A 113,980-nucleotide genomic window follows, 5' to 3' on the forward strand; every position below is an offset into this window, starting at 1 on the left:
GAACGCCCGCCCCGCAAGCAACGACAGATCACGCACGTTCATTTTAACCGTAACTACTCCATTTGACCGCTGAGCATTTACCGCCCAAACTTAGCCGCCCAGGCGAGCGGAAACGATCTCGACGCGGTCGCCGCTGTTCAACGCCGTCGTAGCACGCCGCGCCTCCGGCACGAACTGCCCGTTGAGCGCCGTCGCAACCTTTGCCTCGCCGAGGCCCCGCTCCGCAATGAGGGCAGCAAGCGTACCGGCCTCGCTCACCGTTTTCCGGCCGTTGACGATCAACTCAGTGCTCGCTTCGTGTTGTAGCATCGCTCGATTTGACCTGAGGGGCGGACATGGGCATTTAATCGCCGTTTACCAGAGCATTGGAAAGTTTTTACCGCATATAATCCGGACGGGTCAAAGGGACCCGCCAATCCGCCGCAATTAGCATCTGAATCTCAGGCGTCGAAATTGAGGATCGCCCTATGTTTTCGCGCCTGATGTCGTCTCGCCGTTTCATGCCGCTCTTCTGGAGCCAGCTTCTGGCCGCCCTGAACGACAACTTGCTGAAAAACGCCCTGGCGATGCTCGTCGTCTACAAGCTCGCAATGGAGAATGGCCCAGCGCTCGGAACACTCGCGGGCGCGGCCCTCGTGCTTCCCTTCTTCGTCTTCTCCGCACTTGCCGGACAGCTCGCCGATAAGTTCGACAAGGCAAAGGTCGCGGTTCGCGTTCGCCTTTTGGAAATTCCGATCGCCGTAATCGCGGCCGCCGGATTTCTTTTGCCGTCGGTGCCGCTGCTGTTTGCGGCTCTCGTCCTTTTCGGCACGCTGAGCGCCTTCTTCGGACCGGTAAAATACGGATTGCTGCCGTCGCATCTCGAAACCAAGGAACTGCCATCCGGCAACGCCCTGATCGAAGGTGCAACCTTCATTGCGATCCTGATCGGAACCATCGGCGGCAACCTGGCATCCGGCGGCGAAACGGAACTCATGGTCGTCGCCAGCGCGATCGTTGGCATCTCGGTGCTTGGCTGGATTTCGGCTCGCTTCATTCCGCCTGCCCCGTCCTCGGTGCCCGATCTCGTCGTCGATAGAAACGTCGTCACCTCGACCGTCACGCTGTTGAAAGACCTGCGCGCCGACAAACGCATTTGGCAAGGCGCGCTCATCACATCGTGGTTCTGGCTTGTCGGCGCCGCAGTGCTGGCGCTGCTGCAAAACCTCATTCCGCAAACCTTGAACGGTGCGCCGTCGGTTTACACGCTGGCGCTCTTCACGTTTGCAGTTGCCGTCGCATTCGGATCGATCATTGCAGCGCGCGCCAGCACCAACCGGCCTAACCTCGCCCTCGTCCCCATCGGCGCATTGTTGATGGGGGTCTTCCTCCTCGATCTGGCGTGGGTGGCGTCCGCGATGAAACCCGCGCCGGCCCCCCTCGGCGCAATGGATGTGCTGACCTCGGTCGAAGGTCTTCATATGCTCGTCGACCTAGCAGGCATTGCAATCGCCGGCGGCCTCTTCATCGTGCCCTCGTTTGCTGCCGTGCAGGCCTGGTCGCCCGTCGAGCGCCGATCCCGCGTCATCGCCGGATGCAATGTCTTATCGGCCGCATTCATGACGCTCGTCGGTATCGCCATCGCAGGGCTCCAGTTCGAGAAGATCCCTGTCGCGCTCCTCTATGCAGGCCTCGGAATTGCAAACCTGATCGTCGTGGTTCTGGTCCTGCGCGCGTGGGGCGCCGAGGGCGTGAAGGACGTCGTCGTCTTCATGTTCAAGACGTTCTTCGGACTTGAAGTCAGAGGCCTCGAAAACCTCCCCAAAGCGGGTGAGCGCGCAATCATCGCTCCAAACCACGTCAGCCTCCTCGATGCGGGATTGCTGAACGGGCTTCTTCCCTCTCACAGCGCTTATGCCGTCGATACCGATATCGCCAAGACGTGGTGGGCGAAGCCGTTCCTGAAGCTCGCGCAGTTCTACACCATCGATCCGACACGCCCGCTCGGCATGCGCCATCTGATCCAGGCCGTCAAAGACGGAGCATCACTCGTAATATTCCCCGAAGGACGCCTGACCGTCACCGGCGGACTGATGAAAGTCTACGACGGCACGGCGATGATTGCGGATAAGGCGAATGCACCCGTCATTCCCGTGCGCATCGATGGCCTCGAGCGCTCGCATTTTGGCTATCTCAGCAGCTCTCAGACAAAGAAAGTCTTGTTTCCGAAAACAACTGTCACCGTTCTCCCTCCGGTTTGGCTGAAGGTCGATCCGGCCCTCCGCGGCAAGGCGCGGCGCCAGGCGGCAGGCGCGGCATTGCAAGACATCATGACTGACTCTGCAGTGCTGACGACGCCGATCGATCAGACGCTCTTTGAAGCGCTCGTCGCGGCCCACAAGACACGCGACACCGGCAAACCTGCAATCGAGGATCCGCTTGGAACCAAGCTCTCATACAAGAAGCTGATCGTCGGCGCGCAGGTGCTGGGAGCGAAACTCGCACCGATGCTGCCGCCGCCCGCATCGGCCGTCGGCGTGCTGCTGCCGAATTCCGCCGGCGTCGCGGTGACGTTCTTCGCACTGCAGACGATCGGACGCGTCCCCGCGATGCTCAATTTCTCGGCCGGGGCGGCCAACGTCGTCTCTGCCTGCAAGGCGGCGAACGTCTCGGTCGTACTGACGTCACGCGTCTTCGTGGAAAAGGGACACCTGGAGTCGCTCATCCAAGCCCTCGAAGCGGTCGTGCGCGTGATCTATCTCGAAGACGTGCGCCCGACGATTACGTTTGGCGATAAGCTGAAGGGCCTCGTGCAAGGCGGAAGGCCGCAAGTCAAAGCCGACTACAATGCGCCCGCAGCGATCCTATTCACATCGGGCTCCGAGGGAACGCCGAAGGGCGTAGTCCTCTCTCATCGAAACATTCTGGCGAACTGCGCTCAGAGCCTCACACGCGTTTCATGCAACGGCACCGACAAGGTTTTCAACGCGCTTCCGGTATTCCATTCGTTCGGCTTGACCGCAGGCCTGCTGATGCCGCTCGTCGCGGGCGTACCCGTCTATCTCTATCCGACGCCGCTACACTACCGCATCATTCCGGAGCTCGTTTATCAGTCGAACGCCACCATCATGTTCGGCACCGACACCTTCCTCGCAGGCTATGCACGCGCTGCTCATCCCTATGACTTCGCGCGCCTACGCCTCATTCTCGCAGGCGCCGAGGCGATCAAGGATCGGACGAGGCAACTCTACATGGATCGGTTTGGCGTCCGTATTCTCGAAGGCTACGGCGTGACGGAAACAGCGCCCGTGCTCGCGATTAACACGCCGCTTGCGAATAAGGCCGGCAGCGTCGGCCGCCTGTCGCCACTGATGGAAGCGCGCCTCGATCCCGTTCCCGGCATAGAGACCGGCGGCCGCCTCTACGTGCGCGGACCCAACGTGATGCTCGGTTATTATCGCGCTGAAAACCCAGGTGTCCTCGAACCGCCAACGGACGGCTGGCATGACACGGGCGACATCGTCGACATCGATCCGCAGGGATTCATAACGATCAAAGGCCGCGCCAAGCGGTTCGCCAAGATCGGCGGCGAAATGATTTCGCTTTCCGCCGTGGAGGCATTGGCCGCCGAGCTTTGGCCGCACCAGATAACGGTCGTCGTCGCGCTCCCCGATCCGCGAAAAGGCGAGCGCCTGGCGCTGCTGACGACCGATCCGAATTGTACGCGCGACGTGTTCGCTCAGTTCGTGCGCAGAAAAGGCGTAAGCGAGCTTACGACGCCCGCGGACATTCTGGTCGTTCCGAAAATTCCGCTGCTCGGCTCAGGCAAGCCCGATTACGTCGCCGCGCTCGACCTCGCGAAGCAAACGTTGGCGGCTAAGGCAAGCCCCTCAGGGAGCAGCGAACAAAGGCCCCTCACGCCGGTTGTCGGATAGATACCCGGCAACGGCTTGAGCAAGCACCGGCGCCAGCAGGAACCCGTGCCGGTACGCACCGTTGACGCGGATCACGCGCCCCGCGTCCTCGACGATGATCCGCGGCACGTTATCGGAGAAAGCTGGCCTGACCCCCGCGCCCATCTCGAGAACGGATGCCTCCCCGAACGCCGGATGCAGCGCATAGGCCGAGCCGAGCAGATCAAGCGCCGATCGGAGTGACATCGGACCATCGTCTTCCCGCTCGATGACGGTCGCGCCGACGACAAACCGCCCATCGCCCTGCGGCACGACGTAGATCGGCTGACGCGGATGCAGGACGCGAACCGGGCGCGACAAGCTCACATCGCTCGTTTGAATGAGAACGCGCTCGCCGCGCACACCCCTGAGCGTCGGTAGATCTTCGTGGGCGCCGATCCCCCGGCAATCGATCGCAACATCTTCAGCGGTGCCGTCCCAACGACACTCGAAAGAAACATCCGCACCGAGCAAGCGAAGCTGATCGACGAGCCAGCTCATCGCCTTTTGCGCATCGACGTGCGCTTCGCTCTCGAAATAAAGCCCGCGCTCAAATCGGCCGGCAAGCGACGGCTCGAGATCTGCAATCCGCGGCCCCGCAACGGCCGCGTGCCCTTCCGTCATGTTGGCAAAGCGCGCGAGATCCCCCGCATCGCGCGCATGCGCAACAACCAGCGTTCCATTGCTGACCGTACCGGGATAGGACTCGCGCCATAGGCGAAGCCCCTCCCGGCCAAGATCGCGAACGCTGAGCGGCGCACCTTCGGCCTCGCACTCAGGTGCGATCATAGCCCCCGCCCAACGGCTCGACGATCGCGCGAACGGATCGCTGCCCGCCTCGATCAGGCGTACGCGATATCCGGCCCGCGCCAAGGCAAACGCTTGCCAAAGGCCGAATATGCCGGCGCCGACGACGAGAATGGAGGGCTTGCTCAAGGTCGAAACTCTTCAGGACGTTTCGCTTCCTCTAGCATCAATCGCCGATAGCGACACCCTCGCGGCGCGGATCGGCCCCACCTTCGAGACGGCCGTCGCGCCGGACGATCATGTTCACGCCGGACGTCATCGTCGCCCCCGAGACCGTCTGGCCGTAGGACGTCAGTTCGTATGCCGGCCACACGATTGGCAGGGAATATTCGATCAGGAAGGGTCCGCCCTGACTGCCGAAATTCGTCAGCGACGCGGCTTGCTGCGCGTCGAGGCCCCAATCCAGTACGGCGACAAGGGCCTTCACGACGTAGAGGATAATCTGCGAACCGCCCGGCGAACCGGTAACGATCTCGGGCGTGCCATCCGGAGCCAGAACGATAGTCGGCGCCATCGAGCTTCTCGGCCGCTTTCCGCCCTCTATCCGATTGGCCACGACCATGCCGTTCGCATCAACCGGCACGAATGAGAAGTCCGTCAGCTCGTTGTTGAGAAGAAAACCTTTCGCCCAAAGGTGCGAGCCGAACGCGCTTTCGATCGTCGCCGTCATCGACACCGCGTTGCCGTCGCCATCGACGATCGAAACCTGCGTTGTACCCGGCACTTCGTACGTCGCATCTTGACCGAACGACTTTTTGGCAAGACCCGGCGGCAATCCGGGCTCGGCCTTCGCCATCGCCTTCTTGGGATCGATGAGCTTCCGCCGCTCGGCAAGATAAGCGTCATCGAGCAATCCGGTCGGCACCGCACCCCGATCCGGATCGGCGATGTACATATTGCGATCGGCAAAGGCGAGCTTCTCCGCCTCGCCAATGATCTGCAAAGCCGGTGCCGTCATCAGCGCCGATGCGCCCTGTACCTGAGAAAACGGCTCGATGAGTTTCAGCACCGCGCCGACGGTGAGTGCGCCCGACGAGGGCGGCCCGACGCTGCAAACCTGCCGGCTGCGATAGGCGACACAAACCGGCTCGCGCTCCTTCATGCTATAGGCCGCAAGATCATCGGCGCTCAAATCACCGGGTATGGTGTGCGCTTCTCTGACGGCCTTGACCATCGCGTCCGCAATGTCGCCGGTGTAAAACGCATCGGGCCCGCGCTCTGCAATCGTCCTGAGCGTCACCGCGTATTCGGGATTTTTGAGCAGCGATCCTGCAGCCCTCGGCGTGATGCCGCCCACATAGAAATACGAGCGCGCATCAGGCGCGAACCTTTCCGCGCTTTCGGATTGCAGAAGAACGCTGAGCCGCGGCGATACGGGGAATCCATTCTCGGCTAGCTTTATCGCCGGCACGAAGAGCTTCGCCCACGGCAGCTTCCCGTATTTCTCGTGTGCAGCATGAAGCGCGCGAAGCAGGCCCGGCACGCCGACGCTCAAGCCCGAGTTCACAGCCTCCTCGAACTTCATCGGCTTCCCGTCCTTGAGAAAACGGTCGGGCCGCGCCGCAGCCGGCGCCGTTTCGCGGCCATCGAACGTCGTCATCGAACGCGTTTTGGCATCCCACAAGGTAATGAACGCGCCGCCGCCGAGACCTGATGACTGCGGCTCCACAAGGCCGAGCACCAGCTCCGTCGCAATCGCTGCATCAATTGCGGATCCGCCTTGCCGCAATATTACGCGGCCCGCCTCAGCGGCCAGGGGCTCTGCAGCAACGACCATGTGCTGCTGAGCGACGACGAGAGATTTCTCGCGCCTGCCCGACGCACCTTCAGGAACCGGCCGGAATTCCTGCGCCGACGCCGTGACTGCGACAATCGAGCACAAAACCGCGAGCAGAATTCTCAAAGTCATGAAATCCCCGATGATGAGCCGAACAAGCGAAGCAATCGACGAACCGCAAAAAGCAAAGATTAACGTCCGTACACTATTTATGCGCAAAAACATGGGTGGCAACGATGTCTCTTACCATAAGCAAAAAAGTCCTACTGGCACTGTCCGCGCCTGCGCTCTTCGCCCTCGGCGCCGCAACAGCGATGGCGCTCGCGCCATCGATAACGTTCACGCCCCTGCTTGAAACGTCGAGAACGGTTGCGGATGAGCCGATCGTTTATCCGACCGGCGCACCCGCGAAGATCACCGCCGGATATATCGATGTGCCGCCGGGCGCCTCCACTGGCTGGCATCAGCACGGTATTCCTCTCGTTGGGATGGTTATGGAAGGCGAGCTGACGGTCGATTACGGAAACAAGGGCAAGCGCACCTATAAGCCGGGCGATACCTTCGTCGAAGCGATCCACCAGACGCACCAGGGCACCAACATGGGGACTAGCCCTCTCCGGCTTCTGGCCATTTTCATCGGCGCGGAAGGCATGCCGACCTCGATCCCGGAAAAGGCCCCGGAATAGATCCGCACGCAGATTTAATAGCTCTGCTGAACGAAGCTTTCCGGCGTGCCATCCTCCGGATTGACGAAAATGACGTCCTTCGGATCGCGCCGTGGCGTATCGACCGACAGAAAAACAACCGGCTCTTCGATGATCTCCGGCAGGGCGTGAACCGTTCCCTTCTCGAAGAACAGCAATTGCCCGGGACCGAACTCCCCGATCGTCGAGGCGTCGCCCATCCAGAAGGTGCCGCGCCCCGAAAACACATAGAGGTATTCATCGCACGTCGCGTGATAATGCGGCGGTGTCGGCTTGTAGACGCGAAAGACTCGGGCGCTAGCCGCTTCGCGATTTGTCAGATAGCGGTCGACAAGCAGCGTCGTCGCGGATGACGGAAACGACGCAGCGACCTCGCCGATATCGAACCGGCCAACGCTCGCCTGTTGCGCTTTCTCGTCCATGTGCTCGACCTCATTTCAATTATCACGAATTCGTAAGGTTCGCCGCTCCGCCCGCCCGTTCAGTGGCAATTCCGGCACGCCCCTCTATTCCTTTGTGCATACCATAACGAGTCCGCCTGTCCTTCGGTTGAACCCTCGACTAATTTCCGGCCGGAAGACGGGACCATCTGGAGGGGCAAATGCGCTCATTGAAACTCGGCGTCGCTGCGGCTGCGGTGATGGCGGCACTTTCCGCGACAGCTCAAGCCGGCGATTGCGTCCGCGTCGGAGCGATTGGCGATGGGCTGACGCACGACCTCGCGGTTATCATGTCGACGCACGGCTTGGCGAACATCATCGAAGCCAAGGGCCGGTCGCCGAAGGGCGCGGTCCACACGTCCTGCACGCCGGGCACGTTCGGCACCCAGTGCCAGTCGTCGCAGATGGCCTGCAAGTAACAAGACGCTCTGAATTTCGAGGGCTAACGAGCATCATCGTGCGGAACTCCGCACGGTGATGTTTTCATTTAGTGGAAATCCCGTGATTTCGGGATGACGCGAACATTGCGCGGATGACGCGGCTTCGGCTCGCGCGAGAAACGCGGATGTATCCGCCGCTCGTCTTTTCGGCTCGGATGCGCGGAGCCGGGCTCCGGGTGCAGCACCTCATCCGCATTCGCCACCGGCACATCCATGTCCGCCGCCCATTCGGAAAGACGCAGCAGCCAATCGCTCCTGTCGACAAGCTTCGTCGACACCACATGAATGATATCCGCGTGCTTCTCGACCTGCCTTTGCAGACGGCCTTCAACCACGATGAGCCGCGACGTCATCACGACCTTGCGAAAACGTTCGAGCAGCTTCGGCCAGACGATGACATTGGCAATGCCGGTCTCATCCTCGATCGTCATGAACACGACGTTGCCCGTTCCCGGCCGTTGCCGGACGAGCACGACGCCCGCCACTCGAACAAAGGAGTCGTTTTTCGCTTGTCCCAATTCCTTGCAGGACAGCACGCGTTCGCGGCGAAAATCCTCGCGCAGAAACGACATCGGATGCGCCTTGAGCGAAAGACGTAGCGTCTGGTAGTCGTTGACCACATGCTCCGAGAGCGCCATCTCGGGCAATTTGACGTCGGCCTCCTTCCCAACGTCTCGCGTCTCGCTCCAGGAAAAGAGCGGCAGCGGCGGCGCATTGGAGAGCGCCTTGACTTCCCAGAGAGCCTGTCGTCTGTCGAGCCCCAGCGAGCGAAACGCATCCGCCGCCGCGAGCTTCTCGAGTACAGGAACACGTAATCTTCCGCGCGCAACGAGTTCGGAAAGAGTGTCCAAATTCCCCCTCTCCCCATGCCCCTGCACTCGGCATGGGGAGAGGGTTGGGGTGAGGGGCTGCTGCTCGCTCGGTGGTTGGAGCAGCCCCTCACCCTGACCCTCTCCCCGCTCGCGGGGAGAGGGGAGATCGAGCGAGCACGACAGACCGTCGATATCATCTTCCGAAAGGCCATCGACGAGCCGCAAACCAAGCCGCAGAGCCGGTGGCCCCTCGTCATTGTCCTCAAGCGTCGAATGCCATGCCGAGAACGAGACATCTGCCTCCCGCACCTCGACGCCATGCTCGTGAGCATCGCGCACGATCTGCGCGGGCGCGTAAAAACCCATCGGCTGCGAATTCAAAAGCGCGCACGCAAACGCCGCCGGATGATGACATTTGATCCAGGACGACACATAGACGAGCAGTGCGAAGCTCGCCGCATGGCTCTCGGGAAAGCCGTATTCGCCAAAGCCCTTGATCTGGGCAAAACAACGCGCCGCAAATTCCTCTTCATAGCCGCGCTCGACCATGCGCGAGACCATCTTCTCTTCAAGGAGACCGATCGTGCCGACACGGCGAAACGTTGCCATCGCCCGTCTGAGATCGTTAACCTCCTTATCGTTGAACTCGGCGGCAACCATCGCAATGCGCATCGCCTGCTCTTGAAAAAGCGGCACGCCCAATGTCTGGCCGAGAATGTTCTTGAGTTCGTCTTCGTCGCCGCCCTTTGGATAAGGATAGACCACGGCCTCGAGCTCGTTGCGGCGCCTGAGATAGGGATGCACCATGTCGCCTTGGATCGGCCCCGGACGCACGATCGCGACCTCAATGACGAGATCATAGAATTCCTGCGGCTTCAGCCTTGGCAGCATGTTCATCTGCGCCCGGCTTTCGACCTGGAACACGCCGAGGGAATCCGCGCGGCACAGCATATCGTAAGTCGGCTTGTCCGCGCGCGGCACGGTTGCAAGCGTATACGTCTCGCCATGATGCTTCTCGATCAGATCGAAAGCCTTGCGAATGCAGGTCAGCATGCCGAGCGCCAGAACGTCGACCTTCATCAATCCCAGCGCCGCGATATCGTCCTTGTCCCATTCGATGAAGGTGCGGTCCGCCATCGCCGCATTGCCGACCGGCACGACCTCGACCAAAGGACCGCGCGTGAGCACGAAGCCGCCGACGTGCTGCGACAGATGCCGTGGAAATCCCATCAATTCCTGCGCAAGCTTCATCGCCGCCGCAAGCGTCCGGTCCGCGGGATCGAGCCCCGCGCCGCGAACGTGCTTTTCCGGCGGAACGCCGCCCCCGTGCGTTCCCCACACCATGCCGGCAAGCGCCGAGATCGTATCTTCCGAAAGGCCGAACACCTTGCCGACATCGCGCACGGCCGATCGCGAACGATATGAAATGACGGTTGCGGTCAGCCCTGCACGGTCGCGGCCATAGCGCTCATAGATCCATTGAATGACCTCTTCGCGCCGCTCGTGTTCGAAATCGACATCGATGTCGGGTGGCTCCAGGCGCGCAGACGAGATGAAGCGCTCGAAGAGCAGATTGACCTCGATCGGGTTCACCGCCGTAATGCCGAGGCAGTAGCAGACGACCGAGTTCGCAGCCGAACCGCGCCCCTGGCAGAGAATGTCCTTGGATCTCGCGAACGCGACAATGTCGTGGACGGTCAAAAAATACGGCGCGAACTGGAGCTCGCCAATCAGCTTGAGCTCTTTCTCGATCGTGTCTCGAACTTTTTCCGGAACGCCTTCGGGAAAGTGGCTTTGAGCACCTTTCCAGGTCAGCTCGACAAGATGCTCCTGCGGGGTTTTGCCCGGCGGCACCGGCTCGTCCGGATATTCGTATTTGAGATCGCCGAGCGAAAACCGGCAGGCTTCGACGATGTCGAGCGTCCGCGCCAGCGCCGCTTCATGACCTCTGAAGAGGTGCGCCATTTCTTCCGCACTCTTGAGGTATCGCTCGGCATTGGCCTCGAGCCGAAGGCCGGCTTCGCGAAGCGTCGTCTTTTCGCGAATGCAGGTGACGACATCCTGCAGCGGACGGCACTCGGCATGATGATAGAGCACGTCGTTGGTCGCGACGATCGGCGTGCCCGCCCGGTCGCCAAGCACGGCGAGCGCCGCGATGCGCGACCGGTCATCCCCGCGATAAGTATGCGAAGCCGCAAGATAAAGGGGCGCATGACCGAGAGCGCCTTTGATCCGCCGCAACGACGACTGAAGCGTCCCCGGTTTGGCGGCGTCTTCCCCAGCATCCGATGAGGGTGGAAAGCGAAAAATCTGCGCGCTCTGTGTCGAGGAAAATTGAGAAACTTCGCGCCAATCCCAGTCATCCGGAGGCAGAGCGATGAAGATCTGGCCTTCCGCATGCGCGGCGACATCGGCGAGATAGAGAATGCACTTGCCTTTGTCCGCCCTGAGTTGCCCATACGAGAGCAAGCGGCAGAGCCGCCCATAGGCCACGCGATCCGTCGGATAGACGAGCAGGCTCGGCGCATCTTCGAGATCAAGACGCGCGCCGATCACGAGACGAATTTTAGGTTTCTCTTCCCCCTCATCCGGTTTCGCCGCCACGTACGCACGCACGACGCCGGCGAGCGAATTGCGATCCGTCACCGCAATCGCCGAAAGACCCAGCGCCTTCGCCTGTTCGACAAGATCTTCCGCATGCGAGGCGCCCCGCAGAAACGAGAAGTTCGTTGTCACCTGAAGCTCGGCGTAGCGAAGCGTCATCGGCATCGACTCACGCAAATAGCCCATGCAGGAACCACGAGGGCCGCTCGCTTCCCTCTTCGCCCTCATAAAGGCCATGCCGGAAGACCCAGTACATCGCGCCTTGCTGGTCCTCTATCCGGTAATAGTCGCGCGTGCGCGGCCGCTTCTGATCTTCATCGAGATAGAGCGTCCGCCACCATTCAGGCGCGATGCGCTCCGGTCCTTCGGCCCGCGCCACGCGACGCTCGACACGCCGCCAGATGAAACTCGCCGGCGGTCCATCCGGCACACCGGCCGTAACTTGAATCGGCTCAGGCCGCGAAAGCATGAAAGCCGGACGAAGCAATCGCTTCGGATAGGGCCAAGGCGGCGTGTATGACGCAACGCGCGAAGACGTTTCAGCCGCCAGCACATCGAGCGCCGGGAGCCGAATTTCCGCACGTTCCGGGATGTGGCTGCCATTGGGACGCAACACCGTAATCGCGTCGCGCCCGAGTCGATTGACGAGACGGTCGACAAGCTCCGAAGGATCGCGAAAGGCCGCGCCCTGAGGCGAGCCAAAACCCTTTTGGTTGGCTCCGCGCTTTCCCGCACGCACCGCGTCGAGCCGGAGAATATCGACCCCGAAGCCCGCGTCGATGCTCGAAAATTTCTCGCTGAGCAGCGCCATCATGTGGCGGGCGTCATGACAAGGCGTGCTCATGGCAGCGGCAATTGTCCCGCTCGTGCCGTCGGCGCGATAGAACGTCAGACGAAGAACCCGCACGCCGAGATCCTTCGCCGCAAGCGCGGCTGCGAGTTCGTTCGCAAGTTCATTCGTAAAGGCCTCCAAGGCTTCCGAAGAGATCAGAGGCTCCGCGAAAGCCCGCGCCACCGAGAGGACGGGCGGCGGCAGCATCGGCCGGCGCGGCTCCTCCATCGCGCCAAGGGCCTGATCGAGCCGCACGAGAACGGCGGCGGCAACGTCAGAAGAACGAAAGCGCCGCGCCAAGCTATCGCGTGGAATATCGTAGAGCTGACCGATGTGGCGAAGGCCCAACCGCTTCAGCAGCAGAATCCGCGAAGCATCGAGCCGCAGCGCCTCGACAGGAAGAAAACCAATCGCCGCGTGCGTCTCGGAAACGGGCGCCATCGACCACGCAGCATCGGGTGGGCAACCGAAACGGGCGAGCGCATGCGCAGCGCCAAGCGTATCGGCAAGCCCGGCCTGCACGGCAACGCCGAACGACAAAAGATGCTGCGTCATGTCATTGAGCAAGTTCTCTTCGCCCCCGAAGAGATGAGCGACGCCGCTAACGTCGATCCACAAGCCGTCATTTCCGTCGATGTGCCGGTTCGGACCGTAGCGGCCGGCCCAGCGCGCGAGCTTCAAAAGCGCAATGCGATCTTTCTCGGGCTCGGCGGGACGCGACAGGAGATCGGGATGCGCCGCCCTGGCATCGGCCAGCGATGTGCCGGCCTCGATCCCGAGACGCGCGGCAGTCTCGTTGACGGCCACGATCGCCAGACCATGCGCTCCGCTCTCAATAAGCGCGAACGGCTGCTGGGACGGCACGGCCGTCGGCTCCGCGCGCCTGAGCCGGAATATCGGCCACGATGGAAGCCAAATCGAAACGACGCGTTTCATCACTCCACTCCAGAAGCATAGGAGACCGCGCGGCGCTTTCGGGACGCGCCCTGCAGCGCTCCAGCGCGATCGAAAAGCGCGGAGCCCCTGGCGCACGCGGGTCGAAAGTGTGCGGCGCACTCCCGCCGCGCTGCACGCGCCATCGGGTTGCCGTTGCCCCGGCGGGCTCGGAAGCGGGATGCGTGACGAGAAGGCAAGGCGTTGCCGTCTCTCCGGCCGCAAGGCTCAAGCGGCGCGCCGGCGTCAACTCCGCCTCTTCGACAATGCCGATGACAACGGCGAGGCTCTGAGCCCGGAGACTCTCTTCGATCGCGTTCAACGCGTCGCCCGCACGCGCCGTCTCGACGATGATGAGGCGCGATGGATCGAGACCAAGGCTCGCAAGGCCCGCCGCCGACGGAGAGCCGAATTCGCCGGCAAGCTGCCGCGGCCAGCACCACAGCACCCAAGGCCCAATCCCGGAACCAGCCATCGAAGAGGAAGCATGTGCCTCTTCGCCGGCCGCGAATGTATCGATCCGGCGAACGGCAAGGCGAGCCGCAAAACCTATCCCGGCCATCCAGTCGGCCGCCGACGCGCCATGAATGGCAGAAGGCACGCCCTTGATTTCATGAAGGGAATTCGCCTCGAGCCCTCTCGGCAGAAGATCGTCGCAGGCCGGACAGCCAAGCTCCCAACGCAACCGCCTCCGCGAGCGGGGCAATGGTGAATTTTCCGGAACCGCAGATGCCCCCCGGCGCGGAGCATGTCGTTCGATATGTAAAATGCGGGAGCGTAAGCTTTCGATAACTGAATCTTTAACTGCATCCTTCCCGGGATCTGGGGATAGACCCGAGACGGCAGGAGAAACTCTCGAGTCCAATAGGAACCTCATGGTAAAGAAGTCCGTTTAGGGAACGCTTTCGAGCGATCCTCCAATAATGTTCATCGTTTGTTCTAATGACAACCCTTCGATCCGTCAAGTCTGCGCAGACAAAGAACGAACTCAAATTACGCCGTCATCGAACCGCAACACATCGTTCTAAAATTCGTAAAACCCTAGGAAAGTCAGAGGGGAGCGATGCAATCCGTATGGAACTGTGACTTCCCTGCTCTGCCGACGGCATCGAGACTGAATTATACCGGCTCTTCACCATTCGAAGCACAGGATGACCCCCTCGTTCTGTGTTTAGTATATTTGTTGTTCACCAACCGGAGCATCCCCCGATGAGCCTGCGCTTCCTCAGCGGATTAACCCTTGCAGCCATCGTCACGGCGGGCGGGTTGATGTCCGCATCATCGGCCAAGGCCGAAGACCTCATAGATTTCCTTTGGGGCGGCAGCGCCGAATATGGCGGCGGTCGCAGCATTGTGTCGTTCGATCCGAAGTACAAACCCGGTCAGGTGATCGTTTCGTTCTCCGACCGCCGGCTCTATTGGATCACGAAGCCGGGCGAGGCGATGACCTATCCCGTTGCGGTTCCGAAGGAAGGAGCCCGTTGGCAGGGCGTGACCTCGGTGACCAACAAGCGCATCAACCCGCCGTGGACTCCGACGCCGGAAATGGTCAGCAAAAACCCGCGCCTGCCGCGTTGGGTCCCAGGTGGCCATCCGATGAACCCGCTCGGCATCCGGGCTCTGTACCTCGGCAGCAGCACCTACCGTATCCACGGCACCGACGCGCCCTGGACCATCGGCCAAGCCGTTTCCGCCGGCTGCATCCGCATGACCAACGAAGACGTGCTCGATCTCTATCCGCGCGTACCCATGGGGACGCGGGTGACCGTTACTTGGCAGCAGTTCTCGACGCAGCCCATCGCGTCCGGCGACAAGTACCCGCGCTACGGCGATGCCGATTCGAACCCTCGGGCAGCCTCAGCTTCGTCCACGTCGTCCGCTTCGGCTAACTCGGCCCCCAAGGCCTCTGCCGAGGCTTCTTCGTCGAACTCGTCGTCCTATGAATACAGAGCTTACAACTCGGGCAAAGCGCAGAACGTCCGCGCCACCAGCACCGCATCGAACGACGATGGCGTGAATAACTATTTCTGGGATGAGAAGCCGAAGAAGTCTATTTCCCAGGCCGCTCAGGAAGCACGGGATGAAGCATCCCAGGACGCCACGCAGGACGACGACCTGGCGATGACCCAGAAGTCGGATCCGCAGCAGCGGGACGCTGAGAAGGCGCCCAAGCAAAAAGCTGCTGAGGCAAAATCCGAAACCGAGCCGTCGGCATCATCGGAGAAGAAGAAAGTTGCCAACACTTCAAGCTCGACATCGAGCGGGAAGAAGAAAGCAACGTCCTCTTCCGTGTCCGATCCTCATGTTGACCCGGTTATGAGCCCCGCAATGGCTGTTCCGGACCCGGTAAAGCCGAGCGCAGTGTCGGCTCCGTCAAAGGAATCGGATTCCAGCGCGGCGACGACGCGGGCATCGGCTTCAGAAGCAGACGGACTTCCCGTCCACAAGGCTGCTGCCGTCCAGGTTCAGTGACGCCGCACCTAAAATCCATCATCGAGAATTTGAGGGCGGCTGATGAAGTCGCCCTTTTTCTTTGACGTCTTCAACGTCCGATCCCACATGAGGGACCGCACACGCCCGCATGAACAGGCGTCTGTTACATTCCGCCTGCAGCAGCTAGTATGTTGCGACAGTTATCTTTAGCCGATGGCAGCCTTGGTGACATTGCTCGACAGTACCGGCACGACGCCGCGCCCGCGCCACCCCGAGAAGGTCGCGCATTCCGAAACGCCGACGTTGCCGAAACCGAACTGGTTAAGGGTCCGTGCACCGGGCTCCCCCGGGTACGACCATACGCGGGCCATCGTTCGCGAACACAAGCTTCACACCGTCTGCGAAGAGGCCGCCTGCCCGAACATCGGCGATTGCTGGCAAAAGCGGCACGCGACGATGATGATCATGGGCGGGATTTGCACGCGCGCGTGCGCATTCTGCAACGTCGCGACGGGCCTGCCATCCGCTCTCGATGCCGGCGAACCGCAACGCGTTGCCGAGGCCGTCGCCCGGCTGGCGCTTGAACATGTCGTCGTAACTTCAGTCGATCGCGATGATCTCGCTGACGGCGGCGCGCGGCATTTCGCAGAAACCATCCGCGCGATTCGAACGGCTTCCCCAGGCACGACGATCGAAGTCCTGACGCCCGACTTCCTGCGCAAACAGGGTGCACTGGAAATCGTGATCGCAGCGCAGCCCGACGTCTTCAACCACAATCTTGAAACCGTGCCGGGCCTTTATCTCCGCATTCGCCCTGGCGCCCGCTACTTCCATTCACTCCGGCTCCTGCAGCAGGCCAAGGAAATCGACGCCAAGACCTTCACGAAGTCTGGGATCATGGTCGGCCTTGGAGAAACACGCGAAGAAGTCCTCCAGGTCATGGACGACCTCCGGTCGGCGGGCGTCGACTTTCTGACGATCGGCCAATACCTGCAGCCGACGCGCAAACATGCCGCTGTCGCACGCTATGTTCCGCCGGAAGAGTTCGAAGGCCTTGCACAAGCCGCACGCGCCAAGGGATTCCTGCTCGTCGCCGCATCGCCTTTGACGCGATCGTCCTACCATGCGGGCGACGATTTCCGCCGCCTTCAGGCAGCCCATCGCGCACACGCCTCGACTTAATCGAACTCATCTCGCAAGCAGAGCGATCATGTTAAAATTCGCAGCCAATCTATCGCTGCTGTTCAACGAGATGCCGTTTCTCGATCGCTTCGAAGCAGCCGCCGCGCAAGGCTTCGAAGGCGCCGAATTTCTGTTCCCGTATGAGTTCAACGCTGACGACATCGCCGCGCGTTTGAAGGCGAACGGATTGCACCAGGCGCTGTTCAATTTGCCCGCAGGCAACTGGGAAGCCGGCGACCGCGGCATCGCGATTTATCCGAACCTCGTCGGCGAATTCCGCGATAGCGTTGCCCGCGCCGTGAAGTACGCAAAGGTGCTCGGCTGCAGGCAGCTCCATTGCCTTGCAGGCATCGCCCCCGTCGGTGCCGACCACCGGGCGATGCGCAAAACCTACGTCGAAAACTTACGCTTCGCCTCGCACGCCTTGGCGGATGAAGGCATGACGCTGCTGATCGAACCGATCAACACGCGCGACATTCCAGGCTACTTCCTCGATTCAACAGCCAAAGCGGCCGACATCATCGAAACCGTGGAAGCGCAGAACCTGCGTCTGCAATACGACGTCTATCACATGCAGATCATGGAAGGCGACCTGACGCCGACGATCGACAAGTACCTGAAGATCATTGCCCACATTCAGATCGCCGACACGCCCGGCCGACATCAGCCGGGCACAGGGGAAATCAACTACCCCTTTATATTCAGCCATCTCGAACGGATCGGCTACAAAGGATGGGTCGGCTGCGAGTACAGGCCGCTCACCGGCACCTATGACAGCCTCGCGTGGTTCCGCGCGCAGAAGGCGAAAACGCCGACCGCTTGACGTCGTCCGTCATCGAGCATGCCAGCCGCGTCAGTCGGACGGCGAAGCAATGCCGTCCTTGATGACCTTCTCGTTGAGAGCCGGCGCGCAAAGCTCGATGAACCGGTAGGCGAAGCCGCGTAGAAAACGGCCGCGGCGAAGCGCGATGCGCGACGTCGATTTCGGGAACAGGTGCGTTGTATCGAGAAGCGTCAAACCCTTGTCGCGGCTTGCATCGTAAGACATCGACGCAACGATGCCGACGCCGAGACCGACTTCGACATAGGTTTTGATGACGTCGGCATCGAGCGCGACCATCACGATATCCGGCGCGAGGTTGGCCGAGGCGAACGCCGCATCGATCGCGGGGCGCCCTGTGAAGCCCTCGTGATACGTGATGATCGGCCAATCGGCGATATTCTCCAGAGTCACCGGAGTCTGGCTTTCAAGCGGATGCCCTTTCGGCACGACCACGCCATGATGCCAGGAATAGAACGGAAAGGTCACGTGCTCGGCCGTGTCTTCCAGCGCTTCGGTCGCAATACCGATGTCGGCCGTGCCATCGTTCAGCATCGCCGCGATTTCCCTCGGCGTCCCTTGGTGCAAAACGAGATGGACGTTCGGAAACTCCTTCCGGAACGCCGCGATCGGCCCCGGCAGCGCATAACGCGCCTGCGTGTGCGTCGTCGCGATGAGAATCTCGCCGCGATCCGACCCCGCAAATTGATCGGCAAGCCGTTTGATGTTCGCAGTATCGAGCAGGATCCTGTCGACGATCAGCGCCAGCTCTTTGCCGGGCTCGGTAAGACCGAGCAGCCGCTTGCCGCGGCGCACGAACAGCTCAACCCCGAGTTCATCTTCGAGGTCTTTAATATGTTTCGAGACGCCGGATTGCGACGTGTAGAGCGCGTTCGCGACTTCGGTAAGATTGAAATTGCGGCGGAGCGTTTCGCGGATAATGCGGAGTTGCTGGAAGTTCACGATGCGGCCTGTGTTCCGTTCTGATCTGCAAAGACGCTCAACCGCCGCCCTATGAGCTTGACGTGTTGCCCCGTCGAAAGCCCGAGCGACTGCACATCGGAGCCAGGAATTTCGACTTCGAAAAATTCCTTGCGGCCCTCGCGCGCCTCGCCATTCGCCACAAGTTCTACCCGCGCGACGGCGCCGGTGCCAAGAATTCTCTTGATGCTCGCGGACACGCCGTCTTCAGACTGCGGGTTCGCCACGATTTCGGTGTCGTGCGGACGGCTGAACGCAATGACCTCTTGCCCGTCTTTGAACGTCCCCGTCTGGAAACGCAGCTTCTCATCCCCGACGCGGACGAAGTCACCGTCGACGCGGCCGCGGAATTCGTTAACCGAGCCGATAAAGCTATAGGCAAACGCCGTCGCCGGCTGCTCGTAGATCTCTTTCGGCGTGCCGATCTGCTCGACCTGCCCCTTGTTGACGAGAACGATCCGGTCCGAAACCTCGAGTGCCTCTTCCTGATCGTGCGTCACGAATATCGACGAGATGTGCAGTTCGTCGTGCAGGGTGCGAAGCCAGCGCCTCAGCTCTTTTCTGACTTTGGCGTCGAGCGCGCCGAACGGCTCGTCGAGAAGCAGAACGCGCGGTTCGACGGCAAGTGCCCGGGCGAGCGCGATGCGCTGCCGTTGGCCGCCAGAAAGCTGCGACGGGAAGCGGTTCGCCACCCATCCGAGTTGCACGAGATCGAGCAGGCGGTTGACCTTCGCGCGAATGTCTTTCTCGCTCGGCCGCTCACGGCGCGGGCGAACGCGCAGACCGAAAGCGATGTTCTCGAACACCGTCATGTGCCGGAAGAGCGCGTAATGCTGAAAGACGAACCCGACCCGGCGTTGGCGCACGTCTTTGTCCGTCGCGTCCGTGCCGTCGAGCACGATGCGACCGGTGTCCGCATGTTCGAGGCCCGCGATGACGCGCAGGAGCGTCGTCTTTCCGCAGCCCGACGGGCCGAGAAGCGCGACGAGCTCTCCATCCGGAAAATTGAGCGAGACGTTGTTCAGCGCTTTGAATGTGCCGAACGTCTTGCTGATGCCAATGACCTCGATGCTCATGAAACCTGTTCCCCGGCTACCGGACGGTGGGAGCGCCACTCGACGTAAGTTTTCAAGACGAGCGTTACCAGCGCCAGCAGCGCCAATAGCGATGCCACTGCAAAAGCGGCGGCGAATTGATATTCGTTGTAGAGAATCTCGACGTGCAGCGGCATCGTGTTCGTTTCGCCGCGAATATGGCCCGAGACGACGGACACCGCGCCGAACTCGCCCATTGCGCGAGCGTTGCACAGGATGACCCCGTAAAGCAGCGCCCATTTCACGTTCGGGATCGTCACGCGCCAGAACGTCTGCAGACCTGACGCGCCGAGCGATATCGCAGCTTCCTCTTCGTCGCGTCCCTGCGCCTGCATCAACGGAATGAGTTCGCGCGCGATGAACGGAAACGTGACGAAAATCGTAGCGAGGACGATGCCCGGCACTGCGAAGATGATTTTTATGTCGTGCTCATGCAGCCAGGGACCGAACCAGCCCTGCAATCCAAACACCAACACGTAGATCAGACCGGCGACCACAGGTGACACGGAAAACGGCAGATCGATGAGGGTGATCAGAAAGTTCTTGCCGGGGAATTGAAACTTCGCGATCGCCCAGGCCGCCGAGACTCCGAAAACGAGATTGACCGGCACGGCGATTGCCGCCGCGAGGATCGTCAGACGAATTGCCGACAACGCATCGGGTTCGACAAGCGCCGCGAAGTACGTACCCGCGCCTTTGCGGAAGGCCTCAACAAACACAGCGATCAACGGCAGCAACAGGAAGACGGCGAAATAGGTGAGCCCGACGCCGATCACCAGGTACTTCACCCAAGTAGAATCCCGCGTCGCCGGATTGGCTTCGAATTTACTGGCCGTATCGGACCGGGCGTCGAATGTTGCAGCAACGGCAGCCATCAGATCGCCCTCCCCGTACGTCGTGCAGTCCATGCCTGAAGGCCATTGATCACCAGCAGCAGCACGAACGAGATAACCAGCATGACGGACGCAACGGCGGTCGCGCCCTTGTAGTCGAACTGCTCGAGCTTTGTGATGATGATGAGCGGCGTGATTTCGGAAACCATCGGGATATTGCCGGCGATGAAAATCACCGATCCGTATTCCCCGACAGCACGCGCGAATGCCAGCGCGAAACCGGTCAGCAACGCCGGAAAGAGCGTCGGGAACACAACGCGCTGAAACGCCTGCCAGCGCGTCGCCCCAAGGCTCGCAGCGGCTTCCTCATACTCTGTCTCGAGATCTTCAAGCACCGGCTGAACCGTCCGGACAACGAAAGGCAGCCCGATAAAGGTCAGCGCGACGAGAACGCCGGGAGGTCCGAACGCGATTTTTATTCCGAGCGGTTCGAGAAGCGCGCCTATCCATCCGTTTTTCGCGTAGATCGCGGTCAGTGCGATACCCGCAACAGCCGTCGGCAACGCGAAGGGAAGATCGATCAGCGCGTCGACAATCTTGCGGCCCGGAAACGTATAGCGCGTCAAACCCCAGGCGAGCAGCAAACCGAAAACGGCGTTGATCGCCGCGGCCAAAAACGATGCCCCGAATGTCAATTTATAGGACGCGACGACGCGCGGCGCCGCAACCGCATTCAAGAATTCGTCCCAGCTCATCGTCGACGTCTTGAGAAAGACGGCTGACAGCGGAATGAGAACGATCAGCGACAGGTACACAAGCGTAAAGCCGAGCGATAGCCCGAAGCCCGGCAGCACCCTCTTATTGACCCCAGACATCCCCGCCCCTCAAATCAGCACGGCCAGCACGACGACGAATCCGGCAGCCGCGAAAACGCCGGCCCAGGAAAGCGCCCTGCCCAAAATGGTTCCGTCGAGAGTCATTCACTCGTCTTTCTGCTAAAACGACCGACGCGCACACTATTTGAGAGCCGCCCCGCGGCTAACGAACAATAGCTGCTAAGCATATGAGATTATCGGGGGTTGCTCAGGTCGGGAGCGATCTTAACCCTGCCGGCCCCGCGAGTTGGAACCGTCGAGTCCCGTGACGACCAAGAACGCTTTTGCGTCCTCGTCCCCCGGATTGTGAAAGTGATGCGGAGTATCCGCATTGAAGAGGATCGCATCACCCTCGATCAGCCGGGCGGGAGAATCCTCTCCCACGACGATCTCCACCGTGCCCTTTACGACGACGAGGTTTTTCTTGGCGCCCGCCGTCTGCGCCGCGAACACTTCGCGATGCTGGGCGCCGATCGTCACATCATAAATTTCAATGCGTTGTGGATCCCCCCAGGGGAAAAGTGCGCGGCTGACGAAACCACCTTCGCTCGACGAAACCACCGTCGCTCGGTCGCGCGGAACAACGACCGTGCCGCCCACGCCTGGACTGGAAATCAGGCTTGGCACCGAGACCTTTAACGCCTCGGCAATGCGGCCCAATAGGTTGATCGTCGGCGCGCTCTTGCCCGTTTCGATCTGCCCGAGCATCGCGCGGCTGACGCCCGAGATGACACCAAGCTGTTCTAACGACAGACCGCTTTTGCGCCTGAGATGACGCAAATTTTCCCCGACGATAATGGAAAGCTTCGCCGGTCCGCTGTCTGCACCTTCGAGAGTCTCGAAATCTTCTTTTCTCGCCATTACCATCGCCGCCGACTTTCGCAATCGCGTTTGCGTCTGCAAATACGGATAACCGAGCGGCGATACCGGCGGAACGAAGAAGAAATTATGAGCTTATGAGTGAATTGCTTGCCGCGAGCATGGCTCAACGCGGCGGCGCATCGCGCGAAAAAGGCGAGAAGGAAAACCTGAGGGCCGTCCTTCTCGCATGTGATCTGACGGGAGCGTCAGACGTTCCTGACTTCCGAAACGGCAGTGCCGTCTTAGAAGTTGATCTTCATACCGCCGACGACCTGCTGCAGCGCCGAAAGATCGGTCGCGCTGCTAGCACCCGGCTTCGTCAGCTCGCCATCGACATGCTGATAGACGAGGTAGAGGGTCGATTCCGCCGCCTCGAGGTTCTGCGCCGCGCCGATCGCCCAGGTGTTGATCTCGGCCCCGTCGGTCCGCACCGTGCCAGTGCCACTGACGCTCGAGCCCGCGTCGTCGCGACGGTATTGGCCGAAGAAGTTGGTCTTGCCGAGCGGGAAGAACTTCTTCTCGATGCCGCCCTGCACGAACCAGGCCTGCGAGTCTTTGTCCAGAATAGCCGCATCGATGCCCGTATTCTTCGAGCCGTCGCGCTGGTCGCCATAGCCGGCGAAGACGAACAGACCCGTCGGCTTGTGCTGCAGGAACGCCGAGACGCCCCACCACTCACAGTCCATCGCATTGTCCGGGGCGGTGCTCGAGCCATGGCACGGCGAGGAGACACCGTCCGTAGACTGGCCGTAGCCGGCACGCGCGTTCAAGTCGAAATCGCCGAGCTCGCCCTTATAGATGACGGCCATGTCCCACGTATCGTCTTCACCCCAGCTCGTCGCGATGCTGAAGCCCGCGAACGTCGGCGTGTCGTAGCGCACGATGTTGCGGCGGCCGTTATCGCCCGGCGTCGAATTGAAGAAGCCGCGCAGCGCATCGCTCCATTTCAGGCTGCCGATAGGGGCGCCTGTCGCATCGCGTAGCAAGAACGGCCGGGCGTAAATCGCCGAGGCTTCGCCGTCGTAGAAGTTACGAGTCATCGTGGTATCGGCGTCGTCGAGCAAATGGTAGGTCGCCGTGCCGTCCTGTCCGACCGTCACCTTGCCGAGGGTCTTGCTCTTCAAGTACCAGCTGCTCTTACGAACGGAGACGCTGTTGGGAGTGGCGCCATCAGGAGTATTCTGATCCCAGCTGTTGCCGCTGGCGCCGTAAATACCAAATTCGAGCGTATAACCGGCCGAAACGTCCGGCGTGACCTTGGCTTCGCCGACGAAGCGGACGCGGCTCTGCTCGACCGGATTGGTGCCGACGTAGACGTTCGACTCCGAACCGTCGTCCCACCACATCACGCTCTCGTTGATCCAGCCCGAAACCGTCAGGCTGACCTTGCGATTGCCCTTGCGCGCCGTCGTGGCCTCAAGTTCGGCGACGCGCTCTTCCAAATCCGCGCAGCAATCGCCGCCGAGATCGGCAGCGGCGGCGGGCATAGCCCATCCGGTGACCATCAAGGCAGCTACCCAGAGACCCCAGTGGCGTCCCCTTCTCTGTACTAGCTTCATGTGACTTCAGACCCCCGTCTGTTTAATTAGATGAATCTCTGATTAGTTAATTGATTTTTCAGGTATTTTTTACGATCCCCTTCCCAAGTCAATTGCTTGTCCTCAGTACAATGCTGATCTGCTATAGCGGCGTGGCTATCTGGCACCATGGGCTGTTACTGCCGGAGCACCCACGGTCCAGCCGGCCGCGCGAAGCAGCGCCGCGGCGCCGGCGAGATCGCGACGATCGATCGATTGAGCGCCCCGTCCCAACGCATATCGCCTGCGAGCGAGCCAGTGCCGTTGCAATGGTTGAGACTGAGACAAATCCAAAGCGGCAAGCCGTTCCGCCGCCGAGCGAAATTCGCCGGCGCGACGTAACCTTTCGAGCAGCGCGAGCCCTTCGGGCCACGGGCCGAAGCCGGCCTCGGAATTGATGTGCCCGGCATCGCCGAGATCGACGAAATCGGCTCGCCAGAGATCAGCCCAGCGACGCGCCTTATCGAACGCCATCCAAGGATCGTTCCTGCTGGCAACGACGATCACGGGAAAGCCCAAAGGCTTCGTCGGCAGGAATTCCGCGACCCCGAAGGCTTCGGGATCCGCTGGAGCGACAAGAAGTGCTCCGGTGATTCGCTCCGCGTGATCGCTCGCGGCCTGTACGGCGGCCAAGGCGCCGAACGAATGCCCAGCGATGAAAATTGGTCCCGTTGCGCGGACAATTTCGCGACGGACGCGCGCCGACCATTCGGGCAGATGAGGATCGTTCCAGTCGCGCTGCGTGATGCGGACGCTGCCGCTGACGCGGCGCTCGAGCCAGGTTTGCCAGTGGGTCGGCCCGCTCGATCGAAGGCCAGGTACGATGAGAGTTGTCGACATTGAATTCACCCTTGATGCTGAGCCATTGGAGGGATTCTGGCTCTGGTCTGTTCGGGTCTGCGGCGGACTTAGCGCGCCGCTCGAACGGCAATCACCGGCTTTCGCGCCGGTTAGCGGACAGACGACCCGCAACACCTTTCTCGACCACGTTCTGAAATCAGCATTGTTTTGAATTCCGTGACGAAGTGATCACATGCCCGCTTCGTGCGTCGCCTAGTTCTCATTCCGAAATGGTCTGGAGGAGCTTCCGGCCGAGAAGGCGACGCACGAATTCAGGTTCTAGAGAGACGTTCAGCTCTTGTTGCCGGCCGTGTAGATCTGATCGAACACGCCGCCGTCCTTGAAGTGTTCCGCCTGGGCCTTGCCCCAGCCGCCGAACACCTCGTCGATCGTGAAAGTCTTCACCGGTCCGAACTGGCTCGCGTATTTCTGCGCAACCTTCTCGTCGCGAGGGCGATAGAAGTTCTTCGCCGCGATCTCCTGGCCTTCTTCGCTATAGAGATGCTTCAGATATTCCTGGGCGACAGCGCGGGTGCCGCGCTTGTCGACGACCTTGTCGACGACGGCGACGCTCGGCTCAGCAAGAATTGAAATCGACGGAGTAACGATCTCGAACTTGTCGGCACCAAGCTCCTTGACGGAGAGATAGGCTTCGTTTTCCCAGGCAATCAGCACGTCGCCGATACCGCGCTCAACGAATGTCGTCGTCGAACCACGAGCGCCCGAGTCGAGAACCTTGGTGTTCTTGTAGATCTTGCTGACCAGATCTTTCGCCGTCGCGGCGCTACCGCCGGGCTGCTTCAGCGCATATCCCCAGGCAGCGAGATAGTTCCAGCGCGCGCCGCCCGACGTCTTCGGGTTCGGAGTGACGACTTCAACGCCATCCTTTGCGAGATCCGACCAATCCTTGATGCCCTTCGGATTGCCCTTGCGAACGAGGAAGACGATAGTCGACGTATACGGAGCCGAGTTGTCGGGAAGGTTCTTGATCCAATCCGCTTTGACGAGATCGCCATTCTTGTGGAGCGAATCGATGTCCCCCGCGAGCGCGAGCGTCACGACATCGGCATCGATACCGTCGATGACCGAGCGAGCCTGCTTGCCGGAACCGCCATGCGACTGCTTGATGGTGACGTCATCACCCGTCTTCGCCTTCCAGTACTTCGCGAAAGCCACATTATACGCTTGATAGAGCTCGCGCGTTGGATCGTAGGATACGTTGAGCAGCGAAATCTCGGCGGCCGAAGCATAGCCGGAAAGGCCGGCGAGGCCGAGGCCGAGCACGGCCCCGATGGCTGATCTGCGGGTCAGGGGTAGGAACGACATCAGAACCTCTCAAGTTGGAATTGCCCTGAGAGCAAACCTATCGAGCGCTATCCCGCCAACGAACGAAGAAGAAATGCTGAGCTTATTAGACGTTTCGCTGCTCGAAATCCCAACGCTGCCGGGCTCACGTCTGCCAAAATGGAAATCTAAGGCAGAACGATAAAGCGGAATTTTCGCGTCGCCGCTGCACGAAACGCGATGACGCATGCATGGCGGAAGACTTAACAACCCACTCCGTTGCAGCTACTGCTTTCTAAGCTCCACGCTGTCGGCCGTGATCGTATAGCCGGCGTCGGCGAGACCCGTGAAAGCTTCGCTCGTGTTGATCTTGCCGGTCACCGTCACCGGATCGAACATGCCGCCGACTTCAAACCCTTTGTCGGTCTTCACGTAGATGATTTGATTGGCCGGCGGCGGCGGCACGTGGATGCAGGCACCGACGAATGGCACGAGAAGGAATTCCTTCACCGTCGTCGCGTCGAAGTCGAGGGGAACGACGTAACCGCCGATCGAAACGCTTTGTCCGTCGAGTTCCGCAACGATGGCAGGTGGACGATCGCTACCGGGCTGCCGGCGCTTGACCGCCATGAACTTGCCCTCGGGAAGCGGGGCCGGAGGTGGCCCCGCATCCGTCGTCGGCGGCACTGAACCACCGAAAAACGTCTTAGACTGCATCGTTGACGCCGCGGGCACGCTCTTGGGAACGAGATCGGCCCACTTGAGTTGCCGCGGCGTATCGGCAGCGACGTTCGACGCCGACCCGACCGCGAGCACCAGATTGAGCACGACGCTCAGAGCGAAAACATACTTCGATGCCATATCCGCACCCTTTCAAGAAATGAACCTGCTCACACTCTGACCATCATCCCGTCCGCCAGAGACAGCCGGTAAGCACGGATCGCAGGCAACAATCCAGCGACGAAACCGGCGGCGACGATCAAGCCGAGCTTCAGCCATTCGTCGGTCCGGGGTGGATCGATCGCGAGGCTCAGCCCGTACGTGTGATCGATGTACGGACGCGCCAGATAAAGACCCACGTAAAGCCCGACAGTACCCGTGATGACGCCGGCCAGCGTCAACAGCCCGCCTTCGGCCGCAAGCAGACCCAGCACCGTCGTCGGCGTTGCCCCGACCGAGCGCAGGATAGCCATTTCGCGTCGCCGCTCGTTGAGCGTGGTCAAGATCATCGTCACCATCCCGAGCAACGCTGTCGCAACGACCATCGCCGAAACGACCGATAGCGCAGTCTCGGCCGTACCGATGAGACCCCACAGCTCTTGCAGCGCGACGCCCGGCATGATCGCCGACAGCGGCTCCTCGGCATAATCGTTGATCCGCCGCTGAACCTTGAATGTGGCGAGCTTTGAATCCAGACCAACCATCGCCGCCGTGATCGCGCGCGGCGTGAGATCCATCTTGCGAACCGCATCGGCCGAAATGCTTTCCCCGGGGATCGGCGCCCCGCTCTGCCAATCGATGTGAATGGCTTCAATCGCCTCGAGACTGACGTGAACCGTGCGGTCTATCGGCGTCCCGGTCTTCGCAAGAATACCGGAAACCCGGAACGGCTTGTCCTGATGTTCGACGAACGAGATCGATCCGACGCCGTGCGCGACGATGATCTTGTCGCCAACTTTGTAGCCGAGTGCGTCGGCGACGTCTGACCCGATGACCGCATCGAACAAATCCGTAAAGGGACCACCGGCGGAGAACGTCATGCTCTGCCCGCGGCGGAATTTATAATGCGTGAAGTAATCGCCGTTCGTGCCGAGCACGCGGAACCCATGGTGACTGTCGCCGAGCGATATGGGAACGATCCATTTGACTTCAGGCATCTTCGCGATGTCCTGATAGCTCTTCCACGTCACATTGTTGGTCGCGTTGCCGATGCGGAAAACGGAATAAAGAAGCAGGTTGAGGCTGCCGCTACGCGCACCGACAATCAGATCCGTCCCGGAAATCGTATCGGCGAAGCTTTGCCGCGCGCCTGTGCGCACTTTCTCTACGCCGAGCAGCAGCATGACGCTCTATGCGATCGCGAGGACCGTCAGACATGCCGTCACCCAGCGGTTCATCAACGATTGAAATGCGAGGCGGAAGATCATCATTGCTTGGCACCTCGCGATGAGACAGCAATGTCCTGAAGACGCACAACGCGGTCGAAATGTGGGGCCAATCCTTCATCGTGGCTGACCATGATAACGCTCGTGCCGGCCTTCTCACTTTGCGCGAATAAGAGCTTCAGAAACGCTTCTTCCGTGTTTCGATCGAGCGCGGACGTCGGCTCGTCCGCAACGAGGATCGGCGGCGCGCCGATCAACGCCCGCGCCGCGGCGACACGCTGTTGCTGCCCGACGCTCAGGTTTGCCGCTTTGACCGTCGCGATCACCGTCTCGTCGAGACCGAGCGCCGCAAGCAATCCCCGCGCAACCGCATCGAGCGATCCATCGCTCTCGGCATTTGCTCGTCGCGTTCGCGAGAACCGAAGTGGAAGCAGAACATTGTCGATGAGAGATGCGTAAGGGAGCAGATTGAACATCTGGAAGATGATTCCGAAGTGGTCCACGCGAAACCGGTCCCGCCCGGAACCGCTGAGCTTGGCCATCTCGGTTCCAAGCACATCGATCCGCCCTTCGCTCGGCGCAACGATGCCCGCAAGCAAGCTGAGAAACGTGCTCTTGCCGCTTCCCGATGGGCCGACGAGCAGAAGCTTCTCCTCGCGCCGCAGCGTGAATTTCTTGATCGTCAGCGAGAACGGTGACGGTCCGGGCCACGAATACCGCACGTTCGAAAACGAAACCGCATCAAGAGGGCTTTCGCCCTCTATCCGCGTATCGCGTGAAGACACGATGATGTTGCTCATAGTTACATCACGCCCGTGAGATCGAGGGTTGGCTTATCGCGCGTCATCTGCGCCTGGGTCTGCCCCTTCGGTGTCGTGACGTTGACGTTCAGAAGCTGCGCGCCGGCAAAGTTCGAGAAATAGACAGTCTCGAGGCCGGTTACACGTTCGGGCGCTTCGCAAGTGATTGTATAAGTCGCATGAAACTCTGAGTGCTGCGGCGCGCCGGGCTTATCGTCATCGTCGTCGTCCTTCTCGCCGGGCTTATGCGTTTCCTTCCGGTTCTCGACGTTCGCCGTCTCTGCCTTGCAATTGGCCGCCGCGGGAAGTTTGAAAACGGCCAATACGTCGGCGAGCTTCGCCTTCGCCTTCTCGACCGCCGCTTTCTGCTCGTCAGTCGAAGCGATGTGCTCGAAGCCGACGATATCCATGCCCGGAGAAACAAGCTCCATTTCGATCTTGTTTCCCTCGATGGCGATATCGAGCGTTCCTTGTCCGTGCACGTGTGGGCCGAGTTGTCTGTGGTCGGCCTGATCCGCGAAAGCGGGAGCGGCAATCAAGATGGCCATCGAGGCCAGACCTGACAAAACTTTCGACATCGTTCTCTCCAATTGGATGATGAGTGCTGAGGCGCGCCATTGCGCGGTGTCAGCCCAGCTGTGCCGAAGCGCGATTGGAAATCGCGCAAAACACAGCCGGATACGAAAAAGCGTTATGGGATAAAGAAACGAAGACGCCGGAGCGATCTTCGAATGTCAGCCGACATTCGCCGCGGGCGGGCCACGCGCACGCTGCTCGTAGCAGCGGATTATGCAGCTCTGAGCGCTGAGTGGCGTCCGAAGCTGAGCAAAAGCAATTTCAGAGGGTGCGGGAAAATCAAAAAGCGAAGGCACGAGCGACGTCGCGGCAACAGCCGCTGCCCAACACAATGGGCAGCCACCGTGATCGTCACTGGCCGGCGGGCAAGGCTTCGTGGCCGTTGAGACGCAATGGCCCGTAAACGCAAGGATGGAACGGTCGCCGATATCCCGGCTTGTATGGTGATGGAACGACGCGACGGCCAACTGCACGCTGAAGGCAAACAGCGTGAGCAAAACAAGCCTGATGCGGAGTCGCGATGAGGTCATGATCTCCGGCCGTCTTCTACGTACCCAGCATTCGACTGTTCCTGTGTCACAAACGTGGCAGTTGAATACCCGCTCTCCTAGTTATCCCCACAACGGCCACAGCGCGCTTGGCAAAATGCCTCTTTCGCCCAAAAATTGGAACCATTGCAGGTCTCGCGCATTTGGTCTCAGGCGAGATTCTCTATAGCCCTTCCAAGACGATAAGAAGAAAATCGTGAATACTGATCCACCGGGGAGGGCGGGCCGGCTTCGGCAAGCCAAATTCCTAGGCCAATTAATTATCTTTCCCCGGCTGTCGTTGAGGGCAACGGCTTACCTTGTCTGGCTGGCGTTTCTCATTCCAACCCTGGGCCTTGCTGCGTATCTGTTGAACGCGGTGCATTCCCAAGAACTTACTGTTCTGCAGGCGGACGCCCGAACTCGGGCCTTGCTCGCGGCAAGTTTCGTCGACGATCAAATGGACACCCTTCTCCGCACCCTCAAGGCGCTCCCGGCGGAGGACGTCACTCAAAACACTGAAAACCGCATACGCACCGAGCTTGACGGAAAAGGCATCGTGCTCTTCACGCGAAGCGAAAAGCTCGACGTCTTGTCACCCGTCGGCGGGCTCGATTCGGGCGGGATCACGCTCGATGGCGCTTCCCGCTCCGCCGCGGCAGCCGCTTTGTCGAAGCAGGCGCCTCAAATCACGGCATATGACAACGCACGGGACAACGGCATCGATGTTTGGCTGGCCGCCGCATCGAATGATGCGAAACCCATCCTCATCCAGGCACATATCCCGTCGACATTTTTGGCCTCCGCGCTCAAGAAATTCGCAGCCGGTGGCCCATGGTCGATTTCCGTTGTTGGACCCGACGGCCAAATACTCGCCAGAACCCGGGCCAAGGCAGGCACGGCAGCAAGTGCCGATAATGCGAACCGTACAGCCCTCGTAGAAGCCGTTGCCGACACTTCACAGTTTGGCTGGAAAGTTGCTGCTCAAATTCCAGAAAAAGCGGCGAGGCTGCGCGCTGAACGCAACTGGATAACGTTTGTCACGCTTTCCTCATTGTTGGCAGTCGCATCGCTGGCCGGCGCGACGTGGTTGACGCGGAACATTTTGGAAGATCCGAACGCTAGCAATTTGCCCCCCTCAGCGGGGCGATCGGGCGAAACGCCAGGCCAATCAGCAGGCATGCCATTGCAGTTCGACAGTCAGGATAAGCGACCCCATCAACAACCGCCGGATGGCGCGAGAGAACAGCGGCTGCGCCAAGCGCTGCGCGCGGGCAATGTTGGCGTTTGGGAGTGGAACCTCACGACGGGCAGCATCCGTTGGGATACAGAAATTGCCGACATTTTTAATGATCTCGAGCCTGGATACGAGTACCCGGCGCGAACACTTATCCGCCGCGTCGACCGGTGTGACCGCCGCCGATTGTTGAAGGCGATCGGCGCCGCCGTCGCTGGATCGAAACCCCTTGCGCTAGAGGTTCGCATTCTCCGCCGCAACGGGGATATCCGTTGGATCGCAATCCGCGGTGCGACGAACGAAGCGGACGGAATGGAAGCAAAGACTCTCTCGGGCGTTGCCTACGACGTGACGGACCAGAAGCTGAGCCTCACGCGCACTGATGCCCTCCTCCGTGAAGTTTCGCATCGCTCAAAAAACCTGCTGGCATTGATCCTCGCGATGGCACGATTGACGGCCCGCGATGCGGTGGACGTCAAATCTCATCTCAAGGATTTCACACTTCGCGTCGCGGGCCTCGCCGCATCTCAGGATCTCATCGTCGCTTCAGATTGGCAGAACGTGGATCTTGCGACTTTGGCGACAGCTGAGATCGGCGCAGTCGCGCGTACCGACGCCGATCGCGTCGCGATCAAGGGGCCGCAGGTCATGCTCACACCGGAAGCCGCCCAGACATTGGGAATGGTTCTGACCGAGCTCGCGCTCAACGCCGTCGAGCACGGGGCACTGTCCACCGCAACCGGCAAAGTGCGGCTCTCGTGGTCATTTCCCGATCCTACTACAATCCTGATTTCATGGCGTGAAACCAGCGGGCCACCATTCGTCGCCGACGGCCTGAAGGGATACGGCATGTCGGTCGTCGAGCGTTTCTCGACGCAAGGCCTGAAGCTTTCTGCTCACGCTGTTGGTAATGCCGACGAGTTCACGTGGACATTGACCGGCCCTCTCGTCAACATCGGGCACGCACCCACAATCTCAGGCCAAGCCTAAACAACGTCCATTAACGACAACATTGTTCGTTCATGGAACCGTGACCGCGCCCGCAAGTTCTTGCCCGTAGGGCCAATGACGGGGGGCGCCATGAAAATTCTCATCACCGAAGATGAAGCGATAGTCGCCGACGAACTCGAAGCGATCATCACTGATTTGGGGCACCAAGTCGTCGGCATTGCTGGGTCGTCTCTTCGCGCTTTGAAGCTTGCGGAGACGACCAGCTGCGATCTGGCATTCGTCGACGTCCACCTGAGTGATGGAATGACAGGCCCTGCCGTCGCACGCCACCTTAGCGAAGACGCGCACGCGACAGTGATCTTCACAACATCGAACCCCCACCACGTACCGGCAGACTTCGCCTCAGCCTGCGGTATTCTGGTGAAGCCTTACTCCGTACATTCCGTGAAATCGGCGGTCGCATTCGTCGTTGATTGCATGGAAACGGGTTGCTCGCGGCGCCCGAAACCACGCGCTCTTGAGCTTTCGCCGGCATACGCGGAGCGCTGGAAAGTGAGTTGAGGAAGCTATTAAACTCTTCTTACGCCGTTGTGGTCTTCGACACCTTCACGGAACGAATAGCGGGCTCATCCTCAGGAACCGACAACGCCAACTCCGTCAATTTGATCGTGACGCGCGTTCCCGGCCTGACATGTCCAGGGCGAACGGGTTCGTATGCGATCGCACCGGCGAACTGACGAGTCAGCAGAGCCGCGATTTTTGTTCCCAATCCATCGCTCGCATGACCGGCGCTTCCGTGCAGAAGCTTGTCCATCTCATCGCCCCCTCCCGCATAGAGGTTGGCATCGACCCCGTTGCCATCATCTTCGACAATGAGCTCAGCTCCGGTCTCACCGGACCGATAAAGGCGAACGCCGACATGGCCTGAACCATCTTCGCCAAATGCATGCTTGAAGGAATTCACGACAAATTCTTGCGTCAGAACGCACAGCGACGTTGCAACCTGAGCAGGCGCAAGAAGCGGCGGAACATCAACCGTTAGTTCAATTCGCCCTTCACCGGCCGTTTCGACCACATCGTCCAACACGGCTTGAATGAGCGTGTCGATGCGCACGAGTTCGAGATCGTTGACGACATTCATACGCCGCTGCGCACTCGCGATCGCATGGATACGATCGCGCGCGCCGGTGAGGGTTTTGAGAGACCTTGGATCGGACGTGTGCCTGATGTGCAGGTTGATGAAGCCGACGACGAGCGACAACGTATTGCCGATCCGATGCGTCACATCCCGCAGCAGCGCTTCGGCACGCTCTCGTTCGCCTTCGGCGCGATCCCGTTCGATTGCAAGCTCTTCGGTACGCGCTTTCACTCGCGCTTCCAGAGACCTGTTGGCGGAGGTCAGCGTCAGAGCGGTAATTTCGAGCGCTGCCACGCGCTGACGCTCGCGTATCAACGCGACCATCGCCAAGGCGGCGCAAGCGAGCAATATCGCGAGCATTGCAGCGAGGAGCCAAAAGCTCTGATCGTGGAATTGCGCGACGCTGACTTCGAAGAGGCGGCGTTGCTGTTGTTCCGTGGCACCGATCTGGTCGCGCAACCGGTTTGAGAGTTCGATATTGAGACTATTAGCGGCATGCTCCGCCGCTGCATTTGGACTGCCTCTTGCAACGTCCGAAATACTCTTGTCGATCGCTGATAGATGTTCCTGCTGCGCCTTGTCGACGGCCTCGATCCGCGCAAGCAGCTCTTTGTTGTTCCGCCCCAGCCTGACGAAATCGGAGTGGATGCCGTCGACTGCCTTCTTCGCCGTCTCATACGATGCGAGATATTTCGGATCTCTGGTGAGCATGTATCCACGCTGCGCGATTTCGAGATCCTGCGCCGCGCTGAGCCACTTCGTGAGACCTTGCTGATAGAGTAGCGTCTGCGCCACGCGATCGCCAGCCGCAACTGTCCATTGCCAGGCAACGATTGCTGCGAGACCGGACAGGATGGCAATCGAAACCCAGACCAACAGCGTTCGCGTCGCGCTCGACGTTAGAAACGCTGCAAATCTCCGCGATATTTGATGGCGGCCCATAACCTATGGAAGCATTGATCGAGGGAAGGATATGCAATGCCACGACTTAGCCGTCGTGCCAACCGCTTGTTAGGCCAATTTTCTTATAACGATACTACCATTGGGCTGATCAGATCTCTCGAACTCGCACCACATTTCGCGCAGCAGATCTACTCAATCTATTTGCATATCGGTCAGTACGTCGCATCGACGCATTTGAATCGAAACCAAGCTAGTTCCTCAGCCCACGTACGCTTCTCAGAAATCCGGCCAAATATCCCGGGAACCGATGCACGCGCGCTACGTTCTCCCTATGTGGCCGTGCCCGCATACTCCCTCCCCACTCCCCCGTGGCCCAAGGGTACGGCATCACCTAAGAGAGTTCGCGACCGCTTTCCCCCGGGCGGCGCGAACTCATTTTTTTCTGCGCCATCTCTTCAGTGCCGCCCTACTGCGACCTAGGACCGCAAGCTCGGCCGCAATTTTCTTCACGCGTGCGCTGATCCGAGCCCGAGATTGATCGATCGGCAAATGATCAGAAAGAAAGGAACAAACAATTCGCGAATGCGATTGATCCAGCGCAACGTCACTAGGAGATGAGCAACAATGAACAAACTGACCTTGAGCCGTGCTTTCATGATCGCCGGCCTTGCCGTAGCGCCCGTAGCGATCAATTCGTCGGCACAGGCCCTTTCGTTCGTCAAAACGCAATCCACCGGCGAGCAGAGCACATCGAGCCTTATCGGGTTGCGCGTCGAAAACACCGCTGGCGATAACCTGGGAGATATCAACTATCTCGTTCTCGACGAGGCCGGAAAAATCAGCACCGCGGTGATCGGCGTAGGCGGCTTTCTAGGCGTCGGAGAAAAGAACGTCGGCATTCCCTATAATGAACTGAAGTTCTCCGACAAGGACGGCACGCGCGTCGCCGTCATCGAAGCCAGCAAGGATAATCTGTCCGCCGCGCCAAACTACGTTTGGACTGAAAATTCCTCGGCGAAAAAGCCGGCTGACGCCACGACGCAAACCCCATCGCAAACTCAATAAAACAAATAGAAAGGGCGCGGCTCCGAATGGAGACGCGCCCTTCTTTTTTCAGAATTCGAAATTCACTACGCAGCGCGTTGACCGGACTTCTTCGAACGAAGCCCGAAGAAGAGCGATTGGCTGATCATCGCCTTCACAACAGCAGGCTCGAACGGCTTGGTTATGAGGAACACCGGTTCCGGCTTGGTGCCCGTCAGCAACCGCTCGGGAAATGCGGTGATGAAAATGACGGGAACGCTGATCGTTTCGAGAATTTCATTCACGGCCTCGAGCCCCGAACTTCCATCCGCCAGATGAATGTCTGCGAGAACCAGAGACGGCGCCTTCTTTGCAACTTCCGCAACGGCTTCCTGATGGGTCCTCGCGACACCCTGCACGCGATGACCGATATCGACGACCAGCGCTTCGAGATCCATCGCGATCAGCGGCTCGTCCTCGATGATCAGCACGTCTGCCGAGAGTTGCTCCGCGATTTCCGCGCCGGCCAACTGCAGGAGCTCGGTCACGTGGGCGGGAGTAACGTCGAGAACCTGAGCGGCTTCCGCCGTTGAAAATCCTTCCACAGAGACGAGAAGGAAGGCCTGTCTCGGAAGGGGCGTAATTGAATCCAAACGCCTTTCTGCCAGCGGCTTGTCGAGCTGGCGCATGTCGTCGGACACACGGTTCACGGCGAGTGAATTCCAGACTTTGGTGAATGTGCGGTAAAGCGCAACGCGTGGCGCTATCGATCTGTCGAACGCATCGGAATCCGCAATCAAGGTTTCGAGCACCGCCGCGACGTAGTTGTCGCCGGATTGCTGGCTACCCGTGAGCGATCGCGCGTACCGGCGCAGATACGGCAAATGGGGAGCTATGGATTCGGCTATCGACATTTTGCACCTCGTAATCTCGTTTAACGACAAGATGATCAACATGCCGGAGCACACGATCATCTCCGGAAAGACGTTACGTCCGTGTACTCCATGATGCTGTCCGTCTCAATTCCACGAGTGATCCCGGAGCTAACCCCGGCTAACCGATCGCGCAACCCCGACGAACTCGCTATTGGAATTGAAATTTTCGCCGACCTCAAACCCGAGGGCCTTGTTCAGAGCCACACGGGCGCGGTTGACGCGGCTTTTCACCGTGCCGACTGCAGCGTTGGTGATTTCGGCCGCCTCTTCGTATGAGAAACCTTCCGCGCCGACGAGCAGCAAGACTTCCTTCTGATCGTCGCTGAGCACGTTGAACGCTTTCTTGAAATCGACGAGATCCATATGGACGTGCTGCTCCGGCAGAACGGACATGCGCTCAGCCATTGCGCCATCTGCATCCTCGACCTCGCGGCGCCGCTTGCGGAGTTCGGAGAAATAGGTGTTGCGCAGGATCGTGAACAGCCACGCTTTCAGGTTGGAGCCTTTCTCGAATCCGTCGAGATTGGACCAAGCCTTGACGAGTGTATCCTGCACGAGATCGTCGGCACGCGTTGGATCGCCGCAAAGCGAATTCGCAAATGCGCGCAAATTGGGAACGGCCCCGATCAAAAGAGCTTGTAGGTCGTCGTCACTTTTCGTCACGACTCTCCTCCTTACTCTCCTCCTCGCGCTGTTTGAGCTTTTGTAGCAGCGTAACGAACCGATCAGGGACTGGCTCGTTAATGAGCTCGATATAGGCTTCCCTCAAACGCTGCCCTATCTGCCCCTGAAGCTCCACCGGTAGCGGTGCCTGCATAGTGACTGAATCCCCTCGCTTGGGATCACTGCCCGTGCCCATTTCTCAAGACCCTATTGACGGAATTCCGAAATACTCGTTTGCGCACGCCGGGTTCCAGACAACCTAAATGCGCAAGGTTCGAAAAAGTTCCGAAACCTCCGTTAACTTGTCATACCGGCGGCGTACGCGCGATCTTGGAAATCTAGCCGGGAAAACCGAAGAAAGCGCCCGCTATTTATCAATAAAATGAAAAAACGTGCCCGTAACGAGCCCCTTGCGGCTCCCGCCCGCAGGAAGCGTCTCTCCGTCCGAATTCTGCATTTTGAACAGGGGGGCGTCCGGCGAGGAAAGAACGCTGGCGTAATGAAACTCGTGGCCCATTAGGACCTCACCAACGACGCCCAGCGGGCAGTCCGCGACGAGCTCCGCCCGGCGATACCCGAGGTTCATTTTCCGAGCCGCGAAAGAGGTTTCGAGGCCCAAAAGACCTATCATTTCGTGGCTGTGGCCTGCCGCGTCAACGAGACCCGCCCCAAGCGCCATGTATCCTCCGCACTCTCCGTGAACCGGACGTGAACGCGCGAATTCGGCCATGGACGATTTGAAGCGACGTGCATTGGCCAATGCGCCCGCGTGAAGCTCCGGATACCCCCCTGGCAACCAGACGAGATCGGCGTCCGGATCGGGTGCTTCATCGCCAAGCGGTGAGAACGGAATGATTTCCGCGCCGGCTGCGCGCCAGCCCTCGAGGAGATGCGGATAGACGAACGAGAATGCCGCATCCCGCGCCAGAGCAATCCGTTGTGCGGGCGGAACGACGTTCACCCGATTTCCGGCGTACGCTGAGTTCAATGTTCCGGGAGTAGCGAGCTGCAGCAGTCGGTCGACATCCACATGCGCTTCGACGAAATCCGCCAACGCATCGAGGCGGGAATTGATTTCCGCTGTCTCCTCGGCCTGCACCAACCCCAAGTGCCGCTCCGGCAGCACAACAGTCTTTTCCCTCGGCAGGGCGCCGACGACCGGAAGCCCCGCCGCTTCGAGCGCCTCCGAAGCGAAACGCACGTGGCGCGGACTGCCGGCGCGATTGAGAACGACCCCCGCAATCGTCACGCCCTCGCGGAAACCCTGGAAGCCGCGAGCGCCGGCCGCCGCCGTTTGCGATTGGCCGGAAACATCGAGAACCAGGATCACGGGCCATCCTGTCTTGGCGGCTAGGTCGGCGCTGGCACCGTTGCCCCACGCCCCCGCTTTGGAAACGCCATCGAAAAGGCCCATCAAGGCCTCGCAAACAACGACGTCCGCACCGCTTACCGAACTGGACAGAACGTCGGCCGCACGACCCCAGCTCATCGCCCAGCTGTCGACGTTATACGATGGCCTAGCCGCCGCGACTGCGTGAAACGCCGGATCGATGTAATCGGGACCGCATTTGAACGGTTGCACCTTGAGCCCGCGCCGGACGAGCGCGCGAAGCAGACCGAGCGTAACAGTCGTTTTGCCGGAGCCCGAGCGCGGCGCCGCAATCATCAGTCCGCGCGGCAACGTCACAGTCTCAGGCATGCTCAACCGCTCACTCTACCCGCCGCGAAAGCGACGGCGGTAATCGACGCTATAAAGAGCGCTCTCTCGGAAATCATCGCAGCCGAGCGCCTCACCGACCAAAATCAGCGCCGTTCGTTCGGGTCCCGCCTCAGCCGTCTGCGCAGCGATCGTTTGAAGCGTGCCGCGAATGATCTGCTCTTCCGGCCACGATGCACGATAAACGACAGCTGCAGGACAATCCGGTCCATAGAACGGCACGAGACGGCGAACTACGTCTTCGATTGCATGAATCGAGAGATGAACCGCAAGCGTCGCCCGCGTCGCGGCGAACGCCTCGAGTTGCTCCGTTTGCGGCATGGCGGAAGCCCGGCCCGACGTGCGTGTCAACACCACGGATTGAGCAACCTCGGGAAGCGTCAGCTCGCGCGCCAACACCGCGGAAGCGGCGGCGAATGCGGGCACACCGGGCGTGATCGTATAGCGGATGTCGAGTTCATCGAGGCGACGCAACTGCTCGCCGAGCGCGCTCCAGATCGACAGGTCGCCGGAATGAAGCCGCGCCACATCGTGGCCGTCGCTGTTCGCCTGAACGATCCGCGTAACGATCTCATCGAGCGTCATTGGCGCGGTATTGATAATTTCGGCTCCCGTCGGGCAATACGCCAGCAGTCCCTCCGGAATGAGCGAGCCGGCATACAGACAAACCGGGCAGCGAGCGATCAGATCGCGCCCGCGCACCGTGATGAGGTCCGGCGCTCCGGGACCCGCGCCGATAAAATGCACTGTCATTTCGGTCGCTTTCCAATATCGACAGATCGCGCAGCCGCAACCGTGATATTTCCGATGATGCGTCTTGGCATGACGAGTTGGGAACCCGGCCCCGCTGCAAATAGTGCCGCGGCTTCGGCGATCGAGTTGATGCCATAGAGCGACAAGGATCGCTCCGAGCGCGTCACGCAGTCTCCGCTTCTCTCGCGCAGCGCAATCAACATCAAGGGGCGAAAGGGAACGGACGCCTCCTTTGCGGCGGCCTCGGCGCGAGGGGCAAAGGAAGCGGTGGCAAGCGTCGCAACGGCATCGCCGCCTCCGAGTTCACGACGCGCGGACTCGATAGCGTCGCGAAAATCGCGCTCGGTTGCGAGACTGTTGCCGCCTATGCCGATAGCAATCATGCGTCACCCGAGGGCTTTGAGGAAACCCACTGTAAAACCGGCATCGCCGGACGCCACGCAGTCAACCGCCCCACGGGCTCCGCTCGCTCGACGCCGAAGCGCGTCAACGATCCGCCATGCTCGTGATATGCAGCAAGCAATGCAGCCTCCGACTCGATGGTCACGGCGTTGACGACGATCCGCCCGCCCGGCTTCAATGCCGCCAAGCAAGCCTCGATGACTTTACCTCTCCCCGTGCCGCAGCCGATAAAAATCGCATCCGGCTCAGGGAGACCAGTCAGTGCATCGGGTGCCGAGCCCTCACGAATGTCGAGATGCGGCACACCCAGGGCAACCGCATTTCTGACCGCACGCGCCGCGCGCTCAGCGTCACGCTCGATGCCGATTGCCGTGTTGGCGGGATGCGCGAGCATCCACTCGATGCCGATTGCCCCGCTTCCCGCTCCGACATCCCAGAGCAACTGACCGCCCCCCGGCTGAAGTGACGACATCGTAACCGCGCGGATCTCGCGCTTGGTCAATTGTCCGTCATTCTCGAAATACGAGTCGGGCAATCCCGCAGTGTAGGGAACGGGTGCGGCACCTGCACTCGCAACAACATCGACGCCGATGACGTTGAGCGGATCGACTTCGGCGAAATCGAAATCTCTTGCCCGTACGTTTCGAATACGTTCGCGCGGGCCGCCGAGCGCCTCCATCACGACGATCGCGCTCTCACCAAACCCGGCGCCAGTCAAAAGCGCCGCCACTTCGCGCGCCGTATCGCCGTTGAGCGCCAGCGCGAGGATACGCCTGCCGTGATGCAGGTGACGCCGGATGAGCGGCGTCAATCCTTTCATATTGAGCCCAAGCGTCGTCACGTCCTGCAAGGACCAGCCGAGGCGCGAAGCGGCAATCGAGAAACTCGACGGCGACGGCACGACCTGCATATCCTCTAGCGGTATGGATCGCGCGAGCGTCACGCCCGCTCCGAACCAGAATGGATCACCCGAAGCCAGCACCGCGACCGGTGTTCCCCGCCGGGCCAGGATCGTCGTGGCTGTCGCCTCGAGCGGCTTCGCCCATTCCATCTTCTCACCCGGAGTTTCGCCGACGAGATCCAGATGACGCCGCCCACCGACGACAAGTTCCGCCCGCTCGATCAACGCACTTGCCGCCGGAGACAACCCGGCTCGCCCGTCCTCCCCGATGCCAATGATGGACAACCAGCGTCCGCTCATGGCATTGGCCTCCTGGCATGATGACGAAGCTCGACAACCCGTATCGCATTTTGCTCCTCGGCGGAACGAGCGAGGCGACATCCCTTGCGCAAAGTCTCGCCGACCAAAACGGCATCTTCACGATTCTGTCGCTCGCCGGCCGCACAGCCAATCCCGCGGCGAGCCCACTCCCCGTTCGCGTCGGCGGCTTCGGCGGCGTCGACGGGCTCACCGAATATCTGACGAGCGAGAACATCGATCTCATCGTCGACGCCACGCATCCGTTTGCCGCCCGCATCAGCAACAACGCCATCGCGGCGAGCGTCGCAGCTCACGTTCCGTTGCTCGCAATCGAGCGGCCGCCGTGGACGCCGGCCGGCACCGACGAATGGAGCGAGTTCGACAGCGTCGACGCCGCAATCGCGGCCCTGCCCGACACGCCGCAAGACGTCTTCTCCGGTCTCGGCCGACAGGCGATCAATGCGCTGAGCGCCGCGCCACAACATCGCTATGTCATCCGCGTCGTCGACGCGAGCGAACCGCCCACGAACCTTCCGCACGCAACGATCGTCGCCGCGCGCGGCCCATTCCGCACCGAAGACGACATCGAACTTTTCCGGAAGCACGGCATCAGCCACGTGCTCGCCAAGAACTCCGGCGGCAGCGCTGCCTATTCCAAGATCGAAGCGGCGCGCATGCTCGGCATCAAAGTTCTCATGGTTCGGCGTCCCGCGATTGCGCCCCGGAAGACCGTCACCTCCGTTGAAGACGCTCTCGCCTGGATCGAGACCCATCATCAGCGTCGCTCCGAACGCGGCGTATAAATCCAGGCGCGGCCATCGGCAGACTTCACCTGCCGCGTCGCCCGCGATCCGATGATAACGAGCGTGCGCATATCACACTGCATATCCGCGGCTTCCGCGAGCGTCGCAATGTCGATCTCTTCGTCCGGCCTGCCGACGGCCCGCGCGAAGACGACGATCGTTTCAGCAGGCAGCACCGCACTCAAGATGTGGAACGCCTGTTTGATCTGCTGCGGCCGCGCCTTCGATGCCGGGTTGTAGAGCGCAATCACGAAGTCGGCCTCGGCGGCGAGCCGAAGGCGCTTCTCGATTGTCGCCCACGGCTTCAAATTATCCGACAGCGAAATTGCGCAAAAGTCGTGACCCAGAGGCGCGCCTATCCGCGCCGCCGCCGCGAGCATCGCCGTCACGCCGGGCTCGACGCGAATGTCGACACCATCGGCCGAAGCCGGATTGCTTTCGACCGCCTCGTAGACCGCAGCCGCCATCGCAAAGACCCCAGGGTCTCCACCGGAAACCACGGCGACCCGCTTTCCGCCTGCGGCCAGCGTCAGCGCGCGTTGCGCTCTCACGAGTTCCTCGCGATTGTCGGACGCTTCGAGAACTTGCCCCGGCCTCGGCGCAATACGGTTTACGTAAGGCGTGTAGCCGAGAATGACATCGGCTGCCGCGACCGCGACCGTTGCAGCAGGTGTAACCCAACCTTCGGGACCAGGCCCAAGCCCGACGATGACAAGATCACCCTTCATGCGATGCGGCGTCCACGACCGCCCGGCAGCAACACGATCGAAAAATATGGAACCGCACAATCGCCAAGATCCGCAAGCGGAACGATCCGCTCGCCCGGCATCGTTCCGCGCTCGACATAAATCGCGTCGTTGAAGCGCCCGGCATCTTTCAGCGCCTCTTTGATTTTCTGCAAATTGTGGCCAACCTTCATGATGACCGCGGCATCAGCGCCTTCGAGATGCTTCGCCAGCACCGCGCGGTCCAATGTGCCGGGCAGCACCGTCAATATATCGTCCCCGTAAGTGATCGGCGCGCGCGCCGCTGTCCAGCAGCCGGACATGCCCGTAATGCCGGGTATCACAGTCACCGGATGAGCTGTCTTGATGCGGTCGTACATATGCAGAAACGATCCGTAGAAGAATGGATCGCCCTCGCAGAGCAGCGCCACATCCCGTCCCTCGGCGAGATGTCCTGCAATCGTCTCCGCGCACTCGATATAGAACTCACGGATGGCGGAGACATACCCCTCTTCCCGGAAATCGATCTCGGTCGTCACCGGATAATCGAACGCGGCTTCGGTCGCCGTCTCTCGGATATGCGCACTTGCAATCGTGCGCGCGTGCCCGGCCCTTCCGCTCTTACGAAAATGCGCCACCACCGGCGCTGTACTCAACACACGCACCGCCTTCAGCGTCATGAGCTCCGGATCTCCGGGCCCAAGGCCGACACCAAACAACGTCCCCGATCGCACCTCGCTCATTCGGCCTCACTTGCAAGCGCGTTGACGGCGGCGGCAGCCATGGCGCTGCCGCCCTTGCGGCCGCGCACGATGGCAAATGGAATGCGCGCGTCAGCTGCCAGCGCCTCTTTGGATTCAATTGCGCCAACGAAACCGACGGGCATGCCGATGACCGCCGCCGGCTTGGGCGCACCCGCATCCATCAGTTCGAGAAGCCTGAAGAGCGCCGTCGGCGCATTACCGACGACGACGACTGAACCCGCTAGATGCGGCTTCCAAAGCTCCATAGCGGCAGCCGTCCGGGTATTACCGATACTGGCCGCGATCTCCGGCACACTGGGATCTCGAAGCGTGCAAATGACGGAGTTTTTCGCGGGCAACCGCGCGCGCGTAATTCCGTCGGCCACCATCATCGAGTCGCAGAGAATTGGCGCGCCAGCTTCAAGTGCCGACGCGGCGCTCCGCGCAAATGTCGGCGACATGATGATGTCGCGCGCGATCTCGACCATGCCGCACGCATGAATGATGCGTACCGCGACGCGCTCCTCCTCCGGCGAAAATCGCGCGAGATCGGCCTCAGCGCGAATGATCGCGAATGAGCGCGCATAGATCGCTGCGCCGTCCCGGATATAGTCCTGAACCGTCATGATGCGGATTCCATGATGAAGCGTGATACGGCGTTGCCGATATCGCCGGGTTCGACTTCGGCCAACGCGACGAAAGCCCCCAGACCGGCGAGTTGAGGCGTTCCGTTGCGAATAAGATCGTAGCGCCCTTCGCGTGCGACGAGCGTGAAATCCGCTGAAGACCGCCTCGCGCAACCTTTCTCGCACCCCGAGACGTGAACCGTATAACCACTGAGCGAACCGTTGAGAGCGTCAACGAGACGCTGCGCATCGCCGCGTGTATCGGTTGTTGCATTCTTGCATCCGGGCGATCCGGGGCAAACGTCCATGGCCAGGCGAACGTCCCTGCCGGATGCAATCAAGCCGAGGTCGTCGGCAACTTCCAGGAGCGCCTTGGCGCGTGCGCGATCGTTGACCGGGAAAATGAGAATTCGTTGCGGGCTTGTGAAAACATTGTTGAGCTTCGCTGTCGCCGCATCCTCGCAAAGGCGAACCAGTTGATCGGCAACGATCCGTCCGAACGGAAGCCCGATGCCAACCCCGAACACGTGTTCTCCGCTGCTCAGCAATCCACCGGGCGGAGGCGGATCGATCGCAGCCTCGACTGGCGACGACGTTACGCGCAATTCCGCCGCAGCAAAAATTGCGGCAGCCCCACGCGCCGCAACTGCATTTCGCATGCGCCTGACGCTCGGATCGTTCGCCGCCAAATCGAGAAAGACGAGTGCGAGACCGCGAACGGCTGTCGGCACATCGCTTTCCGAAACGGCACACGAGACGTCTGCCGCGCCATCGAGAAAGACGGCGAAGCGATCGCCGTCCGATGCGATCATAATGTCGGTCGCCCTGCCGCCGACGCGCGGTTCCGAAGTCCCCGAGAAGCTGACGCCGAATTTTCCCGGCAGCGCCCAGAGGCGTGCGTCATCCACAAGTATGACTTCGATCGCAGCCGCGAGAGCCCTGACATCGCTCCGCGCTGGATCGATGCCGCTTAGCGGATCGACGACAACATTGCGTACCGCTTCGATCTGAGCCGACCCGTCGATCAAACCCGCTGCACGAAGCGCGGCGATTGCCGCATCGTAGCTATCATCCGAAACACCGCGCAATTGTAGATTGCCGCGGTTCGTAAGATCGATCTCGCCCGAGCCAAAGCGCGCCGCCGCATTCGCAATCACATGTAGCGCCGAAAGGCTGAACGCTCCCGCGCGCGGCCGCACGCGCACGAGCAGCCCATCGCCCGAGCGCATCGGCCGAAGCGCACCCGGACACCATCCCTTTCGCAAATGCGCCGCGCCTGTCATTCAGCGGCCTCGCGTGGCTTATGCGGACCCGCGTTCAAGTCGTTACGGCGTGGCTGCCAGAACCCGCGAGAAATCGCTTCCGCGAAACGCCGGCGCATTGCCTCCATCGCCGCCGGATTTTCCCGTTCGATGAACGCCGCCACGGCGGGATCGCCGAGATAAGCGTTGTAGAGCCGCTCAAAACCGCCGTTATCGACGGCTGCTGCAGTCGCCGCAAAAGCAAATGCCGCATCGACGCTCTGAACCATCTCCGCAGCACCACGGAAGCCGTGACGCATCTGCCCTTCGATCCATCGCGTATTGGCGGCACGGCCATGAATGACGCGTGCGCATTCTTCTTGCAGCGTCCGTACGCGTGGTTTCTCGGGCTCTGCCGTATCGCCATGATAGAGCGCGACACCACTGTTGCCGACGGTAGCAGCGGCAGCTGCGAAGCCGCCTTCGTGTGCTGCGAAATCGCCACCCGTCAGCAGATCAATCTCGCCGTGGTCCTGCACATGGACAAAGGCATCCGCAGCGGCGACACGATCTTTGAACTCTCCAGCGGCATCTGTGCCGCTACTTTCATTGCGATAGCTTTGCGACGAACTCTGAAGATAAGCGTTCCCGAGTTCCTCCCGCTTCGACCAATCGCCGCGATCGATGTGCTGCATGACGCCGGCGCCGTAACTGCCGTCCGCCGGACCAAAAATCCGATCGAGCCGGACGCCCTCGCGATGCGCCGCGCGCAGCGGATTGTCGGCTACGTCCTCGGCAAGACCCGCAACGAGCGCCACGGCGCTATCGAATAGCGCAAGCTGCGCTCCGAAAATATCGCGAAAAAGCCCGGAAATGCGGAGCGTAACGTCAACGCGCGGCCGGCCGAGCTCCGCCTGCGCCTCTGTCTCGATACCCGTGATCCGATAGGAGCGATGGTCCCACACCGGACGGACGCCGAGAAGCGCCAGCGCCGTAGCAAGCTCTTCGCCCCCCGTGCGCAGCGTCGCGCTACCCCAAAGGTCGAGCACGATGGCGCGCGGCCAATCGCCGTGATCGCCGGCATACCGATCAAGAATTGCTTTAGCGGCGCGTTTTCCATTTGCCCACGCCGTCGGCGTCGGCACACTGCGCGGGTCGACGCTATAGAGATTGCGGCCCGTGGGCAGCACGTCGGAGCGGCCGCGGCTCGGCGCGCCTGCTGGGCCCGGCTCGATGAATTTTCCGTCGAGCGCGCGGACGATGGCATCAAGCTCCCCGTCGTCAAGCACGTGCAAGCCGTCACGGATCGCGAGCTCTTTCACATCGCAGAGAAACGCATCGATACGCATCAAAGCGTCGTTGGGCGACATACCGGCTTCAAGCCCGCAGCGCTCCGCGATCCCCGCGCGAAATGCAGCATCGACGATCTCTCCGGACAGCACCTTGCGCCGTCGCGGATCGAGACCATCCGCCGACGAAAATTCATCGACCAGCCGCTCGACCTCGTTCAATGGACCGGACAAGCCAGCTTCTACCATGGGCGGCGGCCGGTGTCCGAGCGTCACGGCCGCAAGCCGTCGCTTTGCTTGCGCAGCTTCTCCCGGATCGTTGACGATGAACGGATAAATCATCGGCACCGGCCCGAGCAAAGCGCGCGGCCCGCAAGCTTCGCTTCCGGCGATTGCCTTCCCCGGCAACCATTCGAGCGTGCCGTGCGCGCCGAGATGGATCAGCGCATCGATGTTCGCGACATGCTTCAGCCACAGATAAAACGCGACGTAGCTATGCCGCGGCGGCGTCGACGGATCGTGATACTGCGCCTTCCGGTCTTGAACTTGGCCGCGCTCCGGCTGCAATCCGATGAGCAAATTGCCGAACCGCGCAACGCGAAATGAAAAAGCGCCATCGACGGCAAAGTCGTCTTCGTCCGGCTCACCCCACGCTGCAGTGACGCTATCACGGAACGCTTGGGAAAGCTGACCGAAGGCCGCGCGGTAGTCTTCGAGCGGCCAACAGATTGCCGGTGCTTCGGAGCTGAGCAGGCGGGCAAGATCTTTCGACCCATCCGGCGCAGAAGAAAGCAAATAGCCTTCTTCACGCAATCGCGCCGCGATTTTGCACGCGCTTTCGAGCCCATCGAGACCGACAGCGTGGGCGATCTGATCCGGTCGCCCCGGATAGGTCGATAGCAGCAGCGCGACACGGCGATTTCCGCGCGGCGACGTCCTCAACGTCGCCCAAGCGGCGGCGAGATCTGCGACGTGTCCGATGCCGGCATCGTAGGGAGCATGTCGAAGCAACGAAATTCCGAGGTCGCTGCCGAGACCGTCTTCTTCTTTGAACGACACAACACCGGTAAACAGCCGGCCATCGAGTTCGGGGAGAACGACGTGCATCGCAAGGTCGGATGCACCAAGGCCCCGTTGCGAATTGTCCCATCCGGCGCGCGATGCATTCGCAAGCGCAACCTGCAGAACCGGACAATTGGATCGGTCGAGCGGCGACCCATCGGCGCCGTCACGCGCGGCAAACGCCGTGGCATTGACGATCACATTCGGCCGAAGTCGGCCGAGTTCCGTTTCGAGCCACGCCGCTGACTCCGGAGCCTTCAGACTTGGCACGTACAAAGCGGTGGTCGCTAGACCACGTTGATCCAACGCATCGATCAGGCCGTCGATCGGCGCAACGTCGCCTGCGAGCAAATGCGAGCGATAGAAAATGACGGCCGCCGTCCCGAGGCCATCGGCCGCGAGTTCGTCTTGAGGCGCCGCACTTTCGCGATAGATGCCAAAGCCGGGAATAACCGACGGCTCTGGAATGCGGGCATCGCCGCCCTTCGCTCGCATGAGCAAGCCATTCAGCGCCGCACGCGTATTCTCAACACCGCCCGCATCAAGAAGCGATTGCAGTCTCGTCAGATCATCTGTCTCGATTGTCGACAACGCACTGAGCCGAATATCCGGCCGCCCGTCGCCCGGCACGATGGCCAAAGAAATTCCAAGCTCGCGGCAATACTTGCCGATCTGCTCGCCGCCATAGCGCCAATAATCGAGCCCGCCGAGCAAACGGACGAGGGCCGCCTTCGTGCCTCTGAGCGTCGTGTCCGCAAAAATATCGACCGACATCGGATGGCGCAGCGCATTGAGGTTCGCGATCCGAAGGCTCGGACGTTCGTCTCCGGCAACAGAACGAAACGCCGCGGCCGCCATTGCCAAATCGGAATCGGAAAATGAAAGAAAGACGATATCGGCGGGCGCAAGTCCGAGATCCTGAGGCACGGCGGCCTCATCGAGATCTCGGCTCTCGCGGACGACGATATGCATTAGGCAGCGCCTGTCAGAGTCCTGGTGATGCTCTCGCGGTCGAGACCTTTCTGACCGATGACGACGAGCTTGCCGAGCCGCGGCTCGCCGTCCCGCCACGCGCGCTCGTATCGCGTATCGACACGTTCGCCGACGCCCTGCAATAACAGTCGCATCGGCTTTCCATCGATTGCTGCAAAGCCCTTGATGCGCAGCACTTCATGAGCATTGGCGATTGCCTTGGCTCGTGACGCGAGATCCGCAGGCGAAGCGAGCGCCGGTACCTCGACAATGAATGTCTCGAAATCGTCGTGGTCGTGGTCCGGCTCGTTGTCGTGATGGGATGGACGGGCGGCAAGATCGTTCTCTGCCGCTGCCGAAAGCCCAAGCAATACACTCGCGGGAACGCGCCCCTCGCGCGTCGCCACGATCTTGATGCTGCGCGGAACGCCGGCTCTGATCTCTTCCGTGATCTGATCCACTTCTTCGGCCGACATCAGATCGCTTTTGTTCAGAACCACGAGATCGGCGCAGAGAAGTTGATCCTCATAGACCTCTTCCAGCGGATTTTCATGATCGACGGAAGGATCGGCTGCGCGCTGCGCCGCGACCTTCACGGGGTCGTCTGCGAACCGCCCTGCCTTTACTGCGGGCCCATCGACGACGGTCACGACGCCATCGACTGTGACGCGGTTGCGGATGTCCGGCCATTCGAAGGCTTTCACCAGCGGCTTCGGCAAAGCCAGACCCGACGTCTCGACGATGATGTGCTCGGGCGGTGGATTTCGCGACAGCAAAGCCTCGAGCGTCGGCACGAAATCGTCTGCGACCGTGCAGCAGAGGCAGCCGTTCGTCAGCTCGACGATATTTTCCTCGGGGCAATTCGCGATACCGCACGAACGAAGAATAGCGCCGTCGACGCCGACATCGCCGAATTCGTTCACGATCAAGGCTAGGCGACGGCCTTCGGCATTCTCGATCGCATGCCGGACGAGCGTCGTTTTGCCCGCGCCCAGAAAGCCCGTAACGATGGTGACAGGCACCTTGCGCGCGCTCATTGGCAAAACTCCGAGTTGAAGTTGGTATGGTGAGACATGCGGGCAAACGGTCCCGCCGCCGCGGCCCCGGCCTGAGCCGCACGTTTGAACATCCACGCATGATGGGATGGCGCGCAATGGGGTGCGCAGAGCATTCTGAAAGTCATGTTAACCTTTCTCGCCCCACCGGCGACGGGCTGATCCTTCTACGACGGCAGGTCTCCTGGCTCGCGGGTCTCAGCGTCTGACGACCTTCCCGGGCATCGGCCCAGTGGTCATATCGCCAGCGCTCGCCGCTCACAGTTGCGGGGGCAGCTGCGGAGTAAATACCGCATTCCCTTTGAACCCTCTTGCGAGGGACCGTCGTCCCCATCGATAAGTGAGCCACTATCCTTCGTCAATCGCCATCAGCGTCTTCCTGGACCATCCGAAAGCAGCTCATGCCAACGCCAACCCTGCCGCAGCTGACATTGGTTCTTGGAGGCGCGCGTTCGGGCAAAAGCCTCTATGCCGAGCAGCTTTTGACGAGCCAGCCGGGGCCCTGGGCCTATATCGCCACCGCCGAAGCCTTCGACGACGAGATGGACGAGCGGATCAAGCTGCACAAAAGGCGTCGCAGCAGCGGCTGGGTTCAGCACGAAACCCCTCTCGACATCGCCGATACCTTGTTGAACCGGACGTCCGAACTGCCGTCCCTCGTCGACTGCCTGACCTTATGGCTGTCGAATTTGATGCACGCGGAACGTTCGATCCCCGACACGACCGACAAACTGATCGCGGCGCTCTCGAAGCGGATCGCCCCCTGCGTCATCGTTTCGAATGAAGTCGGTCTCGGCATCGTACCCGACAACGCGCTCGCGCGAGCGTTTCGGGACGAGGCCGGCCGTCTCAACCAAAAAATTGCGGCCGTCGCGGACAAAGTCGTCTTTGTCGCTGCCGGCTTGCCGCTGACCTTGAAAGGCTGAAACGTGACCACCGATCCGACGATAGACGAAGCCGAGCGCCACAAGGCCAAGATGGCCAAGCGCAAAGCCGTGCAGGACGCCGAGGTCGCCTCGAAGTCGATCGAAAAGGGCGTTCTCCTCGTTCACACGGGCCCCGGAAAAGGCAAGTCGACTGCTGCGTTCGGACTTGCCTTGCGAGCGCTCGGCCACGGCTGGCGCGTCGGCGTCGTGCAATTCATCAAGGGCGCTTGGACAACGGGCGAACGTGACGCGCTTCGCATGTTCGGCGATCAGGTCTCCTGGCACACGATGGGCGAAGGCTTCACTTGGGAAACCCAGGATAAGGCGCGCGACATCGCGGCGGCCGAGCGCGCGTGGGCGAAGGCCAAACAGCTGATGGCGGACCCCACAATTCGCCTTCTCGTTCTCGACGAACTCAACATCGCGCTCCGCTACGATTACCTTCCGCTCGATGACGTCATCGAAACACTCCGCAACCGCCGCGCCGATCTCCACGTCGTCGTCACCGGCCGCAATGCCAAGCCGGAGCTGATCGCGCTCGCTGACGGCGTGACGGAAATGGCAGCCGTGAAACACCATTTCGCGGCCGGCATCAAAGCGCAGGAAGGCATCGAGTTCTAATGCCAGCGCGAACCTTGATGTTTTCGGGCACCGGCTCGGACGTCGGCAAATCCCTGATGGTGGCGGGCCTTTGCCGTCTGCTCGCGAACCGCGGCATCCGCGTCGTGCCCTTCAAGCCGCAGAACATGTCGAACAACGCCGCCGTGACGGCCGACGGCGGCGAGATCGGCCGCGCACAGGCATTGCAAGCGCGTGCGGCGCGCGTCGCGCCATCGGTTCATATGAACCCCGTATTGCTGAAGCCCGAAAGCCAGACAGGCGCGCAAATCGTCGTGCAAGGCAAAATGATCGGCTCGGCGAAGGCGCGCGAATTCCAGGCGAAGAAGCCTGAGCTTTTGCCGGCGGTTCTGGAAAGCTTCGGCCGGCTCAAAGCGGAAGCAGATTTCGTCCTCGTCGAAGGCGCGGGTAGCGCTTCCGAGATCAACCTCCGCAAGAACGACATCGCGAACCTCGGCTTCGCGCGCGCGGCCGGTGTCCCCGTTATCCTGATCGGCGACATTGATCGCGGCGGCGTCATCGCCAGTCTCGTCGGAACGCAGCGTGTCCTGGAGCCGGAGGACGCGGCGATGATCAAGGGATTCGTCGTCAACAAGATGCGCGGAGATCCGACGCTCTTTGCCGACGGCATGTCTGCGATCTCGAAGATGACAGGATGGGCCGCGCTCGGCCTCGTGCCCTATTTCGACGCCGCACGGAAACTTCCCGCCGAAGACGCGCTCGCCCTGCGCGATCTTGCGAAAACATCGAAATCAAAGGGACCCGTGAAGCTGCGCATAGCAGTGCCTGTGCTGCCGCGCATTTCGAATTTCGACGACCTCGACCCCTTGCGGAGCGAACCGGGTGTTGCCGTCGATTTGATCGAAGCAGGCCGGCCAATTCCAGCAGAGGCCGACGTCATTCTCCTTCCGGGCTCGAAAGCCACGATCGATGATCTCGCCGCACTGCTTGCCGAAGGCTGGGACATTGATATCAAGGCGCACGCTCGCCGCGGCGGCCGCGTGCTCGGCCTTTGCGGCGGCTACCAGATGCTGGGCAAACGCCTTTCCGATCCGAACGGCATCGAAGGCCTGCCCAGAACCGTAGAAGGTCTCGGACTTCTCGACATCGAGACGGAATTTGGAACGGAGAAAACACTCGCAGCCGTCGAGGGAACGCTTCATTTGAACGGCGCGCCGTTTCAGGGCTACGAGATGCACGTCGGCCGCACCGGCGGGCCGGACACAGCTCGCCCCATGGTGACGTTCGCCGACGGCCGGAGCGACGGCGCATCGTCGCCAAATGGCCACATCGCCGGATGCTATGTGCACGGCATTTTTGCGTCTGACACGGCCCGCGCCGCCATCCTCGCAACTTTCGGCGCCGAAACATCGGGCAACAGTTACGAAGCGGAAATCGATGGCATTCTCGATGGCTTCGCCGAGCACCTCGCCCGCCACGTCGCGATCGACGAGCTTCTCAGCCTCGCAAAATAGCGGCGAAGAGCAACAAAACAGCGATCATGATCGCCCATGCGATCATCGCGAGGCGAAGCGCCGCGTCGATGTCGTCCGGCCCGAGATCGCGGCGGCCGTCTCCCATATAGGCGTCCTCGACGCGCACGTTGCCATAGACCTTTGGACCGTTGAGCTTGAACTCCAGCGCCCCCGCCATCGCGCTTTCTGCCCAGCCTGCGTTGGGTGACCGGTGCTTGGAAGCGTCGCGAGACATCGCCTCGAGCGCCGCCGCAGGCGAAGCCTTCGGCACGAAGAGAGCAGCCCCGGCGAAAAGCAATCCCGTCAGACGCGACGCCGGTAGATTGACGAGATCGTCAAGCCGGGCCGCCGCCCACCCGAACGCCTCGTGCCGCGGCGTCCGATGACCGATCATGCTGTCCGCCGTGTTGATCGCCTTGTAGACGGCGAGACCGGGCAGCCCGAAAAAGGCAAACCAGAACACCGGCGCGACGACGCCATCGGACGCATTCTCAGCCAGACTTTCAATCGCTGCACGCGCGACACCGTGTTCGTCGAGCGTCTCAGGATTGCGACCGACGATACGGCCGACCGCAAGGCGCCCGCCTTTGAGGCCATCGTTCGCGAGAGCGCGCGCGACGGCGGCGACATGGTCGTAAAGACTCCGGCTCGCGATGAGCGTCGAAGCCAGGACAGCGATCAGAATTTCACCAATCGCACTATACGCCGACGCACGCTCGATGACCCAGGCCACCGCTCCGACAATCAGGACGATGATGCCGAGCGCCAGAACGCCCGCCAAACGACGTGCCTCGACGCTTTCGCTTTCCTGATTGAGCCGATGATCGAGTGCGGAGATGAGCGAGCCGATCCACGTTACGGGATGCCCGACGCGCTCATAAAGCCAATTCGGATACCCAAAGAGTGCTTCAAGCGTGAGCGCACCGGCGACGATGAGAAGTGTCTGGGCCTCACTCACGGAAATTGCACGTGATGCTGGTGTGAGAGACGCGCACGGCGGCCGATCTCAAGACTGCTCCGGCAGAACGCCGTGGGTTGCAGCGATCGCCTCAGCCTGCTTCGCAGCGTCTCGGGCCGTCGCATAACGCAAAGCCTCCCCAAGCATCACAAGCACCGGTCCTTCCGGATGCGCCGCTTCAAGCGCCGTCGCAATAGCTCCGATCGTCGAGATGAAAACGCGTTCGTCCGGCCGCGTCGCATTCGCGACGGCGATGGCCGGCGTTTTCGGGTCGAGCCCATGCACGAGCGCAATCTCGGTAAGTTCCGCGAGCGTCCGTTTCGGCATGTAGACGACTGTCGTCGCTGCGCTGTCGGCGACAGCACTCCAGTCGATGTCCTTGGGCAGCTGTCCGCGACGGTCGTGCGCCGTTATGAACTGCAAACGGCGCGCGTGATCCCGATTGGTCAGCGACACCTTGAGATTGGCCGCCGCGCCCTGCGCCGACGTCACGCCCGGCACGATGGTGATTGGAATGCCTGCCGTCTCGCACGCTTCAATCTCTTCGCCCGCGCGGCCGAAAATCAGCGGATCGCCCGACTTGAGACGCACGACATTCAGCCCCTCGCGTGCAAGCGATACCATTTGCGCATTGATGTCGGGCTGCTTGCACGACTGCCGGTAGCCGCGCTTGCCAACATCGATCAGGCGAGCACCGGGGCGGACCAGATCGAGAATGGGCTTGGCGACGAGATCATCGAACAGCACCGCATCCGCCGCTTGCAGCGCATTCAGCGCCTTGATCGTCAAAAGCTCGGGATCGCCCGGCCCCGCGCCAACCAGCGCGACTGCGCCCTGACGCTTTGTGTCTGCCGGTCGAGATCCCGTCTCGCCGGTCGCGAGCGGCCCCGAACCAACCGTAAAATGACGCGTATCGAAAGCTGTCCGCGGCTGCCATCCGTGCCGTTCGAGCTCGGGATCGAGATGTTCTTCGACCGGCCAACCGAGCGAGAGATATCCGACGAGCTTCCACTCGGCAGGCACGCCAAGCACCCGCGAAACTTCTGCCGGATCGATGATTGACACCCAGCCCAGCCCAAGGCCGGCCTCGCGTGCAGCAAGCCACAGCACCGTCACCATGCACGCGCAAGAATGGTCGAGCGCTTCCGGCATCGTATGCCGCCCGAGCCCGTGGCCCTGAAGCGTGCCATGATCGGAAAAGATCGCGAGATGCACGGGCGCCGCGTTCAATCCCTCGAGCTTCAATCGATTGTAAAGATCAGCCTGATCGCCGTCGTAGCTTGCGCCCGCTCGGCCCCGCGCCCCTTCGAAGTTCTTCGCAATCTCCGCCCTGACGTCCGGAGACTGTACGTTGACGATCCGCCACGGCTGACTGTTGCCGACCGACGGCGCGAGATCCGCGAGCCGCAGAAGCCGGTCGATCAACGCATCGGGAACCGCATCCGTCTTGAAACGGCGTACGTCCCGGCGCCAGCGGATAAGCTCCTCCAGCGTCGCGCGCTCTTCCCCGTTGGGGCTCTCATTCTCGGGCTTGCGAATAGTCATTGCAAAAATGTTCGGTCAGGAGGGATGGGCCTACCAGCTATATCATTATTCCAGCCCCGGCCAGCAAGCTGGCATATACGGCATCTAAGGCGGGGTTGGGTGAGGTCAGAAAGCCTCTTTTTAGCGGTGGCGGAGCGATCCCGGCTGGATTTAGTCCGCGTTGACCATTGTTTCGCGGCAACCAGAACAGACCGCGGTTTCGCCGTCCCCGCTCGGCCGCCTGATCGGAAATCCGCATTCGGAGCAGAGCGTGTGATGCCCCTCGCGAACCCCGTGCTCCAGCGCGACCCGCTCATCGAAAACGAAGCATTCGCCACGCCATAAGCTTTCTTCCGGCGCAACCTGCTCCAAATAACGCAGAATGCCGCCGTTGAGCTGATAGACGTTCGAAAAGCCCTCGCGAAGCATGAAGGCACTAGCCTTTTCGCAGCGAATGCCGCCCGTGCAGAACATCGCGATCTTACGTTTCGGGTCGTCCGAAAGCGCCCGCTTTACATAATCGGGGAATTCGTTGAATGCCCGCGTTTCCGGATTATGCGCACCCTCGAATGTGCCGACCTGGAACTCATAATCGTTCCGCGTATCGATCACGAGAACATCCGGGTCGGCAATCAGGGCATTCCACGCGTGGGGCTCGACGAACGTGCCGGTTGCGATGGAAGGCCGGGCATCGGGAACGCCGAACGTCACGATCTCCTTCTTGATCTTCACCTTCAGCCGCTGAAACGGATGCGCGCTCGCCTGCGAATATTTGACGATCAGATCCGAAAATCTCGGCTCCGCTACGAGCGCCTCGATCAGAGCATCGATATCATTCCCGGCACCCGAAACGGTGGAGTTGATGCCCTCAGCTGCAATCAGGATCGTGCCCAAAATTCCGCGCGCCGCGCAAAGCTCGCGTAGGCTTGCCTGCAGCGTCTCGGGCTCGTCGATCTCGACGAATTTATAGAAGGCGGCGACTTTGACCGTCACGCACGTAGCTTTCATATATGAACCGGTGGATCGGCAAATCAGGGACAGCCGTCCGAGAGTTACGCCCGCTTCCATACGGTCATGCCCCCCGAAGAGCAAGCCGCGGCATTTTGGCGGCATCCCGGGCGCACGCCGGCTGCCTTTGACTGTTGGCGATCAAATACTGGCGATGACGCGCCGGACGTACTCGGCGTAAGGGCTCTTTCCGAGGCGGCCAAGCCAGGGCTCCAGGTCCGACGGCGAAATGAACCCCATGCGCACGGCGATTTCTTCGGGGCATGAAATCTTGAGGCCCTGACGGCGCTCGATCGTTGCGATGTATTCGCCCGCATCGCTCAAGCTGTCGAATGTACCGGTATCGAGCCAGGCATACCCCCGCCCCATGCGCTCGACATGAAGCGCGCCCGCTGCGAGGTACATTTCATTGAGCGTCGTGATCTCGAGCTCGCCACGCGCCGAAGGCTTCACGCGCGACGCAAAGTCAACGACCTGCTTGTCGTAGAAATAAAGACCCGTTACCGCCCAGTTGGAATTCGGCTTTCGCGGTTTCTCGTCGATCGCCTTGGCGTGACCTGCCTTATCGAACGTCACGACGCCGTAGCGTTCGGGGTCAGCCACCTCATAAGCGAAAACCGATGCGCCGTCTTCGCGGGATGCTGCGCTACGCAACAGTTCGCCGAACCCGTGGCCGTAGAAGATGTTGTCGCCGAGGACGAGCGCGCATCGGTCGTCACCGATGAAATCGCGGCCGATGATGAAAGCCTGCGCGAGTCCCTCGGGAGCCGGTTGCACCGCATAGCTCAAGCTCAGCCCGAATTGTTCGCCCGTGCCGAGAAGCGTCTGAAAAAGGATCTGGTCCTGTGGCGTCGTGATAATCAGGATATCCCTGATGCCGGCCAGCATCAGCGTCGACAGCGGATAATAGATCATCGGCTTGTCGTAGACGGGAAGCAGCTGCTTCGAGATCGTCAGCGTCAGCGGGTAAAGGCGCGTGCCGCTGCCGCCCGCGAGGATGATGCCCTTGAGGGTGCTCATGTGCGCGTGCTCATGCGAATTTCCCGGCGCTATTTATCTTTTGCGAATGTTCCGCCGCTTCCTCGCGGGGAGGACCGGCGAGCCGATCCAGGCAATCGGAAAGCGCTTCTCTCCACGACCGGAGTTCAAGCCCGTAGACGTCGCGGAGCTTTTCCGTCGAGAGCACCGAGTAGGCAGGACGCAAAGCCTTGGTCGGATAATCTTTGGTGCCGATCGGCAGAACCCCGACATCGCGCCCGCCACGGCGCGCCGCGCCCTCGATGATCGCCTGCGCAAAGCCGAACCATGTCGTCTCGTCGCGATTGACTGCGTGAAAGACACCGAACATCCGCGGGTCCGGCGAGGATGTGCTCGCGGGAGGAATGAGTTGGCTGACAAGATCCGCCAGGTCCGGTGCGAACGTCGGGTTGCCGCGCTGATCGGCGACGACTTTGATTTCCGGGCGTTCCACGCTCAGGCGCAGGATGGTCCTGACAAAATTGCTTCCGAACGGGCTGAAGACCCAAGCGGTGCGAAGAATGATGTGCCTCGGATTGGCTTGAGCGACGCGATCCTCGCCCTCTTGTTTGCTGCGTCCGTAAATTCCGAGCGGCGCCACGGGATCTGTCTCGACGTAAGGCACGCGCTTGCTGCCGTCGAACACGTAGTCGGTCGAGAAATGAATGATCGTCGCGTCGACATCCGCGGCTGCCTTTGCGGCAGCTTCCGCACCAGCGGCGTTTACGGCGAAAGCGGCATCAGGTTCGTCTTCTGCCTTATCGACGGCCGTATAGGCTGCCGCATTGACCACGACGCTCGGCCGAGCCGCGAGAATGGCGCGTCTCACGGATTGCGGATCGCGAAGATCGGCCTCCGGCCGCCCGACGACAGTGAAACGCTGGCCGCCGGCCTCCAACAACTCGATAAGAGATCTGCTGACCTGACCGTGCTGACCGATGATGAGTATGCTTCGCTCGTCGCTGGTCACACGACCGACTCCGCCAGCGCGACGTCATCCGGCCTTGGCGTCTGGAGCAAGCCAAGCCTGTTCCCCGCGTAGACTTTCTCGCGCAGCGGCCGCCACCACCACTCATTGCTCAAGTACCATTCGACAGTCGCCGCGATGCCGCTGTCGAAGGTCTTCTCAGCGCGCCAGCCAAGCTCCGTCTCGATCTTGCCGGGATCGATCGCGTAACGCCTGTCGTGTCCGGGGCGATCGGGAACAAATGTAATAAGGCTTCGGCGCGTCTCCCCGCTTGGCCGAAGGCTGTCGAGGGCATCGCATATCCGCTCGACCACCGAGATGTTCTCCATAGGCGCTCGCCCGCCGATATTGTATGTCTCGCCTACGCGGCCTCTTTCGAGAACCGACGTAAGAGCCTTCACGTGGTCCTCGACGTAGAGCCAATCCCGGACCTGCCGCCCGTCGCCGTAAACCGGCAGCGGCCGCTTCTCGAGCGCATTGAGCAGAACAAGCGGAATGAGCTTTTCCGGGAAATGATACGGACCATAATTGTTTGAACAGTTCGTGATCAGCGCCGGGAGCCCGTAGGTTTCTCGCCAAGCGCTCACGAGATGATCGGACGACGCTTTGCTTGCCGAATAAGGCGATCTCGGATCGTAAGCCGTGCTCTCGACGAAGAAGCCGCCGTCGTCGAGGCTGCCATAAACTTCGTCGGTCGATACATGCAGAAATCTGAAAACCTTGCGTCCTTCCGCGCCAAGCCCATTCCAATAATGGCGGCTGGCCTCGAGGAGGACGTGAGTGCCGAGAATGTTCGTTTTGATGAATTCGGCGGAAGACGTGATCGACCGGTCGACGTGGCTTTCAGCGGCGAGATGCATCACGGCATCCGGCCGGAATTCCGTGAAAACCCGATTGATCGCATCGGCATCGCAAATGTCTGCAAGGACAAACCGGTAGTTTGATTTATCCGATAGCGACGAGAGCGACTGCAAGTTGGCGGCATACGTCAACTTGTCGACGTTCAGCACGTCCCAGCCCCGGTCCAGGACGAGGTAGCGAACGAGTGCCGAGCCGATAAATCCGGCTCCGCCCGTAACAATGACTCTCATCCCCCGCCCCCGCGTTCAAATGACGTTCAAACTGTCCCCGCGATGTCTCTCAGCAAAGGAAGCTTTGCATCCTTGTCCGAGACGACCGCATCCCCTGCGTTGACCGGCCATACAATACCGAGCTCCGGATCGGACCATAAAACGCCTGCTTCTGCCCCAGGAGCGTAGTGACTGGAAACTTTGTAAACGACCTCGGTGTCGGGTTCCAGCGTGCAAAAGCCATGCGCAAAGCCGTCAGGGATATATAACTGCTGCCCATTCTCAGCCGATATCTCAATGGATACATGCCGTCGATAAGTCGGCGACGATGGCCTGAGGTCTACGGCGACGTCGAGAATGCGGCCGCGGCTGACGCGAACGAGCTTGGTTTGAGAATAGGGCGGAACTTGAAAATGCAGGCCCCGGACCGTGCCGGTCTTCGAGGACAGAGAAAAGTTATCCTGAACGAACACATCCCGGATGCCAGCCTCTGCGAGTGCCTTACTGTTATAAAGTTCAGTAAAAAATCCTCTCGTATCTTGAAAGCGCTTTGGTGTGATTACGATCAAGCCGGGGATATCGAGTTCAGTTATTCGCACGCGAGATTTCCAAGTGACTGTTCGGCCTCCCTATGTGCCGGTGGCGAATAGTTCGCATGTCGAGCCTTGAAAGAACAATCCCAGACTGACACGAGCGTGCGCGAAGGCCGGCAACATTCGTCACCGTGTGCTCGATGCGTCACGCCAATTGGTCTAGTTCACCTGATCGAAGCCCGTTTCTGCGGCGTCTGCCGTTGCCGCCTTTACGAACGGTTGAGCAAGCCATTTGATCCGCCGAAAAGAGCACGGCCTGACAACGAACTTGACACCACTGCCGCGCATCGCGAACCTAGTAGGCCCGTCCGCAATTCTCACGTTATTTGAACGGGTGTTTTGAAGTGCTCGATACGGCGAACGGCTCGCCGCGCAAAATTAGAACCATTCCAAGCAATGGGGCCATCACCGCAGCAATGCCCGTTAGTTATCTAGTCAGCTCATATAACAAGTCCGAATATCTCGTCTCGGTGCTGGAAAGCGTTGCCGCTGAGCTCGCCGTGACCGGCGGGGACGTTTTGATCATCGACGATGGATCGAAGGATTCGTCGTGGCCTCTCATCCGCGAGTTCAGTGCGAGAGATCCCCGCATCACGTGCCGGCGTCAGGAAAATCGGGGCATTTTCAACGTCACCAATCAACTGATCGCATCCTCGACCGGGGAGTGGCTGCGCATCATCGATTGCGATGATCCTCTCATCATCGGATCGACGTCGTTCATGATGCGAGTCGCCATGGACAATGACGCCGATTATGTCTTCGGCTCGACGTCGACTTACGGGCCGGAACCATTGGCCGGCGGACCAGCCAAACTCGGCGAGCAGCATCGATCGACTGCAACGATAGTGTCCGATCCGCTGAAATACGCGATTAGAGACTTCAATCACATCCCGACAGCGGCCTTGATACGACGCCGAAGCATTCCCGCTTCTCTTCGGCTCAACGAGGACTTGATTTCGTGCCAGGATCTCGCTCTCGCACTGCCGGTCTTTGAGCACTCTCGAGTTGCAAGGATCGACACGGCCGTCTGCCACCAACTCGTTCAAAGCAGCAAACGGCTATCCGCGAACGAAGCCCTCACTTATTTTCAAACCATTCAGATACTCAAAGAGTTTGGCGCCTCCAAATTCGATGAGGAATACAGATACATCACGATGAGGAAGATCGTTTCGCGGGCGCTGAAATGGATGCGGCACGAAAAACTGATTACGACCGCTCCAATGTTGTATTCACGCCTTTTGTTTCTCTACGTAACGTTGCTGGTATCAAATCCGGCGCGATGGGAGTACTATCTTGACTCCGCCGCTGAGAGCTACGTAGGCTTTATTCCCGCGGACGGGCGCGTGTATTGATAATGAATTAGCCTCGCTTTCAAGTTATTTGATCTCAACAGATTGCAGGCCGACGGTTCATATTATGCGCATATTGATGTTTTTACCCCGGCATATGCGTTTCGGTCCGAGCAACGCATCCTCGATTGACCTCTGCGTTCGCGATCTCGTCGCGGCGAGCCGGTACCGCCAAACGACGACGGTCATCTGCTGCGAGAACGAAACACTCTTTCCCGGCATCGACGTGATGACCTACTCACGTGCCGTCGACGACTCACGACGCCGCAAGGTGGCGTTTGCGCTGCGCGAAGTTGCGCGCATATCGCCGGATCTTATCGTTGTGCAACAACATCTTCCGACAGCCGCTGCGCTCGCCTCGCGCACCCGCGTCCCGGTGCTTCTTCACAAACACAACATGATCAAGCCCGTTCCAACGGGCAGTTTATTCAATTGGCTTCGGCGGCAGTTTAAGCTCCGGCAATATCGCGGGCTCGCCGGTATGATTTTCGTCAGCGACTTTTGCCGGAAGACGTTCGACGCGGACTGGCCAGAGGTCCGCCTGCCGACGTCCGTCGTTTACAACGGCCTCGATTTTTCACAATGGCGGCCGTCGAAGCACAAGCTCGACGAGATCATTTGCGTTGGGCGCGCAGCCCCCGAAAAAGGAATTAAGGAGGCGGCGTTGGCGGTCGCCGCCGTCTTGAAAAAGCAGCCCGGCTGGCGGGCGCGTTTCATCCTCAGCGAACCGGAACGCTTCCCGGCCTATCTGGAGGAAGTTCTTGCTGTCATTCGCCCCTTCGAAAGCAAGATAACGGTAGAACTGAGCCTGCCTTTCGCCGTGGTGAAAGAGCGCTATGAGAACGCGGCAATCGCAATCGTTGCTTCCAGATGGCAGGAACCCTTTGGCCGCACGGCTCTCGAAGCGCACGCCGCAGGCTGTGCCGTGATCAGCTCAGGCACCGGGGGAATGGCCGAAATTTCACCGGCCGGCACTCTGATCTTGCCTCTGGACTTCACGCCCGATCACATTGCTGCGCACTTGCACACACTCCTCCTCGATCGGGACCTGTGTGTTCGGCTTGGCGAGACTGCACGAGAATTTTGCGCAAAAAAATTTGCACTCAGCGAAGTTGCTCGCTCAGCGGACGATTTCTACGAACTCGCAACGGCCGGCCGAACAAGCGGCATCGTCTCCGTAAACACAGCCGGCTCTGAAACATCTGCGAGAGTCAGCAGTCTCATTTAGGCTGTGGATTGCTCACTGTACGGCTCTAGATTCCTTGCCGAGACGCCTGCTGCAACGTAACGAGAGCATAGTCGAAGCGTAGTGCTCGCGGAGTGGATTAGCCGAATGAGGCCTCAACGGATCTTCGAAACACCCGCACCAATTTTTCAACTCGCCAAATACAGCCGCCGCGCCGCGAGCCTGGCGATCTTCCTGCGTGCAGCTCTTCGCCATCCGGCAAATCAGCGAAAGCGCCGCCTCTCTTTTGAAAGAGCGAACGCCTGGATCGATGACGAATTGCCTTTCGAAAAGTGGATGCATCCGCGGAAAACTCCGCAGGACGACCATTGCATACGCTTTCCCGAAGACCGGCCCATTGATCGCGATGGGCACTCGCAACCCATGAGGGTCGCCGTCGTATGCCACCTCTATTATGATGACCTCGCCGAGGAAATAGGGACGCGCCTCGCGGTCATTCCCACGAAGTTCGATCTTCTCGTATCGACCGACACCGCGGAAAAGAAAAGCCGCATTGAAGCCGCGCTCTCGTCAAGCACAGCATCGAACGTCGTCGTTCGAGAATTTCCGAATGTTGGCAGGGATATCGCGCCGAAGCTGATGGCCTTCAACGACAAGCTCAATCAGTACGATGTGGTTTTATTCATTCACGGCAAGAAGTCGGTATTTTCTTCGACGCTCACAGATTGGCGTCAATACATTTTTGATGCTCTGATAGGAACGCGGGATCGCACCCAATCCATATTGTCGTCGTTCCAAGACATCCCGGAATTAGGGATGATTGCCCCGGAACATTTTGGCCCTGTCAAAGGCGTTGGCTGGAGAGACAATCTAAAAATTGCCGACGGGCTCTGCACCAAATTGCTGGGCGATAAATACGCGTTCAACTATTTGGACTTCCCATCCGGATCGATGTTCTGGTGCCGCCCGGCTGCCCTGAAGCCACTGCTGAATCTCGATTTGAGCCTGAAAGAGTTTCCGGCGGAGCAAGGCCAAATAGACGGCACGCTCGCACATGCGATCGAAAGATTTTTTTTCGCCTCATGCGAACTCGCAGGGCTTCGCTGGCTGAAAACGACAGCCGACGAAACAAAAATCTTGCCGGTGGAAATCATCGACGTCGGGTCGAGCACTGAGGTTCGGCAAGTCTTGGCGCGGGAAGGCGGCCGGGTCCTCGCGCCACGGTGAGATAACTCTCGACACTCACGCGCCTGGACTAATTCTTTCAACCACGGCCTTTGTCAACGCCATGACCTCTGGCAGCGCACTTCCGTATTTGTCGCGCGCCGCGCGAAACACGCCGAGCCCTGGATGCGTAGCCGCATTCTGAAGCGCGCTTGTGTAGGGCACGGGCCTCGCAATTGCGTTGAGATGGTGCAGGCCCTGCTTGATGTGATGCAGCATCTCGCGCTGCACGGTATTCGTTGCCTGATACTGCGTGATGAGCGGATGGACTTTCACCTGCGACGCAAGATCGAGATCGTCGGCAAGAATGAATTTCAAGAAATCCGTGAGGGTCGAATACGCGTTCGTCTCAAGGCTCGTCGGGGCTACTATGTGCTCGGCCAGCCTCATGGCCGCGAGCCCAAGCACGCCGGGCCCCGCCGGACAATCGATCAGAACGGCGTCGTAGTTCGGTTCGACTTTCGAAAGCTCTGATCTCAAAGCATCCGATAACAGGACATCGAGACGATCCTTGCGCTTCTTTCGCCGCGCCACGTGCTCGAAATCGGCCATCTCGCGAAGAAGTTCGTGATTGGACGGCAAAAGATCGATGAAACCCGCTTGCCTGTCGTGCAACTCGATCAAATCGCCTGCCGCCACACGATGGGCGGCAAGGCGCATGCTCCGGCCGCTGACGAAAGCTCGCAGCATGGCCGCGAGGCCAATCTGCCGTTGGGTGAGTTGCTGCTCCGCGTCGATGCCGAGGAGTGCCTTCGTGACGCCGGCTTGCGGATCGGCGTCGAGAACGAGCACCCGCGCACCGTAGGAGAGTGCCAAGCCGTCTGCGAGCATCATGGTGGTCAGCGACTTGCCCACGCCGCCTTTCGGGTTGGCGATCGCGATTCTGACGCTCATCGACCGGCATCCGTGGACCGCCCGGCGAATGGGCCGGAGGGAGCCTCAATATGGAACAATCCGGCGGAGGCGCGGACTGGAACCGGCGGAGCCCCGGGCTCCGCCATCGCGCGAGGAAAATCGCCTCCGGGCAGTCTCAGCCGATGTAGATCACGCCGCTTGCGATACATGAAGAAAGGCTCGTAAAGACAACGCGTGAGTATGCGGAAACGCCCCACCCGGTTCTGCGCGCGACACTACGTGGAGGTCCGGCCAAATACTAGCGGCTAGAAATCCCAGCGCTATTTTTTCGTGTCGCCGACAGGGCGCCGGGACGGCCCGTCATCGAAGCGCCACGGGCTGTTTTTCCGGGCCCGCTCGGCGGCAGCGTCTTTGTCGACTTTCGGCCGCTTGTTTGATGGCCGCGGCTCGTTATTTGACGGCGGCGGCTCAGAGACGTCTTCAGGCACCTGCGGTGCGCGCTTACTCATCCATCCAAGTATGCCCATCGATTCATTCCTTTGAGAGAATCTCAAATTTGCATGCGCGAGACTTGGGTTGTGATTGCGCTTTCCATGTGGCTGCCGCTGCCGGACATACGCGAGATTGCACAACGGCCGTTTGCTGGACCTAATGTTGCAAACGCCGACATGTTGCAAACGCCATCGGCAGGCGAACGAAGACGCGCCGTTATTTGATTTGGGTCATGAAAATTTAATTCCACTGCGAAGACACTGGCTTGACCTCGGAGCTGGCGTGAAACCGTCGGCCCCCTTGCGAAGTAGTATTGACGACGGCGCAAGTTCGGTCGCTATTCGTTAGCTGACCCCCAAGCGACAAGGCATCCCTGGTGAACCGCGTACTCAAGCTGGCAACGGCCATTCTCATTATTACATCGGTAGACGCTCGCGCGGACTCCACGGAAGACTGCAACGACGCGACCAATCTGACCCAGAAAATTCGGGGATGCACCGAAGTTATCCAGCGCACGATGCTTAGCGACGCTCTTTCGATGGCCTATATGAATCGGGCCATCGCCCGCGCGGAACGTAAGGAAATGGCGAAGGCGCTGGCAGACTTCACCGCGGCCATACATGCCGACTCGAAAAATAATTTCGCATACTACAATCGCGGCAACGTTTACCTCGACTTGCGGAAGCCGAAGCAGGCGAAAGCCGACTTCACCCGGGCGCTTGAAATCGCGCCCGACATGTCTCCCGCCCTCCTCAACCGGGCGTTGGCCAATGAAATGCTTGGCGAACGCGAAGCCAGCATTGCCGATTTTCGCGCCGCGTTGGCGCTCGAGCCGACGCTCTTCGCAGCATCCGAGGGCCTGAAGCGGTTGGGCGTAACGCCCCCTGACGCGCAGAAATGACTGCGCCTGACAGATATCCGGTCACGCGCTAGCTCCGCGTGATCGTTCGATCGTGATTTCTCAGGCCGGTGAAATTTCAGCGATCTCACATCGAGATCACGTGTGGCTGATCTCGCGGGGCCGATCTTTGAGGGTGATCTCGAGGGGCTATGGTGCCCAGGGCCGGAATTGAACCAGCGACACTGCGATTTTCAGTCGCATGCTCTACCAACTGAGCTACCTGGGCCTGCCTCCGCGGCGTTGAGCCCGTGCGAAGTAGAGGCGTCTTATAGGGGCGTGATCCGCAGGATGCAAGCGCCTCAATACGACATGTTTTCAGTCTTCTTCGTCCTCGCCATTTGGTCGCTGGGACGGATCTTTCGCGGCCGGGTCGTCGCCCTCGTCTTCTTCCCTGCCGCCGATCGCATAACTGCCGCTGAACCACTTCGCGAGGTCGATGTCGGCGCAGCGCTTCGAGCAGAACGGGCGATAGGCTTCGACCGCCTCCTTCCCGCAAATAGGACAACGCAACGGCTTGCTGGCGGAGCGGGACGCTGACATGGCGCGCTCAATCGCGATCGACTTCTGCGTATTTCAGCCAATTGTACTGGATCGGAAATTTTTCCGAGTTGAGGAGGCTGACGACCTCGGTCAGGGGCAGCCCGACCACATTCGTGTAGGAACCGATGAGCCGCTGCACGAAACAGCCGGCAAGCCCCTGAATGGCGTAGCCTCCAGCTTTGCCGCGCCATTCGCGCGAGGCGATATAGGATTCAAGCTCCGACCGGTTGATATAGCGAAACCGCACCCGCGTATCGACGATCTTCGTGCGGACCCGATCATCGGGCGTGATCAGACAAATGCAGGTCTGGACCTTGTGGGTGCGCCCCGACAGAAGTTGTAGAGACGCCATCGCCTCCTCGATGTGCGTCGGCTTCATCAAGACCTTACGCCCCATCGCGACGACCGTATCGGCCGCGAGGATGTAGGCCCCCGCCAGATCCCGGTCATTCGCGATTTGATCGCGCGCAACCTCCGCCTTTGCCCGCGCAAGCCGCGAAACGAGCGCTCGCGGCATCTCGCCCCGCTTCGGCGTCTCGTCAATGGAGGCAGGCCGCAAGGCGTCTGGCGTCACGCCAACCTGTGCCAGAAGCGTCACGCGCCGGGGGCTGGCGCTTGCCAGAACAAGCTGCGGACGCTCGATCTCCGTTTTGGACGACGCCATCTCGCGCACCAGCGAACGGCGCAATGTCTCGCGGCCGGGGGCTTCGGAGCGTGCAAAGGAGGGAAGGAAGCTGCTCATAAGACTCATGATTTTGACCACGGGATAATTAAGGTGAGGCGGCGCGGCCTTTTTCCGACAATGGCGCAGGCATTCCACCCTTAGCAAGTCCGCCTGCGTTGCGGTTGAAAACAAAACAGGGCATGAATAGCGCATTCTTTAACAAAATTGATGGCGGCAATGGCTCTGAAACCAGACCCTGCGGACCTCCTTGCTCGAACGCCACTTTTCGGCGCCCTCGACGAACCGAGCCGTAAGGCCGTCGCCCTGGAATTGCGGGACGCTGCCTTCGAGCCGGGCCAGATCATTTTCTCGCGCGGCCAGGCGGGCTCTGAGCTCCACATCGTAACAAAGGGCCGGGTCAGGCTGTCGGTCCTGACCGCTGACGGACGTGAGCTTTCGTTCGCCCACGTCGAATCCCCTTCGATTTTCGGAGAACTGGCGGTCTTCGACGGAAGGCCACGATCGGCAGACGCGACGGCCGTAAACAAAGTCGAGACGCTGATGCTCTCGAAAGCTGCATTTCTCCGTTTGCTCGGAACGCGCCCAGCCGTCGGTGAAGCAGCCGTTCGCTTTCTTGCCGGCCGGCTGCGCGACGCCGATGAACAGCTCGAAGCCATCGCCTTGCATCCGATCGAAGCGCGGCTTGCACGCTTCTTCCTCGCCGCCGTGCGCCAGAAAGATCCTACGAGCAAAGCCGAGAAGATCTCCCTTCCCCTTCCGATTTCGCAAAGCGAGCTTGCTCTTCTCGTCGGCGCGAGCCGCCCAAAGGTCAACGCAGCTTTGGGCTTACTCGAATCCGAGGGCGCGATAGAGCGCCGGGGTCAACAGGTCGTGTGTGATATCGCGGCGTTGAGCGGCATTGGCCGGCTCGACGAAAAGGAATAGCCGCCCTTGCACTTATTCGCGGGGCCACGCGTATGACGATCATGGATCGGCATCAACGGCGAGCACGGCAGGCGATTCTGCTCGCGCCGGTGCTCGGCGCGTTTCGCCTGATCCGTTCCTTCGTCCGCCGCATTGCGAGCCTCGGCATACACGGCTACCCGCCGGACATTCAGCGTCGTCTGAAGATCGTCAACGTCTTCTCGTCCCTCGTCGTGGTGACGACCTTCATCTACGCCATGCAGCTTTGGGCATCGGGCAACAAGGAGATGATGCCCGTCGTCTATACCAACCTCGCCCTCGCATTCATCGTCTCGCTCGTTCCCCTGATGCACCGGATCAACGAGCTTGCGGGAGGACTTCTCCTGGTGGTCGCGGAATTCGTCGCGCTCATCGGCTTCACGGCCTTCTTCGGACGCCTCGGCGGCGCGCCGTTGCAATACGTCGTGGCGGCGGCCGCGCCCTTCGTCATTTTCGAAGCCAGGCGTTTCTGGCTCATCATCGCGATCGTCGTCGCCGCGCTCCTCCTGCATTTGATCGCGTGGTTTCAATTTCCGATGGAAGCCGCCCAACTCCAGGCGGATGAAAAGATCATAAGCTCCCTCTACGTCCAGGGCGCCGTGACCACATTCGGCCTCATCGCGGCCTGCGTGTACTACGCCTTCAGCCTGTTCGAGCGCGCGAAAGCCGAAACGGAATCCGTGCTTCGCAACGTCCTGCCCGACAGCGTCGTCGAGCGCCTCAAAGCGTCGCCGGGCGAGACCATTGCCGATGGATTCTCCGAAGCCTCCGTTCTGTTTGCAGACATCACCGGCTTCGTCAGCATGGCCCGCGGACTTGGGCCGGAAAAAACGGTCGCGCTATTGAACAAGCTCGTAAGCGCATTCGACGAGCTCGCCGGGCGCCACGGCGTCGAGAAAATCAAAACGATCGGCGACGCCTACATGGTCGCGTCCGGTGTGCCGATCGCCCGTCAAGACCATGCGCACGCATTGGCTGCGATGGCGCTCGATCTGGTCGCTGTCGTGCAGGAGGTCAGCGCCGCAGAGAACGTTCCGCTCAATGTCCGCGTCGGCATGGCGAGCGGCCCGATGATGGCGGGCATCATCGGCAAGAATAAATTCAGCTATGATGTCTGGGGTGATCCGGTCAATCTCGCGAGCCGTCTCGAACAATCGAGCGTACCGGGCCGTATCGCCATTTGCCCGTCGTGTTGCGCGGCGCTCCGCGATGCGTTCTCGATCGAACCGCGCGGCCTAATCGAAATAAAGGGTGTGGGACCGCAGGAGTCCTGGTTTTTGCTCAGCCGCAAGAGCGCGGACGTCAGCCCTTCCAGTGCAACGAGCACACGAGCGTAAAGAGCCGGCGCGCGGTATCGTCATCCACGATGATCCGCGGCAGCAGCTTTTCCTTGAGCAACGCGCTGCCCTCGTCGTGAAGCCCCCGCCGGCTGACATCGATAGCCTGGATGCGAGCAGGAGGCGCGGTTCTGACTGCCTCGTAGTAGGACTCGCAGATCATGAAGTAATCTTTGACGATGCGCTTCAGCGGCGTCAGCGCAACCGTTTGCTCCACGGTCTCCGCTTCGCTCGAAGGACTGATCGCCATCGAAAGCCGGTCGTCCGTAAGCGAGAGATGAAGCTTGTACGGGCCCGCATCGATGCCCTCGATGCGGAATGCGTTACCGTCAAGAATGTCGAAGATCGCGACTTCCCGTTCGTGCTCGATATTCGAGTTGGCCCGCCCGAGCGATTTCGCATCGAGCGTAATTTCGACGAGGCGATCCCGGCTTTTCTCTTGAGCGGCGACCGTTTGATCCATCGAAAATCAGCCTGCCTTTTCGAGCCTGATTTCGACAGAGCGGCGGTGGCCTTCCAATCCTTCGGCGCGAGCGAGCGTCATGGCCGCAGGTCCGATTTTCTCGAGAGCGGCACGATCGAGTTTCAGGATCGATGTTCGCTTCATGAAATCCAGAACTCCAAGGCCCGATGAAAAACGCGCACTGCGCGCCGTCGGAAGAACGTGGTTGGAACCGGAAACATAATCGCCGATGACCTCGGGCGTCACGCTGCCAATGAAAATTGCCCCGGCGTTTCGAATGCGCATCGCGAGATCTTCCGCATCCGCCGTCGCGATTTCCAAATGCTCGGCCGCGATACGGTCGGCCAAAGGAACAGCCTCTCCGAGCGATCCTAAAATGATTGTGGCGCCAAACGTGTTCCAGCTCTCACCCGCGATATTTCCGCGCGGCAGCGTCCCGAGTTGGCGGCGAACAGCCTGCTCGACAGCTTCGGCGAATGCCTCGTCGTCCGTCATCAAAATCGACTGAGCAGCCGTGTCGTGCTCGGCTTGCGCGAGAAGATCTGAAGCGATCCACTCCGGATCGTTGTTCTTGTCCGCAATCACCAAAACTTCGGACGGGCCCGCGATCGAATCGATGCCGACCGTGCCGAACACCTGCCGCTTCGCCGCCGCGACCCACGCATTGCCCGGTCCGACGATCTTGACGACCGGCCGTATCGTCTCCGTGCCGTAGGCCAGCGCCGCAACGGCTTGCGCGCCGCCGATGCGATAGATCTCCGATACGCCCGCAATTTTCGCGGCCGCCAGAACAAGCGGGTTGAGTTCACCGCTCGGCGACGGCACGACCATGACGATGCGCGGAACACCTGCGACCTGCGCCGGCACGGCATTCATCAGAACGGAACTCGGATAGGATGCAAGACCACCCGGAACGTAAAGCCCAACGGACTCGACCGCTGTCCAGCGGTGACCGAGTTCGACGCCGGCCGCGTCTGTGTAGCGATCGTCCGACGGCAGCTGGCGCTTGTGATGATCGGCAATGCGATCGCGCGCGAAAATCAACGCATCGAGCGTTTCTTTCGAGCACGCGGCATAGGCGGCTTCGACCTCGGCGGCAGTCACCGCTATACCGGTTTTGCGAAGATCGAGCCTGTCGAATTTGAGCGAGAGATCAACGAGCGCCGCGTCGCCGCGCGCCCGGACATCATCGATGATTGCGCGAACCGCGTTGTCGACGTCGGTCGAGACTTCGCGCTTCAACCCGAGAAGCTCCACAAAGTGAGTCTCGAAATTCTTGTCGTTGCTATTCAGCCGCACAGGCATCGGGCATCGTTCCTTAAGGCAAGCGGTCGAACGAAATCAGCTTGCGTCCTCGGGATGCTCCGGCGGGCGCTTAGTAGCCCAGGCTGCCCCGAGGTCCTTCAATTCGATCTCGATACACTCGACGCCCAGCCGAATGGCCGCACCGCCGGAAAATGTCAACGTGACATCGCCTTCGGGCGATTCTGAGCCGGCTGTCGGCTCGTAAGTCATGGCGAGCAACGCCAGCGCCGCCCTTTTGTCGTGAAGGTCAAATCCGTGCACTTTCACGGCGTTGACACGCTCGAACCGAACGGCGCACCGGCGTCGCTCGTACTCGGAAGCGATCTTGGTTTTCGACGCTTGCGCATCCTCCGCAAACTTCTGCCAATCGAACCTGTTGGCTATGCCAACGAAGCGCTTCTGCTTCGGCAAATATTTCATATCGCCGACACGCAGAACGGCGTCCTGCAATTGAGCGGAGATGACGCCGAGATCGTCCGTATCGAAGGCGATGAGCTTGAGGTCCGGCATCGGTATCGAAGGTCTCCGCTATGCGGCCCCAAAAGGCTTGGATCAGTGGCTATGGTCGCAGAGTGTTACAAAGCCGTGCCGAAAGCTGCAACGCAAGAGCAAGCGGATCAGCTGCTGGTGAGGCGCTCGATGTCTGCGCCGCAAGCACTGAGCTTCCGCTCGAGTTGCTCGAAGCCTCTGTCGAGATGGTAAACACGGTTGATCACCGTTTCGCCCTCTCCGGCAAGCCCGGCGATAACGAGCGAAACGGAAGCACGGAGGTCCGTCGCCATGACCGGCGCGCCTTTGAGCGTTTTGACGCCCGTGATCGTCGCCGTATCGCCGTGCAGCTGAATGTCTGCACCAAGGCGGGCCAGTTCCTGCACGTGCATGAAGCGGTTCTCGAAGATCGTTTCGCGAATGACGCTCGTACCCGACGCCCGCGTGAGAAGCGCCATGAGCTGCGCCTGCAGGTCCGTCGGGAACCCTGGAAACGGCTCCGTCTCGACCGATACCGGAGCAATGCCCCCGCCGTTTCGAGAAACGCGAACGCCCGTTGCGGTCTCCTGGATAGACGTCCCCGTGTTCGCGAGAATTTCGAGCGCAGTCTTGAGATCGCCGAGACGCGCACCCTCGAGCGTCACGTCCCCGCCCGTCGCAGCAACCGCCATCGCGAATGTGCCGGTCTCGATACGATCCGGCAACACTGTGTGAACTGCGCCTTCGAGACGATCACGCCCCTGGATCCGAAGCACCGACGTGCCGATCCCTTCGACCTTCGCGCCCATCTTGCTGAGGCAGAGGGCGACGTCCCCGATTTCAGGCTCGCGCGCCGCGTTTTCGATAACGGTCTCGCCCTTGGCCAGCGCGGCCGCCAAGAGAACGTTATGCGTGGCGCCGACCGACACCTTCGGAAACACGATACGCGCCCCGTGAAGCCCCTTCGGCGCCCGCGCAATGACGTATCCCGCGTCGATGTCGATTTCCGCACCCAGCGCCTTAAGCCCCATCAGGTGCAGATCGACCGGCCTTGTTCCGATCGCGCAACCGCCCGGCAGCGAAACGCGCGCTTCGCGCATGCGCGCGACGAGCGGTCCAAGCACCCAGAAGCTCGCCCGCATGCGCGAAACCATCTCATAGGGAGCCGTCGTGTCGACGATATCGCGCGCCGTGAGATGAATGGTGTCGCCGAGATGCGTGGTCGGACCGGGCCGCTTGCCGTCGACCGCGAGATCGACCCCATGATTCCGAAGGATGCGAACCAGCAGGTTGACGTCCGCGAGATTGGGGACGTTTTTGAGCGTCAGGCGGTCTTCGGTCAGAAGGCTCGCAATCAACAGCGGCAATGCCGCGTTCTTGGCGCCTGAAATCGGAATGCTACCGCGTAGCGGCTTCCCGCCGACGATTTTGATCCGATCCATGTATGCCAATTGTCTCCGATTGATAAAAACGGGCGCGAATCTCGAACCCGCGCAAACAAGCCAAGCGTGATTAAAGGTTGAGAGACCGCATCGGCAAGCGGCTTTTACGACAGATGAGGCCCTAGCCGCCGCCCTCGTCCGGAGGCGGATCGCCGCCCTCCCCCCTCTGACGGCGGGCCGCGGCCTTGCGCCGCTTCAAATTCGCGCGCAGCTCTTCCGCCAGCCGATCCTGGCGCGTGAGCTTGCCGGAACTTTTCGGCTTATCCGCATTTCCTGGCGGCTTTGGCTGGAAATTTCCCGTCATGCCCGGTCTCGCGCGCTCCACAACTCGATGCCGGCCTTCAATTTTAGCGTGCCGGCGTCGTCCACTAACAGCTTGGCTTTCCGTCTTGCTCGCCGTCAAGCCTTGTGGCAGTGTCCGCCCGCCCGAAGCAGGAGCGTACCAACGCGACGCCCCTGGCATGTCCGATTCTTCGAGGTCACAAAACGTCTTCAGCTGCCGTAGCTCAGTGGTAGAGCACTCCCTTGGTAAGGGAGAGGTCGAGAGTTCAATCCCCTCCGGCAGCACCATCGTAAAAGCTCAAAATTCTGGAAAATCTGGATTCCGCGCCGCGACTCCGTCGCACCCAGAAGTGCGCCGGATGTTCCGATTGGAACGAGCCAGGGCGGCGAGCAATCAAACGCCCCCCATGGCGGGCATTGCCTCCACGCGCGGCGGCTGGATGTTTGATGAATTTAATCGCCCCGCGCGGGCTGCGTGACTTTTTGAATCGTGAGTTGCCGTTCACGCCCTTCGCGATCGGGCCAGCGGATCGAATGACCTTCGCGCAAGCCAATCAGCCCTGCGCCGACGGGCGTGAGAATCGAAATTCGCCCGTTCGATATATCTGCCTCCGCAGGGTAAACGAGCTGCACTGTGCGTTCAGCGCCGCTCCCCTCGTCGGTGAATTCGACGGTCGAATGCATTGTGACGACGTCGGAAGGCATGCGCGCCGCTCTATGCACGGTAGCGCGCGCAATCTCGCTCATCAGCAGTTCGCTGACCTGGGGCATGGTGTCGGCCACACCCAACGCTAGATTGGTTAGATTGTCCGCCTCGGTATCGATGAGATGAACGGGAGGTCGCCCCGTTCTGGTGCTTCGGGTCATGGTGCTGGCTTTCGAGTGGGAAAAGTCGCTCGTCTGAAAGACGGCGTACGTCAGTCCTTCGAGTCATCCCGAGCCCGTGCCGAAATGCACCGGAGCCCGGGGCTAGATGCCCTCGAGAAGCTGTCCCCCTTGGTGGCGGAAGCGAAAATAATAAGCACATGACTGCATGGAGGCATGCCTTGGCATGCGGAGTCGTCCAAGTCAAATATGGTGGCCGACCCGGGACTAAACGAAGAGTTGGAGCGCCCGCTTGGCTCGCTAAGAATGTCGGGTTATCCGGCTCGGCGCCACCGCCGCGGTGAAGCCGATCGTCTTGACGATATGGGCGCGCCGCCTGATTTCGTGGCCGAGTTTCCAGGCGCGGTAGGCGATGAGGCTGCCCAGATCGGATGAGGGAGGCCTCTCCATCCGGTCACATTGGATCCGTGACCCGGCAAGATCCTCTTGCACAACGAGCGTCGGGACGACCTCGAACGTCCTCGCGCCATGCACGTGCGTGTCTCGCAGATAGATGTCATATGGAAACCGGATCGGCAGAATCCGGCGCAGAAGCTGCGACGCGCCCTGCCGCGAAACGACATAGGCATGCGCGCAAACCGTCGTCGCATGCGTCTCGACGATCTTCCCAACAGCGGTTTCCTGCAGCAGTCGCCCCCTGACGCCCCCAATGCCGCCGACTTTGAGGATACCCCAATTCCGAGGCAGGCGATCGACGAGATGTGCAATCGCATCACCGAGGTTCGGCGGGACCACAGCGTCGTCCTCCAGGATCAGCGCCGTCGCGTCACTGCGGGCGAGGAATGTTTCGAGTGCGAGCTTGTGAGATAGCGTGCATCCGACCTCTGCCGGCCCGATCTCACGTCGGAAGCGCGGCATGAACCGGAAGGGAGCAAAAGCCTCGATCTCTGTCTCGGAAAGCTCGCGCCCGACGACGCCCGGAAGCATGGAAAACGACATCCCGGCGGCGTGCAGCCCGGCCGAAATCTTTTCCTCACGCTGCGTTGAAAGAGGCAGGCTGATGACGAGTGTAAGCATTGGATGCCCCCCGGCCGCCGGCTAGCCCTTCGAGACTCGCGAACTCAGATAGTATGTATACAGATTATATCTGCCGTACCAAGAGGCCCAGGGCTTTGCAAACATCTTTTGCGAAGCGGTCTGAGCATATCGACGACCGAAAGCCGCCAGTCAGGCCGCCCAAAAAAGCAGCTTCCTCTGCCCTTGACTCTTATTGTCAATCGGATCATGTGGGCTTGTGGCCGCCATGAATTCGGCGCCGCGATTTCGAAGGAACCCAACCCTTGTCTGGCGACAGTAGTCGAATGCTTCGGCCGTTGCGGCTCGTGGCCTGACCTCCGGGTCGGCTCGCCACGATCCGTTGCAACGGCGGATCGGAAGGTGAGCCATGGAAAACATCCGCACTGCATCGGGTGAAGACGTCGATCCGATTGTCTTGGTCGAGCTGCTCGAAGAGCACGATGCCGATATTGTCGCCCAGCTGAATGAGCTGGACCTCGAGACGGCAGGCTCGATACTCGCCGAATTACCCCTTGATCGCGTTGTCGAAATATTCGACCGGCCCGAACTTGCGCGCGCCGGCGATCTCATCCTCGAACTCCCCGACGAATTCGCAGGCCAAGTGCTCAAGGGCATGTCCGCGGACCGCGCGGCCGACACCCTCCGCCAGCTTGATGGGCCCGACCGCACCAAGCTGCTGACCCTGCTCGACTTCGAAACCGCCCAATCCCTGAAACTGCTGCTCGCCTACCCGGAAGGCACCGCCGGCAGCATCATGACGACCGAGTTCGTCAGCGTTCCTTCGACCTACACTGTCGCCGAAACTTTGAAGCTTATCCGCGAGGTGGAACACACGCGGGAAACGATCTACGCGATCTATGTCCTCGACCCACTATCGCGCGCACTGGTGCAGACGGTCACGTTGCGTCAGCTGATCATGGGACAACCCGATCAGTCGATCCTCGAAATAGCGCCCGACCGTGATCCCGTCTGGGTTTCACCCGATACGGACCGCGAAGAAGTGGCGCGCCTGATCTCGATCCACGACCTTCTCGCAGTCCCGGTCTTGAACGCGCGCCATCGCGTCCTCGGCATCGTGACCGTCGACGACGTCGTCGATGCGATCCTCGCTGAAAGTACGGAAGACGTTCAAAAGTTCGGCGGCGTCGAAGGCATCGCGGAGCCGTATCTGCAAATCAGCTTCGTGGAGATGATCCGGAAACGCGCCGGATGGCTTTGCGCCCTTTTCCTCGGAGAAATGCTGACGGCCAGCGCCATGCAGCACTATTCCGACGAACTGGAAAAGGCGGTCGTGCTCACCCTCTTCATCCCGCTCATCATGAGCTCGGGGGGCAATTCTGGCTCCCAGGCCACGTCGCTGCTCATTCGCGCGCTCGCACTCGGCCAGTTGCGCCTGCGCGACTGGTGGCGTGTGGCCGTCAGAGAAGTCCCGACCGGACTAACGCTTGGAGCAATCCTCGGCGTGATAGGCATGGCCCGCATCGCGCTGTGGCAGCAGCTCGGCATCTTCGATTACGGCGAGCACTGGAAACTGGTGGCATTGACGGTTGGATTGGGGCTCGTCGGCATCGTGACCTTTGGCTCCCTGGCGGGCTCCATGTTGCCGTTCGTACTGAAACGCCTCGGTTTCGACCCGGCAAGCGCGTCGGCCCCGTTCGTCGCCACGCTCGTCGATGTGACCGGTTTGATGATCTATTTCAGCGTCGCGCTGCTTGTCCTGCGGGGCACGCTGCTTTGACAGGCAAAAATTGACCGGGGGGAGGGTGATCCGGCCGGAAAGGCGCGCCGTATCCCCTCCGTGCTCAATATTAACTGCAAGAGGCGTCCCATATCGACAAACCGCGTCTCTGTTCCCATCTAACGGCGACCCCCATCCTACCGGCGTCAAGGTGACGTTTGCCGTCTCGAATCCGATGGGTCTATAAGGGCCGACGTCCAAAGCCGTGCTACGATCCCCCCTTCCAATAACAACCAGTGTTTTCCAATGAATTCAGATAACAAGCCGACGCGCGCCGAGGTTGAAGCAGCCGTCAAGACGATTATCCGCTGGACGGGTGACGATCCTTCGCGCGATGGCCTTGAGGAAACGCCTTCCCGCGTTACGAAGGCGTTCGAGGAATATTTCCGCGGCTACAACGAGGACCCGGAGTCGATCCTTCAGAAAACCTTCGAGGAAATCGAAGGCTACGACGAGATGATCGTGCTGCGCGGCATTCGCTTCGAAAGCCACTGTGAGCATCACATGGCGCCGATCATCGGCCGCGCCTGGGTCGGCTACATTCCGGATGGCCGCGTCGTCGGCATCTCCAAGCTCGCCCGTGTTGTCGATGCCTACGCCAAGCGTCTCCAGATCCAGGAGAAGATGACTGCGCAGATCGCCAACACGATCCAGGACGTGCTGCAGCCGCAGGGCGTCGCCGTCGTAATCAAGGCCGAGCATCACTGCATGACGACGCGCGGTGTGATGAAGCCCGGCACCGACATGGTGACGAGCCGAATGCTTGGCGCATTCCGCGACAACCCGATCACTCGTCAGGAATTTCTGGCGATTGTGACGGAGGATACGAAGACGTCGTAACGGCGTCCTCGGGATAATCAACACCGACGAGATAGAGGCCTGATGCGGGCGACACCGTCCCGCACGCCTCGCGATTGCGCGCCGCGAGCGCCGAAACGATATCCGCGCGCGACCACTTCCCTTCGCCGACGAGCTTCAGGCTGCCGACCATCGACCGCACCTGATGGTGCAGAAACGAGCGCGCCGAAATCTCACAAACGATTTCGTCGCCTGAACGCGTGATATCGAAGACATCGAGCGTCTTCACGGGCGAGGGCGCCTGGCATTGCGCCGCGCGGAATGTCGTGAAGTCGTGTCGCCCGACGAAGGCCTTGGCGGCATCTGCCATTGCCTCGGCATCGAGATCGCGCATCGTCCACCAGACACGGTTTTTGTCGAGGATCGGCGGCGCGCGGCGTGTCAGAAGCCGGTATCTGTAGTGGCGCTTCACCGCGCTGAAGCGCGCGTCGAACGCGGCATCGACGGCGTCTGAGGCGACCACGCCGATCGGATGCGGACGCAGATGAAAATTCATCGCATCGCGTACACGCCCGGAATCCCAGTCTTTCGTTAAATCGAAATGCGCGACCTGCCCCAGCGCATGAACGCCTGCGTCGGTGCGGCCAGCGCCACGCACGCCGACGGTCTCACCGGTGAATTTACGAATTGCGTCTTCGAGCAGGCCTTGGATCGATAGGCCCTCGGCCTGTCTCTGCCAGCCGACGAAAGGCGTGCCGTCGTATTCGATGGTAATGCGGTAGCGCGGCATCGGGCTCAGGTTGAAAAAATGCTTCGGCCATCCCTAGCCTTTGCCGGGCACCGGCTCAACGCCCCTTTATCACGTCGATCCGCTAATGCGCCGGCTGAACCGCGTGCGGCTTGCCGTGATGACCCGGATGCAAGCCACCTCGCGGTCCGCCGATACGATAGAAACCCGGCCGCCACTGGTAAGCCCTGCCCCAAGCAGGTGCGTGGTAGAGCCCATCGCCCGTGTAGACGTTCCCGCCGCCATCATAGATCGCTGGTGCGCGCTGCCCGTAGATGTTCGTTTCGCTGATGCTTAGCGACAACGGAACCCGGTCGGGGTTGATGACGACATAGCGATCCGGCGGCAGCGGGCGATAGACGCGAACGCCATGTTCGAGCGTTACGACGGCGCCATAGTAAGGGCGCGTCTCGATCCGGGTCGTGAAGCTATCGGCACTCGCCGACGCCACCAGCGCACACATCGCCGAACCACAGGCTACAAGACGAAGCGCAAACTTTGAAAGCACGACTGGTTCTCCGGACCGAGGAATCACACGAAGAGATTAACCTCACACCGAGAAAGTCTCAGAGCCTTTCACGCCTATGATTAACAGGCGAGACGTACACCCGCCGCGAGTCGCGTGCCGCGAAGAAAGTCGGCCGCAGCCATCGGTTGCTTTCCTGCCCGCTGCAGTCTTTCGACGCGAATGGCGCCGCTGCCGCAAGCGATCGTCAGATGATCGTCGATGAGCGTGCCGGGCTCGGCGGTCCCGTCAGCCACTGTCGCCGTCAGGACCCTGATCCGTTCGGCCTTGCCGCCGATTGTGACCTCGAACCAGGCACCGGGGTACGGTGAGAGCCCGCGAATGTGATTGATGACGTCGCCGGCGGGCCTTGAGAAATCGATGCGCGTTTCGCTCTTGCCGATCTTGGCGGCATAAGTCGCGCCCTCGGCCGGCTGCGGCACGCATTGGATCTCACCCGCCTCGATCTTCACAAGCGCTTCGACCATCAGCGCCGCGCCGAGCTTCGACAGCTCATCGTGCAGCTCTCCGGCGGTCAGGCTGCCAGAAATAGGAACGTCTCGGCCGAGGCAGACAGGCCCCGTGTCGAGCCCCTGCTCCATCCGCATGATGTTGACGGCCGTCACCGTATCGCCCGCCATGATGGCGCGTTGGATCGGCGCTGCTCCGCGCCATCGCGGCAGCTTCGATGCGTGAACGTTGAAACAGCCGAGCCGCGGCGCATCGAGAACCGGTTTCGGCAGCAGCAGGCCGTAAGCGACGACCACGGCCGCATCGGCGTTGAGCGCTGCGAAGGCCTCGCGATCCACCTCGCTTCTGAAGTTCACGGGCGTCCGGACTTCAATTCCCAGCGCTTCGGCACGGCGTTGAACGGGCGATTTGACTTCCGCCATGCCACGCCCCGCTGGCCGCGGCGGCTGGCTATAGACTGCAACAACGCGATGCCCCGCCGACGCAATCGCGTCGAGCACCGGCACCGAGAAATCGGGTGTCCCCATGAAGACGATATTGAGCGGCATGTCGCCCGTTTATGTTGGCGCGTGCGACTGCCCGCGCACCGGAATTCAGTCTCCGCTCGTCCGAACCTGCTTCTTGAACTTGCGGATGATGATGTCGCGCTTCAGCCGCGAAAGGAAATCTATGATCAGCTGTCCGTCGAGATGATCGATCTCGTGCTGAATGGCCGTCGCGAGCAAACCGTCCGCCTCGAGCTCCTGCTCTTTGCCGTAACGGTCGATGTAGCGCACAGTCACCGTCGACGGCCGCTCGATCTCGACACGCACATCCGGAATGGAAAGACAGCCTTCTTCATGTACCCGGGTCGTCGACCCGATGGCGATGAGTTCCGGGTTTGCCATGGCGATCGGCCTCGGGGGCTCTTTGTCCTCCGCCGCGTCGATGACGACGACCCGCTTCAGGATGCCGACCTGAACGGCGGCAAGCCCAACGCCCGGCGCGTCGTACATAGTCTCGAGCATATCGTCCATCAGCTTGACGACGGCATCGTCCACGCGCTCGACAGGATCGGAGATCTTGCGCAGCACGGGATCAGGAATGGTGATTATCGGAAGAACAGCCATGGGGCTGACATATGAAAGCCCGCAGCGCCGGTCAATGGCGTGCGGCTCTATACCGTGGAGGTTTTGGCCGGTCGGAGCTCGGGCCCGCCCGCGCCGACGCTGCGAGCGCCCCCAGGGTCTCCTCCGGCGGGGCCCATCCGATCCGCCTGAGACGCACGGCATCGACCACGAGATCGCCCATCAGCCGGTCCGCGAATTGCGGCTTCCCGGCCATCCTGAGGAGCGCCGCGAGGGACGCTTCCGGAACCGGCAGGAGCATTTCGGGCCGCCCCGCGCCTCGGCGTAACGCCCGAATGATCTCCGCTATTGTTAACGGCGCCGGATCGGCCACGATGAACGTCCCGTTCTCGGCCGTTTGCGTTTGCAGCACATACTGAATGGCGCTGAGAAGATTGCCGATGCTGAGCAGCGACCGGCGAGCCTTGAGCCCCGCGAACGGGAGCGGCATCGGCAAAGCTGCGAGCCGCATCAGCGTCGCCATATTGCCCCTGACGCCGCCGCCGTAGACGAGCACGGGACGAAGCACGGTCCAATGCGTCGGCGATCCCTCGAGCATCTTCGCAAGAATCCCCTCGGCCGCGAGCTTCGACCGGCCATAGGCGTCCGTCGGCGTCGGAAACGTCGTCTCGGTGACGACGCCCGGATGCGTCGCGCCCACTTGCGCGCGAATGGAGGACATCAGCACGAAGCGCTTCACGCGCGCCGCGCGGGCCGCCCGGGCAATCTGGCGAGTTGCATCAACATTGATCGCCGTATAGGCGGCATCGGGCAAATTCGTGCGGGCATGAGACAAACCGGCGGCATGCACCACCGCATCGACACCCCGAACCAGAAAATCCGCAGCGAACGATCGCGACATGTCGCCGACGGCCACTCCCTCGACCCGCGGACTGTCGAAGACGATCGGCTGGCGCGACGCCGCGCGGACGCTGTAGCCGCGGTCGGCGAGCATCCGGACCACGTGCTGGCCGATGAAGCCAGATGCGCCGGTGACGAGAATGCGCTGCGCAATGGCCACGCCGGTTCCCTCGTATGCAAATCCTTGAGCCCGATCGGGTCGATAGGACGTCCCCGGATGATCTAGAAACTGCGTCGCGAAAAAGTGCAACGACGGCGAAGCTTAAAGCTTCAGCGTTTCCCCAACCCGGTCGATGAGCCTGTATCCTGCCATTATGGCAATCAAACCGAACGCAACGCCGCCGATCATATTTCCGGCCAGCACGCCTTCGGCGCCGTAGAACCTGCCGCCAAGCAGCACGAACGGCACGGTTCCGACTGTCGCCCGCCCCCAATTCAACAGCGTCGAGAAATGGGCGCGACCGAGCGTATTGAACACAGCGTTGGTTATGAAGACCGTGCCGAGAAAGACGAACAACGGCGACAGCCAGCGACAGAAAAAGACGATCAAATCGCGCGCTTCCGGACCCGCCTTGAAGAGGCCGGCAAGCGGATGGGCAACGAGTGCCAGAATGAGCCAGGCGAGGCCCGTGAACGCCGCCATCGTCAACAGCGACAGCGTAAAGACGTCCCGCATGCGTGACGGTGAGCGCGCGCCGAAGTTCTGGCCGAGAATGGGACCCACGGTGCCTGAGAGCGCGTAAATCGCTCCAAACGCGACTGGCGTAATGCGTCCAATGATAGCCCACGCCGCGACAGCGGCATCTCCATAGGCCGAAATCGCGAGCGTGATGTAACCGTTCCCGACCGCCGGCGCGATATTGGTCAACACCGCAGGACCCGCGATACGGCAGAAGGGCGGAGCATCTTGCTTGAGCGTTGCGATTTTCGGCCGCCCCATCAGATCGTGAACCGAAATGACGCCGTAAAAACCGACACTCATGATCACGACACGCGCCAGCAACGACGACAGCACCGCGCCCTCGAGGCCCCATCCGAAATGCACGATGAAAATGAGGTCGAGGATCGTGTTGACGACGGCGCCCGACAACGTGACATGCATCGCACGCCGCGCATCCCCGACCGAACGCAGCACAGCCGCCGACGCCATCCCGAGCGACAGAAGAGGCAGCGTCGGCACAAGTACGACGAGATAGAAGCTCGCCAATTCCAGCGTGCGACCAGTCGCTCCCAGAAGTTCGAGCAGAGGCCGAATGGCGAACCAGATCGCAACGCTCGCGGCCGCCGAAAATAGAAATGTCAGCACATGCGCATTCGCGGATAGACGGCGCGCACGGGCGCGTCTGCGCGCTCCCAGCGCCGGCGCGATCAGCGACGTCGCCGCAATCGACAATCCAATGCCGATCGATGTCGAAAAGAAGAGGATGGAACTTGCATATCCGACCGCCGCGACGATGGCTTCGTCGCCGAGCCGCGACAGAAAATAGATGTTTGCAAGATCGCCGATGAAAATCGCCATCAGCCCGACAGCGCCTGCCACCGTCATCGACAGGATGTGACGGAGGAGCGACCCGGTAACGAACCTCGGGCCTTCGTTACGCCGACGAACGATATCGACGTCTGCCATCGGTGAGCGGTCTCCTCGTCGCGCCTCGGTGGCGGCGTTGCCTTTTATAGTTTGCGACGGGCCTTGAACGCGGCGGCGAGCGTGCCATCATCGAGATAATCGAGTTCGCCACCGATCGGAACGCCTTGCGCAAGGCGCGATACCGTAACGTCCGCCGACACGAGTTGATCCGAAATGAAATGCGCCGTCGATTGGCCTTCGACGGTGGCGTTGAGAGCGAGCAAAATTTCTTTGACCGCCGGTGATCGCGCCCGCCCCACGAGGCTTGCGATGTTGAGCTTATCCGGGCCGACGCCGTCGAGCGGCGACAGATGCCCGCCGAGCACGTGATATTGCGCCGAAACGACGCCCGCACGTTCGAGCGCCCACAGATCGCCAACCTCCTCGACGACCACGATCAAGCTCGAATCGCGGCGAGGATCGGCGCAGATGCTGCACGGCGAAACCGTATCGAGATTTCCGCACACCGGGCATTCCGCGATCTTCGCGATGGCCTGCTGCAGCGCTTCCGATAAGGGAACGAGCAGCTCGTTCCGCCGCTTCAACAGCGACAGCACCGCCTTGCGCGACGAACGCGGGCCGAGCCCCGGCAACCGCGCCAGCAGCTGCACGAGGCGCTCAATTTCAGGGCCTGCGGTTTTGCGAGACATTCAGTGCGATGCCGGGAGCCTATGCGATGATGAGACCTCGCAGGTCTTCGAGTTTCTAGAAAAGCTTCAGGCCTGGAGGCAACGGAAGGCCGCCGGTGATCTCGGCCATCTTGTCCTGCATGGCCGTATCGACCTTGCTGCGCGCGTCAACCGCCGCGGCCACGATCAGATCTTCGAGAATCTCGACTTCGTCCGGCTTCATCAGGCTTGGATCGATCCGCACCCGTTTTACTTCGCCCTTGCCGTCGACGGTCAAATGCACCAGACCGCCGCCCGACTGGCCTTCATGCTCGGCCTTGGCGAGATCGTCCTGCATCTCTTTGAGGCGAGCCTGCATCTGGCCCACCTGCTTCATCATTCCCATAATGTCTTTCATATCGTCCTCGCGGCATCATGCCGAAATATTGAAATTCTTGGGCGAGCTTTAGACCGCTTCGCTCTCACTGTCCGTATCTGTGTCACGTGCAGCAATTCTCCGCACCTCGGCGATCTTCGCATCGGGAAAAGCTTCGAGCACAGCCCGCACCGCCGGATGCGCTTTGAGCGATTCGAGTTCGGCCGCTTCGCGTTGCCGGCGCACGGCGCCGACGGCCGGAGCACCGGCTTCTTTCGAAAGCAAAACGACCCAGCGCCGGTTCGTCCAGGCATTGAGTTTCTCGCGAAGCTCGTTGGGAAGCTCCGGAGGCGCCTCGGGGAAAAGAAACAGATCGATTGACCCCGCGGCCGCGTCGAATTTCACGAGGCTCACATGATCTTCGAGATGGATTGTGAGCTTCACATCGCGCTTCGCGCTTGCAAGCGCAATGACCTCGTCGAACGAACGCGGATTGGCGACGGGAAAAGCACTCGGACTTTCTCCATCGTCTTCGTCATCGCCGATCGGTTCGCCGTCGTCGAAATCAAAATCGTCCGTAGATTCGTCGTCCGCAATTTCGGCAACCGGCGCCCCGGTACGCGAATTGAGGGGACCACGTTGATCTGCGGTGCCCCCGCCGTCGCCCGCGGGAAGAGCCGGACGCCGCGCCGGCACGGCCCCGCCACCGACCGCCCGGATCAATTCATCCGGCGTCGGCAGATCCGACGTGTAGGCAAGGCGAATGAGCACCATCTCGGCCGCGACGCGCGGATTGGGCGCCCGTGCTGTTTCTTCGAAGCCTTTGACGAGCATCTGCCACGCGCGCGACAGGTATGGCATCGAAAGCCGGCCCGCGAGATCTTTGAGCCGCGCTTTTTCTTCAGCCGTCAGGCCTTCGCCCGCAGGCTCTTCGCCAACGGCTTTGACACGCGCGATGGCATGCACGGCTTCGGCAAGGTCGGACACGACCTCGGCTGCTTCGGCGCCGTCACGATGCAGCGAAGACAGCCCTTGAAGCGCTCCGGCGACATCGCCGCGGAAGAGACATTCCGCAAGATCGAAAATGCGTGCGCGGTCGGCGAGACCGAGCATGTCCCGCACCTTCGCGGCGGTCACATGCCCCTCGCCCATCGCGATGGCCTGATCAAGAATCGAAAGTCCGTCGCGAACCGAGCCCTCGGCCGCACGCGCGATCAGTTGCAAGGCATCCGAATCGGCACTCGCACCCTCGGCGCCGACAATTTTCTGAAAATGCTCGGCAAGCACCGGCTGCTCGACGCGGCGCAGATCGAACCGCTGGCAGCGTGACAGCACCGTTACCGGAACTTTGCGGATTTCGGTCGTCGCGAAAATGAAGCGGACATGCGCGGGCGGCTCTTCAAGCGTCTTCAGGAGCGCGTTGAACGCGCCCTTCGACAGCATGTGAACCTCGTCGATGAGGAAGACTTTGGTGCGCGCAACGAGCGGCGTGTACTGCGAGCTCTCGATGATTTCGCGAATGTTGTCGACGCCGGTATTCGACGCGGCGTCCATTTCGAGCACGTCCGGATGACGGCCCTCCATGATGTCTTTGCAATGAACGCCGAGACCCGGCATGTCGATCGTCGGCTTGTCGTAGCCGGGCGCTTCGTAATTGAGCGCACGCGCCAGAATGCGTGCCGTCGTCGTCTTGCCGACGCCGCGCACGCCGGTAAGCATATAGCCCTGCGCGATCCGCCCCGACGCAAAGGCGTTCCGGAGCGTCGTCACCATCGCCGACTGCCCGATCAGGTCGTCGAACGTCGCCGGACGGTACTTACGCGCCAAAACGACATAAGGCTTCGCGGGCTCTGAGCCGCCAGAAGCCTCCACGCCGTCCGACGCATCTGATTTTTTCTTTGCCATGATCCCTGAGCCAACTTTCGCCCGAAGGGCGAGGGAGCAAGGCGACCCGCGGTGAGCCGCGCCCCCGCGGAGAGCGCCGGATCGCCCTTGCGATCCGATTAGCGCTCGTGAGCGAGTAAAGAGAGGCTGGCGAACGACCCGACTTCTGATCGTTAGGGCTGCTTCCTTCCGGACCTGACCCGGTTGGCGACGAATTCGTCCGTCGCCAGCCCGCTCTTATAATGGGCCGAGCAGCGGAAAAGTACAACCCTTCGGAAGATCAAGGATTTAACTCATCCTCGAAAATCTGAGGCGGCCAGATGTCCTCGGCCATCAACTCGGGCGCTTGATCGGCACGAGACCGCTTGCGGCAAGCTCGCGGGCTTCCTTCCGGAATGGGCTTGCCGGATAGGTGCCGAAAATTTTCGTCTGCGTCGAGAAGAAGGAAAGCTCTTCCAGAGCCAGCTGAACGGGCCGGTCGACCGGGTGGCCTTCGATATCGGCGAAAAACATCGTCGCGTTGAAGGTGCCTTCTTCCTGATAGCTCTCGAGCTTCGTCATGTTGACGCCGTTCGTCGCGAAGCCGCCCAGCGCCTTGTAGAGAGCCGCCGGGACGTTGCGGACCCGGAAGAGAAACGTGGTCATGACGGGGCCATTCCCGGGCTCCGCATCGTCCGGGTCCTTTGCCAGAATGACGAACCGCGTCGTGTTGTGCTCCTGATCCTCGACGTCGCTCTTCAGGATCTTCAGCCCGTAGATTTCGGCCGCAAGCCGCGACGCGATGGCGCCTGTGGAAAGGTCGTCGCTTTCCGCAACGAGCCGCGCGGAACCGGCGGTGTCAGCTTCCGGAACTGGTTTCAACCCGAGCATGCGCAGCGTGTTCCGGCATTGGCCGAGCGCCTGCGTGTGGCTCATGACCCGCTTGATCGTCGACATGCTGGCTTCGGGCTTCGCCATCAGCTGGTGGCGCACCCGCAGAAAGTGCTCGCCGACGATGTAGAGACCGGCATCGGGCAGCAGATGATGGATGTCGGCAACACGCCCGGCGACCGAATTTTCAACCGGGATCATCGCATACTGCGCTTCCCCTGTTTTGACCGCCGCCAATGCGTCCTCGAACGTCGGATAGGCGATGCTTTCGAAATCTGGGTAAGCCTCGCGCGCCGCCAGATGCGAATTCGCCCCCGGCTCGCCTTGGTACGAGATTTTGCCGGCGCCGAGCTCGGAGCCCGATTGATTTGTCATAGCCTGTCGATTGTCCGGGAGAAGATGCTAGGGCGCGATGAGGCGGCGGGCGCGCTCAAGGTCGGCCGGAGTATCGACACCGAGAGGAACGGTGTCAACGATAGCGACGTCGATGCGCATTTGAGCCTCAAGTGCCCGTAATTGCTCAAGTTTCTCCCGTTTCTCAAGAACCGCTGGAGGCAACCCGACGAAGCGTTCGAGACTGTCGCGGCGATAAGCGTAGATCCCGATGTGATGAAAAAGCGGCCCCTCGCCGTGAGGCGCGGTAGCGCGCGTAAAATAAAGCGCCCTGAGCCGGTTCTCGCCAATCGGCGTCCCAACGACCTTCACGACGTTCGGATTGCCTCGCTCCTCGTCATCGGAAATGACCGCCGCAAGGGTAGCGATATCCGTTTCACCCGACGCGAGCGGCGCAACGCATTCCTGCACGAGCCGGGGATCGAGCGTCGGCAGATCACCCTGCAGATTGACGATGATCTCGGCTTTGCGCGCCGGATCGACCTTGGTCACGGCCTCGTAAATGCGATCCGAGCCCGATGCGTGATCGGCGCGCGTCATGACGGCCTCGCCACCGGCCGCTTTCACCGCCTGCAAAATCTCGGCGCTGTCCGTCGCGACGATGACGCGCCCCGCGTTCGCTTCGACCGCACGTTGCCAGACGTGGACGATCATCGGCTTTCCATGAATGTCGGCGAGCGGCTTTCCGGGAAGCCGCGTCGCCTGCATCCGCGCCGGTATGAGGGTGAGAGATTCTTGGGCCACTGGGCTGAGTTCTTTTGTTCGGTGACAAATTGCCACGATATCGCTATCGACATTCAAAAAACGTCGACGTGCTTGCGGGGTGGACGAGCTTATATACCGCAAATCGATCTCGTCACCTTGAATTGCGCGTCCCGGGGAAGCCGAAGAGGGAGCGAAGTTAAATGGACAGTTTCGAGTTCACGAAGATTGCGGGCGCTGTGCTGTCGGCGCTGCTTTTGATTTTCGGAGTGAAGACGGCAATCGACATGACCGTCGGGCATACGCCGGAGAAGCCGGGATTCGTGCTGCCGACGGCCGCACCCGCCTCCGAGGCCGCCGCACCCAAGGAAGGCGCTGCGGCAACCGCGCCCGCAGCTGGCGGCGGTGGAGAAGAAGTCGTCGCACTCCTGGCGAAGGCAAATCCCGAAAACGGCAAAGCCATATTCAAGAAATGCCAGGCCTGCCACGTGTCCGAAAAAGGCAAGGCGCCGACCGTCGGGCCGAACCTGTGGGACGTCGTTAATCGCCCGAAGGCGAGCTATCCGGGTTTTGCCTATTCAGAGGCAATGAAGAAAAAAGGCGGCGATTGGTCGTTCGAAGAACTCGCGCATTTTCTCCATGGCCCCAAAACCTTCATTCCGGGCACCAAAATGGTGTTCAACGGGCTCCCCTCCGCGTCTGATGAAGCAGACGTAATCGCCTATCTGGCGACGCTTGCAGATACCCCCGTTCCACTGCCAAAATGACGGCGTTTTAACTCGCTAAGAACGGAAAACTTTGCGACCCTGCCGGGCACTTGGCGGGGTCGTTTCATGTCCGGCTCACGTCTGGCCGGGCGGCCTTATCCCCGGTCACCGGCGCCGCGTTAAGCTGGAATGGCAAGTGAGAATTGGAAGGACGAAGTCGAATATGCAGATGCGCCTGACGCCGTTCGTTGTTGCCGCGCTGGCGTTCCTCAGTTTCTGGCCGATCCCGAACCCGGCAATGGCGGATGAATCCCAGTGCCACAACGCCATCTCTCTCGTCGGCGCGCCGAAATACGGACCGGACTTCAAAAATTTCGATTGGGTCAATCCCGACGCGCCGAAAGGCGGGACCGTGCGCCAATGGGCGAACGGCACCTTCGACACGCTGAACCCCTTCTCCGACAAAGGCGTCAAGGCTGCGGGACTTGGACTCCTGTACGACAGCCTGTTCACGCCGAGCCTTGACGAGCCCTCGACGCAATACGCGCTCATCGCCGAGTGCGCGTCCTATCCGGATGATTTTTCCTCGGTGACTTTCAAGCTCCGCCCCGAAGCGAAATTTCAGGACGGTCAACCCATCACGCCCGAAGACGTGATCTTCTCGTTCGAGGAGTTCAAGAAGGTCAATCCGTTCTACGCGTTCTACTACAAGAACGTCCAAAAGGCGGAAAAGACCGGCGATCACGAAGTGAAGTTCACGTTCGACAAGGCAGGCAATCGCGAGTTGCCGATGATCGTCGGCGAGCTGAACATCGTGCCGAAGCATTACTGGGAAGGCAAAGACGCCAACGGCAAGCAGCGCAGTCTCGCCGAGACCACTGTCGAGCCGCCGCTCGGCAACGGCCCCTACAAAATCAAGTCGGTCGATACGAGCCGCAAGATCAGCTACGAGCGCGTCCCCGACTATTGGGCGAAAGATCTGCCCGTGATGCGCGGGCAGCAGAATTTCGACATTCTGGAATACACGTATTATCGCGACCGCACGCCCGCCTTCGAAGACTTCAAGACGGGATCGCTCGACGTCTGGGGCGAGAACCAGGCCGCAGCCTGGGCGACGCAGTACAATTTCGACGCCCTAAAGAAGGGCCTCGTGAAAAAGGAAGCGATCCCCGTCAAGCGGGTCGCGCCGATGCAGGCATTCGTCTTCAATCTCCGCCGCCCGCAATTCCAAGATCCGCGTGTGCGCCAGGCGTTCAACCTGCTTTTCAACTTCGAGGAAACCAACAAGAAGCTGTTCTTCGATCTCTATCAGCGCGTCGATAGCTACTTCGCCAATTCCGATCTCGCGGCGACTGGCCTGCCACAAGGACGCGAACTCGAAATCTTGAACGAAGTGAAAGACGGGATCCCGCCGGAAGTTTTCACGACCGAGTGGAAAAACCCGGTCAACGCGCAGGAAGGCGATTATCGCAAGCATCAGCAGGAAGCGCTGAAGCTTCTGGAAGCAGCAGGCTGGAAAATCAGGAGCGAGCAAATCGACGATCCGTCGTGCGGCACCTGGTGCAAGATCCAGCAGAAAATCGGCCTTTCATCGGCCTCGACCGCGCGTGCCCTTCGCAACGATAAGGGCGAGCAGATGACGGTCGAGTTCCTGATCAACGGCGATACGTTCGAACGGATCATCCTGCCTTATGTGAAAGACCTTTCCGCACTCGGCATTAAGGCGACCGTGCGTAACGTCGACGATGCGCAGTACAAGCAGCGCGAAGACAATCGCGACTTCGATATCATCGTCGACTCGTTCGCCCAGTCGAATTCGCCCGGCAACGAGCAGCGGGATTTCTGGGGCTCGGCATCGGCCGACAAACCGGGCAGCCGCAATACGGCCGGCATCAAGAACCCGGCAGTCGATAAGATCGTCGACAAGATCGTGTTCGCCAAGGATCGCGACGATCTCGTTGCTGCAACCCACGCGCTCGACCGCGTGCTGCTGTGGAATAACTACGTCGTGCCGCACTGGCATTATCCCTACGAACGCCTCGCCTACTGGGACATCTTCGGACGCCCGGCGAAATTGCCGTCGCAGACAGCGGGTCTGACGCAGGTGTGGTGGTACGACGCCGACAAGGCAAAGGCCGTTCAAGCCGCGAAGGGAAAATGACCCGCGTGCCCCGATCTCCATCAGCACGAACGATGACACTACTCCCGGTGACGTTCCTCACTGCGCTGGCGTTGCTGTTCTCCGTGTCATTCGCTAGGATCGCGAGCGCCGAACCGCGCCATGGTCTCTCGGTGTTTGGCGAGCTTAAATACCCGGCGGATTTCCAGCACTTCGACTACGTCAACGCCGACGCGCCGAAGGGCGGCCGCATGGTGACGATGGGAACCGGCGGCGCCAACACGTTCGACACGTTGAACCAGTTCATCCTGAAAGGTGACGCCGCCCAGGGCCTCGACCTCTTGTTCGATGCCCTGATGGTGCGCGCCCAGGACGAGCCCGATGCCGTCTATGGGCTCGTCGCCAAGTCGGCCGATGTCGCGCCGGACGGCATGTCGGTCACGTTCAAGCTGCGCCCCGAAGCGAAATTCTCCGATGGTTCCCCGCTGACTGCCGAGGACGTCGTCTTTTCCTTCGGCATCTTGAAGGAAAAAGGCCATCCCGCGATCTCGATGACGCTGCGCGATGTCGTCTCCGCGGAAGCGCTCGATAAGGAAACGGTGCGCTACACGTTCAAAGGCACACTTGTGCGCGATCTGCCGATCACCGTCGCCCAGTTGCCCGTACTGTCGAAGGCCTATTACGCGACCCAGCCGTTCGAGGAGACGTCCCTGAAGCCGCCGCTCGGCTCAGGCCCCTACAAGATCAAAAGCTTCAATCCCGGCACCGACATCACCTACACGCGGCGCGAGGATTATTGGGCGAAGGATCTGCCGGTCAACAGAGGCCGGTATAACCTCGACGAGATCCGCTACGACTATTACCGCGATCGCAACATTGAACTCGAAGCGGTGAAGTCCGGCAACATGGACCTCCGCGAGGAATTCTCGAGCATCTCCTGGGCGACCGGCTACAACATCCCGGCCGTCACCGAAGGCCGCCTGGTGAAGGTGTCACTACCCGACGATCGCCCGTCCGGGGCGCAAGGCTATTTTCTCAACACCCGCCGCGACAAGTTCAAGGACCCGCGCGTTCGCCAGGCGCTCGATCTCGTTTTCGATTTCGAATGGTCGAACAAGAAATTGTTCTACGGGCTCTACAAGCGCACGACGAGCTACTTCGAAAATTCCGACATGAAGGCGACGGGGAAGCCGAGCCCGGAAGAACTAGCGCTGCTCGAGCCCTACAAAGATAAACTCGCATCCGAAGTCTTCGACGAGCCCTATACACCGCCGGTGACGGACGGCAGCGGCAACAACCGCGACAACCTGAAGAAGGCCCGCGATCTTCTCATCGCAGCAGGCTGGAAACCCGGCTCCGATAATTTCTTGCATAACGACAAAGGCGAGCGGCTGACGATCGAATTTCTCGACTTCGAGGCGATGTTCGAGCGCATCACTGTTCCCTACACGGAAAACTTGAAGCGCATAGGCGTCGACGCCTCGTGGCGGCTCGTTGATCCCGCCCAATATGAGCGGCGCGTGAAGGCGTTCGATTTCGATATCGCGACCCAGCGCTATTCCTTGCGGCTGACGCCGGGCATCGAGATGCGCAGCTATTGGGGGTCGGAGGCAGCCAAGACCGATGGCTCTTTTAACCTCGCCGGCATATCAGATCCCGTTATCGATGCCCTCGTCGACAAAGTTGTCGCAGCGAAATCGCGGGCCGAATTGGTCACAGCGACGCGCTCCATTGATCGCGTGCTCCGTGCAGGTCATTATTGGGTTCCGCACTGGTATAAGGCGTCTTACGGGATAGCGTATTGGAATAAATACGCGCGACCTGCCGTGCAGCCCAAATATGATGCGGGCATACTCGATACGTGGTGGTACGATCCGGCGAAGGCCGCAGCGTTAAGCTCCGGTAAGCCGACCGCTCAAACTCAGGAACAACCGGCAAAGCCCTGATGGCTGTTTATCTTTTAAAACGCATACTGCTGGTGATCCCGACTCTGCTCGGGATCATGCTGTTCTCGTTCATCATCATCCAGTTCGCTCCTGGCGGACCGGTCGAGCGCATGATCGCTGAATTGACGGGACAATCGTCCTCGATTGTCAGCCGCATGGGTGGCGGCGGGGGCGACACGCTCGGCGGCGGAGCCATGAGCAATCAGCTCGGCGTCGGCGGCGGCGATTCCATCACCTCGAAATATCGCGGCGCCCAGGGGCTCGACCCCGCCTTCATCAAGAGTCTCGAGAAGCAGTTCGGCTTCGATAAGCCTGCCTACGAACGCTTCTACCTGATGATGAAGAACTTCCTGACGTTCGATTTCGGCAAGAGCTATTTCCGCGACGTCTCGGTGCTGCAGCTGATCAAGGAGAAGCTTCCGGTTTCGATCTCGCTCGGCATTTGGATGACGCTGCTGACCTACCTGATCTCGATACCGCTCGGCATTCGCAAGGCCGTAAAGGACGGCGAGCCGTTCGATACGTGGTCGAGCGCGGTCCTCGTGATCGGCTACGCGATACCGGGGTTCCTGTTCGCGGTCCTTCTGCTGATTCTTTTCGCGGGCTCGCAGTTCTTCCACTGGTTCCCATCGCGCGGCCTGTTCTCCGATAACTGGGATCAGCTGTCGTTCTTCGGCAAAGTCACCGACTATCTGTGGCACCTCGTGCTGCCGATGATCGCGATGGCCGTCGGCTCGTTCACCGCGATGACGTTCCTGACGAAGAACTCGTTCCTGGACGAGATCCGCAAACAATACGTCGTGGCGGCACGTGCCAAGGGCCTGACCGAAAGCCAGGTCCTTTATGGCCACGTCTTCCGCAACGCCATGCTGCTTGTCATCTCGGGCTTTCCGGCAGCCTTCATCAGCGCGTTCTTCTCAGGCGCGCTCCTGATCGAAACGATCTTCTCGCTTGACGGTCTCGGCCTTCTCTCGTTCGAGAGCATCGAAAAGCGCGACTATCCCGTCGTGTTCGCGTCGCTCTACATCTTCTCGCTCGTCGGCCTGTTCGTCGGCATCCTATCGGACTTCGTCTATACCCTCGTCGATCCTCGCATCGACTTCGAGACGCGCGAGGTATGACGATGGATCAACGGGCCGACCGCGCATCAGGCGCCACCGTATCGCCGGAAGCGGCACCCGCGAAATCGCGCATTCAACGGCTGCGGGAGCGCTTCCGGCTTTCGCCTGTCAACCGCCGCCGCTGGGAACGGTTCAAGTCCCACAAGATCGGCTATCGCTCGTTCCTCATTTTCACGACCCTGTTCGTCGCCTCGCTCTTCGCCGAGTTCATCGCCAACGACCGCCCGCTGATCGCGAGCTACAAGGGCGAAATCCTGTTTCCCGTTGTCGTCGATTATCCTGAAGAGAAGTTCGGCGGCTTCCTTGCCGTCACCGACTACAGGACGCCCGACATAGCGAACGAGATCAACGCCAACGGCTGGATGCTGTGGCCGCCGATCCGCTATTCTTATTCGACGATCAACAAGGATTACCCTGGCCGCATCGGCGAAAGCGGCGTGTGCCTCGGCTATCCGGCGCCGCCTCCGTGGGCAACGTCTCTCAAGCTCTGCCCCGCGCCGCCCGACCAGCTCGCGCGCTTTGAGGAACTTGGAAATACCAATTGGCTCGGCCTCGATGATCAAGGTCGAGACGTGCTCGCGCGCGTGATCTACGGCTTCCGTATTTCCGTACTCTTCGGCCTGATCCTGACGATCGTCTCGTCCGCAGTCGGCGTTGTAGCAGGCGCAGTGCAAGGCTACTTCGGCGGCCGCGTCGATCTCATATTCCAGCGCCTGCTCGAAATATGGAACTCGATCCCGGAACTGTTCGTGTTGCTCATCATATCCTCGCTCTTCGTTCCAGGATTCTGGACGCTGCTCGGAATTTTGATGGTCTTCAGCTGGACGTCTCTCGTCGGCCTCGTCCGCGCCGAGTTCCTTCGTGGCCGCAACCTCGAATACGTCCGCGCCGCGCGGGCGCTCGGCCTGTCCGACTGGCAGATCATGTTCAAGCACTTGCTGCCGAACGCGATGGTCGCGACACTGACGTTCCTGCCGTTCAAGCTTTCGGGCGGCATCGCAGCCCTGACGGCGCTCGACTTCCTGGGGCTCGGCATGCCGCCCGGTTCTCCCTCGCTCGGCGAGCTTCTGCTGCAAGGCAAGAAGCACCTCGAAGCGCCGTGGCTCGGCATATCGGGCTTCATCGCCGTCTCAATTATCCTGTCGCTCGCGATCTTCATGGGTGAAGCCGTGCGCGACGCGCTCGATCCGCGAAAGACCTTCAGGGGCAAGAGTTGATGTCAGCCGCAACGCCTCTCATCGATGTCCGCAATCTGTCTGTCGCTTTCGGCGACGGCGCCGAGGCCGTGCGCGTTGTCAAAGGCGTGTCGTTCACCGTCGGCAAGGGTGAGACGGTCGCGCTTGTCGGCGAATCCGGCTCCGGCAAGACCGTCTCCGCAATGTCGATCCTGCGCCTGCTTCCCAATTCCGCCTCCCATCCAACGGGCGAGATTCTGTTCGAGGGGAAGGACATCCTGAAGACGAACCCCGCCGAGCTGCGCGCAATCCGCGGCCGGCGCATCTCCATCATCTTCCAGGAGCCGATGACGACGCTCAACCCGCTTCACACCATCGAGAAGCAGGTCGGCGAGATTATCAAGCTGCATCAGACCCTCTCGGATGCGAAGACCCGCGAACGCGTCCTCGAGCTTCTGGTTAAGGTCGGCATCCGCGATCCCGAGAAACGCCTCGGCGCCTATCCGCATCAGCTGTCCGGCGGCCAGCGTCAGCGCGTGATGATCGCGATCGCGCTCGCCAACAAGCCGGACCTGCTGATCGCCGACGAGCCGACAACCGCTCTCGACGTGACGATCCAGGCGCAAATCCTCGAGCTTCTGAAGTCGCTGCAAAAAGAGATGGGCATGGCCATGCTGCTCATCACACACGACCTCGGCATCGTCCGCCGGATGGCCGAACGCGTCTACGTCATGCGCCACGGTGAAATCGTCGAAACGGGACCAGCGGAAGAAGTCTTCACGGAGCCGAAGCATCCCTACACGCGCCATCTGCTCGAAGCCGAGCCCAAAGGAATGCCGCCGACGACCGACACCACGCGGCCCGTGGTCGTCGAGACCGACAACCTCAAAGTCTGGTTCCCGATCAAGCAGGGTTTGCTGCAGCGGACGGTCGATTACGTCAAAGCAGTCGACGGATTGTCGATGAAGCTCAGGGCCGGCGAAACCTTGGGCGTCGTCGGCGAATCGGGTTCGGGCAAGACGACGCTCGGCCTCGCCATTTTGCGTCTTCTCTCCTCCGACGGACCGATCGCTTACGTCGGCAAGCGTATCGACGGCTTGACGAACAAAGAGATGCGTCCGCTCCGCAAGGAAATGCAGATCGTCTTCCAAGACCCCTACGGTTCTCTCTCGCCGCGCCTCACGGTGGGCCAGATCATCGAAGAAGGGCTGACGATTCAAAACCCCGAGCTTGACGACAGCCAGCGCCGGGATCGCGTAAGCGCCGCCCTGACGGAGGTCGGTCTCGACCCAACGTCCCAGGATCGCTATCCGCATGAGTTCTCGGGCGGACAGCGCCAACGCATCGCCATCGCTCGCGCCATGGTGTTGCAGCCGAAATTCGTCATGCTCGACGAACCGACGAGCGCGCTCGACATGAGCGTTCAAGCGCAGATCGTCGATCTCTTGCGCGACCTGCAGACGAGGCACGATCTCGCGTATCTCTTCATCAGTCACGACCTGAAGGTCGTGCGCGCGCTTTGCAACTACGTCATCGTGATGAAGAACGGCAAAGTCGTCGAGGAAGGCCCCGCGCGCGACATCTTTGAAAAGCCGAAGGACGAGTATACGAAGGCTCTTCTCGCGGCCGCGTTCGACATCAAAGTCGCCCACAGAGGAGCGCTCGCGAGCTGAACAGGAGGCCCATGATGGCAACGCCTAAGCTCGTTCATTACCACGCACCACAAACGCGCTCCTTCGCAATCCGCTGGCTGCTGGAGGAACTCGGCTCACCGCCTCACGAGCTCAAAGTGCTCAACATGAAGAAGGGCGAGCACAAAACTCCGGAATACCTCGCTGTCAATCCGATGGGGAAAGTCCCGGCCATTACCCACGGCGGCGTTCCGGTGACTGAAGTTGGCGCCATCGCGATCTACCTCGCCGATCTTTTCCCGGAAGCACAACTCGCCCCAGCGATCGGCGATACCGCGCGCGGCACCTATCTCAGGTGGATCGTTTTCAATCACGGCGCCATCGAACCCGCCATCGCCGACCGTTGGCGCAAGATCGAGCCATCTATGGCCTCTGCGATGAGCTACGGAACATATGACGCCACGGTCGACACATTGTCCGGTGCCGTCAGCGGTGGCCCCTATATCCTTGGGGAACGATTCTCTGCCGCAGACGTCGTAGTTGGTTCGGCGGTCCGTTGGATGACGCTGTTCAAGTTGCTGCCCGAAAGGCCGGAATTCACGAGCTATATCGAGCGCCTGACGAGCCGCCCCGCGTTCAAGAGCGCAATGGCGAAGGACGAAGAGCTGGTGCGCGCGTTGGCGTCCTGAAAAGCCAAGTGTCACCGCGGCGTGCTTTCGGAACCCTCGGGATCGGCTATCCTGTGGTTCCGAATCGCCGTTGCGAGATCCATCGACAATGCTTCCCAATGACGTCTTCCGAGACCGCCTCGAGCGGACACTCGTCGATCTCGAAGCGTGGGCCAAGGCAACGGCCGACTGCGCCGAAATCGGCATCGCGGCCTCCGAGCGCTACTGGCGATTGGTCGTCGTGCCGAATGCCGATCTCGCCTGCCCGTTCGAGCTGATGATCAAATCCGATCAGAAATTTGGTCTGAAGCTCGCAGCAGAAACCTACGAGGACCGGCCGATCGAGCGGTTCGAGGTGTTCCCGGCCCTCGTTCGGGCGATCGAGGCGGGCCGCGTCGATGAGATCCAAATATTCAATGCCATGACGGATGCGCTCGTCGGTATCACGATGCGCGTCGAGCTGACGCCCGGATGGGACTGGATCGGCGACCGGCGGATCGCTCCGCCGACGTCGGCCGAAGAATGGCGTACACGCCGCTTCCTGCCCTATCGCCGCTGAGCAACGACCATTAGAAAGACGGTGCGCGCCCCGCGAGTCGCTTTATCGCCGATATATGGCTGCCCGACTTGGCGATTCTCCGCGCGGCTTCCGCCAAAGGCTCGACCACAACCATCATGTGATAGGCGTTGGCGTGAATGAACATCACGCCGTCGAGCATCATGCCGACGTGCCCCTTCCAGAATACGAGGTCACCGCGCGCCAACCCTTCGAGATCTTCGGAGACGAGAACGTTGTCGCCAAGCTCCGCTTGCTGCATATCGCTGTCGCGCGGCGCCGGAATGCCCCCAGCCTGTAGCGCCGTCTGCATAAGACCTGAACAGTCGATCCCGACGCGCGTGCGGCCACCCCAGAGATACGGCGTACCGACGAAGCGCTCGGCAATTTCCGCGTAATCGCGCACAAAGCGATCTTTCACCGAAGCGTGCCGCGCGTAAATGAAACCGCCGCCCTCGAGTTCGAGAAATCGATCGTCGCCGCCAAGCACCGCAATCGGAGTGTTGAGGGCGAGATGCATGATCGGCGGCGACTTGATGTCGGGCGCGCCGTACAGAAAAGTGCCGAGCGTCTGCACCCGATGGGTGGGACGTATCACGCCACGCGCGAACGTGTCCGAACGCAGATAGCCGACGTACCCGTCGCGCGCGAGCTGGACCCACGCCCAGCCGTTGGCATCGTCGAAGATCGTCAGGCTCTCGCCGAACAAAACCTCGGTTTCGAAACCGCACGACGGATCAGGTTGCTTGCGAAGCGGCACCGTGGAACGCACGACAAAGCCGGGCTCTCCGGTAACGTAACGCTCGGCATGGATCACGCCCTCGAGCGACTTCGCCGCGAGATCCGGACGAAAAGCGTTGCGGCGCGGATCGAGCGCGCCTGCGGTCCGTTGCGAAACTCCAGTGGTCACGAGGTCAGCTCTCGCCTCAGTTGTTCCATCACTGCGCGGGCCGTCTGCGGCTCCCCGCCCTTCGGGCCAAGGGGCCGAGCCGCCGGTCGCCACCCATATAGGTCGAAGTGGGCGAAACGGCGAGCCCGGGTGACAAAGCGCTTCAGGAACAACGCCGCGGTAATGGCGCCGGCAAATGGCGACTCCCAGACGTTGTTCATGTCGGCGATATCGCTGTCGAGATGACGGCGGTAACCATCCCAAAGCGGCAGATTCCACAACGGATCGCCGATCGAGGCGGCAAGCGGCGGCAGGCTGCGCGCCAGCTCATCGTCATTGGTGAAGAACGCAGGCAAGTCCGGCCCGAGAGCCGTTCGCGCCGCGCCGGTCAGCGTTGCGAAAACGAAGATGCTGTCCGGCTCGTCCGCGTCGGCGAGCGCCAGCGCATCGGCGAGCACAAGCCGCCCCTCGGCGTCCGTATTGCCGATCTCGACGCTGAGGCCGAGACGGCTTGCGATCACATCGCCCGGCCGGAAGGCGTCGCCGCCGACCGAGTTCTCCGCCGTCGGGATCAGCACGCGAAGCCGGCATTTGAGCCCTTGCCCCATGATCATGTGCGCGAGCGCCAATGCCGTCGCAGCGCCGCCCATGTCCTTCTTCATCAGAAGCATCGCGCTCGCGGGCTTGATGTCGAGACCGCCGGTATCGAACGTGATGCCCTTGCCGACGAGCGTGATCTTCGGCGCGCCGGCTGGCCCCCAACTCATGTCGATGAGACGCGGCTGCCGCGGGCTCGCGCGGCCGACCGCATGAATGAGAGGGAAGTTCTGCGTCAGCAGGTCGTCGCCGGTGGTCACCGAAATATCGGCCCCGTGGCGCCCGGCTAGAACACGCGCGATGGCTTCGATATCGGCAGGCGCCATATCCGATGCGGGCGTGTTGATCAGATCCCGGCCGAGCCAGACGGCTTCGGCAGTATTGATGATGCGATCCGATCCCGCATTTGCAAGCCGCAGTTTGGCGCGGCTGCCATTTTTGTCTTTCTTCAAGTAGCGCGAAAACGAGTAGCCGCCGAGAGACCATGCCAACGCTGCGAGATCGCCGTGCGCGAGATCCGAAGCGAAACGATACGTTCCCGCCGGCAAGCTTGAACCCAAAAGTCCGGCAAGCAATTCGGAGGGGCCGCTCGGTTCCCCCTGCTGGCCATTGCCGATCCCGAACGCGACGGACGCGATGTTTCCGTCTGCGCCGGGAATTAGAACGGTGCGCTTGGCGTTGCCCGCAAACTTCTGCGCCTTGAGCCAGGCTCGCTGAACATCGTCAAGCGAACCGATGGCATCGACACCGTCGGCCGGAACGAAATGAACAGGGATGTCGTCAGCGGCCGCGGCGCCAAGTGCAAATGTTTCCGCCGCCGCCCAGGCTGTCGTCTCGGCCATTCGTCTCACACTCCACTGCGTTGCATTCATTCGATTAAGTCGCGCGCCGGCTGCAACTGTCGGGGCCGCCAGAGCACAAACCGTTTCAGGATTGCACTGCTTATACAGGTCTGGGGCAAAACTTAAGCGTTTGTTGACCCATGCCTCAGAAACTGACGGTCTCACAAAGATTCGCCCGGGGAACGGCGAATCAATCCCCGACGGAGACTTTCATGACGCGTTTCGAGCATCCCCTCGCATGTGTAGTGCTGCGGCCCCGGCGCCTCGGCACCCTCGCGGCCCTGACCGCGAGCCTGCTTCTGGGAGCCTGCTCCGCGTCAACCGACCTGTTGCCAAGCATCGCCATGAAGCCGACCGACACCAAGACGGCTGATGCCGGCCCGTCGTCCCCGCAAGATGAGTTGCAGAAGGCCACGATTTACTGGGGCAACGAATACACCAAGAAGCCGACCGAGATCCGCCCGGCACTCAATTATGCGAAAAATCTGAAAGCGCTTGGTGAAAAGGACAAGGCTCTCGCCGTCCTGCAGCAGGTCAGCCTAATTCACGGCAACAATCCGGAAGTTGCCAGCGAATACGGACGCCTCGCGCTTGAAATGGATCAGGTCGGCGTCGCCAATCAGATGCTGACAATGGCCGACGACCCGACGAAACCCGATTGGCGTATCGTCTCGGCACGCGGCACGGTCATGGCCAAGCAGGGCAAGTACACCGAGGCCATCCCATTCTATGAACGCGCCTTGACGCTTTCACCCAACAATCCAACCGTCACGAACAACCTCGCGATGGCTTATGCGATGAATGGCGATCCCAAGAAGGCCGAGGGGCTCCTCCGTCAGGCGGTATCCTCGTCCGGGGCGACCCCGAAAATTCGCGAAAACCTCGCGCTCGTGCTGGGTCTCCAAGGCCGCTACGACGAATCGAAAGCCGTCGCCTCGGGCGTCCTCAACACCGATACCGCATCCGCCAACGCGGCTTACCTGAAGCAAATGGTGAAAATCGAACCGACGACGGAAATGCCGGACGCGCGAAGCTTTGCCGCCAACACCTCGGTCAGCGCGGCAGCTCCCGTGCAGAATGCAGCGGCGTCGGCAGGGTCCCTGTCCGTGACGCAAGGCGTCTGGCAGACGAGCACCGACGAGGCGCTGCCGGTCACGCACTAACCTCGAGCGACTTGCACACACCAGATCGACAATCCGAGCATTGCCCAGCCGGCGAATTCCGCCGGCTGTTTGCGTTCATGCCTTCCATTGCCGCGTCAAAAAAAAGCCCCGGCCACCGAAAGGGGCCAGGGCCGACGCGACACAAATCGAAAACGCGGCGGTTGCGCCTAATCTTACTTGTTCATCTGCATGTAACTGATGCCGGCCGGACCGAGGATGACGATGAAAAGCACGGGCAAGAAAAACACGATCATGGGAACAGTCAGCTTCGGCGGCAAAGCAGCAGCTTTGCGTTCGGCTTCCGACTGCCGGATCTCGCGGTTTTCCTTCGCCATCGTTCTGAGCGCTTGCCCGACTGGCGTGCCGTAACGCTCGGCTTGTACAAGCGCCGTCATCACCGATTTGACGCCGGGAAGCCCCGTCCGCTTGGCCAGATTTTCATACGCCTGCCTGCGATCCTGCAGGTACGACAGCTCTGCCGTCGTCAGCATCATCTCCTCGGCGAGCTCGACCGACTGGGTGACGATCTCCTTGCCGACCTTCGCAAAGCCCGCCTCGACCGACATGCCCGATTGCACGCATATCAAGAGCATATCGAGCGCGTCCGGCCACGCTTGCTTGATCGCCATCTGCCGCTTCTGTACGCGGTTGGAGATGAACATGTTCGGCACGTAAAAGCCGAGAAAGCCTGCAGCTAACGCCATCAGGAAGTTGATGAGCGGAGGATAGCCGCTGTCATAGAGCACGAAGAGATAGAACAGCGCGAAAAAGAAGATCACGATCGGCGCGGCGACGCGGAAGAACATGAAGGACACGATATTCGCCTGACCGCGAAGACCGGCGCGCTTCAGGTTTTCACGCAATTCCTCGTTGTCGAAGCGCTCGCGAAGCTTCAGCTGATCGACGACCTGCTGCATGAAGCCCTTCGGCGTCGATCTCAACCGCCCGCCCTGCGGACGATCCTTCGTCGCCAGTTCCGCGAGACGGGCTGAACGCATCTTGCCGCGTTCGATGGCCATCTCCTTCATGCGCCGGTTCATCTGGTCACGCTGCAACATCGGCAGCGCAACCGTCAGAACAGTCGCAAACACGCAGACGGCGGCCAGCACCGTCGCGATGAATTGGGGGTCCATTACAACGTCGACGAACGACAACATCGCTATACCACCAGCATGTCTGTCTGCACGAGCAGAAACCTAGAACTTGAAGTTGATCATCTTCTTCATGATAAGAACGCCCGCCATCATCCACGCCGCGCCGCCCGTAACCATGAAATGCCCGACGGTCGTGGTGAAAAGCGGCATGATGTACCCAGGCGACGAAAGAAAGACCATTGTCATGACGCCTGGCGGCAACGATGCGAGCACCATTGCGGACGCTTTTGCTTCAGCGGAAAGCGCCTTGACTTTGAGCGCCAGCATTTGCCGGTCACGAAGAACGTTCGAAAGATTTGCAAGCGCTTCAGACAAGTTACCGCCGGATTGCTGCTGAATGCCGATGACGATCGTCAGGAAGCGCATTTCCGATATCGGCATGCGATCACACATGCGCTCCAGGCCATCCGCGATGGAAACGCCGAGTCGCTGCTGCTCGACGACTTCGCGGAACTCACCGGCAAGCGGCTCCGGACTTTCGCGCGAAATGACCTGAAGACATTCGTTCAACGGCAGACCGGACTTGATGCCACGCACGACGACGTCGATGGCGTTCGCCAATTGAGCTACGAATTTCTGCTGACGCCGGCTGATCATCTTATTGAGGATCCAGCGCGGTATACCGAACCCGCCGACAATCGCCGCGACGACCGCACCGCTTAGCGACAGCCCCATGATGAATATCGCGATCGCCGCCAAGAGAGCGCCGAGCAACGCGCTGGCGACATAGAATTCTCGCGGCGTCATTTTCGAACCGGACCGCATCAGACGCAGACCGAGCGTCACTTTCTTGTCGGCTTTCTGGCGGTCCTCGAGTTCCTTCAGCGTGTCGGCCACGGACTTCCTGCGGCTGCTTTGCAGATCGCCTGCAACGCCCGAAAGGCGCGAGCCTCGCGCGCCGGAAACGCTCTCCAATCGCTTCGATTGCCGGTCATCCGCAAAATACGGATACGCAATTGCGAAGACCGCCCCGGCGAATGCCAGCGCCGCCAGCAGCGGCACCATGAGCGAAAGAAGATCGACATCACCCATTGCGATCACCAAGCGGACTGCCGTGTTTGTCTTCCATCTCGGACTGGACGAGCGCGCGCGTGAGGCGTTCCGTCTCACCGTAATATTCTGCGCGTTCCATGAAGCGCGGTCGCGTGATGCCCGTCGACCGGTGATGGCCGATCAGCTTCCCGTGCGCATCCTCGCCGGTAATTTCATAGATGATCAGGTTCTGAAGAGTGATCGTCTCTTCTTCCATGCCGATAACTTCGGTGATGTGCGTGATTTTGCGCGAGCCGTCACGCAAGCGCGAAGCCTGAACGATCACATCGATGGAACCGCAAATCATTTCGCGAATGGTCTTGATCGGTAGCGCGTAACCGCCTTGCATGATCATCGACTCGAGACGGCTCAGCGCTTCGCGCGGGCTGTTGGCGTGCAACGTGCCCATCGAACCGTCGTGGCCCGTGTTCATCGCCTGCAGCAGATCGAACGCTTCGGGTCCGCGGACCTCGCCGACGATAATACGTTCCGGACGCATACGAAGGCAGTTCTTGATGAGATCACGCATCTTGATCTCACCCTCGCCTTCGAGATTGGGCGGCCGCGTTTCGAGACGCACGACGTGGGGCTGCTGCAGCTGAAGCTCGGCAGAGTCCTCGCATGTGATAATGCGCTCGTCGTCGTCAATCGAACCCGTAAGACAGTTGAGAAGCGTCGTCTTACCGGAACCCGTGCCGCCCGAAATAAGAACGTTACAGCGTACGCGCCCGATGATCTCGAGGATCGTCTTGGCATCCGGCGTAATCGATCCGAACTTGACCAGCTGCTCGAGCCGCAAACGGTCCTTCTTGAATTTACGGATAGTGAGCGCGGGTCCATCGATCGCGAGAGGGGGCGCAATGACGTTGACGCGCGATCCATCAGGAAGACGCGCGTCGCAAATCGGGCTCGATTCATCGACGCGCCGGCCAACCTGGCTGACGATGCGCTGACAGATATTCATCAGCTGCTGGTTGTCGGCGAACCGGACGTTGGTCTTTTGAACCTTGCCGCCGACCTCGATGAACGTCGTGGTGGCGCCGTTCACCATGATGTCGGCGATGTCGTCGCGCGCCAGAAGAGGCTCGAGCGGGCCGTAACCGAGCACGTCGTTGCAAATGTCTTCGAGCAGTTCTTCCTGCTCGGAAATCGACATCACGACGTTTTTGATTTGAATGATTTCGCTGACGATATCGCGAATTTCTTCGCGCGCGGCAATGCTATCGAGCTTCGACAGCTGCGTGAGATCGATCGTATCGATCAGCGCGTTGAAGACGGTCGTCTTGACGTCGTAGTACTCTTCCGAGTGCCGCCGCTGAGACTCGACCACAGGCTCTGCTCGCTGCGGCGCGGGGTTCGGCGCGGCGGGTGCCCGCGCCGGCGCCGATGCGCGCGGTTCGATACCGGCCGCGGCCGCCTGCGGTTCAGGAGCCTGCGGCGCAACGCGCCTCTCTGACGATTGATCGTTGGAGCGCCTACCGAACATGGGGCTTGGGTCCTCAACGCTTGAGCTTCAACTTCTCCAGTATCGGCGCAATGGCCGACAGCGGCGAACTCTGTTTTTCCGCTTTAGTGTCTTTACGCCGCGTTAGCCTGAACGCTAATTCGTGGAACTTCTCGATCGACTTCGCCTTCGAGTTGAACTCGGCGATCATTTGCCCGTTGTTCGCCGCCTGGCTGAAAGTTTCGGAATCGTAGTCGATCACTGAAACGACCTTGAGACCGAGAGCCTGCTCGAATTCCTTGACGCTGATTTCTTGGCGCTTCGGCACGTTCGCCATGTTCAGGATCAAGTGCGGCTTCTCATCGTTTTTGCGCGACGCCTTGAGAAGATCGACGATGTTCTTGGCGTTCCGCAGGTTCGCAAGATCGGGAACGGCCGTGATGACGACCTCGTCGGCCTGCAGCAGGACGCGCTTCGACCACGGCGACCAGCCGTGCGGCAGATCGACTGCAACGAACGGCACGTTCTGGCGCGCCACATCGATAACGATGGCGCAGGCCTCGGGCGAAATATCGTAGTCGCGGTCAAGCACGACGGGTGCCGCGAAAATTGAAAGATGCTGCGAGCATTTCGTCAGCAGACGATCGAGCAACTGGTCATCCAGACGCTCCGGCGTCGCCAACGCTTCAGCGATGCCCTGAACAGGGTCCTGATTGAAATCGAGGCCGGTGGTGCCGAACGCAAGATCGAGATCGGCGATCGTGACGTCCGATTTCAAAACTTCCGACATCGTCCACGCCACGTTGTGGCAAATGGTCGACGAACCGACGCCGCCTTTCGCTCCGATGAATGCGAAAACGTGGCCGACGGGATCGGTTTCCGGATTGTTGTAGAGATTGGAAATGCTCTCCATCAACCCCATCGGATCGACCGGCGCGACGAGATACTCCGCGACGCCGCGCTTCAAGAGCTCGCGATAGAGGAGCACATCGTTGTGCCGTCCGACGACGATGACTTTTGTCCCCGGATCGCAGCTCTCCGCCAACCGGTCGAGTTCGACGAGCAATTGGCTGCCTTTCAGCGCGCTGTCGAGAATGATCAGATTGGGCGTCGGGCTATCGAGATAGTGCGCGACGGCAGCGCCAATGCCGCCCATGTGGACGCTGACGTGCGCTTTCGACAAGCGACGGTCGTTGGCTGCATACTGAAGCGCGTCGGCAACCACCGGATCGTCGCAAAAAGCTTGAATGGAGATGCGCGGAATAGGACGCGCGCGATCGGCCGGATGGAGATCAGGAGAGCCGCCATCCTCGAGGATCGGTTCCTCGCTTGGGCTGTCTGGAGCGTGCTTGGACATGTCGTCTCCGAAAGATCAATTGCTGACGGGCTTGGCGATCGTCACGGCTTCGGCATCGGCGCCGAGCGGCTTACCCGCCACGTATTTGGAATACATATCGTCCCGGCGGTTCGCATCGCGGCTGGTCATCGTGCGCGGACCGAGCAGGTCAGCGGGGTTAGCGACCATGGCGGCAAGATTACGCTGCCCCGCGCAGCCCATGTTTGGATACGGCGTATTTTGATAGTTCGCCGCGAGATTTTCCGACCAGTCCTGTCCGCACTCCGGCGCCTCGGCCACATAGCGCATATATGACAAACGCAACGGCGCATCCCGGCCATCGGCGTGATAGGCCTCCACCGCAATCGATGTTTCCGAATAGCCGGTTTCGATCATCAACCGGCGCGCTTCGTCGGCCGCCTGCATTGCGGCGCCTTCGTTTGCCGAACCGCCCGGAGCCGATATGACGATGCGGCTGTTTCCGGCATCCGAAGCGCGGCTTCTGCCGGCGAACTCCAAAACGCGCGCGCGCTGCGCTGGTGTCAGACCATCCGAGCTCGCTCCGATATGCAGATTGAGCGTTGCCGGCTGCTGCGACACGAGGATCGGATGTCGTTGCTCGGGATCAATGACCGACCAGCCCGCAACCTGCGGGCCGGGGGCATCGCGACGGCATCCGGCAACGGCAAGCGGAAGCAACGCGATGACAAGAACTTTGGCGAAGCCCGAGCGTAGTTTCCGGGGCCAGGGGTCGGTCGTGCACTTGATCGGCATGATGCGTCTGCGCCCCAGTTATTCGACGATAAAACCGTAATCACCCTTGAGACCGCCGGAAGGCATCACTTCGCTCTTGCCGTAGATCCTGTTGAGATGACCAAGAAAGTCCGCCTTGAGGTCGGTCGCCGGCGCCAACCCGTCCGTCGGCGCAGCAAGCTGCTGACGCGAGGTTGGCTGCACTAGGTAAGGCGTCACGATGACGACCAGCTCCGACTCCTGATTTTGGAAATCGCGGCTTCGGAACAGCGTGCCGAGAATTGGAATGTCCTTGGCGCCGGGCAGGCCGTCGATATTCTGCTTGGTCTTCGTGTTGATGAGGCCTGCGAGGGCGAGCGATCCACCGGACGGCAACTCCACGACCGTTTTCGCCTGCCGCGTATCGAACACCGGATTGCCGCCGATGAATTGCGAAATATCGCTGACGCTGGTGTCGATCTTCAGACTGATGCGGCCTTCCGAAAGCACGACAGGCGTAAAGCCGAGCTGCACACCGAATTTCTTGAATGCAACGGAACTCGTACCGGTTTGCGTGTCGATGCCGGTGACGTACGGGACCTCGCCGCCCGCGAGGAATTCCGCTGCCTCACCCGAAATGGCCGTCAGGTTCGGTTCGGCAAGTGTCCGGATCAGACCGTCGCGCTCCAGCGCTCGGATCGCCGACTGGATTCGATTAGCACCCGTACCCCATCCCGACAGCAGACCACTATTGCCGATCGCGCCGTTACCAGGGCCGGAGTTGAACGGGCAGATAGGGACGCCGGCGGCGCAAGCAGCGCCGGCGGCAGCAGGAAGGCCGAACGTTGGAAGCGCCCCGAGACCCTGGGCGGTCGTTATCGGCAATGCGTTTTCCGTCAGAAGCGTTGTCGAGAAGCTTCCCGACTGCAGCATTCCGCCAAGATTGACGCCCAACTGCTTCAGAGCCGTCCGCTGAACTTCCGCGACCGTCACCTTGAGCATCACCTGCTCTTCGGCTTCGACCGTCAGCATGTTGATGACGGGTTGTTTCTGCTGACTGGTCCCGCTTTCGGCTGTCGAAACGCCCTCTTTGACGTTGACCGACATGCTGGTGAGCTGCTGCGAGATGAACTGCGCGGCGATGTTGCCGGCGCGGGTCGAATCGATCGGACTCTTGACGCTTCCCGTCAGGATGACCGTCTGATTGAGCATCTCCACCTTGATCGAAGAGCCGGTGATGATCCGGTTGAGGAGCGATTGCAGTCCCGCCGTCTCTCTCTCGATGTAGAGCTCCATGGTCGCGAATTGCGCGCCCGAGGTATCGAAGAAGAAGGCATTTGCTTCGCCGGTCCCTTTGGCGAGCAGGAAAACGCGGTTTGAGCTCAGCACCACTGCATCGATGACGGCGGGGTTCGACACCATCACGTCGCGGACATCGCGCGGGAATTCGAGAAGGACCGATTTCCCCATGCCGATCTTCAGGCTTTTCTTGATAGGGCCACCGGTGTCCTGGATGCGAATGAACGACTGATGATGCCCTGCGTCCGCCGAAAGATCGCGGAACGTCTCTTCGGGCTCTGGCGGCTGTGCTACTGCCGCCGAAAAGGCGAGCGTCGCGCCAAAAAGCATGACGACGGCGCGCAACCGCGCGCGCCAAGAAAAACAGGAATTACTGCGCATGAGCCCTTAACCTATGACGGCTACTGATTAGTCTTTACTCAGTTCACGCCATACACACGCGACTTGGCTCCGTAGCGAACGATGCGCACGGAATTGTTTTTAGGTTTGTCGAGACTGACGCCGCCGGCCCGCGCCGGGTCGGTGCTTAAATCGGCAACGCTGCGAAGGGACAACGTGATCTCGCCCATCGAATTTGCGAGCGCCATCATTTCTGCTTGGCGCGGCGTCAGCTCCAACGTTGCCGTCGTCGCCGAGCTGTCCGCAGCCTTCTTGCCTTCCTTGGTCTCGATCTGCTGACCGATTGCCATGACACGGACGTTCCGGAACAGCGTGTCGACGACGCTTGCGTCCTGGCCGCTGCGTCCCCGCACCTGCCGGATCAGAATGACGTCCACATGATCGTTGGGGAGAATGAGACTGCCGGCCGCCGTCTCGGCTTTGATCTTCGTCGAGATGGCGCGCATGCCTTGCGGCAGGATCGCAGCGAGAACGCCGCCCTGCCCCGCCTTGATCAGCTTCTGCGCGGTAACAGGCTCTCCGGCGAGCAGCGGCGACCGCGCCACCGAACCCGAGAGGTTATGCATGATCGACTGGCCGCCGCTCTTCTTGGTGATGTAGTTCGCGGAGACGGCTTCAGAGGGCCACGAGACCCAACGGAAGCTTCCCTCGTTGACGATCTGCCCGACAGGGATATCCGTTCCGGCGACCAGAACGTCGGTGCTGTTGACCGTCTTCTCGACTGTGACCGGGGCTGGCGGTGGGCGCACGAAAGCGCTCGCTACGTAATACGCGAGCATGGCGGCGCCTAAAGCCACCGAAAATCCAATGAGCTGAGCCCGTTTCATCCGCCCCGTAGTCCCCGAGAGCACAAATCGATCTGCTCCGGACGATGACGGCCAATTGTCAATTTGAGGTTAATCTCTGTCTCGAAGCGAGGCTAAGACCCCGAAACGTTGTAGAGACAGTTATCGAGACGTAAACGCTCGCGCGGCGAGCACGCAATATCCCGCCGCTCGGCGCATTCGGCCGGTTCGCGGGACGCGCCTATCGGAAACGCCCAACTGCAAATTAGACGACAAGAGAAAGAAAGATGTCCGTCGCCGGAAAGATCGCGAGCCCACCCGCCGCGATGGCGATGCCGTAGGGGATGGGACCCTTTGGCAGATGGAGACGCATAGCCCAGCCCGGAAGAGCGAGCTTTTCAGCTGGAAACCAGTTGCGATATCCGAGGATTACGAGCGAAAGCACGCCGCCGAAAATCGCGACGAAAACGAGATACTCGACGATGTGATTTGCACCGATCCAAACGCTTCCGGCCGCAATCAGCTTGGCATCTCCGCCACCGAGAAGATTGAGCGAAAAGAGCGTGAACGTCACGCCGAGGATCGCGAACCCGATTGCGAGGTTGGTGCCGAAAGTCTCGAGCGGCATGCGCGTGAGCAGCGCCACGGCAATAAATCCGCCGACGAGCGCGAGCGAGATCTTGTTCGGTATCTTCATCGTGAAGAGATCGTTGGCCGCAGCAAACGCCATCGCGACCGGAAACGTCATGAGCAGGATTGAGGCGAGCGACGCCATGTGTAGAGACCTAGATGGATGCAAAAGACGCTGCGAGCATGCAGCATGCGAGTAAAAGTGCGCCTAACGCCGCGAAACGTCTGTTCTCGATTTCGCCTTACAGATTGGCCGCGAAGTACGTGCCAATGGTCGCGAACATGCCCTGCAAGGCACCTGATATCTGCGACAGTGCAGCGACCATGCAGATACTCACAATCCCCGCAATCAACGCATATTCGATTGACGTTGCGCCGCTTTCATCGCTTAGAAAGCTCCGGACGAACCCATTGTGCATGTCGGTTACCTTGTGCTGTCGGAGCCGAAGACGGGCGCCGTCCATAAGGAATTGTAGCGCAGAGATCTTAAGCTCCGGTGGCCGCATGAAATTTGCGAAGCATTCCGCGTAGAGCCGCGCCGGCTGGAACTATCTCTGATGAAAAAAATGCGCCCGGAGTTGTTTTTTCCGAGCGCATCTTATTCGCAAACCTAAGAAGGCAAGTTGCCTTACTTAGCCGTGTTGGCGGTGTTGAGTTCGGTGCCAACCTTGGTGAACGTGTCGTTCAGGTAGCCCTTAAGAGTGCCGAGCGTGCCGATAATCCCAACAGCGACGATCGCAGCGATTAGGCCATATTCGATGGCCGTTGCACCCGACTCATCGTTCATGAAACGCGAAAACAAGTTCATGTGTACTCTCCCAAACCAGTTCTGAAGTGTAGTGTCCAATCCTGCTTCGCCGGGGGGATCCGTCCTCACCAGCGAACTTTAGCGACAATAATGCTCAAAAATTAAATTCAGGTAAAACCGCATAGGTTGCAAGGATGATCCGACTAAATATCAAATGAACGATGGACATTGCGCAAGAAATACAAGCATAGACAAAGAAAAAACAAGACAAGCCTCATTACTAAATCACAAATAACTGCGTTAATACGTAAATCTTAGCAGCATTAATTGGTTAATACTTCTTAATTATTTGGTTTTTGGCATCTGATTGAGATGGGGATAGAGTATAATGAAGGCAATCGCTCGTCATCCGTTCCGGGAGGCAGCTGCGCCTGACCTTGGATGAACACGGCCTGCATTCACGGGCGCACCGTCAACTCAAGTAACTTTTCCACTCCCGCGAATGACGCGCCGCAACCTCTAGGATCGTACCTCGGTGACGCCGCACCCGATTGAAACGGCAATTACCAGTTCCTTCACCAATTCATGCGGTAATTATCTCTTCCTCGAGATAGCCGGATGCCGAATGCTCAAAAGATCCAAACGAACCGCAACGCCGCCCCGGCTTATTCGCGGCATCGCGTATGCGAGCCTCATTATATTGGCTAACGCGCCGGCCACCGCCGGAGACTTGGTCGTGCGGTACGATCAATCCCAATTGCTGAGGCTCCCTAGACCTGCATCTGAGATTATCGTGGGCAATCCTTCGATCGCCGACGTCACTCTTCAGGACGGCAACTTGGTCGTCGTGACCGGCAAGACTTTCGGAATAACGAACATCATCGCCCTCGATAACGACCACAACGTCATCCAAGACCAGCGGGTGATGGTGGAGCGCGACGATCGACGGATCGTCAACCTGCATAAAGGAAGTCAGCGCTTCACATACGCCTGCACGCCCAATTGCGAGCCGACGCTGACAATCGGCGACGAGAAGGACTTCTTTAATAACGTCAAATCGGCAAACTCTAGCAAGACGAAGTTCTCCGAAGGCTCAGCCGATCAGGGCGCCAATGCAAACAACCAGCAATAATGAGCGGCACAGGAATGAATGCATTTAACGCTTTGTGAACCGCGCCAAAAGAAAGATGTTTCGATAAATGCGCTTTTAATGTTCGAGGTCTACCTCTCACTGCAACGCATGAAGAGGGATCTCGAGCGCAATGACGGCTGGCATCAAGCCGCTTTTGAAGCTTCTCGGCCTTCGTCGCTTTCAACGCGACGACAATGGCGCGACCGCAGTTGAGTTTGCGATCGTCGCCACGCCCTTCATGATGTTCATGCTCGGCCTCGTCGGCTGCGCATTCTATTTTTTCATTATCAGCTCGATCGAAAAGGGTATGGATCAAGCGAGCCGCCTTATCCGCACCGGCCAAGCGGTCACTCAGAAAATGACCGTCGACCAGTTCAGAAAGAAAATTTGCACTGGGGCAGGCCCGTGGATCAATTGCAATAACCTTCAGATTTTTGCACAGGCTACGGATAATTGGAATGCCGGCATCGAACCGTATAAGTGTTTGGACAACACCGCAAACCTGTCTCTGGTCATGAAGCCGACGGACCTCATAGCCATTTACACCGGCACTGCCAGCCAGATCGTGATCGTTACGACCTGTTATAAATGGGACTTCACCGCCAAGCTTCCCTTCGTCAAATTCGGCAACGCTCCCGACGGCACTACAATGATGCAAACCGCTACGGCTTTCCGCAGCGAACCTTACCCGAGCAATTAAGCCATGCAACAATTTGGGATTTCTCGATTGATTTCTCAATTCGGCTCGCTGCTAGGTGACAGGTCAGGCATCGCAGCGGTCGAGTTCGCGTTCCTCGCGCCGGTTCTGATGCTGATGACCTTCGGCACTTTCGAAGTCACGCGCGCGCTGATCATTCACAAGCGCTTCCAGAAAGCGACAGCGATGATCGGAGACCTCGTAGCTCGCGAACAGCAGCTCGGAGCAACGAGCACGGAAGCAAAAGATCAGCTGAATGCCATCATGGTTGCAGCCGTCCAGGCGATGGAGCCATACAGCTCCAGCACGATGCAGATGGGCATCTATCAGTTCAGGGCAAATAGCACCGACGCCACGAAATCCAGAATCGAATGGTCTTACGCCTACAATTCCATGATCATTCAGCCTTGCTCTCTGACGTACACTGCGAACACGCTGGTTCCGGCGAACCTCCTTTCGAAGGGCGACGCCGCAATCATCATCGACTCCAAATATCAGTTCTCGCCGCTGCTGAAGAACCTGCTGCCTACAGTCATACAAAACCTGACCTGGACCGACACGGCGACGTTTTCCCCGCGCTTCGGGTCGGTTTTTTACGGTCAGGCGACCCAAAATTCGGTTTGCCCGACCTAATCGGCCCATTCATCTTGAAATTTCTGCGGTGTGTGCGCTCGGCGCATCAACCACAAAAGAAATTCGAATACTTTTTTTAATTAATCCGGGTACGGAGGAAATAAATCCTCCCATGACGGATTAGTGAGCACTCTATTGTCTTAAACACCCCCGTTGCCGCAAGCGCTAAGAAAACTTTTTTCGCTACACGCACGGAATTGAGCATTCCTTTCTAGTGACGCGCCGGCGGACCCTTGTCTTGTTGCAACCATCCGGTACAGTTTACTCATCATAATTAAAAGTGCGCTAGGGATTGCCACCTTATGGGACGAAGATCCGTTCATTCACCGGAGGAGTTGCGTCAGCTTATTCTCGATGCCTCACAAACCATTGTGGAACGCAATGGAATGACGGGCCTCTCTGCTCGCGAAATAGCGCGCATGATCGGATATTCGCCGGGCACGCTCTACAATATCTTTGAAAACCTGGATGACGTTCTGCTGACGCTACAAGTGCAGCTGATGGGGCGCACACTCGAACACATGAAGCGCGTTCCGCTCGGATCGGACAGGGAAAAGAACGTAGAGGCTTTGGCACACGGCTACGTAGACTTCGCCCTCGTCAATCGGCGCATGTGGAATCTATTCCTGGCCCACACCTTGCCCGCTGGAACGAGCGTGCCGGTATTGCTGCACGACTATACGAATAGCCTTATCGAGATCGTCAAAGACCAGCTTGCGCCGATCGCACCGGACGCATCGCTTGACGCTCTCGATGCGATGGCACGCACTCTGTGGGCTGGC

107 protein-coding genes, 2 tRNA genes, 1 other RNA gene and 1 riboswitch (1 of these 111 cut by a window edge) are annotated in these 113,980 nt (G+C 60.4%); of the genes, 35 read left to right on the forward strand and 75 right to left on the reverse strand.

Annotation, left to right across the window (positions count from 1 at the left end; genetic code table 11):
* Positions 1 to 90: 90 nt before the first annotated feature.
* On the reverse strand, positions 91 to 309 hold the full coding sequence (thiS, locus tag K2Q04_RS13295; protein WP_291164551.1) for a sulfur carrier protein ThiS: 219 nt from the start codon (positions 307 to 309) through the stop codon (positions 91 to 93).
* A 158-nt stretch (positions 310 to 467) separates the two neighbouring features.
* On the opposite strand from thiS, the gene K2Q04_RS13300 reads away from it, so the two are divergent.
* Positions 468 to 3,914: an acyl-[ACP]--phospholipid O-acyltransferase gene (locus K2Q04_RS13300; RefSeq protein WP_291164554.1), complete on the forward strand. Its 3,447-nt coding sequence runs from the start codon at positions 468 to 470 to the stop codon at positions 3,912 to 3,914.
* Here the strand turns inward: K2Q04_RS13300 and K2Q04_RS13305 are convergent.
* Both K2Q04_RS13305 and ggt read right to left on the reverse strand, forming a co-directional pair.
* Positions 3,870 to 4,868, reverse strand: coding sequence for an FAD-dependent oxidoreductase (locus K2Q04_RS13305; RefSeq protein ID WP_291164557.1), 999 nt, complete (start codon positions 4,866 to 4,868; stop codon positions 3,870 to 3,872). The two genes, K2Q04_RS13300 and K2Q04_RS13305, sit on opposite strands and share 45 nt — an antisense overlap.
* Positions 4,869 to 4,905: 37 nt before the next feature.
* Entirely contained in the window at positions 4,906 to 6,648 is a 1,743-nt protein-coding gene (gene ggt / locus K2Q04_RS13310; protein WP_291164560.1) for a gamma-glutamyltransferase, read from the reverse strand.
* Between the two features lie 104 nt (positions 6,649 to 6,752).
* Here ggt and K2Q04_RS13315 point away from each other — a divergent pair, with 104 nt between their 5' ends.
* Complete coding sequence (locus K2Q04_RS13315) at positions 6,753 to 7,202, forward strand: cupin domain-containing protein (protein WP_291164563.1); 450 nt, start codon at positions 6,753 to 6,755, stop codon at positions 7,200 to 7,202.
* 14 nt (positions 7,203 to 7,216) lie between these two features.
* On the opposite strand, the gene K2Q04_RS13320 is transcribed toward K2Q04_RS13315, so the two are convergent.
* The gene (locus K2Q04_RS13320) at positions 7,217 to 7,642 is read right to left on the reverse strand and encodes a cupin domain-containing protein (RefSeq protein WP_291164566.1); all 426 of its coding nucleotides are present in this window, start codon (positions 7,640 to 7,642) and stop codon (positions 7,217 to 7,219) included.
* 179 nt (positions 7,643 to 7,821) lie between these two features.
* Here K2Q04_RS13320 and K2Q04_RS13325 point away from each other — a divergent pair, with 179 nt between their 5' ends.
* The gene (locus K2Q04_RS13325; protein WP_291164569.1) at positions 7,822 to 8,079 is read left to right on the forward strand and encodes a hypothetical protein; all 258 of its coding nucleotides are present in this window, start codon (positions 7,822 to 7,824) and stop codon (positions 8,077 to 8,079) included.
* Positions 8,080 to 8,147: 68 nt separating this feature from the next.
* Here K2Q04_RS13325 and K2Q04_RS13330 read toward each other — a convergent pair whose 3' ends face one another.
* Genes K2Q04_RS13330 through K2Q04_RS13340 form a run of 3 tightly spaced genes read right to left on the reverse strand, consistent with a single transcriptional unit; the run spans position 8,148 to position 13,966 of the window.
* The gene (locus tag K2Q04_RS13330; protein ID WP_291164572.1) at positions 8,148 to 11,675 is read right to left on the reverse strand and encodes an error-prone DNA polymerase; all 3,528 of its coding nucleotides are present in this window, start codon (positions 11,673 to 11,675) and stop codon (positions 8,148 to 8,150) included.
* A gap of 10 nt (positions 11,676 to 11,685) precedes the next feature.
* Positions 11,686 to 13,284, reverse strand: coding sequence for a DNA polymerase Y family protein (locus K2Q04_RS13335; RefSeq protein WP_291164575.1), 1,599 nt, complete (start codon positions 13,282 to 13,284; stop codon positions 11,686 to 11,688).
* Positions 13,181 to 13,966 (reverse strand): hypothetical protein, encoded by a 786-nt coding sequence (locus tag K2Q04_RS13340; RefSeq protein WP_291164577.1) that lies wholly within the window; start codon positions 13,964 to 13,966, stop codon positions 13,181 to 13,183. Before K2Q04_RS13340 ends, K2Q04_RS13335 begins: the two co-directional genes overlap by 104 nt.
* 524 nt (positions 13,967 to 14,490) lie before the next feature.
* Between K2Q04_RS13340 and K2Q04_RS13345 the strand changes: the two genes are divergently transcribed.
* The 3 genes from K2Q04_RS13345 (at position 14,491) to otnI (ending at position 17,719) form a co-directional block, all read left to right on the forward strand.
* Positions 14,491 to 15,753: a L,D-transpeptidase family protein gene (locus K2Q04_RS13345; RefSeq protein ID WP_291164579.1), complete on the forward strand. Its 1,263-nt coding sequence runs from the start codon at positions 14,491 to 14,493 to the stop codon at positions 15,751 to 15,753.
* A 183-nt stretch (positions 15,754 to 15,936) separates the two neighbouring features.
* Positions 15,937 to 16,896, forward strand: coding sequence for a lipoyl synthase (gene lipA / locus K2Q04_RS13350; RefSeq protein ID WP_291164945.1), 960 nt, complete (start codon positions 15,937 to 15,939; stop codon positions 16,894 to 16,896).
* A gap of 28 nt (positions 16,897 to 16,924) precedes the next feature.
* Positions 16,925 to 17,719, forward strand: coding sequence for a 2-oxo-tetronate isomerase (otnI, locus tag K2Q04_RS13355; protein WP_291164582.1), 795 nt, complete (start codon positions 16,925 to 16,927; stop codon positions 17,717 to 17,719).
* A 30-nt stretch (positions 17,720 to 17,749) separates the two neighbouring features.
* On the opposite strand, the gene K2Q04_RS13360 is transcribed toward otnI, so the two are convergent.
* From K2Q04_RS13360 to K2Q04_RS13415, 12 genes are all read right to left on the reverse strand, one after another.
* Positions 17,750 to 18,679: a CysB family HTH-type transcriptional regulator gene (locus K2Q04_RS13360; protein ID WP_291164584.1), complete on the reverse strand. Its 930-nt coding sequence runs from the start codon at positions 18,677 to 18,679 to the stop codon at positions 17,750 to 17,752.
* Positions 18,676 to 19,773: a sulfate ABC transporter ATP-binding protein gene (locus K2Q04_RS13365; RefSeq protein ID WP_291164588.1), complete on the reverse strand. Its 1,098-nt coding sequence runs from the start codon at positions 19,771 to 19,773 to the stop codon at positions 18,676 to 18,678. Before K2Q04_RS13365 ends, K2Q04_RS13360 begins: the two co-directional genes overlap by 4 nt.
* Entirely contained in the window at positions 19,770 to 20,666 is an 897-nt protein-coding gene (gene cysW, locus K2Q04_RS13370) for a sulfate ABC transporter permease subunit CysW (protein WP_291164591.1), read from the reverse strand. Before cysW ends, K2Q04_RS13365 begins: the two co-directional genes overlap by 4 nt.
* Positions 20,666 to 21,499, reverse strand: coding sequence for a sulfate ABC transporter permease subunit CysT (cysT, locus tag K2Q04_RS13375; protein WP_291164594.1), 834 nt, complete (start codon positions 21,497 to 21,499; stop codon positions 20,666 to 20,668). Before cysT ends, cysW begins: the two co-directional genes overlap by 1 nt.
* A 225-nt stretch (positions 21,500 to 21,724) precedes the next feature.
* Complete coding sequence (locus K2Q04_RS13380) at positions 21,725 to 22,360, reverse strand: XRE family transcriptional regulator (RefSeq protein ID WP_291164597.1); 636 nt, start codon at positions 22,358 to 22,360, stop codon at positions 21,725 to 21,727.
* A 242-nt stretch (positions 22,361 to 22,602) separates the two neighbouring features.
* Positions 22,603 to 23,919 carry a porin gene (locus K2Q04_RS13385; RefSeq protein WP_291164600.1) on the reverse strand — a complete coding sequence of 439 codons (1,317 nt, stop codon included), beginning with the start codon at positions 23,917 to 23,919 and terminating at the stop codon, positions 22,603 to 22,605.
* 135 nt (positions 23,920 to 24,054) lie between these two features.
* Complete coding sequence (locus K2Q04_RS13390) at positions 24,055 to 24,777, reverse strand: alpha/beta hydrolase (protein ID WP_291164603.1); 723 nt, start codon at positions 24,775 to 24,777, stop codon at positions 24,055 to 24,057.
* Between the two features lie 291 nt (positions 24,778 to 25,068).
* On the reverse strand, positions 25,069 to 26,103 hold the full coding sequence (locus K2Q04_RS13395) for a sulfate ABC transporter substrate-binding protein (RefSeq protein WP_291164606.1): 1,035 nt from the start codon (positions 26,101 to 26,103) through the stop codon (positions 25,069 to 25,071).
* A 243-nt stretch (positions 26,104 to 26,346) separates the two neighbouring features.
* Complete coding sequence (locus tag K2Q04_RS13400; protein WP_291164609.1) at positions 26,347 to 26,922, reverse strand: DUF3299 domain-containing protein; 576 nt, start codon at positions 26,920 to 26,922, stop codon at positions 26,347 to 26,349.
* 29 nt (positions 26,923 to 26,951) lie between these two features.
* Positions 26,952 to 28,124, reverse strand: coding sequence for an ABC transporter permease (locus tag K2Q04_RS13405; protein ID WP_291164611.1), 1,173 nt, complete (start codon positions 28,122 to 28,124; stop codon positions 26,952 to 26,954).
* A gap of 83 nt (positions 28,125 to 28,207) precedes the next feature.
* The gene (locus K2Q04_RS13410; RefSeq protein WP_291164614.1) at positions 28,208 to 28,966 is read right to left on the reverse strand and encodes an ABC transporter ATP-binding protein; all 759 of its coding nucleotides are present in this window, start codon (positions 28,964 to 28,966) and stop codon (positions 28,208 to 28,210) included.
* Between the two features lie 2 nt (positions 28,967 to 28,968).
* Positions 28,969 to 29,544 carry a DUF2796 domain-containing protein gene (locus K2Q04_RS13415; RefSeq protein ID WP_291164617.1) on the reverse strand — a complete coding sequence of 192 codons (576 nt, stop codon included), beginning with the start codon at positions 29,542 to 29,544 and terminating at the stop codon, positions 28,969 to 28,971.
* 985 nt (positions 29,545 to 30,529) lie between these two features.
* Between K2Q04_RS13415 and K2Q04_RS13420 the strand changes: the two genes are divergently transcribed.
* Positions 30,530 to 32,296: a sensor histidine kinase gene (locus K2Q04_RS13420; RefSeq protein ID WP_291164621.1), complete on the forward strand. Its 1,767-nt coding sequence runs from the start codon at positions 30,530 to 30,532 to the stop codon at positions 32,294 to 32,296.
* 90 nt (positions 32,297 to 32,386) lie between these two features.
* Entirely contained in the window at positions 32,387 to 32,818 is a 432-nt protein-coding gene (locus tag K2Q04_RS13425; RefSeq protein ID WP_291164623.1) for a response regulator, read from the forward strand.
* 19 nt (positions 32,819 to 32,837) lie between these two features.
* Here the strand turns inward: K2Q04_RS13425 and K2Q04_RS13430 are convergent, their stop codons facing one another.
* Positions 32,838 to 34,271 carry a CHASE3 domain-containing protein gene (locus K2Q04_RS13430; RefSeq protein ID WP_291164626.1) on the reverse strand — a complete coding sequence of 478 codons (1,434 nt, stop codon included), beginning with the start codon at positions 34,269 to 34,271 and terminating at the stop codon, positions 32,838 to 32,840.
* Positions 34,272 to 34,922: 651 nt separating this feature from the next.
* Between K2Q04_RS13430 and K2Q04_RS13435 the strand changes: the two genes are divergently transcribed.
* Positions 34,923 to 35,363 (forward strand): PRC-barrel domain-containing protein, encoded by a 441-nt coding sequence (locus K2Q04_RS13435; RefSeq protein ID WP_291164629.1) that lies wholly within the window; start codon positions 34,923 to 34,925, stop codon positions 35,361 to 35,363.
* A 65-nt stretch (positions 35,364 to 35,428) separates the two neighbouring features.
* Here K2Q04_RS13435 and K2Q04_RS13440 read toward each other — a convergent pair whose 3' ends face one another.
* The 7 genes from K2Q04_RS13440 to cbiE form a co-directional block, all read right to left on the reverse strand.
* Positions 35,429 to 36,235: a response regulator gene (locus K2Q04_RS13440; RefSeq protein WP_291164632.1), complete on the reverse strand. Its 807-nt coding sequence runs from the start codon at positions 36,233 to 36,235 to the stop codon at positions 35,429 to 35,431.
* 129 nt (positions 36,236 to 36,364) lie between these two features.
* The gene (locus tag K2Q04_RS13445) at positions 36,365 to 36,919 is read right to left on the reverse strand and encodes a sigma-70 family RNA polymerase sigma factor (RefSeq protein WP_291164635.1); all 555 of its coding nucleotides are present in this window, start codon (positions 36,917 to 36,919) and stop codon (positions 36,365 to 36,367) included.
* Positions 36,906 to 37,115: a NepR family anti-sigma factor gene (locus K2Q04_RS13450; RefSeq protein ID WP_366935755.1), complete on the reverse strand. Its 210-nt coding sequence runs from the start codon at positions 37,113 to 37,115 to the stop codon at positions 36,906 to 36,908. The genes K2Q04_RS13445 and K2Q04_RS13450 overlap by 14 nt, the downstream gene beginning before the upstream one ends.
* Positions 37,116 to 37,286: 171 nt before the next feature.
* On the reverse strand, positions 37,287 to 38,618 hold the full coding sequence (locus K2Q04_RS13455) for a cobyrinate a,c-diamide synthase (protein WP_291164641.1): 1,332 nt from the start codon (positions 38,616 to 38,618) through the stop codon (positions 37,287 to 37,289).
* A 15-nt stretch (positions 38,619 to 38,633) separates the two neighbouring features.
* The gene (cobM, locus tag K2Q04_RS13460) at positions 38,634 to 39,389 is read right to left on the reverse strand and encodes a precorrin-4 C(11)-methyltransferase (protein WP_291164644.1); all 756 of its coding nucleotides are present in this window, start codon (positions 39,387 to 39,389) and stop codon (positions 38,634 to 38,636) included.
* Positions 39,386 to 39,772, reverse strand: a complete 387-nt coding sequence (locus K2Q04_RS13465) for a cobalamin biosynthesis protein (RefSeq protein WP_291164647.1) — start codon at positions 39,770 to 39,772, stop codon at positions 39,386 to 39,388. Before K2Q04_RS13465 ends, cobM begins: the two co-directional genes overlap by 4 nt.
* Positions 39,769 to 40,992, reverse strand: coding sequence for a precorrin-6y C5,15-methyltransferase (decarboxylating) subunit CbiE (gene cbiE, locus K2Q04_RS13470; protein ID WP_291164650.1), 1,224 nt, complete (start codon positions 40,990 to 40,992; stop codon positions 39,769 to 39,771). Before cbiE ends, K2Q04_RS13465 begins: the two co-directional genes overlap by 4 nt.
* Before the next feature lie 17 nt (positions 40,993 to 41,009).
* Here cbiE and K2Q04_RS13475 point away from each other — a divergent pair, with 17 nt between their 5' ends.
* Positions 41,010 to 41,795: a cobalt-precorrin-6A reductase gene (locus tag K2Q04_RS13475; RefSeq protein ID WP_291164653.1), complete on the forward strand. Its 786-nt coding sequence runs from the start codon at positions 41,010 to 41,012 to the stop codon at positions 41,793 to 41,795.
* Here K2Q04_RS13475 and cobJ read toward each other — a convergent pair.
* Genes cobJ through cobW form a run of 6 tightly spaced genes read right to left on the reverse strand, consistent with a single transcriptional unit; the run spans position 41,768 to position 49,490 of the window.
* A complete protein-coding gene (cobJ, locus tag K2Q04_RS13480) occupies positions 41,768 to 42,523 on the reverse strand; it encodes a precorrin-3B C(17)-methyltransferase (RefSeq protein WP_291164656.1) in 756 nt (251 codons plus the stop codon). The two genes, K2Q04_RS13475 and cobJ, sit on opposite strands and share 28 nt — an antisense overlap.
* Positions 42,520 to 43,263, reverse strand: coding sequence for a precorrin-2 C(20)-methyltransferase (locus K2Q04_RS13485; protein ID WP_291164658.1), 744 nt, complete (start codon positions 43,261 to 43,263; stop codon positions 42,520 to 42,522). Before K2Q04_RS13485 ends, cobJ begins: the two co-directional genes overlap by 4 nt.
* Positions 43,260 to 43,889 (reverse strand): precorrin-8X methylmutase, encoded by a 630-nt coding sequence (locus K2Q04_RS13490; RefSeq protein WP_291164661.1) that lies wholly within the window; start codon positions 43,887 to 43,889, stop codon positions 43,260 to 43,262. Before K2Q04_RS13490 ends, K2Q04_RS13485 begins: the two co-directional genes overlap by 4 nt.
* Positions 43,886 to 45,172, reverse strand: coding sequence for a precorrin-3B synthase (gene cobG / locus K2Q04_RS13495; protein WP_291164664.1), 1,287 nt, complete (start codon positions 45,170 to 45,172; stop codon positions 43,886 to 43,888). Before cobG ends, K2Q04_RS13490 begins: the two co-directional genes overlap by 4 nt.
* Positions 45,169 to 48,453, reverse strand: a complete 3,285-nt coding sequence (gene cobN / locus K2Q04_RS13500) for a cobaltochelatase subunit CobN (protein ID WP_291164667.1) — start codon at positions 48,451 to 48,453, stop codon at positions 45,169 to 45,171. Before cobN ends, cobG begins: the two co-directional genes overlap by 4 nt.
* The gene (gene cobW, locus K2Q04_RS13505) at positions 48,453 to 49,490 is read right to left on the reverse strand and encodes a cobalamin biosynthesis protein CobW (protein WP_291164670.1); all 1,038 of its coding nucleotides are present in this window, start codon (positions 49,488 to 49,490) and stop codon (positions 48,453 to 48,455) included. The genes cobN and cobW overlap by 1 nt, the downstream gene beginning before the upstream one ends.
* Positions 49,491 to 49,664: 174 nt before the next feature.
* A riboswitch (cobalamin riboswitch) is annotated at positions 49,665 to 49,849 on the reverse strand.
* A 60-nt stretch (positions 49,850 to 49,909) separates the two neighbouring features.
* On the opposite strand from cobW, the gene cobU reads away from it, so the two are divergent.
* Genes cobU through K2Q04_RS13520 form a run of 3 tightly spaced genes read left to right on the forward strand, consistent with a single transcriptional unit; the run spans position 49,910 to position 52,527 of the window.
* A complete protein-coding gene (gene cobU / locus K2Q04_RS13510; RefSeq protein WP_291164673.1) occupies positions 49,910 to 50,434 on the forward strand; it encodes a bifunctional adenosylcobinamide kinase/adenosylcobinamide-phosphate guanylyltransferase in 525 nt (174 codons plus the stop codon).
* Between the two features lie 3 nt (positions 50,435 to 50,437).
* Positions 50,438 to 51,055: a cob(I)yrinic acid a,c-diamide adenosyltransferase gene (cobO, locus tag K2Q04_RS13515; protein ID WP_291164676.1), complete on the forward strand. Its 618-nt coding sequence runs from the start codon at positions 50,438 to 50,440 to the stop codon at positions 51,053 to 51,055.
* A complete protein-coding gene (locus tag K2Q04_RS13520) occupies positions 51,055 to 52,527 on the forward strand; it encodes a cobyric acid synthase (RefSeq protein ID WP_291164679.1) in 1,473 nt (490 codons plus the stop codon). The genes cobO and K2Q04_RS13520 overlap by 1 nt, the downstream gene beginning before the upstream one ends.
* Here the strand turns inward: K2Q04_RS13520 and cbiB are convergent.
* The 7 genes from cbiB to rfbC form a co-directional block, all read right to left on the reverse strand.
* A complete protein-coding gene (cbiB, locus tag K2Q04_RS13525; protein ID WP_291164682.1) occupies positions 52,511 to 53,485 on the reverse strand; it encodes an adenosylcobinamide-phosphate synthase CbiB in 975 nt (324 codons plus the stop codon). The two genes, K2Q04_RS13520 and cbiB, sit on opposite strands and share 17 nt — an antisense overlap.
* Before the next feature lie 48 nt (positions 53,486 to 53,533).
* Positions 53,534 to 55,030 (reverse strand): uroporphyrinogen-III C-methyltransferase, encoded by a 1,497-nt coding sequence (gene cobA / locus K2Q04_RS13530; RefSeq protein WP_291164685.1) that lies wholly within the window; start codon positions 55,028 to 55,030, stop codon positions 53,534 to 53,536.
* A gap of 150 nt (positions 55,031 to 55,180) precedes the next feature.
* A complete protein-coding gene (locus tag K2Q04_RS13535; protein WP_291164687.1) occupies positions 55,181 to 56,002 on the reverse strand; it encodes a rhodanese-related sulfurtransferase in 822 nt (273 codons plus the stop codon).
* Between the two features lie 156 nt (positions 56,003 to 56,158).
* On the reverse strand, positions 56,159 to 57,037 hold the full coding sequence (gene rfbA / locus K2Q04_RS13540; protein WP_291164690.1) for a glucose-1-phosphate thymidylyltransferase RfbA: 879 nt from the start codon (positions 57,035 to 57,037) through the stop codon (positions 56,159 to 56,161).
* A 10-nt stretch (positions 57,038 to 57,047) separates the two neighbouring features.
* The gene (gene rfbD / locus K2Q04_RS13545; protein ID WP_291164693.1) at positions 57,048 to 58,004 is read right to left on the reverse strand and encodes a dTDP-4-dehydrorhamnose reductase; all 957 of its coding nucleotides are present in this window, start codon (positions 58,002 to 58,004) and stop codon (positions 57,048 to 57,050) included.
* Entirely contained in the window at positions 58,001 to 59,092 is a 1,092-nt protein-coding gene (gene rfbB / locus K2Q04_RS13550) for a dTDP-glucose 4,6-dehydratase (protein ID WP_291164696.1), read from the reverse strand. The genes rfbD and rfbB overlap by 4 nt, the downstream gene beginning before the upstream one ends.
* Before the next feature lie 26 nt (positions 59,093 to 59,118).
* A complete protein-coding gene (gene rfbC, locus K2Q04_RS13555; protein WP_291164699.1) occupies positions 59,119 to 59,670 on the reverse strand; it encodes a dTDP-4-dehydrorhamnose 3,5-epimerase in 552 nt (183 codons plus the stop codon).
* Positions 59,671 to 60,008: 338 nt separating this feature from the next.
* Between rfbC and K2Q04_RS13560 the strand changes: the two genes are divergently transcribed.
* From K2Q04_RS13560 to K2Q04_RS13570, 3 genes are all read left to right on the forward strand, one after another.
* Entirely contained in the window at positions 60,009 to 61,016 is a 1,008-nt protein-coding gene (locus K2Q04_RS13560; RefSeq protein WP_291164702.1) for a glycosyltransferase family 2 protein, read from the forward strand.
* A 76-nt stretch (positions 61,017 to 61,092) separates the two neighbouring features.
* Positions 61,093 to 62,241 (forward strand): glycosyltransferase family 4 protein, encoded by a 1,149-nt coding sequence (locus tag K2Q04_RS13565; RefSeq protein ID WP_291164704.1) that lies wholly within the window; start codon positions 61,093 to 61,095, stop codon positions 62,239 to 62,241.
* 381 nt (positions 62,242 to 62,622) lie between these two features.
* Positions 62,623 to 63,426 carry a rhamnan synthesis F family protein gene (locus tag K2Q04_RS13570; RefSeq protein ID WP_291164947.1) on the forward strand — a complete coding sequence of 268 codons (804 nt, stop codon included), beginning with the start codon at positions 62,623 to 62,625 and terminating at the stop codon, positions 63,424 to 63,426.
* A gap of 15 nt (positions 63,427 to 63,441) precedes the next feature.
* Here K2Q04_RS13570 and K2Q04_RS13575 read toward each other — a convergent pair whose 3' ends face one another.
* A complete protein-coding gene (locus tag K2Q04_RS13575; protein WP_291164707.1) occupies positions 63,442 to 64,317 on the reverse strand; it encodes a ParA family protein in 876 nt (291 codons plus the stop codon).
* An 829-nt stretch (positions 64,318 to 65,146) separates the two neighbouring features.
* On the opposite strand from K2Q04_RS13575, the gene K2Q04_RS13580 reads away from it, so the two are divergent.
* Complete coding sequence (locus tag K2Q04_RS13580; protein ID WP_291164710.1) at positions 65,147 to 65,671, forward strand: tetratricopeptide repeat protein; 525 nt, start codon at positions 65,147 to 65,149, stop codon at positions 65,669 to 65,671.
* A gap of 150 nt (positions 65,672 to 65,821) precedes the next feature.
* Here the strand turns inward: K2Q04_RS13580 and K2Q04_RS13585 are convergent.
* From K2Q04_RS13585 to K2Q04_RS13595, 3 genes are all read right to left on the reverse strand, one after another.
* Positions 65,822 to 65,897 (reverse strand) — tRNA-Phe (locus K2Q04_RS13585).
* A gap of 89 nt (positions 65,898 to 65,986) precedes the next feature.
* Positions 65,987 to 66,211, reverse strand: a complete 225-nt coding sequence (gene yacG, locus K2Q04_RS13590) for a DNA gyrase inhibitor YacG (protein WP_291164712.1) — start codon at positions 66,209 to 66,211, stop codon at positions 65,987 to 65,989.
* Positions 66,212 to 66,218: 7 nt separating this feature from the next.
* On the reverse strand, positions 66,219 to 66,962 hold the full coding sequence (locus tag K2Q04_RS13595) for a Maf family nucleotide pyrophosphatase (RefSeq protein WP_291164714.1): 744 nt from the start codon (positions 66,960 to 66,962) through the stop codon (positions 66,219 to 66,221).
* A gap of 150 nt (positions 66,963 to 67,112) precedes the next feature.
* Between K2Q04_RS13595 and K2Q04_RS13600 the strand changes: the two genes are divergently transcribed.
* Both K2Q04_RS13600 and K2Q04_RS13605 read left to right on the forward strand, forming a co-directional pair.
* Positions 67,113 to 67,820 (forward strand): Crp/Fnr family transcriptional regulator, encoded by a 708-nt coding sequence (locus tag K2Q04_RS13600; protein ID WP_291164718.1) that lies wholly within the window; start codon positions 67,113 to 67,115, stop codon positions 67,818 to 67,820.
* A gap of 32 nt (positions 67,821 to 67,852) precedes the next feature.
* On the forward strand, positions 67,853 to 69,175 hold the full coding sequence (locus K2Q04_RS13605; protein ID WP_291164721.1) for an adenylate/guanylate cyclase domain-containing protein: 1,323 nt from the start codon (positions 67,853 to 67,855) through the stop codon (positions 69,173 to 69,175).
* Here the strand turns inward: K2Q04_RS13605 and K2Q04_RS13610 are convergent.
* From K2Q04_RS13610 to K2Q04_RS13630, 5 genes are all read right to left on the reverse strand, one after another.
* Positions 69,141 to 69,638, reverse strand: a complete 498-nt coding sequence (locus tag K2Q04_RS13610; protein WP_291164724.1) for a UPF0262 family protein — start codon at positions 69,636 to 69,638, stop codon at positions 69,141 to 69,143. The two genes, K2Q04_RS13605 and K2Q04_RS13610, sit on opposite strands and share 35 nt — an antisense overlap.
* A 6-nt stretch (positions 69,639 to 69,644) precedes the next feature.
* Positions 69,645 to 70,943: a histidinol dehydrogenase gene (gene hisD / locus K2Q04_RS13615; protein ID WP_291164726.1), complete on the reverse strand. Its 1,299-nt coding sequence runs from the start codon at positions 70,941 to 70,943 to the stop codon at positions 69,645 to 69,647.
* 36 nt (positions 70,944 to 70,979) lie between these two features.
* Positions 70,980 to 71,453, reverse strand: a complete 474-nt coding sequence (locus K2Q04_RS13620; RefSeq protein WP_291164729.1) for a DUF2948 family protein — start codon at positions 71,451 to 71,453, stop codon at positions 70,980 to 70,982.
* 107 nt (positions 71,454 to 71,560) lie between these two features.
* Positions 71,561 to 72,853, reverse strand: coding sequence for a UDP-N-acetylglucosamine 1-carboxyvinyltransferase (murA, locus tag K2Q04_RS13625; RefSeq protein WP_291164732.1), 1,293 nt, complete (start codon positions 72,851 to 72,853; stop codon positions 71,561 to 71,563).
* Between the two features lie 121 nt (positions 72,854 to 72,974).
* Positions 72,975 to 73,157 (reverse strand): hypothetical protein, encoded by a 183-nt coding sequence (locus tag K2Q04_RS13630; protein WP_291164734.1) that lies wholly within the window; start codon positions 73,155 to 73,157, stop codon positions 72,975 to 72,977.
* Positions 73,158 to 73,348: 191 nt separating this feature from the next.
* Here K2Q04_RS13630 and K2Q04_RS13635 point away from each other — a divergent pair.
* Positions 73,349 to 73,423, forward strand: a tRNA-Thr gene (locus K2Q04_RS13635).
* Positions 73,424 to 73,588: 165 nt separating this feature from the next.
* On the opposite strand, the gene rnk is transcribed toward K2Q04_RS13635, so the two are convergent.
* Together rnk and K2Q04_RS13645 are read right to left on the reverse strand one after the other, a co-directional pair.
* Positions 73,589 to 74,002, reverse strand: coding sequence for a nucleoside diphosphate kinase regulator (gene rnk / locus K2Q04_RS13640; protein WP_291164737.1), 414 nt, complete (start codon positions 74,000 to 74,002; stop codon positions 73,589 to 73,591).
* Positions 74,003 to 74,260: 258 nt separating this feature from the next.
* Positions 74,261 to 75,037, reverse strand: a complete 777-nt coding sequence (locus K2Q04_RS13645) for a glycosyltransferase family 25 protein (RefSeq protein ID WP_291164740.1) — start codon at positions 75,035 to 75,037, stop codon at positions 74,261 to 74,263.
* 367 nt (positions 75,038 to 75,404) lie between these two features.
* Between K2Q04_RS13645 and mgtE the strand changes: the two genes are divergently transcribed.
* On the forward strand, positions 75,405 to 76,775 hold the full coding sequence (gene mgtE, locus K2Q04_RS13650) for a magnesium transporter (RefSeq protein WP_291164743.1): 1,371 nt from the start codon (positions 75,405 to 75,407) through the stop codon (positions 76,773 to 76,775).
* A 246-nt stretch (positions 76,776 to 77,021) separates the two neighbouring features.
* Positions 77,022 to 77,615 carry a GTP cyclohydrolase I FolE gene (gene folE / locus K2Q04_RS13655; RefSeq protein ID WP_291164746.1) on the forward strand — a complete coding sequence of 198 codons (594 nt, stop codon included), beginning with the start codon at positions 77,022 to 77,024 and terminating at the stop codon, positions 77,613 to 77,615.
* Here the strand turns inward: folE and truA are convergent.
* From truA to K2Q04_RS13715, 12 genes are all read right to left on the reverse strand, one after another.
* Complete coding sequence (truA, locus tag K2Q04_RS13660; protein ID WP_291164748.1) at positions 77,563 to 78,363, reverse strand: tRNA pseudouridine(38-40) synthase TruA; 801 nt, start codon at positions 78,361 to 78,363, stop codon at positions 77,563 to 77,565. The two genes, folE and truA, sit on opposite strands and share 53 nt — an antisense overlap.
* An 82-nt stretch (positions 78,364 to 78,445) precedes the next feature.
* A complete protein-coding gene (locus K2Q04_RS13665; RefSeq protein ID WP_291164751.1) occupies positions 78,446 to 78,868 on the reverse strand; it encodes a hypothetical protein in 423 nt (140 codons plus the stop codon).
* Between the two features lie 80 nt (positions 78,869 to 78,948).
* Positions 78,949 to 79,884 (reverse strand): methionyl-tRNA formyltransferase, encoded by a 936-nt coding sequence (fmt, locus tag K2Q04_RS13670; protein ID WP_291164754.1) that lies wholly within the window; start codon positions 79,882 to 79,884, stop codon positions 78,949 to 78,951.
* Between the two features lie 45 nt (positions 79,885 to 79,929).
* Positions 79,930 to 80,445, reverse strand: a complete 516-nt coding sequence (def, locus tag K2Q04_RS13675; protein ID WP_291164756.1) for a peptide deformylase — start codon at positions 80,443 to 80,445, stop codon at positions 79,930 to 79,932.
* A 31-nt stretch (positions 80,446 to 80,476) separates the two neighbouring features.
* Positions 80,477 to 81,463, reverse strand: a complete 987-nt coding sequence (locus K2Q04_RS13680) for an NAD-dependent epimerase/dehydratase family protein (RefSeq protein ID WP_291164758.1) — start codon at positions 81,461 to 81,463, stop codon at positions 80,477 to 80,479.
* A 102-nt stretch (positions 81,464 to 81,565) separates the two neighbouring features.
* A complete protein-coding gene (locus K2Q04_RS13685; RefSeq protein WP_291164760.1) occupies positions 81,566 to 82,930 on the reverse strand; it encodes an MATE family efflux transporter in 1,365 nt (454 codons plus the stop codon).
* 44 nt (positions 82,931 to 82,974) lie between these two features.
* The gene (gene recR, locus K2Q04_RS13690; protein WP_291164763.1) at positions 82,975 to 83,580 is read right to left on the reverse strand and encodes a recombination mediator RecR; all 606 of its coding nucleotides are present in this window, start codon (positions 83,578 to 83,580) and stop codon (positions 82,975 to 82,977) included.
* A gap of 55 nt (positions 83,581 to 83,635) precedes the next feature.
* Positions 83,636 to 83,956, reverse strand: a complete 321-nt coding sequence (locus tag K2Q04_RS13695) for a YbaB/EbfC family nucleoid-associated protein (protein WP_291164765.1) — start codon at positions 83,954 to 83,956, stop codon at positions 83,636 to 83,638.
* Positions 83,957 to 84,004: 48 nt separating this feature from the next.
* Positions 84,005 to 85,819: a DNA polymerase III subunit gamma/tau gene (locus K2Q04_RS13700; protein ID WP_291164768.1), complete on the reverse strand. Its 1,815-nt coding sequence runs from the start codon at positions 85,817 to 85,819 to the stop codon at positions 84,005 to 84,007.
* Positions 85,820 to 85,937: 118 nt separating this feature from the next.
* Positions 85,938 to 86,033, reverse strand: an RNA gene (gene ffs, locus K2Q04_RS13705) — signal recognition particle sRNA small type.
* 98 nt (positions 86,034 to 86,131) lie between these two features.
* Positions 86,132 to 87,043 carry a prephenate dehydratase gene (locus tag K2Q04_RS13710; protein ID WP_291164771.1) on the reverse strand — a complete coding sequence of 304 codons (912 nt, stop codon included), beginning with the start codon at positions 87,041 to 87,043 and terminating at the stop codon, positions 86,132 to 86,134.
* 27 nt (positions 87,044 to 87,070) lie between these two features.
* Positions 87,071 to 87,805 (reverse strand): 3-deoxy-manno-octulosonate cytidylyltransferase, encoded by a 735-nt coding sequence (locus K2Q04_RS13715; protein WP_291164774.1) that lies wholly within the window; start codon positions 87,803 to 87,805, stop codon positions 87,071 to 87,073.
* A 161-nt stretch (positions 87,806 to 87,966) separates the two neighbouring features.
* Here K2Q04_RS13715 and K2Q04_RS13720 point away from each other — a divergent pair, with 161 nt between their 5' ends.
* The 8 genes from K2Q04_RS13720 (at position 87,967) to K2Q04_RS13755 (ending at position 97,689) form a co-directional block, all read left to right on the forward strand.
* Positions 87,967 to 88,530 (forward strand): cytochrome c family protein, encoded by a 564-nt coding sequence (locus K2Q04_RS13720; protein ID WP_291164777.1) that lies wholly within the window; start codon positions 87,967 to 87,969, stop codon positions 88,528 to 88,530.
* A gap of 136 nt (positions 88,531 to 88,666) precedes the next feature.
* Positions 88,667 to 90,631 (forward strand): extracellular solute-binding protein, encoded by a 1,965-nt coding sequence (locus K2Q04_RS13725; protein WP_291164779.1) that lies wholly within the window; start codon positions 88,667 to 88,669, stop codon positions 90,629 to 90,631.
* A gap of 32 nt (positions 90,632 to 90,663) precedes the next feature.
* Entirely contained in the window at positions 90,664 to 92,535 is a 1,872-nt protein-coding gene (locus tag K2Q04_RS13730; RefSeq protein ID WP_291164782.1) for an extracellular solute-binding protein, read from the forward strand.
* On the forward strand, positions 92,535 to 93,656 hold the full coding sequence (locus tag K2Q04_RS13735) for a microcin C ABC transporter permease YejB (protein WP_291164785.1): 1,122 nt from the start codon (positions 92,535 to 92,537) through the stop codon (positions 93,654 to 93,656). Before K2Q04_RS13730 ends, K2Q04_RS13735 begins: the two co-directional genes overlap by 1 nt.
* A gap of 2 nt (positions 93,657 to 93,658) precedes the next feature.
* Entirely contained in the window at positions 93,659 to 94,873 is a 1,215-nt protein-coding gene (locus K2Q04_RS13740; protein WP_291164949.1) for an ABC transporter permease, read from the forward strand.
* A complete protein-coding gene (locus tag K2Q04_RS13745; RefSeq protein WP_291164788.1) occupies positions 94,873 to 96,504 on the forward strand; it encodes an ABC transporter ATP-binding protein in 1,632 nt (543 codons plus the stop codon). Before K2Q04_RS13740 ends, K2Q04_RS13745 begins: the two co-directional genes overlap by 1 nt.
* 14 nt (positions 96,505 to 96,518) lie before the next feature.
* Positions 96,519 to 97,151 carry a glutathione S-transferase family protein gene (locus K2Q04_RS13750; protein ID WP_291164791.1) on the forward strand — a complete coding sequence of 211 codons (633 nt, stop codon included), beginning with the start codon at positions 96,519 to 96,521 and terminating at the stop codon, positions 97,149 to 97,151.
* Between the two features lie 88 nt (positions 97,152 to 97,239).
* Positions 97,240 to 97,689 carry a hypothetical protein gene (locus tag K2Q04_RS13755; protein WP_291164795.1) on the forward strand — a complete coding sequence of 150 codons (450 nt, stop codon included), beginning with the start codon at positions 97,240 to 97,242 and terminating at the stop codon, positions 97,687 to 97,689.
* A gap of 10 nt (positions 97,690 to 97,699) precedes the next feature.
* Here K2Q04_RS13755 and K2Q04_RS13760 read toward each other — a convergent pair whose 3' ends face one another.
* On the reverse strand, positions 97,700 to 98,596 hold the full coding sequence (locus K2Q04_RS13760) for an NlpC/P60 family protein (RefSeq protein ID WP_291164798.1): 897 nt from the start codon (positions 98,594 to 98,596) through the stop codon (positions 97,700 to 97,702).
* A complete protein-coding gene (locus K2Q04_RS13765; RefSeq protein WP_291164801.1) occupies positions 98,593 to 100,014 on the reverse strand; it encodes a leucyl aminopeptidase family protein in 1,422 nt (473 codons plus the stop codon). Before K2Q04_RS13765 ends, K2Q04_RS13760 begins: the two co-directional genes overlap by 4 nt.
* A gap of 212 nt (positions 100,015 to 100,226) precedes the next feature.
* Between K2Q04_RS13765 and K2Q04_RS13770 the strand changes: the two genes are divergently transcribed.
* On the forward strand, positions 100,227 to 101,177 hold the full coding sequence (locus K2Q04_RS13770) for a tetratricopeptide repeat protein (RefSeq protein WP_291164804.1): 951 nt from the start codon (positions 100,227 to 100,229) through the stop codon (positions 101,175 to 101,177).
* A 173-nt stretch (positions 101,178 to 101,350) separates the two neighbouring features.
* Here K2Q04_RS13770 and K2Q04_RS13775 read toward each other — a convergent pair whose 3' ends face one another.
* From K2Q04_RS13775 to K2Q04_RS13820, 10 genes are all read right to left on the reverse strand, one after another.
* Entirely contained in the window at positions 101,351 to 102,334 is a 984-nt protein-coding gene (locus tag K2Q04_RS13775; protein ID WP_291164806.1) for a type II secretion system F family protein, read from the reverse strand.
* A 39-nt stretch (positions 102,335 to 102,373) separates the two neighbouring features.
* Entirely contained in the window at positions 102,374 to 103,363 is a 990-nt protein-coding gene (locus K2Q04_RS13780; protein WP_291164808.1) for a type II secretion system F family protein, read from the reverse strand.
* Positions 103,356 to 104,849: a CpaF family protein gene (locus tag K2Q04_RS13785; RefSeq protein ID WP_291164811.1), complete on the reverse strand. Its 1,494-nt coding sequence runs from the start codon at positions 104,847 to 104,849 to the stop codon at positions 103,356 to 103,358. Before K2Q04_RS13785 ends, K2Q04_RS13780 begins: the two co-directional genes overlap by 8 nt.
* A gap of 13 nt (positions 104,850 to 104,862) precedes the next feature.
* Positions 104,863 to 106,164 carry a CtpF protein gene (locus K2Q04_RS13790; protein WP_291164815.1) on the reverse strand — a complete coding sequence of 434 codons (1,302 nt, stop codon included), beginning with the start codon at positions 106,162 to 106,164 and terminating at the stop codon, positions 104,863 to 104,865.
* Between the two features lie 15 nt (positions 106,165 to 106,179).
* Positions 106,180 to 106,917, reverse strand: coding sequence for a CpaD family pilus assembly protein (locus tag K2Q04_RS13795; RefSeq protein WP_291164817.1), 738 nt, complete (start codon positions 106,915 to 106,917; stop codon positions 106,180 to 106,182).
* An 18-nt stretch (positions 106,918 to 106,935) separates the two neighbouring features.
* On the reverse strand, positions 106,936 to 108,555 hold the full coding sequence (locus K2Q04_RS13800) for a type II and III secretion system protein family protein (RefSeq protein WP_291164819.1): 1,620 nt from the start codon (positions 108,553 to 108,555) through the stop codon (positions 106,936 to 106,938).
* A gap of 38 nt (positions 108,556 to 108,593) precedes the next feature.
* Complete coding sequence (cpaB, locus tag K2Q04_RS13805; protein WP_291164822.1) at positions 108,594 to 109,400, reverse strand: Flp pilus assembly protein CpaB; 807 nt, start codon at positions 109,398 to 109,400, stop codon at positions 108,594 to 108,596.
* A gap of 223 nt (positions 109,401 to 109,623) precedes the next feature.
* Positions 109,624 to 110,133 (reverse strand): prepilin peptidase, encoded by a 510-nt coding sequence (locus tag K2Q04_RS13810; RefSeq protein WP_291164825.1) that lies wholly within the window; start codon positions 110,131 to 110,133, stop codon positions 109,624 to 109,626.
* Positions 110,134 to 110,230: 97 nt separating this feature from the next.
* On the reverse strand, positions 110,231 to 110,407 hold the full coding sequence (locus K2Q04_RS13815; RefSeq protein ID WP_291164827.1) for a Flp family type IVb pilin: 177 nt from the start codon (positions 110,405 to 110,407) through the stop codon (positions 110,231 to 110,233).
* A 209-nt stretch (positions 110,408 to 110,616) separates the two neighbouring features.
* A complete protein-coding gene (locus K2Q04_RS13820) occupies positions 110,617 to 110,796 on the reverse strand; it encodes a Flp family type IVb pilin (RefSeq protein ID WP_291164829.1) in 180 nt (59 codons plus the stop codon).
* Between the two features lie 565 nt (positions 110,797 to 111,361).
* On the opposite strand from K2Q04_RS13820, the gene K2Q04_RS13825 reads away from it, so the two are divergent.
* From K2Q04_RS13825 to K2Q04_RS13840, 4 genes are all read left to right on the forward strand, one after another.
* Positions 111,362 to 111,868, forward strand: coding sequence for a pilus assembly protein N-terminal domain-containing protein (locus K2Q04_RS13825; RefSeq protein ID WP_291164832.1), 507 nt, complete (start codon positions 111,362 to 111,364; stop codon positions 111,866 to 111,868).
* Between the two features lie 130 nt (positions 111,869 to 111,998).
* Positions 111,999 to 112,568, forward strand: a complete 570-nt coding sequence (locus tag K2Q04_RS13830) for a pilus assembly protein (RefSeq protein ID WP_291164835.1) — start codon at positions 111,999 to 112,001, stop codon at positions 112,566 to 112,568.
* 3 nt (positions 112,569 to 112,571) lie between these two features.
* On the forward strand, positions 112,572 to 113,198 hold the full coding sequence (locus K2Q04_RS13835; protein ID WP_291164838.1) for a pilus assembly protein: 627 nt from the start codon (positions 112,572 to 112,574) through the stop codon (positions 113,196 to 113,198).
* Positions 113,199 to 113,500: 302 nt separating this feature from the next.
* Positions 113,501 to 113,980 carry the 5' portion of a TetR/AcrR family transcriptional regulator gene (locus K2Q04_RS13840; protein WP_291164840.1) on the forward strand. 117 nt of this gene lie beyond the right edge of the window, so only the first 480 of its 597 coding nucleotides appear in the window; it begins with the start codon at positions 113,501 to 113,503; its stop codon lies beyond the right edge, outside the window.

This window comes from Hyphomicrobium sp., assembly GCF_019753045.1.
Taxonomy (GTDB): Bacteria; Pseudomonadota; Alphaproteobacteria; order Rhizobiales; family Hyphomicrobiaceae; genus Hyphomicrobium_B.

Excerpts from the sequence above, each read along its gene's own strand:
- thiS (WP_291164551.1), bottom strand. The coding sequence starts at position 309 with ATGCTACAACACGAAGCGAGCACTGAGTTGATCGTCAACGGCCGGAAA.
- K2Q04_RS13300 (WP_291164554.1), top strand. The coding sequence starts at position 468 with ATGTTTTCGCGCCTGATGTCGTCTCGCCGTTTCATGCCGCTCTTCTGG.
- ggt (WP_291164560.1), bottom strand. The coding sequence starts at position 6,648 with ATGACTTTGAGAATTCTGCTCGCGGTTTTGTGCTCGATTGTCGCAGTC.
- K2Q04_RS13315 (WP_291164563.1), top strand. The coding sequence starts at position 6,753 with ATGTCTCTTACCATAAGCAAAAAAGTCCTACTGGCACTGTCCGCGCCT.
- K2Q04_RS13320 (WP_291164566.1), bottom strand. The coding sequence starts at position 7,642 with ATGGACGAGAAAGCGCAACAGGCGAGCGTTGGCCGGTTCGATATCGGC.
- K2Q04_RS13325 (WP_291164569.1), top strand. The coding sequence starts at position 7,822 with ATGCGCTCATTGAAACTCGGCGTCGCTGCGGCTGCGGTGATGGCGGCA.
- K2Q04_RS13330 (WP_291164572.1), bottom strand. The coding sequence starts at position 11,675 with ATGACGCTTCGCTACGCCGAGCTTCAGGTGACAACGAACTTCTCGTTT.
- K2Q04_RS13335 (WP_291164575.1), bottom strand. The coding sequence starts at position 13,284 with ATGAAACGCGTCGTTTCGATTTGGCTTCCATCGTGGCCGATATTCCGG.
- K2Q04_RS13345 (WP_291164579.1), top strand. The coding sequence starts at position 14,491 with ATGAGCCTGCGCTTCCTCAGCGGATTAACCCTTGCAGCCATCGTCACG.
- otnI (WP_291164582.1), top strand. The coding sequence starts at position 16,925 with ATGTTAAAATTCGCAGCCAATCTATCGCTGCTGTTCAACGAGATGCCG.
- K2Q04_RS13365 (WP_291164588.1), bottom strand. The coding sequence starts at position 19,773 with ATGAGCATCGAGGTCATTGGCATCAGCAAGACGTTCGGCACATTCAAA.
- cysW (WP_291164591.1), bottom strand. The coding sequence starts at position 20,666 with ATGGCTGCCGTTGCTGCAACATTCGACGCCCGGTCCGATACGGCCAGT.
- cysT (WP_291164594.1), bottom strand. The coding sequence starts at position 21,499 with ATGTCTGGGGTCAATAAGAGGGTGCTGCCGGGCTTCGGGCTATCGCTC.
- K2Q04_RS13380 (WP_291164597.1), bottom strand. The coding sequence starts at position 22,360 with ATGGCGAGAAAAGAAGATTTCGAGACTCTCGAAGGTGCAGACAGCGGA.
- K2Q04_RS13385 (WP_291164600.1), bottom strand. The coding sequence starts at position 23,919 with ATGAAGCTAGTACAGAGAAGGGGACGCCACTGGGGTCTCTGGGTAGCT.
- K2Q04_RS13390 (WP_291164603.1), bottom strand. The coding sequence starts at position 24,777 with ATGTCGACAACTCTCATCGTACCTGGCCTTCGATCGAGCGGGCCGACC.
- K2Q04_RS13395 (WP_291164606.1), bottom strand. The coding sequence starts at position 26,103 with ATGTCGTTCCTACCCCTGACCCGCAGATCAGCCATCGGGGCCGTGCTC.
- K2Q04_RS13400 (WP_291164609.1), bottom strand. The coding sequence starts at position 26,922 with ATGGCATCGAAGTATGTTTTCGCTCTGAGCGTCGTGCTCAATCTGGTG.
- K2Q04_RS13405 (WP_291164611.1), bottom strand. The coding sequence starts at position 28,124 with ATGCTGCTGCTCGGCGTAGAGAAAGTGCGCACAGGCGCGCGGCAAAGC.
- K2Q04_RS13410 (WP_291164614.1), bottom strand. The coding sequence starts at position 28,966 with ATGAGCAACATCATCGTGTCTTCACGCGATACGCGGATAGAGGGCGAA.
- K2Q04_RS13415 (WP_291164617.1), bottom strand. The coding sequence starts at position 29,544 with ATGTCGAAAGTTTTGTCAGGTCTGGCCTCGATGGCCATCTTGATTGCC.
- K2Q04_RS13420 (WP_291164621.1), top strand. The coding sequence starts at position 30,530 with ATGGACACCCTTCTCCGCACCCTCAAGGCGCTCCCGGCGGAGGACGTC.
- K2Q04_RS13425 (WP_291164623.1), top strand. The coding sequence starts at position 32,387 with ATGAAAATTCTCATCACCGAAGATGAAGCGATAGTCGCCGACGAACTC.
- K2Q04_RS13435 (WP_291164629.1), top strand. The coding sequence starts at position 34,923 with ATGAACAAACTGACCTTGAGCCGTGCTTTCATGATCGCCGGCCTTGCC.
- K2Q04_RS13440 (WP_291164632.1), bottom strand. The coding sequence starts at position 36,235 with ATGTCGATAGCCGAATCCATAGCTCCCCATTTGCCGTATCTGCGCCGG.
- K2Q04_RS13450 (WP_366935755.1), bottom strand. The coding sequence starts at position 37,115 with ATGGGCACGGGCAGTGATCCCAAGCGAGGGGATTCAGTCACTATGCAG.
- K2Q04_RS13455 (WP_291164641.1), bottom strand. The coding sequence starts at position 38,618 with ATGCCTGAGACTGTGACGTTGCCGCGCGGACTGATGATTGCGGCGCCG.
- cobM (WP_291164644.1), bottom strand. The coding sequence starts at position 39,389 with ATGACAGTGCATTTTATCGGCGCGGGTCCCGGAGCGCCGGACCTCATC.
- K2Q04_RS13465 (WP_291164647.1), bottom strand. The coding sequence starts at position 39,772 with ATGATTGCTATCGGCATAGGCGGCAACAGTCTCGCAACCGAGCGCGAT.
- cbiE (WP_291164650.1), bottom strand. The coding sequence starts at position 40,992 with ATGAGCGGACGCTGGTTGTCCATCATTGGCATCGGGGAGGACGGGCGA.
- K2Q04_RS13475 (WP_291164653.1), top strand. The coding sequence starts at position 41,010 with ATGATGACGAAGCTCGACAACCCGTATCGCATTTTGCTCCTCGGCGGA.
- cobJ (WP_291164656.1), bottom strand. The coding sequence starts at position 42,523 with ATGAAGGGTGATCTTGTCATCGTCGGGCTTGGGCCTGGTCCCGAAGGT.
- K2Q04_RS13485 (WP_291164658.1), bottom strand. The coding sequence starts at position 43,263 with ATGAGCGAGGTGCGATCGGGGACGTTGTTTGGTGTCGGCCTTGGGCCC.
- K2Q04_RS13490 (WP_291164661.1), bottom strand. The coding sequence starts at position 43,889 with ATGACGGTTCAGGACTATATCCGGGACGGCGCAGCGATCTATGCGCGC.
- cobG (WP_291164664.1), bottom strand. The coding sequence starts at position 45,172 with ATGACAGGCGCGGCGCATTTGCGAAAGGGATGGTGTCCGGGTGCGCTT.
- cobN (WP_291164667.1), bottom strand. The coding sequence starts at position 48,453 with ATGCATATCGTCGTCCGCGAGAGCCGAGATCTCGATGAGGCCGCCGTG.
- cobW (WP_291164670.1), bottom strand. The coding sequence starts at position 49,490 with ATGAGCGCGCGCAAGGTGCCTGTCACCATCGTTACGGGCTTTCTGGGC.
- cobU (WP_291164673.1), top strand. The coding sequence starts at position 49,910 with ATGCCAACGCCAACCCTGCCGCAGCTGACATTGGTTCTTGGAGGCGCG.
- K2Q04_RS13520 (WP_291164679.1), top strand. The coding sequence starts at position 51,055 with ATGCCAGCGCGAACCTTGATGTTTTCGGGCACCGGCTCGGACGTCGGC.
- cobA (WP_291164685.1), bottom strand. The coding sequence starts at position 55,030 with ATGACTATTCGCAAGCCCGAGAATGAGAGCCCCAACGGGGAAGAGCGC.
- rfbA (WP_291164690.1), bottom strand. The coding sequence starts at position 57,037 with ATGAGCACCCTCAAGGGCATCATCCTCGCGGGCGGCAGCGGCACGCGC.
- rfbB (WP_291164696.1), bottom strand. The coding sequence starts at position 59,092 with ATGAGAGTCATTGTTACGGGCGGAGCCGGATTTATCGGCTCGGCACTC.
- K2Q04_RS13565 (WP_291164704.1), top strand. The coding sequence starts at position 61,093 with ATGTTTTTACCCCGGCATATGCGTTTCGGTCCGAGCAACGCATCCTCG.
- K2Q04_RS13570 (WP_291164947.1), top strand. The coding sequence starts at position 62,623 with ATGAGGGTCGCCGTCGTATGCCACCTCTATTATGATGACCTCGCCGAG.
- K2Q04_RS13575 (WP_291164707.1), bottom strand. The coding sequence starts at position 64,317 with ATGAGCGTCAGAATCGCGATCGCCAACCCGAAAGGCGGCGTGGGCAAG.
- yacG (WP_291164712.1), bottom strand. The coding sequence starts at position 66,211 with ATGTCAGCGTCCCGCTCCGCCAGCAAGCCGTTGCGTTGTCCTATTTGC.
- K2Q04_RS13595 (WP_291164714.1), bottom strand. The coding sequence starts at position 66,962 with ATGAGTCTTATGAGCAGCTTCCTTCCCTCCTTTGCACGCTCCGAAGCC.
- K2Q04_RS13600 (WP_291164718.1), top strand. The coding sequence starts at position 67,113 with ATGGCTCTGAAACCAGACCCTGCGGACCTCCTTGCTCGAACGCCACTT.
- K2Q04_RS13605 (WP_291164721.1), top strand. The coding sequence starts at position 67,853 with ATGACGATCATGGATCGGCATCAACGGCGAGCACGGCAGGCGATTCTG.
- K2Q04_RS13610 (WP_291164724.1), bottom strand. The coding sequence starts at position 69,638 with ATGGATCAAACGGTCGCCGCTCAAGAGAAAAGCCGGGATCGCCTCGTC.
- hisD (WP_291164726.1), bottom strand. The coding sequence starts at position 70,943 with ATGCCTGTGCGGCTGAATAGCAACGACAAGAATTTCGAGACTCACTTT.
- K2Q04_RS13620 (WP_291164729.1), bottom strand. The coding sequence starts at position 71,453 with ATGCCGGACCTCAAGCTCATCGCCTTCGATACGGACGATCTCGGCGTC.
- murA (WP_291164732.1), bottom strand. The coding sequence starts at position 72,853 with ATGGATCGGATCAAAATCGTCGGCGGGAAGCCGCTACGCGGTAGCATT.
- K2Q04_RS13630 (WP_291164734.1), bottom strand. The coding sequence starts at position 73,157 with ATGACGGGAAATTTCCAGCCAAAGCCGCCAGGAAATGCGGATAAGCCG.
- rnk (WP_291164737.1), bottom strand. The coding sequence starts at position 74,002 with ATGACCCGAAGCACCAGAACGGGGCGACCTCCCGTTCATCTCATCGAT.
- K2Q04_RS13645 (WP_291164740.1), bottom strand. The coding sequence starts at position 75,037 with ATGCTTACACTCGTCATCAGCCTGCCTCTTTCAACGCAGCGTGAGGAA.
- mgtE (WP_291164743.1), top strand. The coding sequence starts at position 75,405 with ATGGAAAACATCCGCACTGCATCGGGTGAAGACGTCGATCCGATTGTC.
- folE (WP_291164746.1), top strand. The coding sequence starts at position 77,022 with ATGAATTCAGATAACAAGCCGACGCGCGCCGAGGTTGAAGCAGCCGTC.
- truA (WP_291164748.1), bottom strand. The coding sequence starts at position 78,363 with ATGCCGCGCTACCGCATTACCATCGAATACGACGGCACGCCTTTCGTC.
- fmt (WP_291164754.1), bottom strand. The coding sequence starts at position 79,884 with ATGCCGCTCAATATCGTCTTCATGGGGACACCCGATTTCTCGGTGCCG.
- def (WP_291164756.1), bottom strand. The coding sequence starts at position 80,445 with ATGGCTGTTCTTCCGATAATCACCATTCCTGATCCCGTGCTGCGCAAG.
- K2Q04_RS13685 (WP_291164760.1), bottom strand. The coding sequence starts at position 82,930 with ATGGCAGACGTCGATATCGTTCGTCGGCGTAACGAAGGCCCGAGGTTC.
- recR (WP_291164763.1), bottom strand. The coding sequence starts at position 83,580 with ATGTCTCGCAAAACCGCAGGCCCTGAAATTGAGCGCCTCGTGCAGCTG.
- K2Q04_RS13695 (WP_291164765.1), bottom strand. The coding sequence starts at position 83,956 with ATGAAAGACATTATGGGAATGATGAAGCAGGTGGGCCAGATGCAGGCT.
- K2Q04_RS13700 (WP_291164768.1), bottom strand. The coding sequence starts at position 85,819 with ATGGCAAAGAAAAAATCAGATGCGTCGGACGGCGTGGAGGCTTCTGGC.
- K2Q04_RS13710 (WP_291164771.1), bottom strand. The coding sequence starts at position 87,043 with ATGACAAATCAATCGGGCTCCGAGCTCGGCGCCGGCAAAATCTCGTAC.
- K2Q04_RS13720 (WP_291164777.1), top strand. The coding sequence starts at position 87,967 with ATGGACAGTTTCGAGTTCACGAAGATTGCGGGCGCTGTGCTGTCGGCG.
- K2Q04_RS13730 (WP_291164782.1), top strand. The coding sequence starts at position 90,664 with ATGACACTACTCCCGGTGACGTTCCTCACTGCGCTGGCGTTGCTGTTC.
- K2Q04_RS13735 (WP_291164785.1), top strand. The coding sequence starts at position 92,535 with ATGGCTGTTTATCTTTTAAAACGCATACTGCTGGTGATCCCGACTCTG.
- K2Q04_RS13740 (WP_291164949.1), top strand. The coding sequence starts at position 93,659 with ATGGATCAACGGGCCGACCGCGCATCAGGCGCCACCGTATCGCCGGAA.
- K2Q04_RS13745 (WP_291164788.1), top strand. The coding sequence starts at position 94,873 with ATGTCAGCCGCAACGCCTCTCATCGATGTCCGCAATCTGTCTGTCGCT.
- K2Q04_RS13750 (WP_291164791.1), top strand. The coding sequence starts at position 96,519 with ATGGCAACGCCTAAGCTCGTTCATTACCACGCACCACAAACGCGCTCC.
- K2Q04_RS13755 (WP_291164795.1), top strand. The coding sequence starts at position 97,240 with ATGCTTCCCAATGACGTCTTCCGAGACCGCCTCGAGCGGACACTCGTC.
- K2Q04_RS13765 (WP_291164801.1), bottom strand. The coding sequence starts at position 100,014 with ATGGCCGAGACGACAGCCTGGGCGGCGGCGGAAACATTTGCACTTGGC.
- K2Q04_RS13770 (WP_291164804.1), top strand. The coding sequence starts at position 100,227 with ATGACGCGTTTCGAGCATCCCCTCGCATGTGTAGTGCTGCGGCCCCGG.
- K2Q04_RS13775 (WP_291164806.1), bottom strand. The coding sequence starts at position 102,334 with ATGTTGTCGTTCGTCGACGTTGTAATGGACCCCCAATTCATCGCGACG.
- K2Q04_RS13780 (WP_291164808.1), bottom strand. The coding sequence starts at position 103,363 with ATGGGTGATGTCGATCTTCTTTCGCTCATGGTGCCGCTGCTGGCGGCG.
- K2Q04_RS13785 (WP_291164811.1), bottom strand. The coding sequence starts at position 104,849 with ATGTTCGGTAGGCGCTCCAACGATCAATCGTCAGAGAGGCGCGTTGCG.
- K2Q04_RS13790 (WP_291164815.1), bottom strand. The coding sequence starts at position 106,164 with ATGTCCAAGCACGCTCCAGACAGCCCAAGCGAGGAACCGATCCTCGAG.
- K2Q04_RS13795 (WP_291164817.1), bottom strand. The coding sequence starts at position 106,917 with ATGCCGATCAAGTGCACGACCGACCCCTGGCCCCGGAAACTACGCTCG.
- K2Q04_RS13800 (WP_291164819.1), bottom strand. The coding sequence starts at position 108,555 with ATGCGCAGTAATTCCTGTTTTTCTTGGCGCGCGCGGTTGCGCGCCGTC.
- cpaB (WP_291164822.1), bottom strand. The coding sequence starts at position 109,400 with ATGAAACGGGCTCAGCTCATTGGATTTTCGGTGGCTTTAGGCGCCGCC.
- K2Q04_RS13810 (WP_291164825.1), bottom strand. The coding sequence starts at position 110,133 with ATGGCGTCGCTCGCCTCAATCCTGCTCATGACGTTTCCGGTCGCGATG.
- K2Q04_RS13815 (WP_291164827.1), bottom strand. The coding sequence starts at position 110,407 with ATGCACAATGGGTTCGTCCGGAGCTTTCTAAGCGATGAAAGCGGCGCA.
- K2Q04_RS13820 (WP_291164829.1), bottom strand. The coding sequence starts at position 110,796 with ATGAACTTGTTTTCGCGTTTCATGAACGATGAGTCGGGTGCAACGGCC.
- K2Q04_RS13825 (WP_291164832.1), top strand. The coding sequence starts at position 111,362 with ATGCTCAAAAGATCCAAACGAACCGCAACGCCGCCCCGGCTTATTCGC.
- K2Q04_RS13830 (WP_291164835.1), top strand. The coding sequence starts at position 111,999 with ATGACGGCTGGCATCAAGCCGCTTTTGAAGCTTCTCGGCCTTCGTCGC.
- K2Q04_RS13835 (WP_291164838.1), top strand. The coding sequence starts at position 112,572 with ATGCAACAATTTGGGATTTCTCGATTGATTTCTCAATTCGGCTCGCTG.